The sequence below is a fragment of the Acinetobacter pullicarnis genome (assembly GCF_006352475.1).
GTDB lineage: Bacteria > Pseudomonadota > Gammaproteobacteria > Pseudomonadales > Moraxellaceae > Acinetobacter > Acinetobacter pullicarnis.
Genome location: NZ_VCMZ01000001.1, coordinates 1,845,484 through 1,960,826, shown reverse-complemented (window position 1 = coordinate 1,960,826; position 115,343 = coordinate 1,845,484). Strand labels below are relative to the sequence as shown.

The window sequence follows — 115,343 nt, the reverse complement described above, 5'->3', positions numbered from 1 at the left end:
TTGCACCTGCATCCAACAAGGCCACTTTTTCGTCTTCATCTGCACGGACCGATAAAATAATCACCGGTACACTCGACCAACTACGTAATTCTTTAAGCACCTCTTGACCATCTAAATCGGGTAAACCCAAATCTAAAATGACCAAATCGGCACCGTTGAGCGCCAACAATTCCAAGCCCTTGCCCCCTGTTTCAGCCAGCAGGGTCTTATAGCCTTGGGCGCGTAAAGCAATATCTAAAAATTTACGGACTTGATTTTCATCATCAATAACTAAAATACGAATTGAAGCACTCGCGTTGTTGCTCATAGTTTAAAATTCTGCGTTTAGTTTGCTGTGGATTATGCGCTAATTTGTTGAATTGGCAAAACCATTCGCACGCATGTTCCGCGTTGCTTTGGCCCTGCAGATGCCGAAATCTGCCCCATATGCGCCCCAATGATCGCTTTGACAATGGTTAAGCCTAAGCCAGTGCCATATTGCCCGCGATCACCACGTTGCATGGTGTAGAACATATCAAAAATTTGACTACGCTCCTCCTCTGGAATGCCCATGCCCTGATCGCTAATCGCAATTTCAAGATGGGTATCATCGATTTGTAATACATCAATGGTGACAGGTAAGTCTTCAGGCGAGAACTTGGTCGCATTTTCCAAGACATTAAAAATCGCTTGTTCAATCAATGCCGCATGCACATAGAGATTTAAACTTTCCTCAGGCATATGTAATACAAATTGTGCTTGTGGAATATATCTTTTTAAACGACGCATGGCAGAACCCACCAATTCATCCACGCCAATCCAATCACGTTTTAAGCTGAGTCCCTCATGGCCTAAACGCGTCATATCCAATAAATTTTGGATATATCGATCAAGACGCTCCCCCTCAAGATGAATCGCTTCCAACAGACTATTTTGATCTTGTTCATTCATCCCATGTCGATAATGGGTCAAAGTTTCAGCAGCGCCAATCATCGCGGCAAGCGGTGAACGTAGATCATGAGAAACCGAGGACAATAATGCTGAGCGTAATTTTTCTGTTTCGGTCGTGACATTGGCATTTTCCAACTCTTTGCTCAGTTGTGTTCGCAATAAGGCCTGAGCAATATATTCAATCATGCTTTCTGCCAATTGCTTTTGCTCGGCATTCAATTGACTGTCTTCGCTAAATTTAAGCCCCAACACACCGATACACTGCTTTGAGCCCAGTAACGGAATAAACCACCATGCCGACTCGGTTAAGGTTTGGGTAAACCGCCCCGAAGCTTGTTGATGTTTAATACTCCAATCTGCAGAAATTTTTTCTTTTTCTGTAATGGTCAGGCTATTTTCAGGTTGCTGAGTCTGATCTTTTAATTTGATCCAAACTTCGGCATCAAGGTTCTTTTCTAGACTGTTACGACCAATATCCAGTACATCATTTAAACTGACCGCCACCGAAAGCTTTTGCCCCAAGTCTTGCATAATGCTGTTATAACGATTGGCCGCTTTAAGTGCCACAACTTGCTCACGTAAACGCGATGCCAAACGACTGGCAATTAAGGCGGCAGCTAAAAAGGCAACAACCGTCACCACGCCCTGATGCGCTGAAATTTGCAAGGTATAGCGTGGTGCAATAAAGACAAAATTATAGGCCAAGAAAAAAATCAATGCCGAACAGACCGCTGCAATCATTCTGGTGCGTGATGCCACAAAAACCACAGCAGTAATAAAGATCACAGATAACTCTTCAACCCCTAAAAAGTGTTCCCCCAACTTTGCTAAAAAAATACTCATAAATGTGGTCACTAAGACCAAGGTACTTTCTTGAAGACTGAGTAAATAGTTTTTTACAGATCGGCTCGGCTGAGCACGTTGCACCTGCTGTAATGGCACCACACTGACTTCAAAACTCGGTTCAGTCTGTAGGATTCTCTGCATCAATGACGGTCGCCAAGCACGAAGCACAACAGCGCGTGGAGGTTCTTGTGCCATGACCAAGGTTGAGGTGCCACGTTCGATCGCAAAATCAATTAACACCTTGGCTTGAGCAGCTCCATAAAGAATCTCTGTCATGCCCCCCAACTGCCGTGCTAGATTAAAAGCCCGCTCAATCTCATTATTGCGACTGCTGTCTTGTCCATGTTGTGGGCTGTTTAAACTAAAACTCGATTGATGACTATGTGAAAATGCCACCACCAACCATTTGGCCGCACGTTTTTCTGCAATACGACAGCCAGTACGCACCAAGGCTTCTGCGGTTCCCATGTCATCAATCAAGACCAAAACATGATGGTTGAGTGGAATAGGCGTCTGACCTTGCAGCACAAAGTTTTCACGGACATCAATTTCGACATGATCGGCCACGGTTTGCATGGCCAGCTCACGTAATGCACTTAAGTTGGAGTTGTTAAAAAAGCCATGTAAGGCATGTTGAATCTGTTCAGGCACATAGACTTTGCCCTGATTGAGTCGCTCTAAGAGCTCATTTACAGGTAAATCAATCAAGCGAATATCACGAATCCGTTCCAACACCCGATCAGGCACCGTCTCTTTTACTCGTATCCCTGTGATTTGCAGCACCACATCATTCAGACTTTCAAGATGTTGGATATTCATGGTGGTAAAGACATCAATACCCGCATCAAGCAGTTCATTGACATCCTGCCAGCGTTTTTCATGGCGACTGCCTGGAACATTTTGATGGGCAAATTCGTCAACCAAGACGATCTTCGGACGTTGCTGCAGTACCGCATCCAAGTCCATTTCTTCAAGTTCATGATTTTGATATTTTATTTTTTTACGAGGAATAATGGGGAGATTTTCAAGTAATTTTTCAGTTTCTTCACGGCCATGGGTCTCAATATAACCGATGACCACATCTTGATTTTGCTGTAATAAATCACGCGCGCGCACCAACATCGCATAGGTTTTCCCCACACCGGGCGCTGCACCTAAGAAAATGGTCAACCGCCCAGATTGGTAACGATTGACCTGCTGTAATAAGGTATCTACTTTACTCTTACGATCATCTGTCATTTTGTATTTTAATCTCGATAACAGCAGCTCTCCCTGAACCTCTCCCTGAACCTCTCCTTTTAAGGAGCGGGTCAGGGAGAGGTTACTTTTCACTAGGGAGAGGTTGCATTTTACTGCTGTGCAAAAGAAAGGCGCTAATCACTAAACCTTTTCATTCAATCCAAACTTACTTTTTCACGTTAAAAGTTTGATCCATTGCCCAGTTAAGTTCAAGTACATTAACACGGCTCTGTCCCAACACATTTGCTGTTGGTTGCTCAACTCTTTGCATGACAAAGGTTTTCAAAAGCTCTGGATCAATATCACGCTGTGCTGCAATTCGTGGAATTTGTAACATGACAGCAGCGACGCTAATGTCAGGGTCAATCCCACTACCTGAAGTGGTCACAATATCACTCGGAATGTTGGCCACAGGCACTTGCTCTTTTGCAGAAATCTCTTGCAAACGCTGTTGTACCTGTTGCTGTAACACGGGATTACTTTGTGCCAGATTACTTCCAGAAAGACTCATCACCTCATAATTCGCAGCAGAGGGTCTTGCATAAAAATATTGATCACTGACAAAGGGTTGTGCGACTAGACGAGAACCGACCACCTTCTGTTCATGTACAATCAGGCTGCCATTGGCTTGATCTGGAAATAGCAGTTGTCCTAGGCCCGTAGCCGCTGCACTATAAGCAAAGCCACACACCAGCAATGCCACAGCGGCAAGCCCCAAAGCCGCACGCAACAATCCAAATACAGAAACGGGTGCAACGCTAGATGAAGTTAAATTAGACATAAGGCACTCCTACAACTGAAAAACAGCACTGATGACAACATCAATCGCTTTAATCGCCACGAATGGCAAGATTACCCCACCCACGCCATAGACCAGCATATTACTGCGGAGCAATTGGGTGGATGTTGCAGGTCTAAATTTCACGCCACGCAAAGCCAGTGGAATCAATGACGGAATAATAATCGCGTTAAAAATCAGTGCAGAAAGAATGGCACTTTCACTGCTGGTCAACCGCATCACGTTCAAAACTTGCATTTGTGGAATCGCAGCAACAAACAACGCTGGCAAAATCGCAAAGTATTTTGAAATATCATTGGCCAACGAGAAGGTGGTTAATGCCCCCCGAGTAATCAACTGCTGCTTCCCAATTTCAACCACAGCCAATAATTTGGTTGGGTCTGAATCGAGGTCGACCATGTTGCCGGCTTCTTTTGCTGCTTGCGTCCCAGAGTTCATTGCCAAACCAATATCTGCTTGTGCCAATGCGGGTGCATCATTGGTGCCATCGCCAACCATTGCGACCAAATGTCCCAATTCTTGCTCTCTGCGAATACATGCCAATTTATCTTCAGGTCTTGCTTCAGCGATATAGTCATCCACACCGGCTTCAGCGGCAATGGCAGCAGCGGTTAAGGGATTGTCACCTGTAACCATTACCGTTTTGATGCCCATTTCACGTAAGCGAGCAAACTTTTCTTTAATCCCTGGTTTGACCACGTCAGAAAGCTCAATCACCCCCAAAATGTTTTGATCACGTGCCACCACCAATGGAGTTGCCCCCTTAGATGCCACTTGCTCGACCCGTGTTTTGAGCTCTATATGGTTACTAACATCTTTGTCCGTGAATTTTAAAATCGCATCCAACGCACCTTTACGGATTTGTTGACCATCGCCCAAGTTAATGCCTGAAATACGGGTAGAGGCATTAAATGCAATAAACTCAGCCTGTTCAGGTTCAACTACTTTCTCGCCCATGTCTTTGGCCAAAGCCACAATCGACTTGCCTTCAGGGGTTGGGTCGGCCAGTGAGGTCAACAATGCTGCTTGACGCAGTTCCGATTCAGCAATACCCACCAAAGGATAGAATGCAGTCGCTTGACGGTCACCATAGGTAATCGTGCCGGTTTTATCGAGCAGCAATACATCAATATCACCTGCCACTTCAACCGCTTTACCTGATTTGGCAATAATATTGGCTTTGAGTGCACGGTTCATCCCTGCGATCCCAATGGCTGGCAACAATCCGCCAATCGTGGTCGGAATCAAACAGACCAACAACGCCACCAAGATAATTGGGTTAATCGTCACATTCAGGAAATTTGCAATAAACGGTAAGCTCACCACCACAAAAATAAAGGTGAACGTCATGACCATCAATAAAATTCCAAGCGCAATTTCATTTGGGGTTTTTTGACGATTCGCACCTTCGACCAATGCGATCATACGGTCTAAAAAGCTATTGCCTGAATCTGCTGTAACTTGCACCACAATACGATCGGTTAATACTTTGGTACCGCCAATCACACCAGAACGGTCCGTACCGGCTTCACGCAATACTGGTGCAGATTCACCTGTCACCGCAGCTTCATTAATGGTGGCACAGCCCTCAATAATTTCACCATCGGCAGGTATCAATTCACCAGCACGAACTTCGATCAAATCATTAATTAACAGTGCTGTAGCTGCAACTTGACTGCCCTCACTGTCTTTTAATGACGTTAAACGACGTGCCGTTAAATTTTTACGGGCTTGTTTTAAAGAGGCCGCCTGACCACGGCCTTTGGCTTCTGCCACCGCCTCGGCATAGTTGGCAAACAATACCGTGATAAATAAAATCAAGGTTACGGCCATGCCAAAGAATGCTTCAGAAAATCCCATCAAGGTGCTAATGAAGGTCACAATCGTGCCCAACCAAACGATGGCCATGACTGGGTTTTGATAGGCATGTTGCGGTAATAGTTTTATGAACGCATTTTTCCATGCTTCAACTTGTCCAATGCTGGGCGTATTTTCTTGCTTATGATGTGCTGTCATGATGTTACTCCCCAGCCTAAGACAACGATAAATGATCGGCGATTGGGCCTAAGACCAATACCGGCATAAATTGCAACAAGGTCAACATCAATACGATGGCGATTAAAGTCAGCGCAAAGGTTGGCGTTTCGATTTTTAATGTGCCACTGCTTTCAGGTGATTGACGCTTCGCAGCCAAACGAGCAGCCATAATTAATGGAATAATCATGGTGGGGAAACGCCCCAACAACAACGCTAAGCTACAGCTGAGATTCCACCACAAGGTGCTATCTGCCAGTCCTTCAAAACCAGAACCGTTATTGGCATAGGCAGAAACGTATTCATAAAACACCTGACTAATGCCATGTGACCCCGGATTACTGTTGCCAGTTAAGCCTGGGAAAATCAAACTGATTGAAGTTAGGCCTAGAATGACCAGAGGTTGTAGTAAAATCAGTGCCGCCAGCAGCTTAATCTCACCTGCTTCAATCTTACGGCCAAACAGTTCTGGCGTACGCCCTGTCATCAAGCCCGCAATAAATACGGCTAAGAACAAGTAGATGATAAATTGTTGTAAACCACAGCCAATCCCGCCCCAAATAGCGTTCACCAGCATATTACTCATCGACACCAAACTGGTTAATGGTGCAGCAGAGTCGTGCATCATATCCACTGAGCCATTGTTGACTTGGGTTGTCACAGCAGCCCAAATCGCTGAATCAGCCGAGCCTAGGCGCATTTCCTTGCCTTCCATGATGCTGATTTTATCTGCAACAGGTGACATGCTCTCAGACCAAATCGCTGCACTTCCTGAAATAACAGACATCAACAACATGCAGCCAAAAACCATGCCTGCAAATTTAGGACGTTTGGTGAAAAAGCCCAGCATAAATATCACTGAAATTGGAATCAGTAATATTCCTAACATTTCTAAGAAGTTTGACAGTGGCGTTGGATTTTCCAAAGGTACGGTACTGTTTGGCCCATACCAGCCTCCACCATTACTCCCCAATTGTTTAATTGCGACCATTGGCGCAACAGGGCCAAGCGCAATTTTCTGTTCTTTCATTTCAGCTTGTTGATCCAGTACAGCGACAGTCGGTCCACCATCAAAGGTCGACGGAACGCCCTGACTGTTGAGCAATAATGCCCAAACCATACACAACGGTAATAGAAAACGAAATGTCGGACGAATCACGTCTGCCCAATAGTTCCCAACATTGATACTACTGGTATTTTGAGTGTGTGGGCTTGTTGCTGCATGCGCTGTATCAACTTGGCTAGGTTTATGGAACAAAGCACGTAACGTCGCCACAACCATGGCCAACCCCATCATTGGGGTAATAATTTGTAGACCAACGATGCCGACCATTTGTGACAGATAAGACAACTGGGCCTGACCTGAATAGTGCTGTTGGTTGGTATTGGTTAAAAATGAAATCATGGTATGTAATGACAAATCCCATGACATATTCGGTGCATTATTGGGATTCAGCGGTAACCACGCCTGCACCATGAACAACACCCACACCAAAAATCCAACCACAATACAACTGATCAAAAAACTGAGACTATAATTTTTTGCACTCATGCCCTGTTTCGGATTGGTGCCAATCAACGCATAGATTGGTTTCTCAATCCAATTAAACAGGGGGTCTATTTTCATCTGGCGATTTTGCATAATCGCAGCGAGATATTTCCCGAGCGGATAGGCCAATATAATGGTCAAGGTCAATAATAATGCGAATGCTAACATGGCAACACCCCTCGAATAACGCAGTGCACGTTTGCTTCAGCGGCATGATGTTGCTGCGTATACTGCACGCAATCATGTAAGTCACGATAATTGTTTTGTTGATGACTTTGATGATGGTTTTGATGATAACTTTCTAAATAACGATGATTATAACTTGGATGTAAAAGCATCTTGCTCATACCTTATACAATGGAAGATTCCCATGTGTAGTATGAAAAACAATGCCGTAAAATCGCTATGCGCAAATCGCGCTTCCCCGTAAAGTTTGCGTAAAGATCCCAAACAAAAGCATATGTTTGCTCAGTAAAGCTAGTTTTAGAGATCAGCAAAGCCAATACAGCCTGCTTAAGCAGATGCAAAGAGAATGTTGAGTGTAGAGATTGATTGAGGTGATGTGCGGGTGCGCCTAACCCACGTCAGAGAAGCAATCGTCTAAATACACCACCGGATAGTGATGTGCTGGGTGACTAAATAACGCATGTGGCCACAATTCTTGCATGGGTATTTTGACATCGATTGGCAAGGGCATTTTTTTCGAATTAAACTGCATATTGTTTAAATCTTCGCCCCAAGCAATCAGATCAACATCTAAACTGATATGGTGCGAAGGTCGGACTCGACCACTGTCTGCTTCAAGTTTTTTCAGTAAAATTTCGACTTGCTCAAGTGGTACCCGACTCCGAATTAAGCAGGCAGCATTCCAATAGTCCGCACCTACTGCATCACGACACGGAATTTTATAAATCGCAGAAAATGCCACCATGCCTAACTTCTGCAATTGACCAATGGCAACATGAAAATGCTTTTCGGGATCGAGATTACTCGCCAGTGCGAGCGCGAATATCATTTCGGTGGCGTTCAAGGCGAATTCCTACAGCTTGTGCTTGCGCAATAATGGCGGGTTTACGAATCGTGATCTGAATCGATTCGATTGCAGCAAAATGATCAAACAAGGCTTCGATCACCAATTGTGCAGCATGTTCCAACATGTTCGGTTTGGCTTGTTGAATGGTCACTGCGGTGATATCGCAGAGTTCCACATAGTTTAAGGTATCCTCTAAGGCATCAGAATGGGCAACTTTTTCTAAGCATGTGGCAATGGTTAAATCAATTGAAAGTGGTTGAATAATTTGCCTTTCCCAAGCAAACACCCCCACCACAGTATCAACCTTCAGCCCTTCGATAATAATTGCGTCCATCACTGATCCCTGATTTGATCGTTTAACTCAAGCTTTTCAGCATTCAACTGAACGTATTAATGTTTGAACAATTGTGCAGGTTCTAAATTCTGCACCATTTGCAAACGTTGGTCAGCATAAATATCGGTATAAGGTGCGAGAACGCGCATAAACCGATCAAAATACAACATTTGTTTAAACAACAGGGCAAAATCACGCGGGAAACGAATGCCATGACGCTCCCCCACAGCAACCATATCCATCATAATGTCATTTAAATCGGCTGGATTTGACGAAAGCAACTTCTGTGGATCAGCCACAAGTGCCCCACTAAACAAGCGCTCTAAGTCTGCTGCCAAAACTTGGGTATCAATTTGCTTATCCGTCATCCCCATTTTCAACATGCTTTCAGCCATACGGGTATAGTCTGTGTGCTGTAAGGCATCCATAAAGCCAATACATGCGGTCCAAACCTCAGGATTCAGCTGCCCGACAATCCCAAAATCAATAAAACCAATGCGGCCGTCTTCGAGCAACATAAGATTGCCTGCATGTAAATCTGCATGGAAGCTTTTACACATCATCAAACTGCCGAACCAAGTATTCATCGCCGTAATTAAAACCTGTGATGGATCTTTGGCATGTTGTTTCACCACATCAAAGTCAGTTAATGGCACGCCATACAAGCGTTGCATGGTCAATACTTTGCGGGTTGAATACTGCGGATAGACCTTCGGTGCAGTTGCTGCTTGATTGTGTGTCGCATTTAAATATTCAACAAATTCTTCAATATTCTGTGCTTCTTCAATGAAATCGACTTCACGTACCATGCGGGTTTTAATTTCGTCGACGATATCGGCAAGTGAGGCAAATTTTACTTTGGGCACGGCTTTTTCGAATATTTTAGTCGCCCAGTGCAACACACTGAGATCGGTATATAAAATGGTTTCAACGCCAGGCTTTTGTATTTTTAATACCACATCTTCGCCACTGACCAATTTCGCTGCATGCACTTGCGCAATCGAAGCGGAAGCCAATGGGGTCTGTTCAATTGAGGCAAAAATTTCAGTTAAATCGCGCCCAGCAAATTCGGCATCAAGCACTTTTTGCACATAGCTAAAAGGCAAAGATGGGGTTTGATCCAAACAGCCTTGAAATTCTTCAACATATTCGCGTGGAAATAAAGACGGGGTACTGGCAATGAACTGCCCCAGCTTAATATAAGTTGAGCCGAGAGACTCAAAGGTTTCGCGCATTAATTTGGCATTGCTCGGTTTTTCGGTCGCGTACTTAACGCCCGCTTTGGCTGCAATTACTGCAGTTTCACCAATCCGTGCAATAGAACGCAGGCCATCAAATAAGATATTTTTTTTCATAGGGTCTTATACACATACACACGCAAATGAATGCAGTTTAACAAATAAATGAGCGATACAGGACGATCTTGACTAACAGAATGGACATTCATCGTCTTTATCAAAAGCAATCAGCCGCTGTTGCATGCTTAGACCATCCCATAACAATAGCTTTTGTTTGAGTGGTGTGCGCCCTAGCCCTAAATAAATCAATGCATGATGTGCTTGTAGACTGGCCATGACATTCGGTGTGGTTGCCAATACGCCAGAATCGGCACAACGTAGGCTCTCATTGGGCTGGTCGTCTTTGGGGAACAGGCAGGCATAACAGGCAGAATCACCTTCCTGCATAAATAACTGACCTTGAAAACCAATGGCGGAGGCACTAATTAAGGCAACTTGATGTTGGCAACACAGTGCATTGACCAAATAACGGGTACTAAAATTGTCACAACCGTCTAGTACCAAATCTTGCGCAGCGATTAGCGTACTTGCATTGGTTTGATCGAGCGACTGGTTATAATATTCAACCACAATAAAAGGATTAATCTGCTGCAAACGCTTGGCCAAAACTTCGGCTTTATAAAAACCAACATCTTGTGCAGTATAGCCAATTTGACGTTGTAAGTTACTGATTTCAACTGTATCAGCATCAATCAAACTCAGCTTGCCCACACCTGCACGAGCAAGCAATTCTGCTGTGGTACAACCGATTCCGCCGCAACCGACAATCAGCACATTGGCAAGTTTTAACTTTTCTTGGGCATCAAGATCCCAGCCATCCAGTAAGATTTGACGGCTATAGAGGTGCATTTCCTCATCACTTAATTCAAGGTCTGTATCCAACTGATCCATCACGTTGTATTCCCACATCATTTATAAAATAAAATCGACTTCGAATTATAAACAAATAAAATCGAGTAGCTAGCGAATCTGTAGAGACAAATTCGTTTAGCTGTCGATTTGGCGGGGATTAGATGGCTATCATGCGCTAAGTTTCAACCGAGCTGTACAAGGCTTTGCCTCACTTAGCAATCGCATTGCGCGCTGACAAGTAAGGCACCCCCCGATTAGAACACCAAAGAAAGTAAACCTGGTTTTTTCCACTCACGCTTAAATTCAATTGCGATCGGGTCATGATCCACATAGACCAACACTTTTTTTAACAACTGATGTGCTGGTTTTAAATCACCTTTTTGGTAAAGCATTTCGGCTTGCGCAAGGTAGATTCTTTCGATTAAGTCATCATAATCCCACTGATTGGTTTCATAGACTTGATCAATATAATTTACAAAGCCTGCAACACGCTCAACCTGATTCAATTTTGCATAGATTTGAACCATATAGCCAAGGAGTTGCACACGATCTTCCTCATCCATACTGTGTTGAATATCGTGTTCATAACGCTCAAAATACGCTGCACCTTCAACATATTCATTCAATAAAAAATGGCTTTTTAAAATCAAATAACGGGATTTATTTTTATCCGTGTTACTCAACAAAAATGCTTTTTTATTACGTAAATAATGTTTAGCAGCTTGTTTCATTTTTTCATATTGCCCAACCTCATTATATTCTTGCATCAACATATAATAGGGTTGAGATTCATTTGGATAATCCTGCAAAATATCTTCAAAATATTTTATGCGTTCATCAATATTATCCTCTTCAATTAAGTCATAAATTGTATTCTCAAGATTAGTTTTTGCTGTATTTAACTTGCGATAATCTGCATCTTTAATATTCGCATCTTGCTCTAAACTATGATCATACAATCCCAACAACAACACATTTGCTTTGAGTTGCAATTGATTTCTGCGGTGTTGATGATAATCAACCAGCACCTGATTAGACAACTGAAGCTGATGAAGATAATAAGGTACTGATTCGGCATTATAGTGATAAAAATATTGCTTTAATGCGCGATCTGCATTTTCATAGTTCGCTTCTTTTAATAACGCATCAATTCGACTGAAGTGTAATTCCATACCACCTGAGTACTGTAAGCCTTCACTCGAAACACGTACTGCCTCTTGGTAGTGACCAAGTTTGGTTAATGCAATTGCATAATCATTACAGCACATTGCAAACTGCTTATAGTCGCAAGAGCGATCGCTTTCATATTGATTTTGTTCAAAGTATGCTCTAAACGCTCGATACGTCTGCCGATAAATTTCAGCATGTAAGCGATTAAAAAATGGCTGATCTGCGACGGCTACATGATCTTGAATAAACTCATATAAATTAACTGCTGCAGCATATAACTGATGCGGAGAGTTCAGCTGAAAAAGCGGAACATCAGCTGCAATAGGTTGTTGGATCTGATATTCAGATTCAATTAAACGACGCCAAGTCAGTACATCAACTTTGCGTTGAATCGCCTGTTTAAAATACGCGATTGCGTCTGGATATTGGCCATTTTCATAAAGATAGGTGCCAGCGAAATGAAAGCCATCATAAGCGCTTGAGCGTGACTCAATATAACGTACAGCCGTATGATAATAATGATCAGCAGCAATGTTTAATTCATCGGCATAATTTCTTTCGATCATAAGTTGATAATATTGCATATCAGCATCGACATATCCCTCACCGAGTATTTTACTAAAACGGTGATACCAATGGATTAATCCACGCTGAACCAATACATCGTCGTTAATTCCTCGAATCAGTTTTAATAAGATTTTCTTCGCCAACGGGAGATCTTGATGGCTATAAGCAATTTCAGCTAAATCTAAAAACTGCGATTCATCATGGCTAATAAAAGTTGTAAAACCTTGTTCTATTTCACTTAACAATTGCGCTGTTGGATACGCTTTCTCACGGGCAAGCAGATAGATTTTCTTAATCCAAAAAGCAGAAACATGCGCATCTCTTAATTCACGATTGTCTTTAAATTCATCTTGAGCAACTTGAATCGCTGCATCTAAGCTGAGCAGCAGGAGTTGATCATCGTGTTGAGATTCATATAATTTCACTAAGAATTTATAGCCAAGCAATGGATTTTCATTTGTATAAATCAATTGATTGGCATAAGCAACATATTTATGCTGATTTAATATATTAACCTTTAAAAGAGATTCATCTAAATTTTTGCTGTGAAATAGCTGATCACGGTTTATCTCGTAGATTTTCATAAGTTTTCAGCACCTCAAACTAGATACTTAAACTTTACGCCTCTACTTATATTATGTGAAATATATTGTTGTTATTTATTTAAATAGTTTTAGCGCAGCACTGTTAATAATTTACACATATTATCTTAAAGCTATTAAAAAGCACCCTCTTGGGTGCAAATTATGGAACTTGTAATACTGTTTAGTGTCTTTTTATATGTTTTAAACACATCTAATTAAATACATATCCACTTTAATTCCTGACACTTTTAAAGCATTGCAGACTGATGTATTTCAAATCAAGAATAGACTTAAGCAGCATACATGTTATTTAAGTAAAATCATAATACAGCATCAACTGGCCTTAGATAAAGCTTCAAGCTTGGTGATTTCTTGCTGCTTTAAAATATTACGTTGAATCTTACCGCTTGAGGTTTTAGGGAGTGCTGCTACAAATTCAATTTCCCTTGGATAAGCATGTTTAGATAGACGTGAACGGACATACGCTTGCAACTGTTTTTGCAATGCTTCAGATGCAACAACATGGTTTTTCAGTACGACAAATGCTTTGACGATCTCAGTACGTTCTGGGTCAGGTTTGCCGATCACCGCAGACTCAATCACTTCATTACACTCTAATAAAGTACTTTCCACATCAAAAGGCCCCACACGATAGCCTGACGTTGTAATGACATCATCAGCACGTCCGACAAAATCAATTGCACCGAATTCATTTAATTTAACAGTGTCACCGGTGATGTAATACTGACCCACAAAGGATTTTCGGTTATTGCCATCATAACCTTCAAACCAAAACATCGGTGACGCTGAGCAGTCAATCGCCAAGGTTCCAATGCCACCTTGTGGCAATACTTGACGCTGTTCATCCAATACACAAAAACGATGCCCTGGGATCGCAAAACCTGCCGAGCCTACTTTTTTATGATGCGCCAAGGCATGATGATTGGCGATAACCATACCAAGCTCTGTTTGACCATAATGATCAAAAATATTCACATTAAAGTCCTGCTTAAACCAGTGGATCACTTCTGGGGTGAGTGGTTCCCCTGCACTGCTCACCACCCGCAGTTGCTGTTTAAGTTGTTGATCAAACTTTTCTTTATAGGCAAAGAACATGCGGTAGGCAGTGGGTGAGCCGATCAAATTATTGACTTTATGCTTTTGCATAATCTCAATCGCACGATCAACGCTAAATCCGGTTTCATCCATAATAATACTGTGGCCTAGGCTTAACGGTCCTGTGATCCCGTAATACAAGCCATACGCCCAACCTGGATCGGCTAAATTCCAAAATGAGTCGTCGGCATGCAAATCGACAGCATGGGTCATATACCCTTTAAAGGCCAGTATTGCTTTCAGCTTTACAGGCACAGACTTCGCGAGCCCCGTGGTGCCAGAGGTAAACATCATCAGGAATGGGTCTTCAAAACTGCGCATTACTGCTTCAAAATCAGCCGATTGTTTGTCCAATTCCGCCCAAAAATCCACTTGCGTTGCCGCATTTGCACGGTCTGGGCAAACCACCAATTGATGTGGGCAGTGAATGCCATTTAGTTTCTGCACCTGCTCTGCATTACTCACGATCATTTGTGTATTTGCGGTATCAATGCGATGTTCGATCGACTTCGACTCAAATGCGGTAAATAAAGGTTGGTACACGGCGCCAATACGCCATGTTGCCAACACCGTAATTAATAGTTCTGGGGTGCGTGGCAACAAGCCTGCAATACAATCCCCTGCTTTCAAACCGATCGATTGAAAATAATTGGCTAACTTTCCAGAAGCTTGTGCCAGTTGTTCAAAGCTCCACTGCTGCGACTCGCCATTTTTGCCTTCCCACAACAAGGCCGTTTGCGCAGTGCCCAAATAGCGCGCACAACATTCGACATAGGCATTAATGGACTGTTCCGAACCAACCAATTGTTGTTCAATTAATGCTTCATAATTAAATTCTTGATATGCCTGATCTAATGTCTTCATGACAATCCTCATCCTTTCTATATCTAACGGCGTTAAAGACGTTTTGCGCTACGCCTGTACATTTCTCTAACTGGCTATTTTATTTTAAAGTTCACTCATTGAACTTGTTTTACTGCATGCCACTAGATAATCATGTCTAGCAGCATGCTTCAATTTCCAAAAACTTCAATTGCATTGCTGCTTTTGGGTAGTTGTTTATGGCTTCAATCTTTAGCTCAGGCTTTAGGCTTTGGTGATTTCTCTTGCAATTACCAAACGTTGAATATCAGATGTCCCTTCATAGATTTGGCTTACACGCACATCTCTATAAATACGTTCCACTGGAAAATCTGAAACATAACCATAGCCACCATGAATTTGAATTGCATCTGAACAGATCCGCTCTGCCATGGTTGAAGCAAACAACTTGGCCATAGAGGCTTCTTTGAGGCATGCTAAGCCTGCATCTTTTAAGGCGGCAGCGTGGAAAATCAACTGACGTGCGGCTTCCACTTGTGTCGCCATATCGGCAAGACGAAATGCAATGGCCTGATGTTGCACAATTTCAACCCCAAAGGCTTTACGCTGATTGGCATATTCAATCGCTGCATCAAGTGCAGCACGCGCCATCCCGACCGATTGTGCGGCAATACCAATACGCCCAGACTCTAGATTCGATAGCGCAATTTTGTACCCTTCACCTTCTGCACCTAACAGATTTTCAGCTGGAATGCGACATTGATCAAAAACGATCGTGGCGGTATCTGAGCAATGTTGTCCCATTTTTTCTTCGAGACGCGAGACCACATAACCGTCACTGTCTGTCGGCACCAAGAAACAAGAAATTCCTTTTTTACCTGCTGTGGGGTCAGTCACGGCAAGTACCAATGCCAATTGTGCATATTTACCACTGGTAATAAATTGCTTGGTGCCAGTGATCACCCATTCATCACCATCGCGAACAGCACGGCAACGCAAGGCACTGGCATCAGAGCCAGCTTCTGGCTCAGTCAGACAAAAACAGCCTAACCATTCGCCACTGGCTAATTTTGTTAAGAATTTCTGTTTTTGCGCCACTGTCCCATATTTCAACAAAATGCCGCAAGGCAAGGAATTATGCACACTAACAATGGTTGAAATTGCGCCATCTGCTGCTGCAATTTCTTCAAGAGCAATCACCAATGCGGTTGCATTTAAACCTGTGCCGCCCCATTCTTCTGGAACTGTCATCCCTAAAGTGCCCAACTCAGCCAGTGCTTTAAGTTCTTGGGCTGGAAATGCATGGCTTTTATCACGTTCTGCAGCAGTAGGTTTTAATTGAGATTGCGAAAAATCACGCAACATATCCTGAACCATTCGTTGTTCATCATTGAGAATCATGACCTATCCTTTTGTATCTGCTCAGACGCATGTGACATTTACGGTGTTTATACTTTTACTGTTTTGTGGGATTGATTATTTGGCCGCCATACGGATCGCGCCATCCAAACGAATCACTTCACCATTTAAATAGGCATTTTCACAAATCTGAGTAACCAATTGTGCAAACTCTTCTGGTTTGGCCAAGCGCGGTGGAAATGGCACCATTTCGCCTAAAGCATCTTGTACATTTTGCGGCATGCCTTTAAGCATTGGCGTTTCCATAATCCCTGGCGCGATGGTCATCACACGAATTGCATACTGTGATAATTCACGTGCCAAAGGCAGTGTCATCGATACAATTGCGCCTTTAGACGCGGCATAAGCCACTTGTCCAATTTGGCCATCATAAGCTGCGACAGAGGCCGTGTTTACGATCACACCACGTTCCTCCTCACCCGCTTGACGCTCATATTTCGACATCAGTGCTGTAGCAAAGCGCAGCATGTTAAATGTTCCAGAAACATTAATATTCAACACTTTTTGGAACATGGCTAATTCATGCAACCCTTTACGACCAAATACCTTGGCAGAAGGCGCAATACCCGCACAGTTAATCAGACCATTGAGTTGTCCATAATCTTGTTCAAGCTGTTGAAAGAATGCAGCAACTTGCGCTTCATCCGTCACATCTACTGCACAAAATTGACTGTTTGCACCCAATTGTTGCTGTAACGCCAAACCCAATGCTTGATTCATATCCAGCATGACCACGCGCGCACCTTGTGCATGTAGATGTGTTGCGGTAGCAGCGCCTAAACCGGATGCCCCACCAGTAATAATAAAAACTTTCCCTGCAACGTTCATAGCAATTTCCTCAGTTCGAATGTGGTATTTAAAGCGAATCCACAGTCTATTATTTTTCATCAATGACTAAAATAAAGAGTAAACAGAGTTTAGATTGGGTACAATTTCCAAAACTTGCATCTTAGTTGATGTTTTTGGTCAATTTTCTCCCGTGATGAAACTGCTATGCCCTTAGATATTCCCTTGCAACAGCCGCAATACAGCAAAGGCACCATTTCCATTGCCTTGGTCCGCGAGGCACTGATTGCAGCAGAAAACAAAGGGTTAGACACAGCACAGATTTTAGAACAAGCCAATATTTCAACTGAGTTATTGCAGTCAGATAAGGCCCGCGTATCGGTCAGTGCCTATGCGCAGCTTTGGATTATCTTGGCAGATCAAATGAATGATGAATTCTTTGGCATGGACCAGCATCCAATGCGCCGTGGCAGTTATCAATTGCTCTCTAGAATGGTGATGCATGCGGAAAATATCAAACAAGCCTTACAACAAATTCTACAGTTTCTGAATATGGTCTTAGATGACATTCATGGCCGCTTAGCTTTGGAAAAAGACCAAGCGGTATTGATTTTAGAAGACCGTGCTGAACCGAAGCGCATGTTTAGTTATGCCACCTATCTGATGCTTTTACATGGACTGATCTGTTGGTTAGCAGAGCAACGTATTGTCATCCACGCGATTCATCTCAAATGTGAAGCACCTGTTGATGATTTGGATTATAAAATTCGCTTCTGCAAAAAAATCTATTATCAAGCAGCCGAGCACCGTATTGTGTTTGATGCCGATTGTTTGGCGATTAAAATTAAACAAGATCAAAGCACTTGGCATCAATTTATCCAAGATACACCGCAAAATTTGTTGATTCGCTTTACCAACCCACATGCTTTGAGCAGTCGTATCCGCAAACATTTGTTGCAGGTACACCCAGCAGATTGGATGGAACTCAGCGCCTTGGCACAACGCTTAAATATGTCAGAAGCCACCATTCAACGCCGATTAAAACAAGAGGGTGTCAGTTACCAGCAACTTAAAAATGATATTCGTCGCGACACGGCGATTGAGCTACTCAGTAAATCTGAAAAAAGCTTACTCACAATTAGTGATGAATTGAATTTCCAAGATGCCAGTGCTTTTCATCGTGCCTTTAAAAAATGGACTGGGGTCAGTCCAGGCGCATATCGCAACTTAACCACGCCCTAATTTACCCGGTTTTATCCGCCGCGGATCAGCGTGTTGTCTCGATACTATTTTCAATGCATTGTTTTAAAATGGCATTTATCTCATTTTTATTCTGCTTTGCTCTTTTTTATATAATAATGCTTCGACTACATTCTGCATCTAGATGTGCTAATACCATCACAATATTTTGAGATCTATATGAATAATAAATTTTTAATTGCCTTGGTCAGTTGCATGGTTTTGGCGGGTTGTGCAAAGCGAGAAGATCGTGCACTCGATGAAACAGCAACACAAAAAACCACAGAAACAGCCATCACGGAAACGGCAGAAAATACAGATGCGGCTCCTGAAGCTGCGGATGTAAATACGACAGCTGTTACCGAACAAAAACCCGAAACCATATTAAACCCAGTGATTAACCCTGCTGAGGCGGGACGTCGTATGGTTCGTCAAGCACATATCGATTTTAGTGCACAAGATGTGGTCAAAACAGCTTTGGCCATTGATAAGTTAACCCTTGAAAGTGGGGGTTTTGTTGAACAGAAAGATATCGACTTTAATGTCATCGACTTACAAAAACAAAAAATTGCAGATGGAAAAATTCGTGTTTTTGAAAAAGTAAATCCTATTGCACAGATGACGCTGCGCATTCCAAGTGAAAAAGCAGCAAGCTTTGTCAATCAACTGTTGCCCTTGATGTTCTTCCTCAATCAACAACAGTACTCCGCCAAACGCTACGAGCTGACCTTACTCGAAGAAAAAATAGCTCAAACTCAATCTCTTCCGAGCAACAGCAAAAATCCACAGCTCAATGAAATTGCACGTTTAACCCAACTAGAAGTTCAAGACCGGGTGCGTTATAGCACGATCATGATCAGTATCAGTCAACCAACCCTCGTACGAGAACGTTTAGATATCGATATTAATGAAGTGGCACGTTTAAATGGTGATGGATTCTGGGAAAGCGCACTCAACAGTGTAATCACAGGCTGGCAGTTTGTACTCAATATCCTGATATTCTTAATTGCGATTTGGCCATTTTATTTATTCTTAATCCTCGCAATACTTTTATTTAAAATCATCAACCCAATCGTGAAACGTTTAATCAACAAGTAATCCGTGCACGCTCGCGATTATCTTTTAGCTCACCCATGTATTGTCGCTCAATCATTGGGTGAGCTAAATCTAAAAGCTTCTGTTCGGACTTAACTACAGTTTTCGCTTTGTTTTACTCATCATGCACTCTAACCACCACAGTGCGAGCCATTTTATCGTGCCAAGCCTGTTTTTTGGCATCGAAGAGAATCCAAAAATAACCCAGACAAAACATGATGGCTGAAATAAAATAGCCCAAATAACGAATGATCGCTTGGCTCAATTTAATCGGTGAACCTGTTTCAGCATCCACAATTTTCAAGTTAAGTAGCAACTTACCAGGCGTCGCTGACAATTGCATCCAAAAGCCGATATACACTATGGCTGAAATCAACTGTTGTAAGCCATCAAAGGCAGTCAAACCCAATGTATCGTTGGTAAAATAGTCGTCTGGTCCAAAGACAAGTGCAAATGGAATAAACATGATCGTAAATAAAAAGCTATCGAGCAGCGCTGCAGCGAAGCGAATCCAAAAACCAGCATAAGTAAAGTACTGTGGCATGGCATAATCCTAAATATTATTTGAGTTACATTGCTCTAACTTTATTTCAAATACGCCTTTAAGCAGTACTCTCTCAATCTGTATGCTTTAAAGCTTGCTTTGATCTATTCACTCATATAGGAAATAGCGCACAAAATAAAAAATTATCCGCTATTTCACCTAAGTTAAATGACTAAATATCAACTGCATTAAATACATAAAGATAAAGCGTAAGTCCTATAAGTATTAGCACAGAAAAAGTCAGGTAAATCTCTATTTTATTGAAACTTTTTATAAACTTTACGATATCCATCTCATCACTCTTTTTTTATATTTCTGAGTGGTTATTTTAGTATGTTTCTATTTTTTTTGTAATATAAGTAAGTATAAAAAAACCTGACCTAAGCATTGTTAGGTCAGGTTTTGTGCGCTTTAAGGCCTTTTTAAATTAGGCTTCAAGCATGCTGTTTAATGTTTCAATTACGTTCTTCGATTTAACCTCAGTTTGCAGCCCTTGCAAGGCTTGTTTCACCTCACTGCGCTGTGGCTCTGCTAAGGTGTACCAACGCGTTAATAACAACAGCAACCGAGAACCGACAATTGGATTTTTCTCATCTAAATACTTGGCAAGTTCAATAAAATGTTGCACCCCAAAACTCCATGCATTAACTGGATTGGCATTCACCCCTCCTGTCACTGAACGGATACGGTTCGGTGTACCCAAATCGTAGTCTGGATGCGACGTCAAATAGGCAATACTTGCTGCCGTGGCTTTTGGATGTGCTGCCTGTACCATAAACCACTGATCGAGTGCCAAAGCCTCATCTTTAAAACGATTATAAAAATCTTGTAATGCCGCTTTGGCTTGAGGAGCATCATTCCAAACCAAGACCTTTAATGCACCTAGACGCTCAGACATATTGTTGCTGCCGTGGTATTGCGCATCGGCCAACTCGAAGGCCTGCGTATCACCCTGACGCGCCATTAAACTTAGCATAATATTGCGAAGGGCACGTACCCCCATGGCTTGGGAAAAATCATTCTGCAGCGCAGCGTCTAATGATAAGTAGCTTTGTTTGCAGAAGTCACCCAAACCATGTGCCAAAGAATTGAGCAAGGCTTCACGCTTTTGATTAACGAGATGCGGTTGATAATCCTGATCAATACGGCTCGCCAAATAACCTTCAGAAGCCACATCAAATAAACGCGATGCCAACAGCGGATCTTTAGCCATTACCGCTGGTAGAGTGGCTTTAATTGCATCAATATAACTTTGCGCAGGTTGATCTTCCAATAAAATTCGTTCGATCAGTGTCTGTGTCGCTTGCCATTGGTTAAAACCATTATTTTCAAACTGAATGAGAAATGCCAATTCATCATCTGAATAATTAAACTTCAAATTCACAGGTGCAGAGAAACTACGCAACAAAGACACCACAGGCTTTTCAGTCACGCCTGTAAACTCAATCACAGCCTGTTCCTGATCAAATAAGTACACCCCATCTTTAACGTTATTTTCAGACAATGCCGAACAGTGCAAGGTATATTGCTCCCCGGTTTCTGCATTGAACAACGCCAAAGCCACTGGAATCGGCAAGTGTTGCAAATTTGGATATTTGGCATTGGCTTTTAAACTTTGCTTCAAGTCCAAGCGATAGCTTTGTGTCACCGCATCATACGTACCCTGCACCTCCAGTTTCGGTGTGCCAGGTTGGTTATACCATTTTAGAAATGCCGATAAATCCACACCAGAACCGGTCGTTAACGCATCAATCCAATCTTCGACCGTAACTGCCTGCCCATCATAGCGACGGAAATATTCATCCGTCCCTTTACGAAATTTTTCTTTGCCCAATAGCGTCGCCATCATGCGATTAATTTCAGCACCTTTTTCATAGACCGTCGCAGTATAGAAATTGTTGATCTCAACAAAATGGTCTGGACGCGGCGGATGTGACAAGGGGCCTGAATCTTCTGGAAATTGATGTGCTTTTAATACAGCGACATCATCGATGCGTTGTACAGCAGCCGATTGTAAATCTTCAGAAAAAGATTGATCGCGAAAAACGGTGAGACCTTCTTTTAAGCACAATTGGAACCAATCACGGCAGGTAATCCGGTTACCTGTCCAGTTATGGAAATATTCATGTGCAATCACAGACTGTACGCGCATGATCGCAGCGTCTGTGGTGTATTCCTCATCTGCCAACACACAAGAGGTATTGAAAATATTCAAGCCCTTGTTTTCCATCGCTCCCATATTGAATTGGCTCACAGCCACAATCATATAGATATCGAGGTCATAGGGACGACCATAATGCTCCTCATCCCAACGCATTGAATGTTTCAGTGCATTCATGGCGATATGACATTTTGGAATATCTTTTTCAATGGCATAAATTTCTAGTGCAACATCACGACCTTCAGAGGTGACATAGTGATCACGTAGTACCGCCAAATCACCAATCACACAGGCAAATAAATAACTTGGTTTTTTGGTTGGGTCTTCCCAAATCGCATAGTGACGCCCTTCTCCAACCTCTCCCGCTTCAAGCAAGTTTCCATTGGCAAGTAACACAGGGTATTTTTTATCCGCCTCAACACGGGTGGTGAATACGGACAATACGTCAGGGCGATCTGGATAAAAAGTGATTTTACGGAAACCTTCAGGTTCATTTTGAGTGACAAATAAATCACCTGCCTGATACAACCCTTCGAGCATGGTATTGCTTTCAGGATGAATAATCACTTCAATTTCAAGCTTGGCTTGCGCTGGTGCATTGAGAATCAACAATTGTTCGCTATCTAGTTGATAATCTGCTGCAGTCAAGGTCATTCCATTGACGCGAAGTGCAACCAATTCCAAATCACGGCCCAAAAGTACCAAATCACCAGCAGCTTGGCGCTGCATTGCAAGTTTACTGTTGACCTTGGTATGGTCACTAAATACTTGAATGTCTAAGGCAACCGAATCTACCGCATAGGCAGGTTGTTGGTAATCTTTTAAATATATAGTTTGATCAGCTTGAATAACTGGGTTTGCGGCAATATTCATTAATGATCCTCATCCGATTGCTTAAACAGTTTATGTCGTTATTTTAAAATAAATTTGATCATACGCCATGCAACCAGATTTGTCCTATGATGGCCAATGCTGCAATTGCGGTAATTTACGTAGACTGGTTAAGATATGAGGTTGAATGCTTTATTTTCAATTTCCAACTGCATAAAAATGCGTAGTTAATAGGCAGCTATTGCATTGCCTATCAATAAAACAGCAAGCACTGGTTTAATTTCAATCAAACACGGCAGTGATCAATTAAATTTCCTCTCGCCACGCCTGCGGTTTCATCAGTTCCCCATTACGAATCTGAATTAAAAGGTTATATCCACCTGCTCCACCTTGATTAAGCGCATTAAAAATATAAACATCATCATTAAGATAGAAAACCTCAAAATCAGCCAATTCATTTTGCTGCTCATCCAAACAAATGGATGGGAAAAAATACTGTTCAAGTTGTGCCGCGTTCAACTGCAATACCTTCGATTTATATTTGATCGTAATCTGATCAAGCTGCAAAAAACCAAGTGGCGGAATATCACCATCAGTCCCAAAGAACACTTTATCTTTGTAATATTTATAAATACGTTGCCCATGTTCATCCAGCGATGTATATAAACTGTCCTCTTGTTTAGCAGGTATAGCAGCCACTTCAATAACGATATCCTTATTTTTATAGATCGCCTTTAAAGCGGTATATTGTGCTAACGAAACTGTATTAAATCCCTTAAAAAAATTAATTCGATTTTTATAGACATAACCGTTCTGTTTTAAGTCTGGGGCACTAATAAAGCAAAACTTAGATTTACTTTCCTCCATCTGGCAAGAAATAATTTCATCATTTTTTAATTGCTGAATCACAACGGCATAGCGTGCCGATGACTCCCGCAAATTGACATATCCATCCTTGTCCTGAATAAAGCCAAACTTCGCATATGCAGATGTTGCCCCTGTTAAAAACAGAGTAAACAGTATCCTTGGTAGAGGCTTGTTAAATAAATTCATTTAGATTAACTTCTTAACTTTCCTTGCATCGACTGAATATCTTATCGTAGTTTTTAGCAATTATTTAAAAAATGACATGAATCGCCTATTAAAAATTAGTCGCAGAGTTTAAATGAGGAATAAATATGATAAATAAGCTTAGGCTATTTTCAGGATTACTCTGCCTATGTGGTTATTCGCTGCAAGTGCAGGCCAATACGGACTATTTTTGTTTTCAGGCCAAATCGAGTCAGCCTATTCTTTTCTGCGAAAAATCCGCTCGAGTCTTTAACGCTACAATATTATCCCTATTTGAAACCGATTCAGCTTCGGCATTTTAAAACTGAATCTCTAAAAACAACATTGGGCCGTCCTGATGAGTTTCATGACTTTTATTATGAAATCATGAAGGGAATAATTACAGGCCGTTATGAGGTCGTGCATCAAGGTGCTCAATTTTATGCAGTGACTTACACTCAAAAAAGTACGGGAAAACAAACCTTATTTAATCGACTCTACTCGGATCAAGTCAACTCACCCCTGCAATTTTCTCAACAAGGAATTAACTGTATTTAGTTTTCATTTTAATGCCGTCTAGGTCACGACCAATCTCTACGCAACCGGCTGGTTCTGTGTATAATCTGCATTGGTCGTTCATAAAGATTTTGGTTTTACCCCCATGATTCAAATTCTCCGTAAACAGTTAGATGAAAGCACATTCTGCCCTTTGTGTCAGGCATCGATGTTGTTTATCGAAGCAGAGGAATTTGAAAAAGAAATCGTTTTTCACCAATGTAGCCACTGTCAGCATCAAGTTTTTCAAGATAGTCAGCATAATTGTCACTGCCCAAGTTGCCAACAAAAACGCAAACAGCTGATGAAAGCCACGCGTCTCCAAGAGCAACGTAAACGCTCATCCAAAGAAAAAGATGTGGTGTTATTGGAATTAGATCAACTGAGTTTTTTAAATAAATTATTTTTACTCAGTTTATTGGATGACACCGTACAAGAAGGACGCCAGTATCAGGAATATATAGACTGGAATAGTATTAAGTTCCATCCTTTTACCCCCAATTATTATTTTCAGAATAGCTTGATTCAACATCTCGCTAAATCAAATATTTTGGCCGATACCTCAGACCATCTGGCCGGTCAACAATATTATATACAACTGCGTCTAGATGGTTATAACGACCCGAGCCTATTTAGTATTACCCAACACTTGCGTCACCATTTCTATGAAAACCTCAGTCGTGGGATTCCCTTTAGAACTGCTGATGAAGTCAAAGACACTTTATATCTCGTGTTATACCAAGAAATTGTGCAGTTTATGCAGCATTATTGCCGTACTTGGGGTATTCAAATTTCGGGTAATTTAGGTTTTCAGACCTTTTGTTATCAGCTTATGGAGCATTTGGCCGTCGGACAGATTTATTATTTGATTCAAACTGCACTCGAATATCTGTATAAACAAAAAGCGTTGCAAGTTAAAAATGACAAGTTTATTAATACCCATATTTTAAAAAAAACCTTAAGCCAATATCGTGAACGTGCATTGGCTGAGAAATGGGAAACCCCCACTCTGCCACGCCCAAGTAATATCCCATTTAGTAAAATGAGCGATATTCTATTTTTTAAATTTTTAGGTTATGACGAGCGTATTTTCTTTCAGCCCGTTTGGCGGAGTTGGAAAAAAATTGCACCCCGCCTAAATTTTTATTCAGACAAACGTTGTATGCACTGCGGTTCCAATGAATTAAGAGTTGATTATGATACAGAAGATTATGTCTCTCTTTTTTGTTTAAACTGCAAGCACCAAGATCATTATTTCATTCATTAATGGGTACCTTTCATGGCTCAATCCTCAGAACCCCAAGTTGCGCCCAATCAAACGCAGCTTTCTCCCCAAGCTTTAATCGATTTAGTCATAGAGGCTTGGACGCAATTAAAGCAAAAACAACCCTTGGTACAATGCATTACCAATAGCGTTGCGGCCAATTATGTCGCCAATGTGCTCTTGGCTGCAGGTGCTTCACCTGCCATGATTGACCATCCTCAAGAAGCCGCGGCTTTCGCTTCAATCTGTTCAGCATTGAGTATTAACTTGGGCACACCGACCCTTGAACAAATGCAAGCCGCACATCAAGCTGCACAAACTGCACATCTACAACAAACAGCGTGGGTACTCGACCCCGTTGGTTATGGCAATATTTTGCAATGGCGTAGTGACGCTGCCAATCAATTGATTCAGTATTATCCCAATATTATTCGCGGAAATGCATCAGAGATCAGTGCCTTAGTTGGTCAAAACATCATGAGCAAAGGTGTAGACTCTACCTTAGACAGCCATCAAGTCTATTTGCATGCGCAAAACCTCCTCAACTTTACCGACTGTGTTGCCATTTCGGGTCAATCTGATTTCATTCTTTCCAAAGCCTTTAATGCCGTCATTCAAATTGATGGTGGAAGCGCCTTGCAACCCCGAATGACAGCAACAGGCTGTGCACTTGGCGCGCTGATTGCAGCTTATTGTGCCGTAACGAACCCAACGATTGCGGCCATTGCAGCACATGTTCATTTTGCCATTGCCGGTCAATTGGCTTTTGAAAAAGCACAAACACTAGGCAGTTTTAGTGTTGCCTTTATGGATTTCATTGATGTTCTTGATGCCGAAATGATTGCTCAGCACGCACAAATAAAAATTCTACAATAAATCATGTTAAACTGCGGCGGGCGAATAAATATTGGTCGATATTAAAGTCTTGCCGCAGCGTTTCGACTGAATATAATTTTCACCCAATATCAAAAATGGACAAATAGAATGCAGGATTAGCATGCTGATTAATTTTTTAGTTGAACCCAATTTAATCCCATTTCACTTAAGTGTGGTTGGCTTGGTGTTACTCAGCATGGCTGAAACCATTGGATATTATATTCATTTACGTCCAAGTACTTTTTTAAGAAGAATTTCACCTGCGTGGCTGGCGAACTCTCCCTTGCTGCAAGTTAAGTTCTCTAAGGTTTTAATTTTTGTTTTTCTATTAATTACCTTTAGTTTTGCTGGTTATTTCTTACAGCTTTCAATTTATGCGACCCAACACAGTTTTGTGCATTGGGGCTATATCCTCCCGCCCGCATTGGTTATTTCTATTTTCTTCACTGTGTTTATGATTCATAGTCTAGATCAAGTGATTAAACCGAAGTTCACCCTCACCCACATCAATTTAATTGGCCGTTTGGCGACTGTTTCTAGTGGCAGTGCCCGTCCTGGTTTTTCAGCACAAGCCCGGATTCGTGATGAATATGGTCAACTACATTATGTGCAGGTTGAACCCGAATTTGGTGAACTTGAATTTCAATCTCAAGTCATTTTAATTCGCTTTAATCGCTCACATTATATTGCCAAAAAAATCTCGGCATCGAATCATTTATTTGACGCGGCGCAGATCTAGTCACCCCATCAAATATGCTTAAGGGTGCTCGTGCGACTACCAACGAAATTTATCCCAGTTTTCAGGGTTTGCCCAAAATTTAGCATTCAGCCAATCTGGGACCTGTTTATAATTTAGAATATTAAATTGCCATATCACAAAATCTTGATTGGCTTGCAGTGGCTCAATTAACTGTGTGAAGCCCAACTCACGTAATAATGTCGCATCCGCAGGTGTTGCAACAACCACGATTGTTTTTGCCATTAAATCACGTAGTTTAACCAAAAGCTGAGATTTATGCTGAGACGTAAGTGCCAAACTCTCATTGGTATTTAAAACCACCAAGGCCAAATCATAACGTTGGCTAAAAGGCTGAATTAAAAAGCCAGATACGTTAAAATACGTCCACTGAATTGTTGGTTTCGACTGATATTCTGCCAAATTTTGTCCAATACACAATGCAGTAGAGATCGGCTGTTGTTGCATTAAATCGTCTAGCATAGAGGTGATGACATTTTGCTCAGCCATAACTGCACCTTAAATTCGAGTGAGTACTTAAATATGGAACTACAAGGCATTTGTCATAAAATGCATGCGACCACCCAGGCGCATAGTGTAACTGATCAGCCGATACAGCAGGCAAATGTTGAATATAAATTTATATTAGATCGTGCAGAAACTGACCTTCCTTTTTTATTGGGTCAAGAAATTGAAATTGAAGCAACTGGCAATATTTATTGTGTATCTTGCGGCAGCAAAACCCCAAAATCATATTCGCAGGGTCATTGCTACAAATGCTTTAAAACCAAAGCATCTTGCGATATGTGCATTATGAAGCCGGAAACTTGCCATTATGAATTAGGCACTTGTCGCGAAGAAAGTTTTGCACAAGAGGTCTGCTTTCAACCGCATATTGTTTATTTGGCCAACTCAAGTGCATTGAAAGTCGGAATTACTCGACTTGGACAAATGCCGACCCGCTGGTTAGACCAAGGTGCAACCCAAGCCTTACCCATTATGAAAGTCGGTTCCAGACGCTTATCCGGTCAACTTGAAATTATGTTTGGTAGTGAAGTTGCGGATAAAACCGATTGGCGTAAATTACTCAAAGGCGAAGCTGAGCCATTAAACTTAATTCAAGTTCGTGATGAACTGGTTGAACGTTTTGCGCCTAAAATTCAAAGTATCCGTGAAGCATTCAGCCAACGCTTGGAATTTAACGAATCCGTTGAATACTTAGCAGATGAGATGCCGCGCCAGTTTATTTATCCCGTTGAGCATTATCCAGAAAAAGTAAAATCACACAATCTCGATAAGACCCCTATTATTCGCGGGATTTTACAGGGAATTAAAGGTCAATATTTAATCTTAGATACTGGCGTGATTAATATTCGTAAATATACGGGCTATGAAATCAAAGTCAGAACTGAATGATTAAACGCCCTCTCTTCTCAAAAGAAGCTGAGGGCGTTTTTGAATCACTGATGTTCTTGAGTTGGTGCAGGCGTTAATAATTCTAAAATAACACTGACTGGATCTTCACTGCTGTCATTTAATAACCGTTTATGCATACTAATAAACTGCATTACTTGTAATTGATAGACCTCAATATCCATTAATTTTTCAATTTCAGTCGCCAAATGCGCAGGCGTCGCTTGAGCTTGAATCAATTCAGTAATCACTTTTTTACCCGCAATAATATTGGGCAGTGAATAATACGGAATTTTCACTAAAAATTTTACAATCAAATAAGTCAGCCAATTTAACTTGTAAAACGTCACCATTGGTCGATGTAATAACATTGCCTCTAACGTCGCTGTACCTGAAGCCAAGGCAATAATATCTGCAGCATTCATGACCATACGGCCAATATTAGATTCATTATCGGCGTTTTCTAAGATTTTAATCTTTGCAACCAGACTTGCAGGATAGCCTTGGCACAAAACTTCAATTTGCTGTTTACGTGCGGCATTTATAGCCGGAATCAGAAAAATTTGCTCAGGGTACTTGGCATGTAGAATTTGGGCTGCATCCAAGACCAAAGGGCCTAAACGTTCAACTTCACCTCGACGACTGCCTGGTAACAAAGCAATATGGCGTTGTGTTGTCGATAAATTTAAAGCAGCTTTGGCTTGATCTTTGGGATTATCTAACGGCAGATCACTGGCCAACGGATGCCCAACAAATGCTGCAGGCACATCAAATTGTTGATAAAAACTTTTTTCAAATGGGAATAGGCACAAAACCAGATCAATCGAGGCTTTAATGCCATGTACACGCCCTTGACGCCATGCCCATACGGAAGGACTGACATACTGAACTGTTTTTGTAGGTAAATGGTGCTGTTTAATGCTTTTGGACATGCGCAAATTAAAATCAGGTGAATCGATACCAATAAAAATATCAATCGGATTTTTAGTCCAACGTATAATCAAATCATCACGTATGGCAAAAAATCGTTTTAAATCTTTCAGTACTTCAACAATGCCCATGACCGAAAAAACGTCCATCGGATAATAGCTTTGAAAACCTTCGGCAATCATTTGTGGGCCACCAATCCCCTCAAACTCGACCTCAATTCCTTGTTCTCGAAAACGACGCATGAGTTTAACCCCAAGTGTGTCGCCCGAAACCTCTCCAGCCACGATGCCAATTCTCAGCTTTCGACCCATTACATTATTATCCCTACTTTTAATATGTGTATGTTAACAAGCATTCGCCAAGGCAATACTCGATTTTCAATTCAGTTTGAATTGATTGGCTGTATTCTATGCAACTTTTAAAACAATCAACTGATCAGTTTTCAAGCCCACATCCTTCATGAAAGCTGGGATGCTTGCCGTACACACTTTAGCATTTTTTTTAATAAGTTAATCAACAATCAAGACAATCCCTTATATTAAAAAACACTACCATGTGCAAGTTTTCAAAATAAAGCATCTGTAATATGTTTGGTCCTATTGAATTTATTCTCGCTGGCGTTTTAGTCGGTTTTTGTGTTGGCATTACTGGTGTCGGTGGTGGCTCTTTAATGACACCTATTCTAATTAGTTTATTTCGAATTGAACCACACATTGCGATTGGTACCGATCTTCTTTATGCCGCCATTTCAAAATTTTGCGGCTCGATGGTTCATGCTAAAAAATTAAATATTGTTTGGCCCATCGTAATTTGGCTGGCAATTGGAAGTATTCCAGCATCATTTATCACCCATTGGGTTGCAGAAGTTTATTTAAGCCAATCCACACATTATAAAGTAGTACTTACTACGGTCTTGGGTTTTATGCTGACCTTAACGGGCATTTCTATTATTTTCAGACCACAAATTGAAAAGTTTTTTAGCCGCTTTAATAAAACCAAATTGGCAGTACAAAATACCAATATTCAACTCAATACCAAGTCTAAAGTTTATGTCGCATTAATGGGTATTATACTGGGCATATTCGTGACTTTATCTTCCGTTGGTGCTGGTGCATTTGGGGTAATGGCATTAATCTTGATGTTCCCTAACCTCCCAATGATTCGCATTATTGGTTCAGATGTTGTGCATGCGGTACTCCTAACCGCTGTTGCGGGTATGGCTTATATGTCTTCAGGCAAAGTTGATTTTCATTTATTGGGTTGGTTGTTGGTCGGTTCTATTCCAGCAATTATTATTGGTACACTGATTAGCTCCCGCTTACCCGAAAAAATGATCCGCCGTGTACTTGGGATAACCTTATTTGCACTGGGTTTAAATTTTATTATTACTCCAGTAAAAAACAAAGCGCCTGAGAAAGTCGAATCTGCAAATGTGATTCAAATCGACAAAAGCAGTGCAAGCCCCTTAACAAATAGCTGAGATGTTTGAATAACACCGATTTATTCCTGTTTTTTATCACAAAAGCACCGTTGAATCGTGTTATATTCAGGCAACTTTAAATACTTTTGTATGATCTAATACCAGTGACGGCAATGAATACACTTAAGTCTAATTCTATACAATCTGACATTGATGATATCAATGTTCAAAGCATCCAACCGTTGGTTACGCCAGCACAATTAAAAACAGAACTCCCGCTTGCGGATGAGGCTTATGACACAGTGTTACGTGGCCGAGCAACGGTACGCAATATTTTAAATGGCTCAGACAAGCGCCTTTTTGTGGTCATTGGCCCATGCTCGATCCATGACACAGTTGCTGCACATGAATATGCAGAACGTTTAAAAGTGTTAAGCGAGAAAGTCAAAGATACACTGTATATTATTATGCGTGTTTATTTTGAAAAGCCGCGTACTACGGTGGGTTGGAAAGGTCTAATCAATGACCCTGATATGAATGACTCTTTTAATATCGAAAAAGGTTTACGCCTCGGTCGTAAATTATTATTAGAGCTCAATCAAAAAGGTTTGCCTTGCGCCACTGAAGCACTCGATCCAAACTCGCCACAGTATTATCAAGATTTAATTTCATGGTCAGCGATTGGTGCACGTACTACCGAAAGCCAAACCCATCGTGAAATGTCTTCTGGTCTTTCTTCACCAGTCGGTTTTAAAAATGGTACAGATGGTGGTTTAACAGTGGCAACCAATGCCATGCAATCGGTAAAACACGGGCATAGTTTCTTGGGACTTAATGATCAAGGCCAAGTATCGATCATTCGTACCAAAGGTAATCCATATGCACACGTGGTTTTACGTGGCGGGAATGGCAAACCAAACTATGATTCGGGCTCTGTTGCTGAGGCTGAAAATGCATTATCGAAAGCCAAAGTAAGCACCAAGATTATGATTGATACCAGTCATGCCAACTCGAATAAAGACCCATATTTGCAACCATTGGTATTGAAAAATATTACTGAGCAAATTTTAGATGGTAATAAGTCGATTGTCGGCATTATGGTTGAGAGTAATTTAAAAGGTGGTCGTCAAGACATCCCAGCCAATCTAGATGATTTGGTTTATGGTCAATCAGTCACTGACGGTTGTATCGACTGGGAAACCACTGAAACAGCATTACTCGAAATGGATGCTGCATTAAAAGACGTCCTTGCACAACGCTAAACAACCAATAACGCCTTTATCTTCATATAAGGGCGTTATTTTATCTCTGCTTTATCTTCCTATTCTTTTCACCAATAAATTATTAAAAGTTGATCATTGAATGAATGCGATTGAACAAGAACTCAGCCAAATTCCACATTTTCAATATATTCATCCACAGCTCTTCACTTCAGCTCAACCATCGCCTGAACAACTCACCCAAATCAAAGCCTATGGCGTTGATACTGTGCTTAATCTTGCCATACACCAAGATGCACCTGAGTTTGAGCATCAAGACCAATACTGCCTTGAAATTGGATTAAATTATCTGCAAATTCCGTTGGACTGGGCGCAGCCACCTGCTGAGCAATGCTTATTTGTCTTAGATTTAATTTCACATTTTGTAAAAGATAAAGTCGTTTGGGTGTATTGCAACAACAACAAACGCGTCAGTAGTCTGATGTATTTGTACCGCCAATATTATATGGGCATCGACTTAGTAACGGCACAGCAGCAGTTACATCAAATTTGGGAACCAGATAATACTTGGACGGGTTTAATTCATGGCGTGGGTTTACTACTGCAAGGTCGTAGAAGCACAGAGGAATTAGAACAAGCCTTGCAGCAAAGCCAAGACCAAGACCAAGACCAAGACCAAGACGGACAATAAAAAACTGCGCATTGTATTCCAAGCGCAGTGATTATATGCAAAACCAGCGATTCAAATTTAACGAGGCTGTTGATGACTCAGCAATACGATTGCTGTCGCTAAAATTCCCTCTTGACGCCCAGTAAAACCAAGTTTTTCAGTCGTCGTGGCTTTAATACTAATTTGAGTCACATGTACATCAAGTATATTGGCAATACTTTGACGCATTTCTAAATTATGTTTAGCCAATTTCGGACGTTCACATGCAACAGTAATATCCGCATTATTTAACTGATAACCACGATCTAAGACCAATTGATTCACATGCTGTAATAACTTACGACTATCTGCCCCCTTAAACGCAGGGTCCGTATCTGGAAAATGCTGCCCAATATCACCCAAGGCCAAAGCACCTAACAGCGCATCACAGAGTGCATGTAATATCACATCACCATCAGAGTGAGCTTTCAGCCCCTGGTCATGTGGAATTTTAACCCCTGCCAAGGTTACAAAGTCGCCTTCTTCAAAGGCATGTACATCAATTCCCTGCCCGATTCGAATGGGTGAAATCATTTAATGCTCCTTTATGCAGTTTTTAAATGAGAAATCTTGTAATCATGCTTTCTCTTTCGCTATAGTAGCGACAGCAAACATTATGAAAGTATAAGCGATCATGCTGTTGAAAACTGATTTTATGTATATTAATCCGATGGTACCGGCATTCATTTTAGCCTGTTTAGCAATGAGCTCTGCATATGCAGAGAGCATCCCGTGCAATACTGCTAAAAATATAGCGCAATCTAAAATATTATGCGCAAAAGCTTTAGAAAAAAGCCGACACAGCCTAAATGAAAAATATTTGACAGCGTATTTGGTCACCGACGCCCCCATTCGCCTAATCGAAGATACCCAGCAACTTTGGCTCAATCAAATCATGCAATGTAAAAGCCAAAGCTGTTTTCAAAAACAGTTTGAATTGCGTCTGGATGATTTGAATTTTTATACATCAATGAATCAATCACTCACGCAGCATTATGTGAAATATGAAAATGGCCGCATGGTAGAACCTGCGGTCCAATTACAGGTCCATTTACTTTCTAAAGATCGTATTAAAATTGAAGGCATCGCTAACCGCAATCCGAATAACCGCGCAGAGAGCCAATCCGTTTCATTACTGGCCTATACATCACCAGAAAAAAAGAATGAAATCACGGACAATAACCAAAAATGCAAATACCAAATGAACTTTCAAAAAGCATTATTGGTGATGAAAACACAGCAAACGGGCTGTGGACACTTTACAGGGATTTATCGTTTATATGATTGATGCACAAACGTTAAAATTATGCGCGAATCGCCTCATGTTAACGCCATTCAGCGCTCAAGATGCTGATGTTTGCTTCCAATGCATTACCCCAACACTTACACATTATATGGCGTGGGAACCACCTGAAAGTCCTGCGGTATTTAAAGAGATTTGGCAGTCATGGCAACACGCATTCCTCAGCCAAAGTGAAATCATCTTTTCCATTAAAAGTTTAGATTCAAATCAGTTTCTAGGTTTGGTCGGCATACATCAGCTTAAAACCGCAACGCCTGAGTTAGGTATTTGGATTAGAGAGGACTTCCATGGATATGGCTTTGGAATGGAAGCCATCATCACTGTAAAAAACTGGGCTACCACGCAATTTAAACCCGATTATTTTATCTATCCTGTTGCGATTGACAACCGAGCCAGTCGTCGTATTGCTGAAGCCTTAGGTGGCAGCATACATACACAACAACAGAAAAAAAAATACATGGCAGCGATTTATCATATTCCATCTGAATGAAATCACGAAAACCAGTCAATATAATCTTGCCATGATTTTGAAAATGGCGGCTTCAAATTCATACACATTGAGAAAAATGTTCTGGTATTAATTTATCGATTTGTTTATCACTTGATTTTAAATATTAATACCGACTTAACAACAAAAAATGCTTGCATGTATTCGCTGTATATTTTCAATATAGCAAGCTCTATAAAAAGCCTTCTCGAAATTAAGCCTAGTCATCCCATTCTCACCTGCGATATCACTGATCTGTATAAATCCAAGTTGCAGCGCCAATTAGATTTCTTAGGCTGGTAATGCCTCACAGCAAAAGAATAACGATCCTCTTTCACATTTATCGCTCATACATCGAAGCCTGATTAACTAAACCAAATATAACAATGACTTACCCAATAGCACGATGCTTAGGGCTGCAGTCCCAATAGCCCAAAAAAACAAGCCAAAACCAATCCTGAATTAAATAAATAAGTACAGTTTTTTTCCTAACCAGTCAGTTCAGCACTATCGTGACACAAATCACAAAATATAAAAATAATAAATTACACACCTCAAATAATAGAGAAGGTGTTGATTATAACTTGATGAACTTCACACTAATATCAGTATAAAAAAGTTTTAATATAAAAATTCCATTTAATTAACCAGATTAAACCAAACAATTAAATAACCATCGCAAACATAATTACTAAAAGTTACATGAGAATATAAAAGCATGTTATATTTTATTCATTGTTTAGATTAATTAACTAATAGGCATTTTAATATGAAAAAGATACTAGCTACTTTCGCTTTATTTGTTTCAGCAGCTTCTCTAGTAAATGCATCAAGCGGCAAAATTACTTTCGTCGGATCAATCGTTGAAGGTGGATGTAGTGTTTCAACTTTAGAAAGCAGCCAACTTAATATTATTATGCCTACAGTTTCAGAAGCATTATTAACACGCCCAAATAAAACTGCAGGCCGCACACCAATTTCAATTAATCTAGCGGGTTGTAAAGGTCGTAGCCTTAACGTACATTTTGACGTTGTACAAAGTACAGACATCAAAACTGGGCGTTTAACAAATACTTCAAACTCAAAAAAACCTGCAAAGAATGTTGAAATTCAATTGGTTAGTGGTTCTGGATCACCAATTAAAATTGAATCATTGCATCGTAAAAATCTTCAACTTAATGCTCAGGCTGTAAATGTCAGAGAGGATGTAGCTGTATTAAATTATGCCGCTGAGTATTATTCAACAGGTACTGCAAGCACTGGTGATATATCATCTTCAGCACTCTACACTGTTATTTACCACTAAGCATGGCAATAAATAATAGTCATCAACCAGCCAGCGCCCCTTGTTAAAAGTAATAAAGTTAGAATAGTTAACTTTATTACTTTTTAATTTTATTTATAATAATTTTTATTAAATAAAATACTGCAATAGCAAGAACAACACTCAATAATATTATTCAGAAAACCTATAATCTTTATAACAACAAGAATCGTATAGATACTAAAACAACACACTGTAAGTTCTGTGACATGCAACACAAAAACCTGAAATTATAACAACTAAAATCAATTACACCTGAAAAACCACTATTTTATTAAGCTTGATACCGATTACTAAATAACCACAAATACTGGCAATAAATACAGCACCTAAATATTGGCTTTATTTCTGATCTAAAAAAGCCAAACACACACTGAAATTAAATTTGAACCATTCATTTCATTTGTGTTCGGCTTGATCTTAAACAGTGAGATAACAAAATCTACATTAGAAGCGATAACCAACCCCGACATAGGTCAGAATAGGATCAACATCAATACGACTGGTAGAACGAATCAAACGGCTCCCATCATTGGCATTTATCACATCGACTTTGACTAGATTATTTAATTTCACATAAGAAACTGAAGCGGTCGCATACCAACTGTCATCCAAATCATAAGTAAAGCCAAGTGTCACAATCGGTGCAATGGAGTCCTCCGCTTTTACTTTTACATACGGATTACCACTTGAGTTGACCTTATCTAAGGCAGCCCCTGCATTGCCATCTTTAATATTTTGAATCATATGTCCAGCTGCAACCAAATCAGCCCGGACTTGGTGATGCAGCTTGATCTGGTTATAGTGCGCATACATAACGCCTGCACCAACATATGGTCTAAATTTATTGACCCCAGTTTTACCAAACTGATATTGCACTTCAAATGCAGGCGTCCAAGCACGTGCACGCGATACTGTTGGTTTATTACCTAGATTCGTAATTGGTATATCTTTCTTCAATGGAACAGATTCACCGACATAGGGAGCAACACGCTCATGCGTGAGTGCAGCTGTACCCGACATAGGCGCCACAATCTCACCTTTACCTTTAATCTCAACTTTTGGCGGTATACCACCGATAAACTGCAATGAAACCTGATCACTGAGGTAATAACTCATCATCAGTCCAATTGTATCTGCTTTTTCTGCCTCTAAGCCTGTGCCCGTTTGTGTCCAATTCTCAAGCCCATTTAAGCTCACAATTCCAGTCGCTTCTGGAATAAGTCTTCCATTTTTATCTATCAGTTCACTTGCCTCTGCGATTGTCTTTCCATCATCATTCCGGTTTATAAGCAACGTATTTAGCTGAGATAATTTAGAGCTTTCAAATTCTGCTGCCATCGCATCCGCTTTCTTTAAATCAACCGAATCGATAAAAGATTTAGGCGTTATACCTCCAACTTTATGCTGAGATCCATTTAAAATGACAGTACTAATATTAAAAGGATTAGCTGAACCTTGCGGCATAATATGCAACCAACCAGCTGAAACAGAAAAGCGTTTAAATTCTTCCGCATAACTGGCACTCATCAACATACTTAATGGTGCGATCAATATAATTTTCTTGATTAAGTTTTTATTCATAATAATTTTTCCATAAATTACCCGACGGCTGCATGTGTTGAAACATCTTGCGAAAGTGTGTTCCTTTACAACTTAAGATCAATAAAAGTTAGAATTATCAAATTTTAATTTATTTCATCACGACTTAAGCACAGATTTAATTTATGTGATGAGACGAACTCAGCCACTTGATGAACATCATTTTTTTTATTGCATTAAATTATTTTACTTTCGCAGGTCAATAATAAGGATAGCGATGATTAATAATTAAATAATAAAAAGTGAATAGTTAAGATTAAATTAATAGTGGAGTTCTTGCGAAAGTTGTGTTTTTATAGAAGACAAATTAACGTCATTAAATTGCAAAATGTAATTCAAGCAAATTATTAAAATAAATCATTCAAATAATTTAAATGCCCTTTATTGCTGAACCGAACTATCGCACATTAAGCCATAAGATGACGATATTGATTCAATTTGAACGCCTTTATCGATGTCTCGTGTTAAAGCAAAACTGCCACAAAATGCCTGTTCGTATTCTAAAGTTTCAGCAGAAGCACTGTTGGGCAAATACATCATTTGATTTGTCCCAAGGCCTAAAAACCTTTTCTGTGTCGAATATTCCGTGCCATTTGGCGTGGTCATTACAACCTTACGCTCAATCAGCTTTTCCCCTCTGCCGTTATACCAACTGGTGTAGTGATACCCACCCTTCATTTCTTGCTTAATCGCCTTCTGCAGCCCCGCTTTCTGCTGAATATTTTCTATAAACGAGTGATCTGGATTACAGCTGATTAAATTAAGTTCAGATTGTCTATCTTGTTCATTCATATTTTGATCTGGCCTGGTTATTTCAATTATTTTAGTACCATATTCAAGATCAAATATTTTCCCCTGTTTTATACAAAATTCTTGTCCGTAGCGAATCGTCTCTGCTGTTGAAGAACCCTTAATATAAAGTAAGCTTTGGCCAATACGCAAAAAGCGCTGGCTTAAAATAATCGCTCTCCCAGATTGGTCTTCCAACTGTGTTGAACGCTCAATAATAAGACGCTTAAATTCGTCTGTATATTCAATATCCTGTGCATAAATTAAAGACGTCATCGCACACAAATTAAAACAAAGAAATTTTTTAAGAAAAATCGAGAGTTGCTGAGGCATAATAACAAGGAACAGAGTACGTAAATAACATTCTATCTGGTTTATGTATTTACTCAATCACATCACCAACCAGACCATTTAATCTTCGATAACAAGACGTCCATTTTGAGGTTGAATTGGGCGATTATTCGCATGATGATGCAGCAATGCTTTCAATTCGCTTAGTTGTGTATTAGAGATTGTTAATGGCTGTTCGAATATAATCCAGTGAACCCCCTCAGTACATGGCGGAGTCGTTAAAGAACCTAATGTGCGATAGTATTCGCGTTTTTTCGGTAATAGCTTGTCTAAATTAATCTGATGACTCAAAACTTTATTATCATTTTCTTTATTGGAAAGATCAGACCAAAATTTATTCCACTCTGAGTTTTCATGCCCAAGTACAAACATCACGGCTAAGACGGTAAGTTTCCCTTGAGCATCTTGATTTACAAAGTGCAGTTCAAGTGGAAAACTTTTACCCTGAATTTGGTTTTCACTTGGCGTATGAAAATGGAACTGTTGTAAGAAATATTTTTGCTGATCTAAAATTAAATAATCACTCTTATCCTGTGTATTCACTTGTACGGTATGACCATTAAACACCACATCATGTGGTGAAACCTTATAATCTATTTTTATTTTCTGCTTGGTCTCCGTCTCAATAGCTTGAGTAATATTAATCGGCGATTGCTGCTTTCCTAAGTCGCACATTTTATAATTAGGACTTAATGCTCCCCAGTGCTCAGGAGCATTGTTTTCGTTGTATCCCCATTCTATCGTTTCAGAGGCAAGCCCTGATGCAGCAATACCCCACATCACAGCAGTTAAAATAAATTTACGCATACTGATCCCTTTTTTTTGTTTATATTGTTTTTGTTGTGAAATGCTCTGCAATACACAGGCTATAGGATTTTCAAAGTTTCGAGTTAATATAATAATAAGGTCATATTTTAGTCAACAGCTTCCTTCCACACCGCTCCAATTCCCCTCAACAAGATACCGCTTAAAAACCCCGCTAGCCCATTAGGCATATAGCTGAGGAGAATCTTTTAAAGCAATGTATCAAACGAATACTTAAATGCTAAAACAACTTTGAATTAAATAATTTAAAACCCAGATATTGAATCAATAGATAATATCTAAGCAGATTAAAAATCAACTTCCACGGTAATATTATCCGTATAAATTCCTGTTGCTATTGGTCTTGCATCACTATCTTTAATCTCGGCACGATATCGATAGATTTGCTGTGTTTTTCCGTCTAATACATTTCCGTTCATCGAGGCTGCGCTACTTGGCCAGCGTTGTTCGCCCTGACTTCCCCAGCGCTGTTTATCTGAGTCCTTATATATCTCATAAGCCAAATAATGACTCTCTGTCGCATTTTTCATACGGCGCTGTCCGTTTTGCATATTATGCCCATCACTTAAACTGACATTATAGGGTGTTTTTACTGAGCATCTTATGCCTAATGACGTTTCTACAGGATGAAATGCACTTGGGAATGGCGCACTACCAAAATTAATATTACTTACAGAGATTCTACAATCTGGCAAAATTATTATTTGATATTGCAGCGAAGAAGCCTCTCCTTCACCCCAACTCGATACATCACAATTCAAAATACCTTCCTGAAGGACAAAACCAGAGCTCATATCGTAGCCAATTGATTCACAGCCTATCGAAGCAATGGGTATTGCATAATACCAAAGTACGGTTGCTGCATCAGTATTCATATAAGTCCCTGGTGCTATTTCTTGACCTGCTGCGATGGTGATGGAAAATGCTAAATCACCATTCAATCCATTAAACAAGGAGATTAAATCGGTATCCGTCAAATTGTTTTCCGAACCCTCAACAATAGGATTTGATTTGTGATCCTTAAAATGAATTTTGATTTCATTGGTAGAATCTTGGCTTGAAACTAATTTTTTGGGTAATTGCATGACTTTGTATTTTAAATAAGTTGTTGAAAGCAACCCGACTGATAAGTTAGCGCAGTTTAAGCCTGATTTTACACGGGCATCATTTATGCCCGTGTCAGTAAAACCGATTGAAGAATACTGCCCTAGATTAATTGTTTCATTTAAAACTTTGCACTTTGCATAAGCTTCTGTGGTCGAGAAAAATAGTACAAAGCACAGGATCCCTAAATAGTATCGATTCACTTTTAATCACCTCTGATTTCGTCTGATCCCCCATGATTAAAAAAACTATTCATTTCTTTTATGTTTATAATCTGCTTGGCTAATCCTTCTTTATTTAGAATTTACAACGCTGGCATTGTGTATATTATTTTGTCTCTATTTAGTCTACTCAGGCGAAAGTTAGATTTTAAATAGTCACTTCACCTGATCTTCCACTTGCGTCAAGCACTGAATATGCCGAATCGTTAAAATTTCAAGTTTGGCGCTTTCCATATCGACTGAAAATTTTGCTTTACAGACTTGATGATCAGCGTATTGAACCGTGATTTCATTTTCACTTTGCAAATTCTCCAAATAAGCAATGCCATCAATACCCACATAACTTGATTCATGGTCAATTCGATGTACCAATGCCCCAACAGGAATCGGCTGATTCTGCTGATTAACCAAATAAACATTTGCTGCAATAGATTGAATAACGGGGAAAGTAATTACAATACCTGAACCACGTTTTGCTGCGACACGCTTTTCCACACTCGTTGCAATATAGTTTGAAGAAAGCGCTAAAGGATCAATATTGTATTTACCTGCATAATACGGAGGAATGGAAGAAACAAAAGCATAGCCCTTACGATTACTTCGACCAATCAAGCTATTTTCATACTGAATCGGAATGTCTGGAACATGGTTGGTATCAATCAGTGCAAAAGATTCACCTAGTCGATTGGACATAAATACACCTTGTTTCATCCAAACAATTGAACCCACCAAACCAAACCAATAGTCATAATCATTGCGAAAACTAGAAGCACCAAAACTGGTATTAAAATATGGATGCTGATAATGAATATTTGCTTGATTTAAATCACGTCCCTCTGAGCCAAAGCGGTGGGTTAAATCAATACCCAAACCACCATCTGATGGAACTGAACGATTCAAGTTAACCATGCCAGTATTTGAATTCGCGCCTTTGCTATAACTGGTATTCAATATAGAACGATTATGAAATATAGGGATAGAAACTTGTAGTGCTGCACTCCATTCATTTTTGATTAAGTCTTGACTGGCACTCACCGAAACAAGAATATTGCTTAAGTCGCGGGGTAACTTCGGTGTCCAAGATAAATTCATCAACTTATTTTTAACATTTGTAGATTGCGCTTGAATATAAGCGATCCCCCAACTTCCCAGTTGAGGTGTTGATAAAAAACTTTGTGCCGTGGTCATTTCCTGACTGTTATTATATGCTGCATTATAATATCCCAATCGAGATAAATCCGCATAATTTTTATCTTGATAACGATGATTCAAACTCAATCCAAAGTGTTGTTGGCTGTAGTAATAACCAATTGAGTATTGATTCCCTATTTGCGTATGACTCAATGCCACGATTGGCATTTGATTCGGTTCTAGCTCTGCGCGGCTACTGGCATAAGAAGCACTCAAAATTCCAAACTGCGAGAGCTTCGTCACTGTACCAATACCAAACACCTGAATTTTTTTAGAGAGTTCTGCTCTACCTTCTAAGGTTAACCAATTATATAAACCATAACGCGCATCGACTGAGCTAACAAAGGCACCATAGTTAAAGTCTTTACTGCCAAAGCCTTTACGGATCTGCCCAATTGAAAATGCATAGTCAATTAATCCCGGTTTTAATAAGTGATTTGATATATAAAAAGGGATCGCGGTGGATACTCGACGACCAACGGCATCTGTTGTCACAATGATCGCCTCACCACGCCCCGTCATATAAGGCAAACTCTGCATTAAAAATGGGCCTGATTGCACATCCGCTGTCTGAATTTTCTGACCATTAATAAGTAAATCAATGTGACTAGGCAGCGTAGCTTGACCTAAAAACTGCGGCAAGGGATAAGTAATTAAATCGGGGCGTGTACCAAAATCACGTTTAATTTGCAGCCCACCTAAACGGATTGAATTACCCCAGCTATTTTTACTTGCAGAAATAATATCACCCAACAAAATGGAAGTTGCAGATGCTTCATGATCGTATTGAAAAGTACTTTCATAACGCCGATAGCCATTATAAGGATGGTTTAGGCTTACTCTAGCTTTGTTCGTTCTTGCTTGTTGCGTATAAATACCAAGATTTTTAAAGACCCCATAACCAGAGAAAATTCGTTGCTCTGAAAATAATTTACCAGTGATTACTTGATCATTTGCACGCGATAAATATAAGTCATAATTATTTAACAGGCCAAATCCCGACTGCCCACTTGAGCCTTGATATAGGGTATCTCGACCTAGCATCTGTATGGGCATCCAACTCGGAGGGAAATTTAATACCAAGCTTTGTTGTGCAGCGAGATATTCAAACTTAACCTCAGGCATGGTGGATAAATTTATCCAATCTGTTGGGTTATTTGCAAATCCCACAAGCAATATGTCATTTTTATTTAAGCTATTTTCATTAATCACTTGATTGCTTGTATCAGCAGAATGTGCAGGAATAATAATTTTTAAATCCTGAATTTTTTTATATTCAATATAGTAATCCCCCCCTTTCACAATCACAGGAATAACACGTTGGGTTGAATATTTATTTATAATCAACTCAAGATATAATTTCAGCACTGGACTCAAATCGGCTTCAGTCTGTGGTGCTGGTGGTAACTCCCCTGCAAAGACCTTGCTGACTAAACCAGTTGCATCACTGATGTAGATCAGCACAGCCAAAGAGTAACTTAAAGGCTGCCATTGAAGTGAGCTATGCGTAATCATGGCTCATTGACCAACCCGTTTAAGCAGGATTACTTTTAACGCGGCACCGGAACTGTCTACTGCATATAATTGACTTGAATTTCGAATGCCCTCTGCCAATTGACTGCTCAAATGAAAAGTCATGGTACTATTTGCGAGAATATACCCCAAAGGGACATAATTAAAATTCAGCGGGTCGCTCTTTTCATGCATGCGAATTTCTGAAATTCTAGCAAATTTACTCCCCGTGTTTTTAATATAAAGAGTCGCTTCACCATCCTTATTTTTTTCAGTCCAATAACTGAGATTGGGTTGTGCTAAAGGATTTTTTGCATTGGCAATAATGGATGCATCGGTTAAACCACTGCCCATTCCTTGGCCATAACTAAAAAGTGGAATTGAATAACGTATTTGAAAGTTGACTGCGATGTTTTGGGATGACGTGTTCTCAAGTTGAATTGGCAACTCATCCACAATAACACGATAAGCCTGCTCAGTATTTAAAGGCGCAGGCATGATACGTGTAAGGCGTAACATATTCTTTGTGCCCGCTTTTATTTTAACGACCGGAGGGCTAGGAATAATTTCAGATTGTATTTCGTAATTGTCTTTATACTGCTGCTGATCCCATTTAAATACTCGAACTTGAATCAATGCTTCCGATTTCCCAGTATTTTCCAACCATACCGCTGTCGCTTTTTCATTTGATTCGATATTGGGATATATTGGCCAAATCAAAAATGTTGCTTGCGCAAAAATATGACGGCAAATCGCCATCAGAACAAATACTAAAAATACTTTGCCTGTATAAAATCGTCTTGATTGTGGTTTAGTGTCCATCACGTCACCATGCTATTGTAATCGCAACGCTATCTTTATAAATACCCGCAGATCGAGCCTGATTTCCGTTATTTAAATCAACTAAAGCAAAAAATGAAAACCGTAAAATCGCTTGTTGTTCATTTGTTGCTGAGAGATTAACGGCCTCTCCGACTTTATATTCAAATTGCTCACCACTATCTTGAAAAAATAAATACGGGATATATTCATCTTTAGTCTGGTGTTTCATCCGCCAATGGTCATTTAAAAAATTTTCACCATTATTTAATTTAATCGATACCGGTGTGTTTGCCGTACAGCGAATACTCCAACTTTGGCTTGTATTCTCAATATGTGCTTCAACTTTACTTTGTGTCATTGCCGCTTGTTTATTAAAACTGAGCATCTGTTCTATGTTGCTTAACTGACATCCTCGAACAATCGTTGCTCTGGCTTCAATTGTTGCAGTCGGTTTTGGTAGGTCGGCACAGGCAATACCAGAAAGGACACATAATACCAATCCTATTCCGATTTTTCCTATGTTACACCTATTCATACGATGCCTTAGAACTCTATAATCACTGGAATGACATCACGATAAATACCTATTGCAATAGATTGATCTGCGAATACCACTTGTCCATATAAATCGATATTCAAAATTTGACTATCATTTAAAAAAGATAGTTGATCGAGTGGCTTGAGTATTTTTTTACTGGCGCTATAAGCCAAATTATAAGCAATATAATGATCACCATTTCTCAATGCTCGAAAGTGCGTAGTTTTGGCCTGTTCAGGTACATTATTATCATTTTCCCCAGCACCAAAGATTATTTTTATGCTATTCAATGTGCTATTACACTGAATTTTAATTGAGCTATTTATTCCGTTATTTAAAGACGCTTCGACAGTACCATTGTAACTCGCAGCAACTTTTCCAAAATTTATTGTACCAAAATTAAGTCCCGTTGCTCCCGATGCATATTGCCGATCATTTACCATGCATGAGGCTAACAATTCAATTTGAGTATTTAGTTTCGCTTGAAGTTCTGCTGATATTGTATTTCCACAACACAATATCATCACAACAGCACTGAGGAGACGTTTAAAATGTTGCATCGCTGAACCCTCCTCACATTATAAAATGTGGTAGGTTAACCAATAACAATTGAATAGAGTGACCTTTAAAAAGAGAATGTCACTGTTAAGGTATCTTTATAATCACCTCTTGCTTTCGCTGCACCAGTATTCGCAAAAACTTTTCCAGTCAATGGTATTGATATTGGTGCGGCACTCGTTACAAGAAAACTCTGACTAGTATTGGCTTTGTATTCAATATTACTTGCTGCATCACGATAGATCGTATAGTGAATCGTATCTGCTGTTGTGTTTTTTAAATAACGTTCGCCTGATGAACCAAGGCTATGCTGACCTGCATTAATTGACACATTGACTGGTGTATCGACATCACAAGTAATATTTAAATTTTGACTTGATTCTAAAGCGACATTCACGAGTATCTCACTTTTAGATACTGCCGCCATTCGACCAAAATCTAAAGTACCAATTCTAATCGATTCACCACTGTCGAATTTAGTCCCATTAACCGCACAAGCACTATAAACAGTCAGTTTTACGTCTATTTGCCCAAATACATCAGCCAAAGCCATTACTGAAATACTAGACAATAAGGTTGTAATAAGCAGTTTAGGAAAAAGTTTCATTTCAATCTCCCTTTTATGCCGAGGATACCCTCTAAACATATTTTACAACTTAAGTCTATAGTTGACACAATTAAAATGTAAAATTATATAGCAACTCTAGCTTGACTTCATGCCGTCTTGCTGTTGTTTTTAAAAGATTAATTCCCTATACAGCTCTTCGTTTTTCAAATGGGCTTATTTTATTTTTATTCAATACTATTGGTCATTTTCCTCTATATAAACTGATGATATAACCATAATGACTTGCTAAAAATTAATGAATACATTCCGAATTAAAATCAATGACTTTGGAGTAAGTAGTTGACTCATCATTAAAATAGTCATTGGCAGTAAAGTAATACAAGACCGATATCTCAAACCTTTTTGTTGAAAATTTGTTATTAAATAAAATATTCAAAAGAAAACCAGCATAATTCTCATAATGCCAATTAAGTAAGTAGCATTATACATATTCATTGAGTTCCGAATGACTCAATAAATAAGTTTATTGGATAATGTTAAAATTGAGCTGAAGGCAGAAATCATTGAGTCTTTTTCACAAATCATCGCTTCGGCAATCGAGTCAAAAGCCTTAAACCTCCCTATTCATAAGAGAAATCAAAATGTTAAAAAAAGTCCTCGTTACCTCTTTATTCGCTTCAACTCTCACTTTCATGGGATGTGCATCTACACCAAAAACCTCAGATACAGCAGAACATTTAGCAGCACTACAGCAAAAAGATTGGGTCGTCACTGAAATTAATCGCGTTGATGTTAAAACAGATGCTAGTAAACAAAACCTACCTACTTTGCGCTTTGGTGATTCATCATTAACAGGGACTGATGGCTGTAATCGCATCATGGGTGGCTATTCTGTCCAAGGTAAAAAAATTCAGTTTTTACAGTTGGCAAAAACACAAATGATGTGCATGGATGGTGAGGGTATAACAGCCCAATTCAATGAAACACTTGAACGTGTGAGCGGCTATAAAGCAAGTGCAGATAAACTTGAATTACTAGATGATAATAGCAAAGTCATTATGAAGTTTAAAAAGCAATAATCACTTGATCTATTGCGCAACGCGATGACTCAATCAAATCCCCTGTCCATGATTACCGAATCATGAACAGGGGTTAATGGAAGTTGGGCGGCTTAACGATCTACACGCTGTTAACAGTATCGATCAAGGCATGCTTAAGATTCAATTTTGCTGACACAAGTTGCTCTTATGTAAATGCTTTTGATCATGACAGCGACTAATCAAAATAGGTCACTGCATGCGGATCATCAATAGCGTTAAAACAGGCTTCGATTTGTGCATGAGTGACTCGTGCCACGGATATTTCTGGCAACTGATTGAAACTAAAAAAATCTACAGCAGAGGTTTCTATACTTGATTTCAATTCACCACTTATGATTTCACACAAGAAAAAAGCTTTATACACGTGTAAAAACATTGGAGGGTGCGGATGCTTTCTCATATCGGTCAAAGCCAGCAATTTCAAACACCTCACCTCCAAGCCTGTTTCTTCAACAACCTCTTTGATAACATTTTCTGCTGCAGAATAACCAGGGTCAGCCCACCCTCCTGGCAAAGACCACAGGCCATCACTGACCTCTTTGACCAATAACAATTGATTGTCTTTAAAAATCACTGCTCGAACATCTATTTTTGGCGTCGCATAACCAATGTCTTTTAAGATATCTGCTTGAAATTGATCAGTTGAAATTTGCTGTAGTTGTAATAGTTCTTCAACGTATTGTATAAGCTGTTGATATCGTTCTTTATCATAGATATCTTTAGAATAATGCAATCCGGACTGTGCTAAAGCTGTCATTTTATGCAAAATCTCAAGCCACTCTGATTGCCCCAAGTCTGCCATTTACTTTTCCTTATCTCATCGGTTGATTTATAGACTCTATTGATTATTTATCTGATCAATAGTTTTTATATGGTAGGAACTTGCCCGATAGTACGACTTTAACGCGATCTCCCTGACTGTTACTTTCGCGTTGAATATCCATACTAAAATCAATTGCACTCATAATCCCATCCCCAAACTCTTCATGAATTAACTCTTTAATCGTTGATCCGTAAACATTCACAATTTCATACCAGCGATAAATTAAGGGATCGGTTGGTACTGGTGTACTTAACGATCCTTTCGCTGGGACGATTTGTAGCCAAGCGACGGCTTCATCTGTTAAATCAAAAATATCCCCAATCAACTCAGCTTGAGTTTTATTAAATGTCATCTGGCCCAGACAAGCAGCGGTTACCCACTCCTTTGAAAGCTCAAGTTTATCTGCAACTTGACTCCATTTAAGACCTTTTCGTACTTTGCTCGCAATAATTTGCTCAGTCACTTGTTGTCGATTAATAATCATTTTTTAGTCCTTATTTCTAATAAACAGCTAAATAGGCGATCGTTTTAATTGTAGATTTCACGTGCATGTGAGAAATGGTAAAACGCTGTGCAGCATCGTGCGACCGATTAATCTCTCAAGAGGATCACTTGAATCTTCGATTATAAGCATGCCATTGCTTATTTTTCAAACAAGCAATCACAATACTCAAAAAACTTTCTCTGGTTCAAAATAAAAAGACACAGCCATCCATTGATGAACTGTGTCTTTGTAACAGGCTGTTTCTAATCTCAAGTGCGACAGTATAAGAAACAGCGTATTTGAATGAATGTAATTTCGCTCTAACTCAAATTCCCTTTCACAATTTGTACTGCTGGTGGTAAATCCTCACCAAGCGAACTTAACATTTCTCGCTCAATTAACCGCACAATCGAATCGAGTGGCAAATCATTTTCTTGTAAACCAAAAGGCTCTTCTAGCTGTGTACTTAAGGCATCAAAGCCTAAAAACAAATAAGCAATTAATCCCACCAATACTGGTGTCCAAATTCCTAAAGTTGCCTCCAAGCTAAAAGGCAAAATAAGACAGAAACAATAAACAGTCCGGTGCAATAAAACAGAATAGGCAAACGGCAGTGGCGTACTCACAATTCGATCACAGCCTGCTTGAATATCACCCAACGCAACGATATGCTGATTCAAAGTACTATATAGGATATCTGTCAATTCCCCATTTCGCAAAGACAGCACCAGATCTTTTTGCATTGACTCTAAAATATATTGTGAGGCATTAATATTCTGTTTGAGATCTTCAAATACCTCTACATTTAACTCAGCATGTTTTTCACTGGATTCAAAAAAAGAGTTCTGCTGTCTTAAACGATCTTTGAGCAAGCTCGAAAAAAACATCACACGATACATCATTTTTTTTCGCTGCGCATCTGGCAGTAAATGCGAGTCACGCGAAATATGACGAGAGTTTGCAATCAATGCACCCCACAATTTACGCCCTTCCCACCAACGATCATAACAAGCATTATTTCTAAAACTTAAAAAAATCGAGAGGATAATACCGAAGATCGTAAAGCCTATCGCTGGCACTGCTGGAATCTCTAAAAAGTGCTGAGATGACAAATAAACCAAAAGTGCTGAAATAAATATCACCACCATTAATGCAGGTAACACTCTGGGCAAAATGGTCCCTTGCCATGCAAAGAGTAAAGATATCGCATTACTTTTATCGCGTACAATCATCAGTATTTGTCATCCAACATTTTCATTGCAAAAATTACCACGCTTACTTCAACACCACTTAATCCGATGTGAGCTGCATCCCGTATTGCATTAGCTGCACTAGAGGTAAAGTAATAAAATCATCTTAAAAGTATTTAAACACCCTGCAAATTATAACGCACGATACAACCCTTCTACCACCACGGTAATTAAAATATATTTCAATATCAAACCATTGAGATAGCCTATTAAATAAACGAAAAATTAAAAATTAAAAGTTTTTTTATTTAATAAATTTAGATTTATAAATAAATATTCCTTATTTTCCTGCTTATTAAAATCAGCGTAGCATCTCTAATCAAGCAATATTGCTTTATTCATATTGTTTATTTTAAGGACTGATTTATGAATGCTCAACTTCACCCACAAGATCAGTCAGCATTACACACTGTTACTACCCAGACAGCGTCTCCAAATGCTGACGATATTCTCCAACGTGCACAGCAATACGCACTTACACATACACTCGACTTTAGCGGGAGCTTATCCCCAATTGATGCTTGGCAATTAATTCAGCAGCAACATGCCATATTGGTTGATGTAAGAACCAATGAAGAGCGAAAATTTGTTGGTTATATCCCACAAAGTTTACATATTCCATGGGCAACTGGAACCGCATTTAATCGCAACCCACGCTTTCTAAAAGAACTGGAAAGCAAAGTTAGTAAGGATCAAATAATTCTCCTTATTTGCCGAAGTGGCCGTCGTTCTAGTCTCGCTGCAGTGGCTGCTTTTAATGCTGGTTTTAAACATATTTACAATGTGCTTGAAGGCTTTGAAGGGGATTTAAATAATACCGCTCAGCGTAATCAGAGTAATGGTTGGAAAGTCCATCAACTGCCTTGGCAACAAGATTAACTTCATTTTTCCCAAAAAATACTTAAAAATAAAATGCTCATTTACTAAGCAAGGAATCGTTATGGCTAAATGGAATATTCAGCCTGTTATTCAGGGTTTACAACAAGCACGCCGTGACTGGAGGGCATCTCAACAGCGTAGCAATGAGATTGGTGGAAGAGAATTCCCTTCTAAAGCAGCATTAAAATCAATCTTAAATGATCTTTGCGGCATCTTATTTCCAATGCGTTTAGGCCCAGCTGATTTACGCCAAGAAGCAGAAGACTATTATATTGCCTATACTTTAGAGCGCGTTTTAAACCAGCTCTATGTTCAAGTGGAATTGGCCTTGAGCTACGAAATCAAGCGCCAAGTTCCGCAACCATCCATCGTTGAATCGAGCGTCACGGATAGCATTCCCCATCATCAAATTGCAAAAAAAATAGTGCAAGATTTCGCCAACACTTTGGCTGATATTCGATGTCTAATTGATACCGATGTATGTGCGGCTTTTGAGGGCGACCCTGCCGCACATAGTGTCGATGAGATTTTACTGTGTTATCCCGGCATTCTGGCGATGATGTATCACCGTATTGCGCACCAGCTTTACCCGCAAGTCCCATTATTATCACGCATTATTTCTGAAACGGCACACTCCAAGACAGGGATCGATATTCATCCGGGTGCACGCATTGGTCCAGGCTTTTTCATTGACCATGGCACTGGTGTGGTAATTGGAGAAACATGCATCATTGGCCGACATGTTCGAATCTATCAAGCGGTTACGTTGGGGGCAAAACGCTTTGAACTTGACGATAATGGCACGCTTAAAAAAGATTATGCCCGACATCCAATCGTTGAAGATGATGTGGTGATTTATGCCGGTGCAACCATTTTAGGGCGAATTATTATTGGTCAAGGTTCAACGATAGGTGGCAATGTCTGGTTAACCACAAGCGTTGCAGCGGGCAGTCATATTTTACAATCTCCGCCTGCCTTGTATCGCAAGCCAGATACATCCTCGGCTCAGTCATGACTTACGTTTGAGATACAAACAATAAAAGTATAAATAATATACGTTTATATCAACCAAGCAAAATACTAAAGCAAAAGGGTTATTCCTAATTTATGATTTTTTCCAAAAATAAAAGCTTATGAGCGATATATGAGCAATGCAGTTTAGTTTATACGATATCAATATTTATAAAAATCTTAAAAAAGCTCTACTCTTTTCAAGCAGCATAAATAATTGAAAATCCCATTTAAATCAATAAATTTCAAATATATAGGAAAAATAATTATGGCAAAGACCACTGACAGAAGCCAACTTGCACTTGCCGATCATGCTGCAAGACAACTGGCCAATGCGACCAAAACGGTTCCGCAACTTTCGACTATTACACCGCGTTGGCTTACCCATTTATTGCAATGGATACCGGTGGAGGCCGGGATTTATCGGGTCAATCGCGTCTCCAATACAGATGATATTCAAGTTGCCTGTACCCAGCGTGATGAAGCAACTCTCCCCCAGACCTTTGTTGACTATGATGCGAAACCACGTGAATATTTTCTAAATGGGGTCTCAACCGTACTTGATGTGCATACCCGTGTGGCTGACTTATATAGTAGTCCACATGATCAAATTAAAGAACAACTGCGCTTAACCATTGAAACGATTAAAGAACGTCAAGAAAGTGAGCTGATTAACAATCCAGAATATGGCTTATTGGCCAGTGTTGCAGATGAGCAACGTCTCTCTACTTTAGCAGGCCCACCAACACCCGATGATTTAGACGACCTATTACGCAAAGTCTGGAAAGAACCTGGATTTTTTTTAGCACACCCCGATGCGATTGCTGCTTTTGGTCGTGAATGTACCCGTCGTGGCGTTCCGCCCCCAACGGTGAGTTTATTTGGTTCACAATTCATTACTTGGCGCGGTGTCCCACTGATTCCATCCAACAAAATCCCAGTCGAAGATGGCAAAACTAAAATCATATTGCTGCGTGTGGGTGAAAAGCGTCAAGGTATTGTGGGGCTATTCCAACCGGGCTTAGCTGGTGAACAGTCCCCAGGACTTTCTGTACGCTTTATGGGAATTAGCCGCAATGCAATTTCATCTTACTTAATCTCATTATATTGCTCGCTGGCGGTACTGACAGAAGATGCTTTAGCGGTTTTAGAAGATGTGGAGGTCGATAAATATCATGACTACCCAATCAACTATAAATAATCTGTCATCACCCTCGGTCACGCCCGAAGTGATTGGTGCAACAGCCCCTGCTGGTTTTCCTGATGAAGCCAGCATTGCGCGTATGGCAAATGCTTTTTTTGCGGCTTGGCCCGGTGCGGAGCATACGCCATCAGGGTTGAATTTAGATTCGCTTCCACCGATTGTCGCGCCACCACACACACCACAACCCGCAGATCCAATTGCAGCATTTAATCATCGCGGACCGAATATTGCCTATGAAAAAAGCTTGAACCCTGATTATCCTGAGCATATTCCCAATTATCCAGATCACCCCGAGCGTCGTGCTTTGGCTTCCGCGCCAGTGATTGGTGGTGCAAACTTGCCTCAGCCGCCTTTTGAGCCCCATTTCCCCCAGCTTAGAGATAATGTTGGCCATATTCCAAGTCGTGATGCAGATCGGATCACCAGCAAAGGTAACACACCATTTTACTTTTTAAATGAATTCGACTCCCCCACCACGGGGGCAACCGCATCGGCACCTAGCGATGCATTGGCAGTGCAAACGACAAACTTGCCTGAGGCAGCACCGACTTCCGCAATACCCAATGACGTGCAGCCAAATACCATAGTGACACCAAATACCAAGAGTACCGGATCATCAGCCTATTATTTTCTCGATATTCCCAGTGTGGCAGTCCAGCAACCAAGCACGACATCACCACACCACTTTGTCAGCACCACGACTCAAGCATTTGATGTCCATCAAGTTCGTCGTGATTTCCCAATTTTGGCCGAACAAGTCAATGGTCGGCCTTTGGTTTGGCTAGACAATGCAGCAACCACCCAGAAGCCACAACAGGTGATTGATCGTATTGCCTATTTTTATCAACATGAAAATTCAAATATTCACCGTGCCGCACATGAATTGGCTGCACGTGCCAGTGATGCTTATGAACATGCACGTGATGTCGTCGCGGGTTTTATCGGGGCAGCATCCGCCAAAGATGTCATATTTGTCCGCGGAGCGACTGAAGGCATTAACCTGATTGCCAAAACTTGGGGGTTACAAAACATCTCGGCAGGCGATGAAATTATTGTGTCGCACTTAGAACACCATGCCAATATTGTGCCGTGGTATCAGCTCTGCCAACAAACAGGTGCCAAACTAAAAGTCATTCCTGTAGACGATACTGGGCAAATTAAACTCGAAAGCTTACCGCAATTGATCACAGACCGAACCAAGCTGATTTCGATCACGCAAGTTTCCAATGCCTTAGGAACGGTGACGCCGGTCGCTGAAGTGATTCAAATCGCGCATGCCAGCGGGATTCGTGTACTGGTTGATGGTGCGCAATCAGTGTCACATATGCCAACCAATGTACGTGCGCTTGACGCTGACTTTTTTGTATTCTCAGGACATAAGGTCTTTGGTCCCACTGGGATCGGAGCAGTTTATGCCAAGCCAGAACTGCTTGAAAGCATGCCCGTTTGGGAAGGTGGCGGCAATATGATTGAAGATGTTAGCTTCGAGCAAGTCATCTATCAAGCAGCACCGAATAAGTTTGAAGCAGGTACGGGTAATATTGCAGGTGCGGTTGGTTTAGCTGCCGCATTAGAATATGTCGAATCCCTTGGCATACATAATATTGCACGCTATGAACATGACTTACTTGAGTACGCTCAACACGGATTACGCAGTATTCCCGGTTTACGCCTAATCGGTACGGCACTGAATAAAGCCAGTGTCATGTCTTTTACATTAAATGGTTTTAGTACCGAACAAGTCGGTCAAGCCCTGAATCGTCATGGGATTGCGGTACGTTCTGGTCATCACTGCGCACAGCCAATTTTGCGGCGCTTTGGGGTTGAGAAAACAGTTCGCCCATCTTTAGCGTTCTATAACACCACGGAAGAAATTGATCTTTTAATTTCAGTACTGCATCAATTACAACGTGGTCAACGCAGCCTTTAAGCTTTTTAGATCTGCCACAACTTAAAAAATATCAAGCCATCTATATAGATGGCTTGATATTATTCATTTGAGTTAAAACAAAATACGCTTCATTTAAAATTGCGGTGGAATATAGGTCAAAGTACGGCCCAAGATCCAAAGTAGGAATAATACGACAGGGATATGGAAAATCATTTGTGTGACAGTAAAACCAATCACATCTTTAGCCTTCAACTTTAAAATACCGAGCATTGGCAACATAAAGAACGGATTAATAAAGTTGGGCAATGCTTCAGCTGCATTATAAACCTGTACCGACCAACCCAAATGCACTTTTAAATCATTCGCTGCTTGCATCACATACGGTGCTTCAATAATCCATTTTCCACCACCAGATGGAACAAAGAAACCCAGCACCGCTGAATATATTCCCATCACCACAGGAAATGTTTCTCGGTTGGAAATTGAAACAAAGAAATTTGCAATATAATGTGAAACTGAATGACCATCTACATTAATGGCCTTGGTCATCATATAAGCAATACTGCCATAAAGTGGGAACTGAATCAGCACACCTGAACAGGCTGGAACGGCTTTATAAACGGCATTTAAAAAGTTACGCGGTGTCCCATGTAAAATCAAACCCAGCATTAAAAATAAAAAATTGTAGGTATTTAAATTTGAAATCGCAATCATTGGGTCTTGTTGAACAAACTGATCCCAAATCCAAAATACGCCCAACAAGGATACTGCAACCGTTAACCACGGCGTAGTCTCTAGCCAATCCCCTGGACGTTTTTTCTGATTCGTCGCCACTTCAAGCTGAGGCTCTTCTTCAAACTGAATCGCAAAATCATCAAGGGTTTTAACGTTTTTACCTTTGGGTGCAGACCAATAGGCAATCCCTACAGACAATACAATCAACACCAACACAATCACAGCGGATTGCCACAAGAAAATCGTTTGTGAAAATGGAATAACCCCTGTCAAGTTATAAATATTTTCAGGCAAACTGGCTTTGTTGGCTTGAATCTGGGCGGCCGATGAGCTTAACCCCAATGCCCACGTTGCCCCCATCCCGACAAAGGCTGCTGCGGCCGCTGCACGATAATCCATATTCAGTTCTTTGCGCTTGGCCAACGCAATCACCAAAAGTGCCGTTAATACCGTACTCATCGCCCACTGGATTAAAGAAATGCTCATACTAATCAAAGCCACCATCACAATCGCCATGCGGCCATCGTTTGGTAGTTTTGCCAATGCTTTAATTAACTTTTCGACTGGCTTGGAGACTGAAACCACATAACCACAAATAATCAGCATGGTCATTTGTAAGGTAAAAGGAATTAAACTCCAGAACCCATCCCCGAAGGCTCCTGTAATCGATCGCACCGGCGCCCCAATCGACCATGCTGCGATGGCAACAATAATCACCCCAAGCAAAGCAAAGACATAAGAATCTGGAAACCATTTTTCTGACCAATTGCTGATGCGAATCGCAATACGCTCAAAAAACCCTGCTTTTTGTTCAATCATGATAATTTCCTTATTTATCAAATACGCAAAATCTGAGCAGCGTTACCGTTGCTCAGATTTGCGCGATTCACTCACTGTGATCTTTGAATTTTTATTGAACCCGATTGGGTCATTTTACAGCGTTGCTGCTTAGCAAATCTCAATCGCGATCGCGGTTGCTTCACCACCACCAATACACAAAGTCGCAATCCCTTTAGACTTACCCGTACGTTTTAAGGCATGAATCAAAGTCAACAAAATACGTGAACCCGATGAACCCAATGGATGACCTAGAGCACATGCACCACCGTGAATGTTGACTTGTTCAGGATTTAAATCAAATGCATCAATCGCCAACATGGTTACCATGGCAAAAGCTTCATTCACTTCCCAAAGATCAACCTCTTGTGCAGTCCAACCCGCTTTGGCCAGCACTTTTTCAATGGCCCCAACAGGCGCAATGGTAAATTCAGATGGATGCTGTGAATGTGTCGCATAAGCAACAATTTTTGCCAATGGTTTTAGATTTTCAGCCTGTACAAAGTCTGCTGAAGCCACTAAAAAAGCAGAAGCACCATCAGAAATCGAGCTTGAATTGGCTGCTGTCACCGTACCATCTTTGCTAAAAGCAGGTCTTAGTGTTGGTATTTTGGCAATATTGGCTTTGAATGGTTGTTCATCTTGATCGACTACCACGGTGCCTTTACGGCTTTCAACATTGACCGCAACGATTTCGTCTTTAAAATAACCTTGCTCAATCGCTTGTTGCGCACGCGTTAATGAGCGAATTGCGAATTCATCCATCTGCTCACGGCTATAGCCTTTTTTATCTGCCATTTCCTGAGCAAAAGCACCCATCGCACGACCTGTTTCAGCATCTTCCAAGCCATCTAAGAACATATGGTCAATAATTTTGCCATGCCCCATACGATAACCTGCTCGTGCTTTATCAAGTAGATAAGGCGAATTGGTCATCGACTCCATGCCACCCGCCACAATCACATCCGCACTACCGGCTTTGATGGCATCGCTGGCTTGCATCACGGCTTTCATGCCAGACCCACAGATTTTATTGATGGTGGTTGCACCTACTGCATCAGGCAATCCTGCTAAGCGCATGGCTTGACGTGCTGGACCTTGCTTCAATCCTGCTGGAAGTACACAACCTAGAATGACTTCTTGTACTTGTTCATTTTTAATGCCCGCACCTTGTACCACCGCTTTTACAGTAACAGCACTCAGTTCTGGCGCGGTCATACTGGCAAATGCACCTTGAAAACCACCCATTGCAGTACGCGCACCATGCACGATATAAACATCTTTCATTTTGTTCAATCCCTGTTGAATTTGGTCTTGGTCTAAGCGTTGCCAACCCAATTTAAATATTTATATTATTGAATTAAATCAACACCTGTTGCTTGTTTTGCGGTTTCAAAATCAACCCCATCAGCAAGTTCAATCAGTTTAATCCCTTGCTCCGTCACATCAAATACACCTAAGTCGGTGATAATGCGCTGCACCACTTGGCTGCCAGTTAACGGTAAACTGCATTGCGGTAAAATTTTTGACTGGCCATCTTTAGTGCAATGTTCCATTAACACCACCACACGCTGTACCCCAGCAACCAAATCCATTGCGCCCCCCATGCCCTTGACTTTCTTACCCGGAATCATCCAGTTAGCAAGGTCACCTTGTTCAGAAACTTCCATCGCACCTAAAATGGCAAGATTGACATGTCCCCCACGGATCATCGCAAATGATTCTGAACTAGAGAAAAATGCGCCACCTTTGCGGACAGTTACGGTCTGTTTACCCGCATTAATCAAGTCTGCATCTACAGTTTCTTCTGTTGGAAATTTACCAATTCCCAATAAACCATTTTCTGAATGTAGCCATACATTAATATCTTCAGGAATATAGTTGGCGACCAATGTCGGCAAACCAATCCCTAAATTCACATAAAAACCATCTTGTAATTCTTGTGCGGCACGTTGTGCCATTTGCTCTTTGGTCCAAGCCATGATGATTCCCTCGATTATGCCTGTTGAGTTTTAGTGCTTAAGGTTCTTTGCTCGATTCGTTTGATTGGGTTTTCATTCAATACAATGCGATCGACATAAATTCCGGCCAAATGAATTTCATCTGGTTCTAAGGCACCAATTTCAACAAGCTGTTCAACTTCAACGATGGTGACTTTTGCAGCCATAGCACATTCTGGATTAAAGTTACGTGCGGTTTTTCTAAATATCAAATTGCCAGCTTTGTCTGCCTTATACGCTTTGACCAAAGCCACATCTGCAACAATTGACTCTTCTAAAATATAATTTTTACCATTAAATTGGCGGCTTTCTTTATTTTCAGCAACCAAAGTTCCATAACCTGTCGCAGTATAAAATGCTGGAATTCCTGCACCACCGGCACGCAACTTTTCAGCGAGTGTACCTTGTGGCGTCAATTCGACCTCAAGCTCACCAGATAAATACTGACGTTCAAATTCTTTATTCTCACCGACATAAGAAGCAATCATTTTTTTAACTTGCTTCGTCTCAAGCAATAAACCTAAGCCAATCCCATCAACACCCGCATTATTACTGACACAAGTCAGTCCGGTAACGCAAGTGTCCTTGAGCGCTTGAATTAAAACTTCTGGGATGCCACATAATCCGAAGCCACCAACAGCTACAATTTGCTGATCGGCAACCACACCTTGCAGTGCTTCAGCGGCGGATGAAAATACTTTGCTCATATTGTTGTTTCCTTACGTTATTGTCTATGTTTTAGCATGCACACAAGCGTATGAGAAATTGAATATATTCAACAATTGATGAGCTTTACTTATAAGTCTAGATTTTAAAAGCATCAACAAATAGCCAAGCGGCTGGAAAATGGTATTTAGAAATGCCTCCGCATCGACTTCTGATTGAATTCACTCATAAATAAGATGCAAGTTACAAATTACCCAGTGCAGGTTTCGCTATTAAAGCTATTCGACCTTGGCATTCAACCTTCATCTTGATCTATCGCACAAAACTGCAGTAAAGCTTCAATAAATGCCGCGGAAATCTTGGTGATTTCAAAGTTCTTTTTATAGATTACGCCAACGGGACGCTGTAATTTTTCACCGCTCAGTTCCAAAATAACTGTTCGGTTTACATCAATATAATTTTGGAAATGTCGTGGAATAACCGTAACACCGGCACCAATGGCCACAAAATTACACATCGAGGTAATTTGATGACACTCGATCTGCACATCCAAAAGTAATTGATTGGCCTGACAATATTGATCAACTAAATGTCGCACCACCGATGGTTTTTGCAAAGTAACAAAACGATTTTCACATAAGGCTTCCCATGAAATAACTTGTGCATGGGCAAGTGCATGACTTTTCGGAAGCAGGGCAACAAAATCTTCATTAAATAATGGCTTAAATTCGAGCTGATCTTTTAAACTCGGTTCAAAACAAATACCCAATTCAAAGATGCCATCTTTTACCAACTCAATCACCGATTCGTTGGTGATATCGTGAATAGATACATTAATATTGGGATGTACCGCTAAAAACTGATGAATAATTTGTGGTAAAAGTGCATGGGTAATATAAGGCATTGAAGCCAACGGTAAACTTCCCCGATTGAATTGAAAGCGCTGTTTTAAGTCATATTCCATTTCTTCCCAATTGGCCATTAAGCGCCGTGCATAGGGAATTAATGAGTGCCCTTCTTCGGTTAACTCAACTTTACGGGTATTGCGTTTAAATAACTTCCCTCCCAAATCATCTTCTAGAGCTTTGATGGTTAGACTTAAACCAGATTGACTAATATAAAGCTCCGCTGCTGCATGCGCATAATTCAAGGTGCGTGCAAGAATAAGAAAGCTTTTAATCTGTTTTAAAGTCATTAAAGAAAACCATAAGAGATGAATACTGGGTATTATAACGATATCTGGCTTAAAAACCTGTAAACTGGCATCACCGATTAAAAATAAGCCAACAATCTATTTTACTGTTGAGACACCCCATCCTTTATACATTTTCAACAATGCGCTCAGCGGCATTATTTCTCACTGTCATTAACCCTACAGCGTACTTTCCTTATCATAAAAATAGTCGATTTATTCGAAGTAGCAATATTTTTCATCACAGCAATAATCCATTTTGCGATGGACAATAATGTCATCGCAAAACTGAAAGTTGTACGTATTATTTCTCAATGCCTGGCATGTATAAAAAACGATCTAACTTTTTAATCCGTTCAAGCCAACGATTAATATTTTTATAAGGTGATAAATCTATTCCACCTTCTGCTGCCAAAGCCACATAAGGAAATATAGCAATATCGGCAATGGTGGGACGATTGATTGCCAGCCACTCACGATCATTTAAATGTACTTCAAGAATTTTAAGGGTTTTGTAGGCTTGTGTGAGTGCGCGTGATTTATCTAAGGCATAAGCAAACTTATCGACCAATCTAGCGGCACAAAGACCATGTTGCACCTCATTAGCAGCAGTAAATAACCATTGTGCAACTTCGGCTTGTAAACTCGCTGTACTTGGCCACCATGCTTCACCAGCATACTTTCCGGCCAAATAAATTAATATCGCCTGAGAATCTCTTAAAACAAGTTTGTCATCAATAAATATAGGTAATTCACCCAATGGATTTAAGCTTAATAATGGTTCAACCTGATGCTCCCCTTGCAAAAAATCAACTGGAATAATCTCTAATTCTAAATTTGCGAGTGCAGCAAACAATCTGACTTTATAACAGTTTCCAGAGAGGTCTAAATCATATATTTTCATCATAGCGTCCTTGTGTTAGGCATTTTCAATAAGTTGATTAAACTCGAGTACATTCCCATCTGGGTCGCGAATAAATAAGGCGATTCGTCTAGGGCCAATCGGTTTTGGTCCTTCTGTAATCCGAATTTCCTGATCAATTAACCATTTTTCCAATATTTTAAGATCATCTACGATAAATGCAGGATGAGTGATCCCTGGAAGTTTTATCGCTTGATCAAGTAAAATATTTTTTGCCTGCAACATTTTTGCGGCATTGAAAATTAAATTAATTCGCACGCCATCATGACTCATCATTTCATTTGCTTCATAATCGGGAAAATCTGCAGTCTGAATAAATCCGAGGGCTGTATAAAAATGGAGGGCTTGTTGTTTATTACTCACCCGTATCCCAATATGGTCATACGCCAATAATCGAATTGGTGCTTTGCTCAAATCTCTATTTTCCATTGTCGTTTGCATCTAAATACGATACTTAAAACTATATGAACTTCGATTGAAGTCGTGAAGTGACTTATGCACATAAGACTTTTGCGTCAATCACATGAATACAGGGCAGCTCCGTGGATCAGCTTAAGGCAATGAAAGCTTTTATCAGTATTGTAGAACAAGGAAGTCTGACTGCAGCTGCAGAAGAAATACATTGTTCTCCCTCTGCAATGGCGCGTATTTTAACCAAATTAGAGCAAAAGCTGGGTCTGAGGTTAATCAATAGAACCACACGAACAATCTCATTAACGGATGAAGGTGAAGAATATTTAGTATGGTGTAAGCATATACTGGGCGAAGTTGAACGAATGAATAGTTCGCTTGAAGCGCTAACTCAGAATATTTCTGGACACTTAAAAATTTCCGCACCGATCGAGTTTGGTAACTTATATGTCGCCCCTTTGGTCAATGAGTATTTAAAAAAATACCCAGATGTTGTTATTCAATTAAATCTAAGCGATCACTTAGAAGATCTTGTACAGCGCCATTTTGATCTTGCCATTAGAATTGGTCATCTGCCTGACTCATCGCTCATTGCCACGAAAATCGGTTATACCCAACTTGTTTATTGCGTTAGCCCTGATTTCATCTGCAAAAATAATCATATTCAACATCCATATGACCTCGCTGATAAACAGAGAATTCTAATTCCCAATTATCAACATCATTGGCACTTTATAAATGACCATGAAAAATTCAGTATTCATGTCAAACCGATATTAACCACCAATCAAATTGCGGTGGCAAAGAGATCATGTATAGATAGTTTAGGTGTTGCTGGATTTTTTTATTACCAAGTTGCTGATGCAATTAAAGCAAATGAATTAATTACTATTTTTGAAAGTTATAATACAGAACTCATTCCCATTAATATTGTTTACCCGCATGTAAAATTAATTTCTCCTCGCGTACAGCACTTTATCAATTGGTTTAAAAAAAGAACGGATAAAATGTGTTTTATCGCTCAATCAACAGCAAGCCAATAAAAAAGTGGAAGCGCATTGCGGGCTTCCACTTTTTGTTAATCACAACAGATCCATTGCAACAAGTGTTTATGCAGTACGTTGAATCTGTGCCGTGCCTAATTGTTCAGCCATTTCTAACAGCAAGCTTTGAGTTTTCTCCCAGCCCAAGCATCCATCAGTCACCGACTGTCCATACGTCATATTTTCACTGATTTTTTGCTGACCATCGTGTAAATGACTCTCCAACATCACCCCACGTACACCAGTTAAATGTCGCTCACCAATAATCTGTTTTAACACCTCAGGTTGACGCATGGGGTCTTTACTACTATTGCCATGGCTGCAATCGATCACCAATGCCGGAAAATGATTACGGTGTTTGGCTTTGATTTTCTCAATCGATGCGTGGTCATAATTACTGCCACTGTTGGCGCCGCGTAAAATTAAATGTGCCAAAGGATTACCATGACTTTCCAATAAACTAGGTAAACCGCTCTGGTTCATCCCTAGAAATTGATGTGCATGTGAAGCAGATTGAATGGCATCTAAAGCGATTTGAATCGAACCATCGGTACCATTTTTAAAGCCAATGCTATATGGCATATGGCTGGCAATCTCACGATGAATCTGTGATTCACTGGTGCGCGCGCCAATCGCTCCCCAAGCCAATAAATCATCAAAATAGGCGGTTGCCATTGGGCTAAGTATTTCACTGGCGATCGGTAAACCTAATTCGATCAATGACAAATATAAGTGACGGGATTGTTCTAAACCAAGTTGTAAATTTGAAGAACCGTCTAAAGTCGGATCGTATAAAAAGCCTTTCCAGCCCACAGTCGTGCGTGGTTTTTCAATATAGGCACGCATAACAATAAAAATTTGATCTGCAACCTGATCTTGTAATTGTTGAAGTTGCTGCGCATATTCCAGCGCTGATTTTGGGTCATGTAACGAACATGGACCAGCAATGACCAATAAGCGCGGATCATCACCCGCTAAAATATTTTGAATCGTATGGCGTTGTTGTGCAATTTGCTGAGCTAAATCAGCTCGTAACGGATAATGTGCTTTAAGTTGATGCGGTAAACTTAAAGATGCTTCTTGGGTTGCCTGAGCATTTAGTATGTTATTGAGTGCATTCATTGGTATTTCCTTGGACCTTTGACGAACAGTCCGAACTTTTATCTGAGCTTATGTAAATTATTCTGCTGTGGATGCTGTTGCTTCTGTTGAAGCGAGTAAAACCAATAAAAGTTACTAAAATATGAATTGTTAAAAATGTTCATGTCATTCTCCAAGTTAAAAAATAATGGCGCATAAAAAAACCTGACCGGGGTTGCCGATCAGGTATAAACTGGTGGGCAACTATTTGATTGCCCGATAAAATCTAGGCAAAAATTAATATTGCCAAAAATAATACTGGTTGGTACTGCTTAATTGATGTTTAGCCATTTTTAATATGTAAATCTCGTTTCGTTGCAGTCAACAATACGCCCTGTTTTCAGCTTTGACAAGCATTTTATTCAATTTAAATGTGTTTTTTAAAACACTGCTTCTGTAAGCAGTTTCACTGTTATGCCCTTCAAAATGTAATTTTCATATCCAATGTTTAAATATAAATTTAGTCATATAAAAGTGTAAATTGCGCTGTCGCATTTGCAGATCCCGCAGGCACATTCCCATATTCAGAATAATAATTGGCAGTGAATTTGAATGCAGCCACTTTCTGCGCATTTGGTCTTATTTTTAAAGCCTCATTATTTATAGAATATATAGTCTTATCTTCTTTAAAAATTTGTATGGATAGAGAATCTGCTAAAGCTTGATCCGAATTTAAAGCCAAATGATCTGGAAACTTCTGATTGGCGTTGCCAATAATTTGTAAAATCACGAAGTCGGCCGTACAACCCGTTAAAGTAATCGCAAATGGGATCGATAAACTTCGACTATTTGGGCTCTGAAATTGTTTTGTATCAACCGTACCTAATGCAACCGTCATATTTTCGGTCGTAGAATTTACGATACAACCGCCATTAAAAATATTTGCAGACAACTTTAAGTTCGCAGCCGGATATTGTTGTTGTTCATATGGGGGGACTGGCTCCAATGCATGTCCCATATTTGAACTACTGCTCAGTAATAAAAAAATAAAGCTCAATTTTAAGTTAAATTTCATCTGAGCCCCCTACTGAAAGTCGATACGTAAGAAGCCTTCAGCATTTACAGGCCCAGGGTCTGGTTGCCCCCCTGTGATGTTGATGGGCCATGCTTTTAGCGAAACTGTGGCTTTAGAACTGCTGTTTAGTTGAAAAGGAATAACACTGGTTCCATTATTCGGAAATAGAATATTATCGTTTATATCAGAAAGTTGGAAACCGACAACTGGATTATTGGTTTTAATATGGTCCCCCCCACTTTTAAATGCCTCAAGACGCATACTCATTAAAGCACCTCCCTCAATGGATTCACATGAGATCCCTAAATCTTTGGTCTGCTTGGTCACATTCTGCGGAATTTGCCCTGCTGCTACTCTCGAAAAATACAAAGAGTTGATATCTTTAAAATCAAAACTCACAATTTGCCCTGCAGCAATTGAACATTTCTGAGCTACATTTAAGTTAGCGGTAACATTTACTATAACTAATTTATTCGAAGATGATTCATTCGCTAAGTTGCTTCCATACAAATAAGCGACTGGAAAGCTAAAATAACTTTGCCCCACAAAGCGCTTTTTAATTCTTAAGCGAATACTCACCGAGTTTCCAGTCCCGACCTTAATACCTGCTTGGCATCTATTCAAACATCCATTACTCACGCTAGAAAATGGAACACTTTGGAAGATCGGTCGCGTATCCCCTGCTGCATTCCGATTGACCGCAATTTTGACCGCCACTTGAATGTAATCATTTCCGTGAATATCATGCCATTTCCATGGCTGTTCATTTCCCCCTGCTGGTTCATCAGGCACTGAACTTCTGGTCAGATATGGACTTGCAGTACCTGTGAAATAAACGTTTTTGTCGGTTGCACAATTCGCAAAACCATAACTTGTGGTATTGGGGTTAGAATAAACTTGTGATAAGCCCCCAATTACATTCTGCGCATTCGAAAATGTCGCATTGAATGCACTCACGACCCCATTCGGATCCCCAATGCAAGGCTCTGCAAACGCTTGACAAGGAAAAAATAAAAGTGGGACTAATAATTTTAAATTCATTTTTTATCCTTATTCCACTTCACAGTTTAAGTTTAATAAAATCACATTTTTTCCATACTCAGTTTCAGGAATGCGATAAGGTGCCGAACAGATACTGGTTAAATGCGAACTGGTTTTAATTTCGATCATTCCACTGGCTTTTAATCCAGTTAAATACACCTGACTCTCATCGCCTACAATTCCACTACTCTCGCCACTCTCATCCATAGCAATGGATCCAAATGGAATTTGTTTACCGTCTTTTAAAATTGTAATTAGACTTGCAAAACCGAGTTTGGTATTAAACTCACTTAAAACCACGGCACCACGAGTTGGTACGATTGTCTTAACATTATTCATTAAATCCACATTCGACTTTAAGTCATTAACATTAAGTGAAACTCTGTTATATCGATATGCATCGGCATAAGGAATAATTGCATATCCAAAACGATTTGTTTCAACACCTTTGACGTTTTCAACACCAACGTCTGCTGCGCCTTTGGCTTTCACTAAAATAGTTGTGTCACCGAGTAATTGGCCAAATGTAATCCCATCCCGATGTAAGAGCATTCCACCAGAAGCATTTAATGAATAGCTATTCACCTGATCATAAGCATAATAACCTGCACTCAAACTTCCATATGAGCCTGTATAATTCATACCTAAACTATATGCATTTTTTGAACTATCACTACTCGATCTATTTAGATAATACGCAAGGTTATTGTCCTTAAGCAAAGTCCCCGTTAATCCAACAGATGAGCTTGTACCCGAAGTATCACTATTGGCTATACTCGATGTTAAATAAACTGATTTTTTTACTCCAACTTTTCTGAACAAAGCATCCAATGGTAAACTTAGATTGAATGCAAAAATATTTTCTGTTTCATTAAAACCTATGTTTTTTGAAATATTATATGAAACACCATAATTTAAACTTTTCCAGAAATTAGAATATCCAAAACTAAAATTTTGACTGGTTTGTGTTGTATTCCAATAATCTTGTCGATCTAAAGACAAATGGAAGTTCCCATACTCTTTTAAATTTTGTGTGACGCTTAACTGAAACCGACCTTTTTTATTATTAAATAAATTATAATAAGAATAGGGCTTATAGATTATATTTCCATCGGCATCTGTTGTTTTTTCATACTCATATCCTTCTGGTTCAAGATAGGCCACATCATTTAATGTATAGAACCCTTTGGTTGAATAACGGTAGCCTAACAACCGAAAGGTCGTTCCAGTTTTATTCATACTTTTTGAGTATAAAAATCTTAAAGATTGTCCGGTATGGTGACTATCATCAAATAAAGTAGATTCTGCATGGGTTAAATCAACGGAAAAAGCACCGTATTTACCAAAATTAGAGCCAACACCTGCATTAATTGCTTGATACTTAGATGCAAGTTGAGTACCACCATATACAGTTAAATGATTATTTACACCGTAAATAAATGTACCTTGGGTAAAAAATGTATCCCCTTGTGATTGATTGCCACTTCTAAAATCACCAATAACAAAATCATAAGTAAAGTTTTTAGCGCGTTGTAATACTGGCACGGTGGAAAATGGGATAAATTTAATCTGCTGACTACCGTCACTTTCTTCAATAATAACCTCAAGATCGCCACTTGATCCTGTTGGATATAAATCATCAATATTAAATGGACCTGGTGAAACAAAGGTTTGATAAATGGTATTACCATTCTGTTTTATGGTCACTTTAGCACGGGTTTGCGCAATACCTGTAACCGTCGGTGCAAACCCTTGTAAGCTATTCGGCTTCATCTCACTGGCGGTTGATAAACGTAAACCAAGAAAGCCAACGCCATCAAAAACAGGACTTGAAGAATAACTCTCACCTAAAATCAGATTACTCTTTAGTTGAGGAATAGATTTTTCAAGATAGGTGGCAATCGAATTCCATTCTCTTGTCGAATGATCACCATTTTTATTTAATGAAAATGTACTATTATTTCTAAGTCGAAATCCCCCAATATTTAAACCACTATCAAGGTTTAAAAAGTAGTCCTCATTATCCTGATTATAATTTGAGGATAAATTGTAGTTCAACAGAAATGCATTAATACCATTATCCCATTGATCTTGCGGGATGCTTTCCAATGCAGCTTGATTAATATAAATCTGAGGAAAACTAATATTTAACCGGTGCTCAAAAAAATCATAACTTAAGGTTGCATCTTTACTTAGGTCTTGCACGTTCAAACACGCCGCATCAGCTGGAAGCTCAAAACTTGATACCTTTACACCAATATCCTTCAAAAGCTTCGCACTCACACATGGATATAAGCCACGATTTTTACCAGAAATATTTAAGTTTGATTCATTCAGGTTATAGACTAAATCTTCTTGTTTTTGATAAACATCATTTAGATAAATATTGGTGACATATTCACCTGGACCTTGCATTCCCTTTTCATAAATAGATAAATCTGCAACGTTATCAATATCACTTAAAAAGTTAGGATTAAAATATAATCCTGCCTCTCCAAAACGAGAAATTAGAATCATACAAAAGGTTAATTCCGTTAAAAATATTTTTTTTAACATATCCTCGCACCTTAATTATTATGTATCACTTCCTTTACTTTAGTTAAAGCACCATAATCATTAACCAATTGAAATTTAACTTTTTTTGTTCCCTTATCCATTGTTTTTTGTCCGAATGGTTGTAATGTTATACTGTCTACTTTCTTATCATCTAAAAAGACATTAACCATGTTCATATAATAAGGTGTTGGATTTGAAATAATGGCATCATTATTAATGATTTTAAATGCTAGCTTATTCTCAAGCTCATCAATACGTTCTAATCCAGGTGGTCTTACAAAAATTTTTATTCTAGAAAGAATTGCAAATTGCAGGGTGTTTTTATCAGCTTCAATTTCACTTTTTGATGATGGAATTGATTTAACATTTAAATAGTAAAGTTTTTCACGATCATTATAAAAGTTATCTAAAACCTTAATAACCCGTAAGGCATTCTCAGAATTTGGTTCACTTAAATATAATGGTGGTGTAACAATGAGATCCTTTGTTTTAACTTCATCACTATCTTCAACCCAAGAGTTTATTAAGTAATGCTGATTGGATGTACTATTAATAACAGGCATCGATGCCATTTTATCTTGAGTATGATAAACCATTCTTGTTGCGCCTAAACCAACCCCACCGTCAGCAACAACTGAAAAGGAAGTGATTAAAAAACCAATTCCTGTCAATATTTTTTTTAGCCCCATGAAAACTTCACTCACGTCTATTTATTTTATAGTGTGGATGACTAAATATATTTTATATTTAGTCATCCATAAATTTACTTTATAAATTACTGGTACTTAATAACAAAAGTCGCAGAAGAGTCTGCTTTACCTGCTGTAACTGCTGCAGCTGTAGCTTTGTAACGCGCATTAAAATGAATTGTATTGGTTCCTTCAAGTAGATTCTCTACCGTTGAGAAACTACTACCGTCTGGTTTTAATGCTGAACCCGTTCTATCTAATATTTCAATACCAACACCAGTTGCTGTTGAAATATTATTATTACTGGCGGTAAGTGACAATAAGTCGTTATTGACTACATCGGCTACACCATTAAATGAAAATTGTGCTGATTGCGTTTCAGCCGTATTGCAGCCCACAAGTTTAATAGAAAATGGAATATTTGTTGTTGTTTGCCCAACAGCTTTTAAATCTGCTGCACGGTACTGACCTAATAATACGGTTTGATTTTCTGTATCAGTACTCACAGCACAACCAGCATTAACAAAGTCACCTTTAAAGTTGACTGTACCACCATTAATAGTGACAGTGGCTGCGTTGACCAAACCAGAAACCAATATTGTTGAAGATAGCACACCTAAAATGAGTGATTTAATTTTCATAGCTTTTCCTATTATTTAAGATTTTTTTGATTAAATATCAAATTATTTTATTTCAAATATAGACTTATAATTTGATGCCTTATTCTCCATCAATAAAACCCTTATTTCCAGTACTTTTTTTAATCAAAAAATATTAATCAATTTCATTAAACTATAAAGCCAACCTTATTAAAACCAAAAAGACATTATGTATTTTTTATTAACAATAACCTTAAAATAAACTCCATATTATATTCATTTTATAGTCATTTATTTTATTAAAATCACAGCAAGCAGAGCAATAAACATTATAACCATTTAGTATTACACTTAAATCACAAATTAATTATTTAAACTGCACTGATTCAAAAAAAACAAAAACTAATCATCAGCAAAATAAAATTCAGCCCTATTGGTTCTCTAGCTTATGGATATGAAAGTATATTGAAATCTTTGCTTATAGAATAATCACTTCCATCTACTTTTTAGTTATTCTGATAATTCTCTATTTTTATTTTAAAATATGTAAATCAGCATCAATAACACCTTGCTTATGAAGCAATACTTAACAGCAACTAAAGTAAAAGCATGATTTATCGTATGTCTTATCTCTTAACATTGTAATTTTATTACACAAATTAATGCATATTCGCTTTCCCCCTCCCCAAACGATCAATAAATTAACCTTCAAAGGAGTCCTTCTTTGACTAGACCTGGCATATTTTACTCATTGAACAGACATACCTGTTATTGGAATCTGAGTCGATAATGTATAAGCCCATCCACAGTATTTGTTTCAAGTTATAAATTTGACCTCAGCTAAAATTTCATTTATCTTAGCGCCCATAATCTATAAATCTATCGAGTTTCTGCCAATGAAGTAAGTTCTATTTTCTCATCATTTATCTTATTTATTTTTTGATGTGCAATCTAGACTGCTGTTTTTCATTTGGCTAATCCCCATTTAAATGATATTTCTTCGACCTAACCATTTTCATCGCGTATTTTAATTGCCTCGAGTGCATAAATAAAAAAGCAACGCGTTTATGGCGAAGATCTAATCACACCTCTATTTTGCACTGGCTTATTCGGAGTTCTCTATGACCCAATCTGCTTGTGTTATTTCACAACTTAGTCTTGAAATTAATCATACTCACCTTTTTAGTGACCTCACTTTGCAGCTTGGTTTTAAACAAGCTTCAGCACTGATTGGTCGTAATGGTCAGGGTAAATCCTTGCTGATGGCGCTATTGGCGCAGCAAAAATTAACTTTGGCTTATCAGGGTGAAATTCAATGGCATTGTCCACATGCCTATTTACCACAACTCAATCGGCTGACTGGTCAAAGCATTGCCGATGCACTGAACATTACCGAATTGGCAGATTGCTTTTCACGTATTGAAAATGGCGATGCAACTACCGATGATTTTGCACAAGTCGATGGTTGTTGGCACTTGCCTCAGCAATGGCAAGTGATGCTTGAATCTGCCCAACTACCAACAGACCTAAATTTCCCGCTGCAATATTTGAGTGAGGGGCAAACGACCAAACTGGCGCTGTGCCGTTTATTTCAACTTAAAGACCATTATTTACTGTTAGATGAGCCCAGTAACCACCTCGATCACGCCAGTCGTCAATGGTTAATTGAGCAGATAGCGCAACATCCTGCAGGCTGTTTGTTGATTAGCCACGATCGCGCGCTGCTGCAACATGTGCAGCATATTTTTGCCCTCAATGAACACGGCCTACAACACTATGGCGGTAACTACGCAAACTATCTGCAACAGCAACAGGCACAGATGCAAGCACTGCAACGTCGTGTTGAGCATGACAAACGCGATGTCAAGCAAATGAAACAGCAGCAACACGAAACCTTAATGAAGGCAGAGAAACGTAAACAAGCAGGTAATAAAATACGCTGTTCTGGCTCGCAAGCTAAAATTTTATTAGATTTTAAAAAAGAGCAAGCGCAGCATTCCGTCGCGAGTTTAGGTAAGCAACTCGATAAACAACTGCAGCACAGCATGCACAATCTGCAAAACCATCAACAACAACTTGAAAAAATCAAAGCACAACGTTTTGAACTACAGTTTAGTCGTGCAACACAACAAGGTGAAATATTAAGACTCAATCAAATTCGCTTAGCCCAACTGAATATCGAGCCAATTCATTTTGCTTTAGCAGCAGGTGAAAAGATTCAACTCAGTGGTGCGAATGGTGTAGGTAAATCCACCCTACTGAAATTAATTCAGTTTAAAAGTAAGCCCATGCAAGGCGAATTGTATTTAGCTGTTGAAGCCTTATATTTAGATCAAAATTTTAGCTTTTTAGCGCAAGACCAGAGTGCGCTTGAAAATCTCATGCGTTTATGTGCAGAAACCGCTGAACTCGAATATCGTCGTTTATTGGGACAATTGCGTTTGCGTGGTGATAAAGCGCTATTGCCACTACATTGCTTAAGTGGCGGAGAACAACTGAAAGTCGCGCTATTGGCAATTAGCCAACTCAGTGCAAAAATTCAACTTTTACTTTTAGATGAACCTGAAAATCATTTAGATATTGAATCACGCAGTCTATTGGCCGAAGCGATTCGTGCTTATCCGGGCAGTGTGATCTTGGTGTCACATGATAAAAGCTTTGTTGAAGAATGTGGTATTGAGCAGAGCTATTCGATTTGCCAAGGCCAAGTACACTAAACAAGCGGGACTAATACACAAAAAAAATCTCAGCACGACGCTGAGATTTTTTTGAGTTTAAAGCCTGAACAAATCAAGCTTTAAACCGGTTAATAAACCACTGAGTAAATTAAGCAGTCATTTGTTTTACAGCTGCAACCACTGCATCGGTGGTGATACCGAAGTGATTGTAGAGGTCTTTAGCTGGTGCAGACTCACCGAACGTGGTCATGCCAATCACTTTGCCGTCTAGACCAACAAATTTCCACCAGTAATCGATATGCGCAGCTTCAACCGCAACACGTGCGCGAATTGCGTGTGGAAGAACGGCTTCACGATAAGCTGCATCTTGTTTCATAAATTCTTCAGCACATGGCATAGACACAACGCGTACACCGTCTAATTGCGCATAAGCTTCCATTGCCAAAGAGATTTCTGAACCAGTCGCAATAATAATCGCTTTCAATGCACCTTTTTCTTCAGCCAACACATAAGCACCTTTCGCAACATCTGCAATTTGTGCCGCAGTACGCGTTTGGAATGGCAAGTTTTGACGAGAGAAAATTAATGCGGTTGGACCATCTTGACGGGTTAATGCAGATTTCCATGCAATTGCTGTTTCGATGGTATCTGCTGGACGCCAAGTATTTAAGTTTGGTGTACCACGTAAAGATGCAATTTGTTCAATCGGTTGATGCGTAGGACCATCTTCACCAAGACCAATAGAGTCATGGGTATACACATGGATCACACGTTGTTTCATCAACGCAGACATACGCACTGCATTACGTGCATATTCCATAAACATCAAGAACGTTGCAACGTAAGGAACAAAGCCACCGTGTAATGCAACACCATTGGCCATTGCGGTCATACCGAACTCACGTACACCATAATGTACATAGTTGCCTGCAGGATTTTTCTCTACGCTTTCACAACCTTTCCATAAAGTCAGGTTAGAACCGGCTAAATCGGCAGAACCACCCAATAATTCTGGGAGTAATGGACCCAAAGCCTGTAAGGTGTTTTGGCTGGCTTTACGGGTGGCGATGGTTTCTGCTTTGGCATTGGTTTCAGCAATAAATGCATCGACTTGTGCAATAAATTCAGCAGGAAGCGTCCCTTCGATACGGCGTAATAATTCTTTGGCTTCAGCTGGGTATTTTGCTTGGTATTCAGCAAAAAGTTGATCCCAAGCACTTTCTTCAGCCGCACCTTTTTGTTTAGCATCCCATGCTGCATAAATATCAGCAGGAATATCAAATGCAGCTTCTGCCCAACCGAGCATTTTACGGGTTAAAGCAATTTCGTCATGGCCAAGTGGTGCACCGTGGCAATCTTCTTTGCCTTGTTTATTTGGTGAACCCAAACCAATCACTGTTTTACAAATGATTAACGTTGGTTTTTGCGTTTCAGCTTTGGCTTGAATCGTGGCTTGACGAATCTCATCAGCGTCATGACCATCAACACGAATCACTTGCCAGCCATAAGCTTCGAAGCGTTTTTCAGTGTCATCAGAGAACCATGCTTCAACTTCACCATCAATTGAAATGCCGTTGTCATCATAATAAGCAACGAGTTTTCCAAGCTTTAATGTGCCTGCCAATGAACAGACTTCATGTGAAATCCCTTCCATTAAGCAACCATCACCCAAGAAGCAATAGGTAAAGTGATCAACAATCGCTAAATCTGCTTTGTTAAATTGCGCGGCTAAGGTTTTTTCAGCCAAAGCAAAACCAACGGCATTGGCAATACCTTGACCCAATGGACCAGTCGTGGTTTCAATACCTGGTGCATAACCATATTCTGGGTGACCTGGTGTTTTTGAATCGAGCTGGCGGAATTGTTTCAGATCTTCGATTGATAAATCATATCCAGTCAAATGCAACAAAGCATAATGCAGCATAGAACCATGACCATTAGACAATACAAAACGGTCGCGGTTTGCCCATTGTGGGTTGCACGGATTATGATTTAAAAATTCACGCCAAACGACATCGGCAATATCGGCCATCCCCATTGGAGCACCTGGGTGTCCAGAATTTGCTTTTTGTACAGCATCCATTGCCAATACACGAATTGCGTTTGCAACACGACGTTCTTGAAGCGGGGTTGTCATAGATAAAAGTCCAATACGTTTAATTGAATAAGGGTGTGATTGAATTAAATTCAAAACAAGTGGCTATTGTCTTAAAAAAAACTGATGGGGTAAAGGATTAACATTAGAATTCTACAAAGATATGTCAAATTAATTAAAATTCACCCAACAACCACACGCCTTCTTGAGAATACTTGCCTGAAAATGCAGTAATTTAGCTTTAGGTGCAAAATACATCATCTTGCAATTCAATTTAGGCAATCATCCAAAATCTCATCTGCCCGCCTCCAATCGACAAAAAACAGAAAACAACTACAATTAAGCCGCACTGCGCTGACTGGTTTTCTGTTCAATGCAGTTCATGAATAATCTTAAATTATTGCTCCATGTCGCAGGCTGTGCGGCAATCAAATAGGTATTACTGACCGAAATCTCGGCATCTAAAGGAATGATTTGCAGGTTATTAAAATATCGGGTATGTCGAATATAAGCTTCTGGAAAAATTGATAAACCCATGCCTAAACTGACACAGCCCATAATGCCATCGAGACTGCCCATTTCCACAATTAAACTGGCAGGCAACGCCAAGCGCTGTAACAGTGTTTCAATACTACGGCGATATGAACAGCCCTGTCTAAAAGCAATAAAACGCTGCTGATATAAATCCTCTGCCGTTAAGCTAATCTTGACGTGCTTGGCTGCCACCAAAACCAAGCGTTCTTGCCAAACTGGTAAATTAAAGACCTGGGGTACTTCTTGGGTATTGGCAATAAAGGCGCAATCCAATTCGTGATTTTGTACAGCATCAATTAAATAACGGGTCGGTAAGGTCTGTAAATTAAACTTTAATTGCGGAAAGCGTTGTAACACATCATGAAAAATACTGGGCAACCGAAAAGCGGCTGTGGTTTCCATACTTCCAATGCGAAGCGGTAAATCTTCACATAAATTTTGACTGACAAAATGTGATTTGGCCTGATGATGCAACTGGACGATTTGCTCAGCATAATGCAGCAATTGGGTTCCTGCACTGGTGACCCGAATTGGGTTTTGTCGACTGAGTAACTCACACCCCAGTTCAGACTCCAGTTTTTTTATATGACTGGTAATGTTGGACTGTACCGTATGTAATACTTGTGCCGCTGTTGAAAAACTAGCATGCTCAACCACAGCAAGAAAAACCTCTAAAGATTTCAGTTGCATATTATCACTCCCTCGCTCATATCCGACACATCCATCTAAACCTATACACTTATATTGCTTCATCACTCGATCGAATAGAATCAAGACCTTAACCAAACCCATTTAAATGCCGGTATCTCATTTAATGATAATCTGAATCACATTTAATCATTTCACAAGATATTCCAAAAAGCCTTTAATAACAATCATTGCCCATCAAAATCACGGATTGAGTTTGAACACCATGACTAATTTTCAACGCCTCTGTGTGATTGCGCTCTGTTCAACCAGTTTGGGCGTCGGGGTCTTTCGTTTCTCATATACTGCACTGATGCCACTCACCATTGACCAACACTGGTGGGATCTCCACTTTGCCACCAGCTTGGCCAGCTCCAACCTGATCGGCTATTTGATCGGTGCAATTATTGCGATCTTCGCCATCAAAGAACATATGATTCGACCGGTGTTAATACTGAGTGCGTTATTTGGAAGTATCAGCCTTATTGCCTGCGGCATAATCGCACTGCCTGAGTTTTGGTATTTAAGCTGGCGGATCATTTCAGGACTGGTCGGTGGTCTACTGATGGTGCTTGGGCCAAGTTTCGCGCTCAAACAAGTGCTGCCTGAACAAAAAAACTTACTGGGTTTAATCGCCTTTAGTGGCATTGGTTTTGGGGTATTACTCACCACAACGCTCCTGCCGCAAGTGGGGCATTTTAGTGTGGCGGTTGCCTGGTACGCACTTGGCGGATTGAGTATTGTTCTGACCTTAATCTTGGCCTATATGCTCAAAACTTTGCCACAAACCCACGCAAGCGATCAACCCAATCTACAGGTTAATCCAGCCGCGCTAACAGACCAGCAGCGCTTACTCGCGCTGTTGGTGATTGCAGCATATTTCATGAGTGCGATTGCTTATATTCCACACTCTCTGTATTGGGTCGATTTTTTGGTACATCGTTTAGAGCTACCGCAAAGCTTTGCCAATCTACAATGGATGGTCTATGGATCTGGTTCGCTGATTGGTGCTTTGACCGCATTTTTTAGTGTTAAACGATGGGGTGGCATGGGGGCCTTATGGCGTCTCTATTTAATCTATAGTCTGGCGATTTTTATCCCAGCCTATTTTTCCAACCCTTATCTTCTGACGCTATCCTCATTTTTTTCTGGGGTAATGAATCCCGCAACGGTTTCACTCAGCTCAATCCTCTTGGCAGACATTGTCACCGCACAGCGTCATCGTCAGGCGTGGGGTGCTGCGGTAATGGCCTTTGCCATTGCACAGTTAATTGGGGGCTTAGGTATGGGCTATTTACTGGTACATCATGTTGAATACCAACAACTCTTCGCAATGGGGGGCAGTGCAATGGCAATCGGAGTCGGCTTAAGTTTATGGATGGTCTACGCGAAAAAACAGCCTCAAAAAGCATCATCAATGGCACTTTGATACGAGGCATCCTCTCCTAGCCTCTCCTAGCCTCTCCTTAAAAAGGAGAGGTATCTACATATCTTTCAATATGCTGTTTACGAACCAAAGAAATCCATCCCAACCTTCTTTTTTCTAAGGAAGGAGCGTTGTGTAGCAAATGCTAGGCATTGATTTAACAGGAGTTCCCCTCTTTTTCAAAGATGAGCCATATATGGCGTAAGAGGGGGAGATTTTGTATTTTTGATATTCAATATAATTATTAAATACCAACAGTTTTTAGGCTAAACGAGATTTAAATGCCTTTGTTTGAGCTCAAATGAATTACATATTTCGACCAAATACATTTCTTAAATAAATGTGTAGATACCGACCTTTTCCAAAAATACAATCGAGGAGCGCTATATGTAGTAGGCAACCCAGTGCTCCTCTCCTTTTAAAGGAGAGGCTGGGAGAGGTTTGCGAAGCCAAGCTACACCGTAACGTCTTCAAGCGATAATCTAAAGTAGCTCGACTATTACCAAGCTTGAAAAGAAGAGGTGCGCTTTGGCCGAAGTCAAGCTACGCCGTCACCTTCTTCAAGCGATAATCTAACGTTGCACGGCTAATGCCAAGCATTCTCGCTGCCACCGATACATTCTGCTTACTCTTGTCCATCGCTGCTTTAATAATCTGCTGCTCATAATCTTCGAGAGAAAATTCATTTTCAAACAATGAGTCGATATGTTGTTCAACACGATTATTCTGTTCCGTTTCTTGCTTGTCCAAAGATTGTGGAAATAAATGGGTCAGCTTGATTTCTTGTTGATGATCGGTCAGTAAGGTTGCGCGTTCTAAAATATTTTCCAATTCGCGGATATTTCCAGGCCAGTCATAGTTCATGACATAGTTATTGGCCTTGTCACTCAACCCCTTTAAGGTCTTGCCATACAAGTTTTCAAAACGTGTTAAGAAATGGCTGATCAATAATGGAATATCTTCACGGCGTTCTCTGAGTGGTGGAATTTGCACAGGGAAAATATTTAACCGATAAAATAAATCTGCTCGGAAACGCCCGGCTTTAACCGCTTGATGTAAATCTTCATTGCTGGCCGCCACAATTCGCACATCCACTTTACGAGTTTGATGGTCACCTACGCGCTCAAACTCACCTTCTTGTAACATCCGCAATAAAGCCGCCTGTGCACGCGGAGAGAGTTCAATGACTTCATCGAGGAAAATTGTTCCCCCATGCGCACGCTCAAACTTGCCCATACGCGATTGGGTCGCACCAGTATAAGCGCCTTTTTCAACCCCAAATAATTCGGCTTCGATCAAGTCTGGCGGAATACAGGCACAGTTCACGGCGATAAACGGCTGCTGTTTACGTTGACTGGCTTGGTGAATACCACGTGCAAAGGCCTCCTTACCCACCCCAGTTTCACCTTGGAGCAATACCGCAACTTTACTGCCTGCGGCTCTTTTCAGCAGATCGCAAACATTGCGATAGGCCTGAGATTCCCCCACCGAATTAAACATGGTGTAATCGGCTTCGGCTTCAGTGTAGATATTTTTTTTGAGTAAATTGAGTTCAGATTGCAACGCAATAATTTCATCAGAGACTGGATCTGGTGACATAAATTGAATCAATTCATCTGAATTTTCCCATTCTTTTAAAGGCTTACCAACAATTCGACAATAGTCATCCCCACGTGCAACACAATGGGTTTCCTGATAAATAATGGTTTGCCCCATGACAAAACTGGTATAGCCACAAGCATAGCCGAGTAGCATCCAGCAAGACGGTTCATCTGCTTTACCGAACTCAGTTAAATGTACTTCTGCTTCGAAAGAATTGTGCCAATTAAAATCGGCATAGAACTTCTGTTGATCTCGATTGAGCTGCAAATCATTGACTTCAACCTGCACCATACCCCGAATGCCGTGCATTTGCGGCCCTGCCATAAAGGCTTCAGCTTCAGTTAAATTTGGTCGTAGTCTTGAAGTGACTTCAGCATCACGCATGCCTGTTTGATAGCCACAACGAATGAAAAAATGCTTGGTCCGCTCAAGTCCCAACATCTGATGCAAATCTTTGCGGAGAAAACCCAACATACTGGTATGCATGAGCAACATTCGGTTTTCTTCAAACCAAATTTGTCCATGTTGGGTATCAAAATGGATTTTATCGAGCAAATCCTGAATTTCTTTATTTTGCGCTAATTTTTGATTAGCACGCTTTAGTTCCTTGGCTTGAGCCATAGCCACATCCATCCTTGGCGAATCGCTAAGGATAATCTTAACCAATTTTTGCCGAAGAGGTTCAGTCTCTTATTCTAATAACTTTATACTTTTTGGGTATTTAATTTAAATATCAATCAACTAGATCAACTTAACCTGCATTAAAAATTTGCATTAAACAAATTTTCTTTCACCTTTTGCTTAAAAATACGTTTTAAATTTTTCATCAAATGATTAACTTTCAAATGTTTAAAAATAACCGCCTTCCACAAAAACAATTAACTCAATAAATATCAATAACTTAAAAAGTTGGCACGACTTTTGAAATGTACATAACAAACGCAAGGTTGCGTCACTGATCTGATGATAAGTGTGGATAGACAACAGGATGACCGAGATGACTCAAGCCCTTTCCGAAAATGAACTGACCAAGTTTATTCGTATCACAGGTAAACGTGATGCGACCTTTGTTGAATTCGATTTTGCCATTCACGATCCGACTCTTTTTGTCGAATTGGTTTTACCACAGCAAGCCTTTCAAGATTTTTGTGAAATCAACAAAGTTGTTGAGATGACTGAAGCACAGCAAGCCTGGAACGATGCGCAAGAAGACAAATGGCGTTATGGGATTGAACCAACAATTCTGAGCCAAGCGCGCCAACATTCTGATCAAGATGATCATTCTTAAGTTAATAAGGAGATAGCGATGACTTTAGAAATTAAAACCGCCAATCTTGAACCGATTCGCCACACTTATGCCTATATCGAACGTCGATTTGGTAATAAGCCAGCCACTCGTTATCAAGAAGTTAGTTTTGATGTACAAGGTGCCACCAACTTCCATTATCGTCCGCTGTGGAAACCTGATAAAACCCTGAACGATAAAACCCATACAGCGTTGCACATGCAAGACTGGTATGCGTTTAAAGATCCGCGTCAATTTTACTATGGTACCTATGTGCAGCACCGTGCACGTTTGCAAGACACCGCTGAAAGCAGTTATGCCTTCTTTGAAAAGCGTGGCCTCGTAGACAACATCACGGAAGAAGCCAAAGCCAAAATCATTCAATGCTTGCTCCCGTTTCGTTATGTTGAGCAAACCGCCAACCTACATATGATGTCAGGCAGTGCTTATGGTTACGGTACGGTCATCACCCAAGCCTGTATTTTTGCAGCAATGGATCGCTTAGGTATGGCGCAGTATGTCTCGCGTATCGGTCTCATGATTGATGGCAATACGGGTGAATCACTACAACAAGCCAAACAAGCGTGGATGAATGACGCTGCTTGGCAACCGCTACGTCGCCTCTGTGAAGAAAGCTTACTGGAACAAGATTGGTTCAAGTTGTTCTTACTACAAAGTCTACTGATTGACGGCTTTATACAAAGCTTGGTTTATGGCGAATTTGATAAATTATTGGTTGAAAATGGCGCGCGTGATATTGCCATGTTGACCGAATTTATGCAGGACTGCCTCACCGATCTACGTAAATGGACAGACACGGTATTTAAAACTGCAGCGGCTGAATCTGAAGAAAATAAAGCCTTAATGCAAAGCTGGATTGCTGAACTTTTACCGCAAGTGCAAAACGCATTCTCTGCTTGGGCGGGTACTGCACTCGATCAATCTGCTGTAGAGATTGCCATCGCGGTGATTGCAGAACGTTGTAAAAAAGCGGGCTTAAGCCTCAACCTCGATGCTGCTGCATAAGGAATATGGACATGACATCTAAAGTTTATTTAGCACTGCAAGACAATGACGTTTCTCGCTACATCATCGAAGCGATTGAGCAAGACAATCCAGAAGCAACCATTCAGTACCTCCCTGCAATGATTCGGGTTGAAAATGTTGGACGCTTGGTGGTTCGTGCTGAAACCGTTTCTGAAAAGCTGGGGCAAGATTGGGATATCCAAGCCCTACAGCTCAACATGATCACCCTTGGTGGCAACGTTGAAGAAGATGAAGACAGCTTCACATTGATGTGGAACTAAAGCTTGATATGGAACTGGTTTAAGTCACCCTCAGATTTAAATCAGCTCCTTTCTAAAGATTGAAAAGGATAATCGACATGAATAGTCCAGCACAAGCCGACAAAAAAACGGCAACAAAAAAAATGAACGCCAAAGATCGCTATCGTATTCTGAGCCGTGATCTAGATTGGGATTTCTCTTACGTTGACCGTAAAGATGCTTTCCCTTATGAAGAGTTTGAAGGCATTAAAATTACCGACTGGTCAAAATGGGAAGATCCATTCCGTCTGACCATGGACACCTATTGGAAATACCAAGCGGAAAAAGAGAAAAAGCTCTATGCCATTTTCGATGCTTTCTCGCAAAACAATGGTCAGCTCAACGTTTCCAATGAGCGCTATTTAAATGCGATTAAACTGTTCTTAACCGCAGTAACCCCACTTGAATACCAAGCCTACCAAGGCTATGCCCATGTGGGTCGTCAATTTAGTGGCATTGGTGCACGTATAGCATCACAAATGCAATCGATTGATGAATTGCGCCATGTGCAAACGCAAATTCATGCCATGAGCCATTACAACAAGTTCTTTGATGGTTTCCAAGACTGGGCACATATGCATGACCGAGTTTGGTATTTGTCTGTACCGAAGTCATTCTTTGAAGATGCACGCTCTGCGGGTCCATTTGAGTTTTTATTGGCAATCAGCTTTGCCTTTGAATATGTCTTGACCAACTTGTTGTTTGTTCCGTTTATGTCTGGTGCAGCACATAACGGCGATATGGCCACGGTGACTTTCGGTTTCAGTGCACAATCTGACGAAGCGCGTCATATGACACTGGGTCTTGAAATCGTCAAGTTCTTACTTGAGCAACACGAAGACAACGTGCCAATCGTCCAAGAATGGATTGATAAATGGTTCTGGCGTGGGACGCGTTTATTGTCAATCGTCGGCATGATGATGGACTATATGTTGCCAAACAAAGTGATGTCTTGGAAAGAAGCCTGGGAAGTCTACTTCGAGCAAGCGGGTAGCGCCTTATTTAAAGACCTCGGCCGTTATGGCATTCGTATGCCGAAGTACTCAGACGTAATTGTGAAAGAAAAAGAACACGTTTCACATCAAGCGTGGTGGATTTTCTATAACTTTGGCCATGCAGCTGGTTTCCACACCTGGATTCCAACCGATGAAGAAATGGATTGGTTATCTGAAAAATACCCAGATACCTTTGACCAATACTACCGTCCACGTTGGGAATTGGCGCGCAAAATGGAAGCAGAAGGTAAACGCTTCTATTCAGATGGCTTACCCCAATTGTGTCAGATCTGTCAGATTCCAATGACCTTTACGGAAATGGATGGCGATCAAACCATGTTTAGCTATCGCGACAGTATTTTCAATGGTGAGCTGTATCACACCTGTTCAGATGGTTGCCACGATATTTTCGAACGTGAACCTGAAAAATATGCCCAAGCTTGGATGCCAGTTAACCAAATCTTACAAGGCAACTGTGGTGGTCCAGAACTCGACGATATTTTACGTGACTACTACAACATGAATGTGGGCGCGGACAATCTCGATATCGAAGGCTCACCAGACCAACAACGTTGGAAAAAATGGAAAGGCGATCATAGCTAATATCTCCAGACCCTAAGGATTGGCTGAGGTGTGTGTTCTGCACCTCGGCAAGCAGATAAAGGAATAAAATCATGGCAGTACGTGCAATTACCCCAGAATACAGCTTCCCAGCGCGTGATGCGCAAAGCAATTATGGCGACAATATTTTGATTTACATTGGATGGGATCATCACACTTTGTTTTGCTCCGCCAAAGCATTCTTAATTTCGCCAGAGGCGACTTTTCAACAATTGCTCGATCAATTGATGCCAGCAGGCTTTTCACAGCATCCAGATTTTGCACAGATCGATTGGTCAGCCACAAATTTTGTGCTGAATCGCAAGCAAATCCAACCTGAAGCACAGCAGAAACTGGCTGACTTAGGTTTTGTTCACAAATCATTATTGCGTTTTTCGACCCCAGGTTTAACGGGTTATAACGGCAGTCACGTTTAATCGAGGTACACCATGAGCTATCAAGTTACAATTGAGCCCCTCGGCACGACGATTGAAGTAGAAGAAGATCAAACCATTTTAGATGCCGCACTGCGTCAAGGGGTTTGGCTACCTTTCGCTTGCGGTCACGGCACCTGTGGCACCTGTAAAGTCCAAGTCACCGATGGTTTTTTTGACTTGGGCGATGCATCCCCTTTTGCGCTGATGGATATCGAGCGTGAAGAAAACAAAGTTTTGGCTTGCTGCTGTAAGCCCGAATCAGACATGGTGATTGAAGCCGATGTCGATGAGGACGAAGATTTCTTAGGCTATTTGGTCGAGGATTATCAAGCCAAGGTCATCGAGATCAAAGACTTGTCTCCAACCATTAAAGGTGTGCGTTTAGCCATTGATCGCAATATGCAGTTCCAAGCTGGTCAATATATCAACTTACAACTGCCAGGCATTGAAGGCACCCGTGCTTTTTCCATTGCCAATGCGCCCAGTGAAGCTGGCATTATTGAATTGCATATCCGCCATGTGATCGGTGGTGCTGCAACCAGCTATGTACATGAATCGCTCAACACAGGTGACGACGTTGAACTATCGGGCCCATACGGACAATTCTTTGTGCGTAAGTCTGATGAAAAAAATATGATTTTCATTGCCGGTGGTTCAGGTCTTTCTAGCCCGCAGTCAATGATTTTGGACCTGCTTGAAGCCGGTGATCAGCGCACGATTTATTTGTTCCAAGGTGCACGTGATGTGGCAGAACTGTATAACCAAGCGTTGTTTGAGTCTTGGGTCAAACAATATCCAAACTTCCGTTATATTCCAGCGTTAAATGCCCCGAAAGTAGAAGATGCATGGCAAGGTTTTACTGGTTTTGTACACCAAGCCGTGGCTGATTATTTTGAAAACAAATGTGGTGGCCACAAAGCCTATTTATGCGGTCCTCCGCCGATGATCGATGCTGCGATTTCAACCCTAATGCAAAGTCGTTTATTTGAACGTGATATTCATACAGAACGTTTTTTGAGTGCCGCAGATGGCGCCTCAAGTGAATCTCGCTCAGCGTTGTTTAGACATATTTAATTCACCTACGCTGCAAGCTGTGATTAAGACAAGCATTTAACCAACCTCCATTTACGGCAGTCCAAACCACTGGGCTGCCGCAGTCTCCCCCTCAAGCGCCAGCAGAATGCAATGTATTGATTTACGTTCTGATTCGCCAGCTTATTCAACTTAAACTCCCTCCATGGACAAGGAAGCGCCGCATGAATCGTCAAGAAATCGATTTACTGGTTAAAAAAATCAACGTTGATAGTGCAATTCATCCAGTCAACACACGTGTGCAACAAGTTGTGGTTCGTCTTGTTGCAGATCTTTTCCAAGCGATTGAAGACTTAGATATTTCTCAAACAGAATTGTGGAAAGGTCTCGAATATATTACCGATGCAGGTCAAGCCAATGAGCTTGGTTTATTGGCAGCAGGCCTCGGTTTAGAACATTATCTCGACTTGCGTGCCGATGAAGCCGATGCCAAAGCAGGTATTAGTGGTGGTACGCCCCGCACCATTGAAGGCCCGCTGTATGTGGCTGGCGCACCTGAAAGTGTTGGCTTTGCACGTATGGATGATGGCTCCGAAGATGGCAAAGTCGACACCTTATTCATTACAGGTACAGTGACTGATACCGAAGGCAATGTGATTGAAAATGCCAAAGTTGAAATTTGGCATGCCAACAGTCTTGGCAATTACTCCTTCTTTGATAAATCACAGTCTGACTTTAATTTACGTCGCAGTATTTTCTCAGATAACAATGGTCAATATTTGGCACAAAGCACCATGCCAGTGGGTTATGGCTGCCCACCTCAAGGCACCACCCAAGCCCTATTGAACCAATTGGGTCGTCACGGTCAACGTCCTTCGCATGTGCATTACCTTATTTCTGCACCCGGTTATCGCAAACTTACCACGCAATTTAATATTGAAGGTGACCCGTACCTGTGGGATGACTTTGCCTTTGCAACCCGTGAAGGTTTAGTTGCTGCTGCCGTTGATGTGACAAATGCGGAAACGATTGCTGCACGTGGTATCAATGCACCTTTCAAACAAATCACTTTCAATATTGAACTCACGAAAGATACTGAGACAGCACAAACCACTGATATTGATCGTCGCCGAGCCAGTGCTTAGGCGATAACCCATTTCGCTTGAAAACCCTGTTCAAGATCATAGCCTAACTTTGCTTAGGCTATTTTCATGGAGACTGCATTCTCTTATCCCCATCGATGTATGACTTTGTCTGAGTGCTTTGTTTTTAATTATTCGGCAGATGCTTATCTACTTTTCGACCCCAAGCTTAGGAACAAGCACCGCCATCAACCCATGCGATAATAGGCCCTAAACGATCGTTTTGATCGTGACGGTTTAATTCTGGCGCATATAGGCTGGAAATACTGCCATCTAAATACAATGCATTTTCAATTGCTAACTGTTGCTGAAACACTTGCGCAAAATCATAGAAACTGACCCTGTTACGGCTGATCACAAAGTACAGCGTATTGTTTTTAATCCCTACCCCATTCCTAATTTTCAGCGAATTTGATTGTGCTAAAAACGTTGGATTAATCTTGCCATCAATGACCAACATCGGTCCCGACTGCGTCGCAAATTGCGGTTTAAAATCAGTACTCAGCTGCGAAGTTTGATATTGTGCGGTGGTTTGAATCACTGCATGCTGTGCATTCCATGCCAATACTCCATTCGGCTGCAGAAAGAAATTACCAAAGCCTGTTGCAAGATTCAGTGCCTTCAACTGAACACCCTGTTCAATATATAACCCCACCGGTGAAAAATCAGGATGATACATCCCAGCATTCATAGCAAATTGCATCTGCTCGCATGTCTTTAACCCTGCAACGACAGCTTTAAAGGATTGATACGGTTGTTTCTGCGCATTGTTTAAAAACAATCTTAAATCTTCTCGTTGTTCGACTTTAATGACATCCACATCAAGCTGATTGTGCTGAATCCGTTGCGTGTTTAATTCACTACATGCCGCCAAGAACAAAGCCAAGCAACTGCTTAAATTTTTTAAACGAAATAAGGATTTCATCATACTTCTACAGATCAATAAGGATTAGGTTGCGTCAATTTTAACTTAAAAAACAAACAGTCGTCAGATGATGTACCTCACCAAAGCCTTGCTACGATTTTGTCGTGCAATCTCCCAATTTAATCCCCCAATAAAAAGCTATAGAAAATCGCTACAGCACAAAAGCATGATGGGTTACGCAATTCTATGTAGGAATGCCACAAATTGGCAAAACCCATGTATACTCGCAGCATATTTTCAAATGAAAAATATGGTGTAGGGTTGATTGGATTGAAGCCAACATGCAGAAAAACTTAATAAAGTACCCACTTGGTACACATCTTATCGTAAAAAATTTTGGTTATAGCCATCACGGCATTTATGCAGGTAAAGGGCGGGTCATCCACTATTCGGGATTGGCGCATTTTATAAAGAAAAAACCAATTGAAATGACTACCTTAGAGCGGTTTGCTCGCGGTAAAGAGATCACGATTCGTTCCTATAATCAGTCCAAATATAAGGGACGGAATGTAGTGAGACGCATGCGTACCCGTATGCATGAAAACAGTTACCATCTGATTATTAATAACTGCGAACATCTATGTACTTGGGCGATTACAGGGGTTGAGAGCAGCCCACAAGTGGTCAAAATGATGAATCGCCTAGCCACCATTGGTTATCTCAGCTCAATCATGAGTTATATGAATGGTCTATTTCTCACGGTTGCCACCACCTGTTTTGCCTTGGTGCTGTATATCAAAATGAAGCTTCGAGCCAAAGCTAAAATGAACACCCCTTTCTATTTGTTTATAAAACAGCAACAAAAGAAATAGCCTCCGCAGCTTTCAATCGGCACTGTGTTAAACTCATTGCCGCTTTATCCACACTTATACCAGTTCTATGTCTTCAAATCTTTCAGCCCAATCTATCCCTCTGCAAAACAATGATCTGCAATCGTTAAAAGCATGGATCATTGCTGAAGCTTTGGCTTTGGGTTTTTCCGATTGTGTAATTGCCCGTCCGGATGCGCAACAGGAAATCGCGCGTTTTAAAGAATATTTAAAACGTGGCTATCATGGTGACATGAAGTATTTGGAACAGAACCTCGACAAACGTGCGGATCCAAGCTTACTGGTCCCTGGCACCAAAAGTATTATCTGTGTACGCATGGACTATCTGGTTGAGTCCCCGAAACCACGCAGTATTCCCGATGCACCCAATCATGCGATTATTGCGCGTTATGCGCGTGGACGGGATTATCACAAGACTATGCGTGGTCGTTTAAAAATATTAGCCACCAAAATACGTGAAAAAGTGGGTGACTTTGAAGCCCGACCTTTTGCAGATTCCGCACCAATCTTTGAAAAATCACTAGCTGAAAATGCAGGTATGGGGTGGACTGGTAAACATACTCTTTTAATTAATAAACAAGCCGGTTCTTTTTTTGTGCTAGGTGAACTATTTACCTCACTCGAATTGCCTTTCGATTCTGCAACTACAGCACATTGCGGCTCATGCTCAGCGTGTATTGATATCTGCCCAACCCAAGCCATTGTTGAGCCCTATATGCTGGATGCACGAAAATGCATTGCCTATTTGACTATTGAATATAAAGGTATTATTGCTGAAGAACTGCGCAGAGGGATTGGCAATCGGGTCTTTGGATGTGATGATTGTCAGTTAATTTGTCCATGGAATCGTTATGCAAAAACAACCAGCATCGAAGATTTTCACCCTCGACACGGACTTGATCAAGTCAGTTTATTGCAGCTGTGGCAATGGGATGAACAACGCTTTCTCGAGCGCACTGAAGGCAGCCCGATTCGACGCACTGGCTTTCAAAGCTTTATGCGAAATGTCGCGATTGGACTTGGCAATGCTCCCTATTCCGAGCAAATTGTGGCTGAATTAAAACAAGCGCGATCGTTGCATGATGACATTGTGCAAATCCATATTGATTGGGCAATTCAAGAACAAAACCATAAATCAATACAGCACTTAGCTACATCCTAAGGGATTTATAGTAAAATCTTAATTTTCAATTTAGCTGCAATGTTTCCCTGTTCCTCATTCTTTTGTTTGCACATAGTCAGAAATTTACATTTTATAAAAAATAACTTTGCATAGAAAACCCGCATAAACAACAAGACTCTGTGACTAAATCAATTATTTTAATTTTACTCAAAAAAGTTATTTATAAACGTTAAAAATCATTATATTTGGACACTTTGACCCTGTTCAGTTCAAATAATTCATGTATGATCGAACAAGTTTTCAAGATTAATGGATAAAAAAATGCAAGTACGCAATGATTGGACTCGCGAAGAAATCTTAGCTTTATATGACCAACCTTTTTTAGATCTCGTATTCGAGGCACAACGTATTCATCGCCAAAATTTCGATGCCAATACCATTCAGGTCAGCACTTTGCTTTCCATTAAAACGGGTAAATGCCCAGAAGACTGTAAATACTGTTCGCAATCCGCGCGCTACGAATCAAAGCTCGAAGCTGAAAAACGCATTGCCGTTGAAAAAGTCATTCAAGAAGCAAAATCTGCCTTGGCTTCTGGTTCTTCACGTTTTTGTATGGGGGCAGCTTGGCGTAATCCGCATGAGCGCGATATGCCTTATGTGCTCGAAATGGTGAAAGAAGTCAAAGCATTGGGACTAGAAACCTGCATGACGTTGGGCATGTTAAATGGATCACAAGCGGAACGATTAAAAGAGGCTGGACTTGATTATTACAATCATAACCTCGATACCTCACGTGAATATTACTCACATATTATTAGCACGCGTACCTTTGATGACCGTCTCGATACCCTCGATTATGTGCGTCAAGCCGGCATGAAAGTCTGTAGTGGTGGTATTGTTGGTCTAGGTGAAAACCAAAGTGATCGCATTGGTTTATTACACGAGTTAGCTACCCTACCAATTCACCCTGAATCTGTGCCAATCAATATGTTAATTCCACAAGAAGGAACGCCTTTGGCAGATGTGGAAAAACTAGATCTTACCGAATGGATTCGTACTATTGCTGTTGCACGTATTACCATGCCACATAGCTATATTCGCCTTTCTGCAGGACGTGAGTCACTTTCTGACTCGGACCAAGCCTTGGCCTTTATGGCCGGTGCGAATTCACTCTTTTCTGGTGAAAAACTATTAACCTCACCGAATGCAAGTGAAGGTCAAGACAAGCAGATGTTCCAGAAACTTGGGCTTATTGTTGAAAAAGCCAAAGCAACCGTAAAAGAACTTTCGATCGATGCCATGGCCAGTTAAATCACGATCAACACAAACAATAAAAGCCCGTCAGGGCTTTTTTTAGGAGGTGAGTAAAATGCCATAGTTGGCATTTAAATAATGGCCTATACGAATAATATCGCTACCATTAGCATGTTCTACCCATAACTCTTGTTTCAGCACATCATAATGAAAGCTGTCATAACAATCTTGATGTAGAGCAAGCCAACGCAATGTATCTGCGAAATTATCATCAACCAAATAAGTGAGAGATTTAAAATCTTTAGACATTACATCAAAGGCTAATTTAAAAAACCTATTTTAACTGAATTCAGCGCGCAAAAACAATGAACGCCAAAGTCAATTTAAAGTACCACTGATTTAATGATGACATGCTCCGCATTTACGGCACTCTTTGATTAAAACCTTATTGACGCCAATCTCATATTCATAAGCATGTATACAAAATAATCGTTTAATCTGTTGCAGCATTTTAATCTCCTAAGAATCGATCAAATCGATTTTTCTAACTTGTTTCATCCTGAAACAACAATGTCGCTTATGTTACGATTATCTATATTTATCATATTCTGCGATTAGTGCAAGATTTTTTAGAGAAAATTAATTGAATAAAAATATTAAAAATCAATAAAAGCAAAAATATCGCTTCAATCAAAGTTTATCGTTCTATTTATTTAATTGAATCCTCAGTCATATTCTATAAAAACCAGTTTACGCTACTTGATTAAATCAGTTAAAACGCTAGGATAATATACATTCGCTTTGACCAGAGCTTTGGTCGTAAAACAATAGCGATTGATTAATTTGATCTGTCTTTAGAAAAAGGATAATTTATGCACGGACGTATGATGTTTCAGCCACTCCTCATCAGCAGCCTTATTGAACATGCTGCGCGTTATCACGGTGATACTGCGATCATTTCAAAGAATACTGATGGCAGTATGGTAAACACCGATTGGAGCACCATTTCAGATAATGCAAAACGCTTTGCTAAATCACTTAATGCACTCGGTTTAAAATCGCATGATCGTATCGCGACCATCGCTTGGAATAATCATCGGCATTTAGAATCTTGGTATGGAATCTCTGGCAATGAAATGATTTGCCATACGATTAACCCACGTTTATTTCCCGAACAACTCATTTTTATTATTAATGATGCACAAGATAAAGCCATCTTATTTGATAAAACATTTTTACCCTTAGTTGCAGGCGTCAAAGCACATATTCCAAATGTGCAGCATTTTATTTTCTTCGGTGGTTATGATGCCGATGTTGTCCAAGCGCTTCCTGAAGCCTTGTTTTATGATGACTTAATTGCACAGCAAACAGCTGATTTTGAGTGGCCACAGTTTGATGAAACCACAGCCAGTTCATTGTGCTATACCTCAGGCACGACCGGCAATCCCAAAGGTGCGCTTTACAGCCATCGCTCAACAGTATTGCATAGCCTAGCCATTGGTCTACCGGATTCTTTAAATCTCTCTGCCAACGACATTATGATGCCCGTGGTTCCAATGTTCCATGTGAATGCTTGGGGAACCCCTTATGCAGCAGCAATGATTGGTTGTAGCATCATTTTACCGGGTCCCGGTCTCGATGGCGCTAGCCTTGTGCATTTAATTGATCACTATAAAGTATCGGTTGCCTTAGGCGTTCCAACCATTTGGCAAGGATTATTAAGTGCTGCAAAAGCTGCTGGCAGTAAATTGACCAGTATGAATCGTAATGTCGTCGGTGGTTCGGCTTGCCCACCTTCCATGATACACAGCTTTAGACAAGATTTTGATTGTGACACCATTCATGCTTGGGGCATGACTGAAACCAGTCCGCTCGGTACTGCAAATCAGTTAAAGGCCAAACACCACGCGCTCTCTAAGACAGAGCAAGCACAAATCCGCCAAAGCCAAGGACGACCACCGTATGGCTCAAGCTTGCGTATTTGTGACCAAGAAAATAGTACCCGTACACTTGCAACAGATGGACAGACCACTGGTAACCTACAAATCAAAGGCCATTGGATTATTGATTCATATTTTGGAAAATCAGAATCGGCACTGACCAGTGATGGATGGTTTGATACCGGTGATATTGCAACTTTAGATCAAGATGGTTATTTATCCATCCAAGATCGTGCCAAAGACCTCATTAAATCTGGTGGAGAATGGATTTCATCCGTTGAACTGGAAAATATTGCCTTGGATTACGGTGCAGATATTTCCATGGCTGCCGTGATTGCAGCAACGCACCCCAAATGGGATGAACGCCCTGTTCTCATTGCGGTCAAAGCACCCAATAGCCCTGTGACTGAAGCACAGCTCTTAGATCATTATGCTGATAAAATTGCAAAATGGCAGATTCCAGACAAAGTCATTTTTGCAAACAGCATTCCATTAAATGGCGCTGGGAAAATGCTCAAAAAAGACTTACGTGAACAGTATGGTTCAGTGCTCATCGAAAGTGAATGAATTGAGCGTTAATCAACTCAAATTGACTTCATTCTAGATTCTAGCCAATAAAAAATCCCACTTTAACGGTGGGATTTTTTATCAACGCGATCTTTATATCATAGAGATCACTTTATCGATTAATTGCGCATGGCAATTAACGCAAAATGCCACGTTTTGAGTTTACAACAGAATCAATCAGTAATTGTGCTTGTGGTACTTCAGGCAAAATTTCATCACGAATCTTATTGACGGCTTGTTCTGCTGTCAGACCTGACTTATAGATAATTTTGAAGGCTTCTTTTAAGCCCTGAACTACATTCGCAGACCAACCCTTACGACGCATACCTTCCACATTCATACCAAATGCATGGGCTGGATTACCAGAGGCCATCACATAAGCAGGAATGTCTTTTAAAATCAGTGAGGCACCACCAATCATACTATATGAATCAACTTTACAAAATTGATGAATCCCTGAGTTACCACCAACCACGACATAATCAGCAATATGCACATGTCCAGCAACACCCACATTATTGGCAAAAATATTGTGATCGCCTACGATACAATCATGCGCTATATGAGTATTGACCATTAATAAATTGTGATGACCAACACGTGTCACCCCTTGATCTTGAATAGTGCCACGATGCAAGCTGCAATGCTCGCGAATCTTATTGTGGTCACCAATTTCAAGCCAAGTTTCTTCACCTTGGAATTTTAAATCTTGGCAAACTTCGCCAATACTTGCGAACTGAAAAATTTCATTCTGCATACCAATGCGGGTATTTCCCGCAATCACAACATGCGAATGAATTTTGGTACCTGCACCAATGGTGACATTAGGTCCAATAATTGAATATGGACCAATGCACACATCGGATGCAATTTCTGCAGATGAGTCAATTATCGCAGTGTTGTGTATCAAGTCGTTTTCGCTCATGCCTGCTCTAATTTCTGATGAGAAATAATAATTTCAGCAGTTGCTGCCATCACGCCATCTACGCTCGCTGTACATTTGTACTTGTAGATACCTAATTTTTGCATGATAAGCTCAGATTGCAACAATAGCTGATCCCCGGGTACTACTTGCTTTTTAAAACGTACTTTTTCCGCACCAGCGAATAGGAATAATGAACCTGGTTTAGGCGTTTCATTATTCATAATAAAACCGAGAACACCAGAGATTTGTGCCATCGCCTCAACGATAAGCACGCCTGGCATAATAGGGTAACCCGGAAAATGTCCCTGCATAAACTCTTCATTAATTGAAACGTTTTTATAGCCAGTGATTCCATTTTCGGTCACTTCAATCACACGATCAACCAATAGAAATGGATAGCGATGTGGTAAGTAACTTCTTATTGTTTGAATGTCCATCGGTAATTTAGGAATAGCGAAAGGCAAAGTTTTAGACTCGGTCATAATTATTTACGCAACTTTAAGGTGGTTTCAAGGGACTCGATTTGAGTCTGCATATGATCAAGTTGTTTGACTATCTTGGTCAATGGCACATCTGCTAATTGTCGGAGACGAACCGCTGCTTTTTTCCACTGCGAACTTTCAGATAATGCCGTTCCCGAAGAATAACTACCAGACACTAAAATAGTCTTTGTAACCATTGACATTCCTGTAATCGTCACATTATCTGCAATTTGAATATGTCCTACGATGCCGACACCCCCTGCGAGTGTACAGTTTTTGCCAATACGAGTACTTCCAGCAATCCCACATTTTGCTGCAATGGCAGTATTTTCACCAATATGCACGTTATGCGCAATTTGCACTAAGTTATCAATAATGACACCATCTTCAATCATCGTATCATCTAGCGCACCGCGGTCGATACTACAATTTGAGCCGATGCGCACATCGTTCCCAATATGAACCGAACCCAATTGAGCAATACGGTTCCATTTTCCCTGATAAGGTGCAAAACCAAAACCTTCGCTACCAACCACAGTATTGCTGTGAATACGCACACGATCTTTTAATTTCGCCGCACCAGCGATGCTGACATGCGATTCGATCAGACAGTTTCTGCCCAATTCGACACCATCATCCAAGGTAACATGAGACTGTAGAATCGTCCCCTCACCCACCACACAGTGTTCACCAATGACCACATAATGCCCAATATAAACATCATCCGCGATTACAGCTGATGTCGCAATTTGTGCTGTATGCTCAATGCCACGCTGGGTAACTTTCTTTTCAAAAGCGTGGGTCAAGATTGCGAAGGCCAAATAAGCATTTGCTACAACGATGAAGTTCTGAGACTGAGGCAATTGATCTTTTAAATTCGCGGTCACAATCAACGCGCCAGCGCGTGAATCACGTGCGGCCTGTAGATACTTTTCACCATTTACGAATGAAATATGCTGTGCTTGTGCTTGGTCTAAACTTGCAAGACCACGAATACGGAGGTGAGCTTGGCCAACAAGCTCACCATTGACCAATTCAGCCAATTTTTCTAAAGGATACTGAGTAGACATCATAGATTATTTAATTGCGTTAACCTTTTGGATCATCTTATCAGTTAAATCAAATTTTTGATCATAAGCTAAAGCAGAACTTTTATTAAATACCATATCTAGACTGTTTTCTTGACGAAGCTGCTCTGCAACTTGCTTTACACGTGCTTCAAAGGTCTTATTGGTATTTTGCATAGTCGATTGTACTTTGCTTTGAACAGCTTGTTGAATCGACTGAAATTCAGTTACTTTTGCTTGAAACTGCGTACCCAACTGCTGTTGATCCGCACCTTTGGCCTGTGCTTTTTCTCTTAAAGCTTCAATCTCTTTGTTAAGCTGCTCAAGCTTAGCCGTCTGTGGTTTAACAGCTTGCTCCATACTCATTTCTTGCTGTTTTAAATAACTACTGCTTTCAGCCACTTTCGCTAAATCAACAACCCCATAACCAGCTGCATTTGCCATACTAGACAAACCGAGTGCTACACCCAAAATTGCATAATTGATCTTTTTCATTTTGAACCTTTTAAAAAGTTTAGTTATTGCTATGAAAGTCGCACTTAGAAAGTACGACCAATTTCGAATTGAATAGTCTTGGTTTGATCACCTGGTTTATCATTCAATGGGAATGCATAACTCAGTGATAATGGCCCAATCATGGTGATCCAAGTAAAGCCAACCCCGACGCTATAACGCATGTTATTAAAGTCTAAGTTAAAGTTATCTTTACAATATTGTTTGGCATCAACACCGGTGCTAGAACCATTTAAATAAAGTTGACCCGACTGTACATCACATTGGGTATCAAACACTTGTGCGCCTTCTGCGAATATAACTGGACGGAACTGTCTCGCCCAATCGCCTTTAAACGGTACAGGGAAAGCCAATTCGGTACCAAACTGTACCAAAGCATTACCACCCACTTCCTCAGGATCATAGTCGCGTTGGTGTGTTTCATTATTAACAACAGCTGGATAGGTTGGACCTAAGGTACTGTTGTCATAACCACGCACTGAGCCATAACCGCCGGCATAGAAGTTTTTATAAAACGGCAGGTCATTACCAAAACCGAGTTTTCCATAACCGCGTAATACAAAATCTCGGCCAAGTGGGAAATAGGTCTGTGCGTCATACACCACTTTTTGATATTCAACATCACTGCCCGGCAACGCAATCTCGGCATTGACGCGATGCATGGTTCCGCTGGTTGGAAAGATTGGACGATTCAAGGTGTTATATGACCAACCTAAGTTTAGGTTATAGGTTAAAAACTCACCTTCGAATGCATTACCGTATGATTCGGTTTTTATACAAGGTTGACCCTCTGCCGGCAATGGTTCATCCAAGCAACGCTCACCATAACTTTTGGTTTTTCCACCATTTTTCAACAAATAATCACGCACATAGGTCGATACATACTGACCGGTTGTGACTTTGGTGTTGTCAATATTAAGTCCAGCACTGATACTTTGGTTTTCATCAATTGGATAACCAAAGTTTAGACCACCACCCAAACTGTCTGTGACATAGTTATTAACGTTATAACTACTGTTCAGTTTGGTTTTACGGTAGTACATATTATAGCCACGGCTCACACCATCAATGGTGAAGTATGGGTCTGTCACACTTAAGTTGTAATAATCTTGTGTCTCTGAACGCGATAAATCGATCGCAACACGGTTACCTGTTCCTAAGAAGTTGGTCTGACTCAGACCCGCCTGAAAGGTCACACCACCATTTTGTGAGTAACCCACAGCCAGTGTACTGGTGCCTGAGTGCTGCTCTTCAACATTGATGTTTAAGTCAACTTGGTCTGGTGAGTTTGGTACACGCACTGGCTTAACATCAACCATCTTAAAGAAACCAGTCCGTTCTAAACGAATTTTAGAAAGTTCAATTTTCTCATTACTGGCTAAAGCACCTTCCATTTGACGCATTTCACGGCGTAAAACTTCATCTGCTGTTTTTGAGTTCCCCATGAAATTAATGCGACGTACTGTCACTTGCTGACCTGGATTAATATAATAATTTAAATCAACAATATGTGTTTCATTGTTAATTTCAGGAACAACATTGACCTCAGCAAAGTAATAGCCTGCATTGCCATACTTACGAGAGAGTAGCTGTCTTACACCGTTTACTTTTTCTTGCGAATAGATTTCGCCATCTTTATAGATTTGCAATGCATTCAGCTCTTCTGGCTTATACAGTGCATCGCCTAAAAATTTGGTTTTACCAAATTTAAATTGCTCGCCTTCATTCACTGCGACTTCAATAAAAATATTTTTCTTATCTTCACTGATATTTAAATTTGAGCTATTAATATCAAAATTAATATAGCCCTTGTTTAGATATAATGCTCGCAATGCTTCGATACTGGCAGCCATTTTTTCACGTGCATAACGGTCGTTTCGGGTAATGACCGAAGCCCAACCACTTTCTTTCACAGCAAAAACTTGCTTAATCTCATCTTCTTTAAAAACAGTATTGCCAATGATATTAATATCAAAGACTTTAGCCGCCTTACCCTCGTCAAAGATAATATCTAAATCAACACGGTTATTTGGTCGTGCAACAGTCTCGACTTTAATCGTGGCATCATAACGACCTTGTTGTGCATATTGTTGTTCTAACTCAGTTTCCAAAGTGAGCAAGGCAGATTTTTTTAAGACTTCGCCTTCAGCCAAGCCCATTTTTTTCAAGCCTTCTTGCAATGCTTCTTTCGGAATTAACTTATTCCCTTTGAAGTTGATTTGAGAAATAACGGGACGTTCAACCACTGAAAAAACCAAGACATCATTGACGTTACTTGCCTTAATATCATCAAAAAGGTTGGTTGCATACAGCGCCCGAATTGCCTCAGCAATATCCGGATTCGAAATACGATCACCGCTATTTAAGGGTAACATTGTCAACACGTTACTTGGTGTTAGACGAACCAAACCATCTACACGAATGTCACGTGCGATAAATTCATCCGCTGCATATACTTGCTGTACTGCTGCCATCGCACTAACAAGTGCAAGTGGCATAAATAAATGTGAGTGCTGCATGCCTATTATTTTCCAATAAGTTAATTTTCCAACGATTATATTATAACCGCATAAAATCGTTAAATATTGCAAGGAGCATCATACTTCCAAGCAGTACCATCCCAATTTTCAGTCCAACAATTTGTACGTGTTCAGATACAGGTTTACCCCGTATTGCCTCTATGATGTAGTAGACCAAATGACCACCATCCAACATTGGAATGGGTAGTAAATTTAAAATACCTAAGCTAACACTCATTAATGCCATAAAGCCAATAAATGTTTGCCATCCCATCTCAGCACTTTGACCTGCAACTTTTGCAATGGTAATTGGTCCAGATAAATTATCTAAGCCGATTAACCCTCGAACCATTTTAACCATAGAGTTAAAAATCATTGCAGACAATTGTCCTGTTTTCTCAAATGCCTTCAGCATTGCCTCTGCAGGATTATATTGAATAATTTGCTGATAATCAGCAGGAATCGTTATTTTCCCTTGTTTCGCTTCAACACCGAGCATTCCTTTTAGATTGCCAGCCTTGTCACGCTTACCTTGCGGCATAATTGCCAGTTGCACCAATTGTCCTTGGCGCAATACTTCAATATTTAATAATTTTTCAGGAGATTTCTGTACCACCTCAACCACATCAAACCAATCTTTCATTGGTACACCATCAATCGCAACAATTTTATCACCTGCCTGCATGCCTTGGCGTATTGCCGCACCATCATCAGTCAGTCTGTTTGCAATTGCAGGAATTTCAGGTCGATACGGTAAAAAACCCAACGTATCTAATGGGGATTGACTCTGATCTTTTAAGAAATGGCTAATGGGTAAATTAAACTGTTTCAGTTCACCAGCGCGATCCGCCTGGACTTGAATTGCGCCTGTTTCCCCCACACGATTAATTAAAGCAAAATGAAGCTTCTCCCAAGTCTCAGTCTGGTTTCCATCAATCGCAACAATTTTATCACCTGCCTGCATTTGCATGGTTGCAGCAGGTGTATTTGGAATAATTTTACCAACGCGGGTATTCAACTGTTCTTGCGCTGGCAATAACAAAATCCAAAACAAGATCACTGCAAACAATAAATTGATCAGTGGCCCAGCAGCAACAATCGCGATGCGTTTCCATGGCGCTTGACGATTAAAGGCATAAGGCAGATCTTCTGCACTAACATTGCCTTCACGCTCATCGAGCATTTTGACATAGCCACCTAAAGGTAAAGCAGCCAACTGATATTGAATACCGGTTTTTTTAGATGTCCATTTTATTAGTTTTGGGCCAAATCCAATGGAATATACCAAGACTTTAACACCTAGCCTTCTTGCAACCCAATAGTGCCCAAACTCGTGTATCGCAATTAGCGGCCCTAAAAGCATAATTGCAGCAAAAACAATAAAAAGAACATTCATACTCAGCGTTCCAATTGCTTAATATGTTGACCTGCAACTTGCCGAGCAAGTTGATCCGTATGCAAAATCATCTCAATGGATTCTGCGGCATCATTCTGAACCTGATTAAGCGTATGTTCAACTGTTTGTGCAATCTGTAAAAAGCCAATGCGATGCTTTAAGAAGGCATCAACAGCAACCTCATTCGCTGCATTTAAAATCGCTGGCGTTACCCCACCGGCTTGCATCGCTTGACGAGCAAGCGTGAGTGCAGGGAAACGTACCAAGTCAGGTGCTTGAAAATCCAAAGTTGATTGGCTAAACACATCTAAACGAGGAACATCTGTTGCTATACGATCAGGCCAAGCAAGTGCATGTGCAATCGGCGTACACATATCTGGATTGCCCATTTGAGCCAATGTTGAACCATCCACATATTGAACCATAGAGTGAATAATACTTTGCGGATGAACCACCACTGTAACAAAATGTTCTTTAATTGAAAATAGATGACATGCTTCTATTAATTCCAAGCCTTTATTCATTAAAGTTGCTGAATCAACAGAAATTTTCTGCCCCATTGACCAATTGGGATGCTTGCATGCTTGCGCTGGTGTAACATTTTGTAATTGTTCTAAACTGTGATTTAAAAATGGACCGCCAGATGCAGTCAATAAAATCTGCGACACCCCTTGCTGAGGCTGACCATTTTTCTCTGCATCCATGTAATTATATGGGAGGCATTGAAAAATGGCGTTATGTTCCGAATCTACTGGCAATAATAAGGCTTGATGTCGCTTTGCCGCAGCAAGCATCAATTCGCCAGACATGACCAGCGCTTCTTTATTGGCAAGTAAAACGCGCTTACCTGCTTTAACTGCCGCCAAGGTTGGCAATAAACCAGCAGCACCCACGATGGCAGCCATGACGACATCAACATCAGCATGACCAGCAATCGCAACCAAACCCGCTTCATCGGTTAAGATTTCAATATCCTGCAATCCTAGTGCTGCCAAGCCCTGCTTTAATCTTTCGACACCAGCGGCAGGAACAACAACGACCTTGGGATGATATTGATGACATATTTGGATAAGTTCATCTATGCGACTGTGCGCACTGACCGCAAATACTGAGTATTTATCAGGGTGTTGTGCCAAAACTTTCAGCGTACTTTGCCCAATTGAACCCGTAACGCCTAATATACAAATAGATTGCGACATCTAGACATCTACACCAATAAGTTTTAATACATACATAGCAACCGCAAAAATCGGTGCTGCAGCAAGCAAAGAGTCAATTCGATCAAGTACTCCGCCGTGACCTGGCAAAATTCTGCCAGAATCTTTAATACCAGCGCGACGTTTAATCATCGACTCAAATAGATCACCTAGCACTGAACTAAATACAGTCACAATTGAAAATAGCAGGAACAGAAGATGATGCGCCAAACTCAAATTCAAGAAGTAGTATTGCACCACAACGATAACAATGATGACTGTGATCAACCCCCCAATAAGCCCCTCAATCGATTTATTAGGACTGACATGTGGCGCTAGTTTACGCTTACCGAGTTTACGCCCAACAAAGTACGCACCACTGTCTGCCCCCCAAACCAAGAGGAACAAATACATGAGCCACCAAGGAGAGTTCCCCCAAACCTGAAATATTGCAGTCACAGCGGCACTAATCAGCACCAAACCAACAATTTTTAGACTTGGATTATACCAACCATCATATTCTGGATATGACTTCACCCAATACACACTCATGATCCATAAGAGTATTGATGCAATCCATAATAATATTGCGAGATCACCGAAATATAATGCCAATGCTGATAGAGCCGCAGTCAACACCCCAAAACCAGCAGCTTTAAGTTTATTTGCGACCGAACTTTCGCTGGGCATAAGTTTGAACCACTCATAGCCTGCAGCGCCAGCAGCAACGATCATTAAAACTAACATCGGGTATTGACTGGTTGTAGCGAACATACAGCTCAATACAACAGCAACAAGCACCAATGCGGTGATTATCCGCTCTAACATTATTATTTCTCTATATTTGCTTGTTGAATTTGTTCTGAAGTTTGACCAAAACGTCTTTCTCTAGCAGAAAAAACTTGTATTGCTCGATCAAACTCTTCAACCGTAAACTCAGGCCATAGCGTTTGCGTGAAATACAACTCTGCATAAGCCGTTTGCCAAAGTAAGAAATTGGACAACCGGTAATCGCCACCAGTCCGAATAAGTAAATCGACGGGGGCTAGTTCATTAAGACTAATGTGCTCTGCAAATAGGCCAGCATTAATCTGACTTACTTCAAGTTTTTGATCTTTGACCATTTGTGCAATTTTTTGTGCGGTATTGGCAATGTCCCACATTCCACCATAACTCACTGCAATGGTCAAAGTCATTTCACAAAACGCTGCCGTTCTATGCTCTGCTTCATCCATTAAAGCTTGTAATTCTGTAGATAAGCGATCACGCTCGCCAATAAATCTCAAAGCGATTTGATACTTTTCCATTCTCGGAATTTGTTCACGAATGGTTTCGCCAAGAAGTTGCATAAGCAAATCAACTTCATATTGTGGACGATTCCAATTTTCACTCGAAAATGCAAAAACAGTCAGCGCCTGGACATTGAGTTGGCGGCAATGTTCCACGATTGGATCAAGAACATTCTTGCCTTCGCGGTGCCCAGCCCCTTTGTCCAGTTGTTTTTTTTTTGGCAAAACGATTATTGCCATCCATGATGATGGCAATATGTTGTGGCAGACTTGCTTCGTTAGATGCAGTCATTCAATTTTAGACCTTCAATAATTCAGCTTCTTTCGCTGCTAAACGTCTATCTACTTCAGCCACAAATTTGTCTGTAATTTTTTGAATATCATCCGCTGCACGGCGATCATCATCTTCAGAAATTTCTTTATCTTTCAATAATGATTTAATATCACCCAATACATCACGACGAATGTTACGGATGGCAACTTTGGCATTTTCAGCTTCAGTACGTGCCACTTTTTGCATGTCACGACGAGTTTCTTCAGTTAATGCTGGTAAAGGTACACGAATTGCGTCTGCGCTAATTGGGTTTAAGCCCAAATCACTTTCACGAATCGCCTTATCAATTGCACTCACCATAGTGCGCTCAAAAGGCTGTACCAATAAAGTACGAGAATCTTCAACACCGACGTTGGCCACTTGATTCAATGGCACAGCAGAACCATAGTAAGAAACCATAACGCCATTTAAGATTGAAGGGTGTGCACGACCTGTGCGCACTTTTGCAAAGCCTTGATCCAGAGAGTCAAGGGTTTTACTCATGCGGTCTTCGCTGTCTTTCTTAAGATCGTTAATCATTTGATCTTCCTTACATATTTTTAAAAGTGAATGATTTTAAATTGCAATAGTATAGTGAGCTTTACAACTGAGGTACATTAGTTTGTAACGTGTGTGCCTTCTTTTTCACCCATAATGACTGAAAGTAACGCACCAGACTTATTCATATCAAAAACTTGTAATGGCACATTGTGGTCACGACACAAACAAATCGCGGTTAAATCCATCACACCAAGTTTTTCATCAAGCACTTGGTCGAAAGTTAAATTGTCATATTTAACTGCATCATCAAATTTGCTTGGATCTTTATTATAAACGCCATCAACTTTGGTCGCTTTTAAAATCAATTTTGCTTCAATTTCAATACCACGTAAACAGGAAGCCGTATCTGTGGTAAAGAATGGATTACCCGTTCCAGCAACAAATACACAGACTTCACCTTGAGACAGGTGACGAATTGCATCGCGGCTTGAGTAAGATTCAACCACGGTACCAATAGGCAAAGCTGACATTAAGCGAGTTTTAATGTTACGGCGAACCAAAGCATCACGTAAGGCCAAACCGTTCATTACAGTTGCCAACATGCCCATTTGATCACCGGTCACACGACCAACCAAGCCTTCTTTTTGCAATTGGCTGCCGCGATATAAATTACCGCCACCAACAACGATACCCACTTGTACACCCAAACCAACCAAATGAGCAATCGACAAAGACATTTGATCGAGCACTTGTGCATCAATCCCCATATCTTTATTTCCAGCGAGTGCCTCACCTGAAAGTTTAAGCAAAATCCGTGAATAACGTGGATTTTTGGAATCTGACATTTCTAAAAGCTCCGCTACTATTTTATTTAAAATTTAATCTGTGCCAAAGCCAGCAATTATGCTGACTTAACTTTAATTAACTTCGCAAAGAGATCATATTCATCGGCATCGGTGATTTCGACTTCGAGTAGATCCCCTGCCTTAATTTGATTTTTATCGATATCTTCAACAAAAACATGACCATCAATTTCTGGCGCATCTGCATATGAGCGCGCCACGGCTACTGGAAACTCATCTTCAAAACCATCAACCAATACCGTCATGATTTGTCCGATGCGTTGCTGCAATTTAGCCGATGAAATTTGTTGTTGTACCTGCATGAAACGCTCATAGCGTGCTTGCTTGATTTCTTCTGGAACATGATCTGGCAAATCGTTCGCTGTTGCACCTTCTACCGGTGAATAAGTGAAGCAACCAACACGATCAAGTTTCGCTTCAACCAACCAATCGAGCAACATTTGGAAATCTTCTTCCGTTTCACCAGGAAAACCAACCACAAATGTTGAACGAATCACTAAATCTGGACATTTCTCACGCCATTGGTGAATACGCTCAAGGGTGTTTTCACTGTGCGCAGGACGTTTCATTAACTTTAGGATTCTTGGACTGGCATGCTGAAATGGAATATCCAAGTACGGCAATATCTTGCCCTTTGCCATGAGATCGATCACTGCATCGACATGTGGATAAGGATAGATATAATGCAAACGCACCCAAATCCCGAGTTGCCCCAAAGCTTCACACATATCGAAGAATTTGGTTTTAACTGGCTGTCCTTCCCAGAAATCCAGCTTATATTTGGTGTCTAGACCGTATGCAGAGGTATCTTGAGAAATCACTAGAATCTCTTTTACGCCAGCATTTTTTAACGCTTTCGCTTCGCTCAGTACCGAACCTACTGGACGCGAAACCAAATCGCCACGCATGCTTGGAATAATACAGAAGGTACAACGGTGATTACAGCCTTCCGATATTTTCAAATAGGCATAATGCTTCGGTGTCAGACGAACCCCTTGTGGTGGGACCAAATCAACAAATGGATTATGTTTCGCTGGTGCAGGTACATATTCATGTACCGCTTCCATCACATCTTGATAGGCCGCAGCCCCTGTGACCTTTAAAACATTGGGATGCATTTGACGGATTTTATCTTCATCTTTACCTAGACAACCCGTCACAATGACACGCCCATTTTCGCTCATGGCTTCGCCAATTGCATCTAGGGATTCTTGAACTGCAGATTCGATAAAACCGCATGTATTTACAACAACTAAGTCCGCACCATCGTAATCTGATGCGACCTCATAGCCCTCAGTTTTTAACTGAGTTAAAATTCGTTCAGAATCGACCAATGCCTTAGGACAACCTAAAGAAACAAAACCGACTTTGGGTGATTTCATGAATCTACGCTCCACTAGAATGCGCGTATTGTATGACTTTTCTTAATATAAAAACAGCCAGTATCGGCACTCTTTGCATTCTGCACCAAAATTTATCATATTTTTTTATTATTTTTAAAAACGCACCACTTTAAATCACTTATGACTGTGATATTGTTTTTATCGGCAACAAATTCGCAAGATATGCATAAAACATTCGCTAGACAAGCAATCAAACTGTCTTTGTTTGCTTTTTTCCAGTCGATTTTGTCCGCCCAGCCCAGTTGGCGCATATATTGCAATATTTTGGCTACTTTTAAGAAAGAAGATGTCCCATTATAGGGAAAGCCCAACCACTCACCTCACAGCATTGCGCTATTTTAATACAGGATTATTTGATTAATGGATCACTACCCAACAATCGACTACCGCCTTTTGGTAGATAACCTGACCACCGCAATTGTTTTGGTCGATCGTGATCTGAACATTTTCTATCTCAACTCCGCTTGCGAAGCACTATTTGACATGAGTTTGTTACGTGCATCAGGTCAATCTGTCCTCAACACCTTACATGCACCCAATGACAGCTTTAATACACATGAAGCATTATTAAACAGCCTAGATAAAGGTCAGGCTTATACCCGCCGAGAAGCCACAATCATTGTCAATTTCAAAGACATCCATGTCGACTACTCAGTATCACAACTCAATGCAGGTAAATCGCATCATCCACTCCTATTAATCGAACTCAACCCGATTGATCGAATGCTAAAAATAGCCAAAGAAGACAATCTCATTCAACAACATCAGGTAACGCGGCAATTGATTCGTGGTGTTGCGCATGAAATTAAAAACCCGTTAGGCGGTATACGGGGAGCGACGCAATTACTTGCCCGCAGTTTAAATGACCCGAAATATACTGAATTTACAGATGTTATTATTAGCGAGGTTGATCGGCTAAGAACTTTAGCAGACACCATGCTTGGCTCTAGACAACTTCCCAGCTATGCCTTGGTGAATATTCATGAACCGCTAGAGCGCGTACGCGCCTTAATTGTTAATCAAACCAAAAAGAAAGTCAGCATTAGCCGCGATTATGACCTATCACTCCCCGAAATTTCCGCAGACCGAGATCAATTGATTCAAGTCATGCTTAACATTAGTGTCAATGCCATTCAGGCGATGACAGAAAATAAAGAATTCTTCCAAACACAACAACCCGCACTCATTTTAAGAACTCGGATTCAACGCTTAGTCACCATCAATGGTGTATTACATAAATCAACCATTCGAATTGATATTGAGGATAATGGACCTGGCATACCAGAAGAACTTTTAGAAGCCGTGTTTTATCCACTGGTTTCAGGACGCGCCAAAGGAACAGGACTCGGCCTGAGCATCGCACAAAATATTATGCACCAACATAGCGGAATGATTGCCTGCCAATCCATTTCAGGAAAAACAATTTTTAGCCTTTATTTACCTTGGGAGTCGAATCATGTCGCAAAATAAAATTTGGGTCATTGATGATGATCGCGCAATGCGCTGGGTTTTAGAAAAAACATTTAAAGAAGAAGGGTTTGACGTCACTAGTTTTGAGGATGCCCAATCCGCGCTCGACCAACTCAGCCCCAATACACCTGATGTGATTCTCACCGACATTCGGATGCCAGGCATCGATGGACTGACCTTTTTAGGCAAAGTGAAAAATAGCTACCCTGATTTGCCTGTAATTATCATGACCGCACATTCAGATCTTGAGTCTGCAGTTTCAAGTTATCAGACCGGTGCCTTTGAATATTTGCCGAAACCCTTTGATATTGATGAAGCTCTGGCCTTGGTTAATCGCGCTATCATGCACATTAACAAACTTCAACAACAAGAGTCAGCCAAAGTTACACCAATCCAATCAACTGAAATTATTGGTGAATCCCCTGCAATGCAGGAAGTATTCCGTGCGATTGGTCGCCTATCGCAATCGCATATTACGGTACTCATTAATGGTGAGTCAGGTACGGGTAAAGAGCTTGTCGCTCAAGCCCTACATCGTCACTCGCCACGTAGCAGCAAGCCATTTATTGCATTAAATATGGCCGCCATTCCCAAAGATCTGATTGAAACTGAATTATTTGGCCATGAAAAAGGGGCATTCACGGGTGCCAACGCGCAACGTCATGGTCGTTTTGAACAAGCCAACGGTGGCACATTATTTTTAGATGAAATCGGTGATATGCCTTTTGAAACCCAAACACGCTTATTACGTGTCTTGGCTGATGGGGAATTTTATCGCGTTGGTGGGCATATCCCTGTACGTGTTGATGTACGAATTGTGGCTGCAACCCATCAAGACCTAGAGAAACTGGTTCAAGATGGTCGTTTCCGCGAAGACTTATACCATCGTTTGAATGTAATCCGTATTCATATTCCAAAACTTGCGCATCGTGCTGAAGACATTCCAATGTTGGCACAACACTTTTTGGCACGTGCAGGTAAAGAACTCGGAGTGAGCCCTAAAATCCTACGCACAGAAACCCAACAATATATGCAACAATTGCCTTGGCAAGGCAATGTACGTCAACTTGAAAACACCTGCCGCTGGCTGACGGTGATGATCACCAGTCGAGAGGTCTATCCAGAAGACTTACCTGCAGAGCTCAAGCAAATTCCGATTCAAAAAACTGCGGAGCATGCTGCAGCGACTGAACAGGTTGCCCCACAACAGCAGTGGGATGAACTGCTCTCACAATGGGCTGTGCAAAAACTAAAAAGTGGCGAAATGAAAATTTTAGATATCGCCACCCCATTATTCGAACGCACACTCATTATTGCCGCGCTACAACAAACTCGTGGGCGCAAACGCCATGCTGCCGAGCTTCTAGGTTGGGGACGCAATACATTAACCCGTAAACTCAAAGACCTTGGCATGGATACCACCGATGATGAAGATGAGGAAGAAGTTAAACCATCCTTGGTCGAATAGGTAGCATACGCATCGATCAGCTCCACAAACAACCGCATCTCCATTTATGTGATGCGGTTGTTTTTTTAATCTATATCTATAAAATCAAATCACAACATTTATAAGTCATTCAAAATCATGTATCTAAAACGTGCATTTCAAGCCATCATTTTTAGTCAATGCTTAATTACCAGCAGCAGCTTTGCAACCACAGGTGGCGGACAAAATATTGAATTACTTGGCTTTGATAAAAAAGAGAAGAAACTTTTCTTATTAAGACACTTTGAAGATGGGCGTGGTCGACTGCCACAGCTATATTATTATAAATTCGACAATACCAGCAAAGCACCCCCACTAATTGAAGTTAAATCCTTATATATCAATCCAAAAACCCATAAAATCGACTACGACCAAGACTCCAAACGCTTTGATCAAGAAATGGATAAGATCATAAATCGCTTAACCCCACTGATTAAAGTTGAGAATGGGCAACCTCAACTCCACATCCTCAGGCAACGCACTCAAGAAGTCCCTTCTTGGCACGAGGAAAATGAAACCCTGACTGAATATAATTTTACCTATCAAGTTGAAAGCAATGGACTCAGCAGCATCCCACAACAAGCAACGGCCTATCTTCCTGAGCTAAATATTGCACAGCAATATAGAATCCCTACGCAGAACAAAATGATTGTTACCATTGAGTATTTTGGTGTGCCCATAGAAACTGGTTATAACCTAGAAGATCCCGTGTTATTAACCCCCATAAAACAAATGCGTTAAAAGTTGCATCAAAATAAACCGTAATATCTGCTGCATATAATTTAAATATCAGAAACACAATGTAAATGCTTCACTTTCGAGCAGAGTTTTATTGACGGATTTGTTATAGTGTGTACAAAATTTTGGTTCCTTGTTTTGTAATGACTTATGAATAAACATTTCGCACAAATGGAAATCACGAGTTGCGACTACCCACCAACTCGTCGTGGTCATCAACGTCGCCTCGCTTTACTTCTTAGTGCAAATGAGCTTTTTTTAGAACGTGGCTATGATGCGGTCTCTTTAGACGATATCGTTCATCATGCTGGCGGCTCCAAAACCTCAATTTATAAATACTTTGGCAATAAAGAAGGTCTGTTTAGAGCCATATGTGATTATAGACGTGCTGTTTTCTTCAAAGATATTTGTCCCGCCTTCGAACAAAGCAAAGATGATCTACGTGCCTATCTGATTCGCAACCTTAATAATTTTTATCGCAATCTGGTCGCCAATGAAAATGCTGCTTTTTTTCGAATGATCGTCGAACATACGAAGACTGCACCAGAATTTGCTTTATATATCCACGAACAAGGCCCCAAAGTGATACAAACGGTCATCGCCAAAGCCCTCGAAAATGCACATAATCAAAATGTTCTTTATTGCCCTAAACCGATGTTTTCTGCACAACTCTACCTGGGTATTATTCGACACTTAGAGTGGAAAACACTGATGGGAATTAATATCGAAATTGAAAGTTCTGAAGTTGAAGCCTACTTCGAATACAGCATTGATCGTTTTTTAGATGGTCATCAAATAGCTTAACTTGCTCATTGATTTTAATTGCTTAAGTGACTTTTAATTTTTGCATTTCCAACAGTTTATAGTATATTAGACGATTCCCCTTCTTTCTTAATTATCATTAACCAACAATGATTTGCTGGTCATTTTCCTATTTGCCAAATAATTATTGTGGAGTAATCATGACTTTACGACACTTTCTTACTTTAAGCGATTTAAGCACTGCGGAACTAAATCAAATTATTGATCGTGCAATACAACTTAAGCGCATGCAACACCAGAATGAAGTCTATCAACCCTTTGTTGGTAAAGTCATGGGAATGATCTTCGAAAAATCCAGTACGCGTACTCGCGTCTCCTTCGAAGCAGGCATGAGCCAATTTGGTGGTAGCGCTATTTTTCTTTCATCACGCGATACTCAGTTGGGCCGCGGTGAACCGATTGAAGATTCTGCACGTGTTATCTCAAGCATGCTTGATATTGTCATGATCCGTACCTTTGGCCATGACATTGTTGAACGCTTTGCCAAATACTCTACAGTTCCTGTGATTAATGCACTCACTGATGATCATCATCCCTGCCAACTTCTCGCGGATGTGCAAACTTTTGTTGAACACCGTGGTTCAATTAAAGGCAAAACGGTAGCTTGGATTGGTGATGGCAACAATATGTGTAACTCATATATTGAAGCGGCAAAAATGTGGGGCTTTAAACTTAAAGTTGCGGCACCTGTTGGATATACCCCTAAAGCCGAATTTCTAAATGACTGTGTTGAATTGGTTGATTCTGCTGAGGCTGCCGCACAAAATGCCGACCTCATTGTGACTGATGTTTGGGCGAGCATGGGACAAGAAGAGGAACAAAAGATTCGTGAAAAAGCTTTTGCGGCTTATCAAGTGAATGAAAAATTGATGGATATTGCAAATCCAGACTGTTTATTTATGCATTGCCTACCTGCGCATCGTGGTGAAGAAATTTCAGAAACCATGTTAGATCATAAAAATGCAGTGGCGTGGGATGAAGCAGAAAATCGTTTACATGCTCAAAAAGCATTGGTTGAGTTCTTAATCAATGAAAATTTAAAGCCCGCCTAAACAGCTCTAAACCGATTTAAAAGGCGCTGTACTGTAAAAGTACAACGCCTTTTTTATTGCCTACAATCAGCCAATCAGCCCCAAGTGAAAACTAACGTAGCAAACCCTGTGGCTGTAAAATAATAATGGTTGCACCTATTAATACAACCATACCACCAACCAAATCCCAACGACTCAAACTCACTTGATCGACAAAACGCAACCACAGTAAGGCTGAAAGTACATAGACCCCACCATAAGCCGCATAAATACGCCCAGAAGCGGCAGGATGCAAAGTCAACAACCATACAAATACAGCCAGACTCAAGGCTGTTGGCACCCACAGCCAATGCGAGCGCCCTTGATTTAAAATCAAATAAGGGAAATAACAACCTAGAATCTCAGCCAGCGCAGTCAATAAAAATAAACAAAAGGTGGTCAGCACTTTGGTGACTTGAATATCCATAATTTCCCCAAAAAATAACCCGTGTAAGCACGGGTTATTTTAAATTAAAAATTGAATTAAGCAGGTTCGGCAGCTTGATCTTCAAAGACTTCAAGCTTCAATCCAACTGCTTTGCCATTTTCTTTTTTCACAGTAACGGCAACATTACCACCGTGATCAGCAAGCTCTCCAAACAGGATCATCTCGGCCAATGGTTTTTTCAGATGCTCCTGAATCAAACGTTGCATCGGACGTGCACCCATTAAGCGATCATAGCCTTGTTCCGCCATCCAATCTCTGGCACTTTGATCGACTTCAAGAATAACTTTCTTATCATCGAGTTGCGCCTGAAGTTCAGTTAAGAATTTATCAATCACCGACTCAATTACGGTAACTGGCAATGCTTTAAACTGAATCACTGCATCTAAGCGGTTGCGGAATTCTGGTGAGAAGGCACGTTTCATGGCCTCCTGATTGTCGTTACTATTGTCTTGTTCATTAAATCCAATGTTGATGCGTGAAATACTCTCAGCACCGATATTGGTGGTCAATACAATAATGACATTACGAAAATCAGATTTACGACCATTGTTGTCAGTTAATGCACCATGATCCATGATCTGTAGCAATAAATTGAATACATCTGGATGTGCTTTTTCAATTTCATCAAGCAGCAACACACAGTGTGGATTTTTATGTACCGCATCCGTGAGCAAGCCACCTTGATCATAACCAACATAACCAGGAGGTGCGCCAATCAAACGTGAAACTGCATGACGCTCCATATACTCAGACATGTCAAAACGAACCAATTCTACCCCAAGCAGTTTCGCCAACTGCTTCGTCACCTCAGTTTTACCGACCCCGGTTGGACCAGCAAAAACAAAGTTACCAACGGGTTTATCTGGTGCTTTCAAACCTGCACGAGAAAGTTTAATCGCTGAACCCAGCGCACTGATGGCTTCATCCTGCCCAAAGACCACACGCTTAAGATCACGCTCTAAGTTCTCAAGCACAGACTTATCATCTTTAGACACCGTTTTTGGTGGAATACGGGCAATTTTTGAAACGATATCTTCAATATTTTCAACCGTAATCACTTTGTCATCAGTATCCGCTTTCAAGCGACGTTGAGCACCAGCCTCATCAATTACATCGATTGCTTTATCGGGTAAGAATCGGTCATTAATAAACTTAGCTGAAAGCTCCACTGCCGAAATCAAGGCACTATCTTCATACTGAACATGATGGAAATCTTCAAACTTAGATTTTAGGCCACGCAAGATTTCAATAGTTTCTGTGATTGAAGGCTCATTCACATCAATTTTTTGGAAGCGACGTGAAAGTGCATGATCCTTTTCAAAAACTTGACGATACTCTTGGAATGTCGTCGAGCCGATGCAACGCAAACTGCCATTGGCTAAAGCAGGTTTGATTAAATTCGAAGCATCCATGGTGCTTCCCATGCTAGAGCCTGCACCAATAATCATGTGAATTTCATCGATGAACAACACCGCTTCTGGTTTTTTCTTCAATGCATTTAAAAGTTGTTTTAAACGTTTCTCAAAATCACCACGATATTTTGTGCCAGCAACCAAGGCACCAATATCTAAGCTATAAATCTCAGCACTGGCCAATGGTTTTGGCGCTTTATTATTGACGATCAGCCAAGCAAGGCCTTCGGCAATCGACGTTTTACCAACACCCGGATCACCCACTAATAATGGATTGTTTTTCCGGCGACGACAAAGAATTTGCGCAGCACGTTCAATTTCTTTTTCACGGCCAATTAAAGGATCTGTTTTCCCTTTTTGTGCCTCTACATTTAGATTTAAAGTATAAAGTTCCAAAGGACCAGCATTTGGAGATGCCCCAATATCACTCTCAAGCTCTTCTGATTCTTCTTCGACTTGAATCTCGTCTTTACGGCCACCGTGCGATAAATATTGTGTAAGTGTGAGACGATTAATCTGATGACGTTTCAGTAAATAAACCGCAAAAGAATCGCGTTCTGAGTACATCGCCACGAGCACATCAGCACCCTCAACGGTACGATCTCCACCACTCGATTGCACATGAAAAATGGCACGTTGCAAAATACGATCAAAGCTTTCCGTTGGGTGTGGTGCTTGATCACTTGTGTCAGCCAACTTTGGTGTATGTTGCTCTACGTATTCTTCTAATTCTTTGCGTAAACTCACGATTTCTGCACCACACGCTTTTAACGCATTGACGGCAGAGTCGTTATCAAGCAAAGCCAATAATAGATGTTCAACCGTAAGAAATTCATGCCTCTTTTGCCGAGCCATGCTCACAGCCAGACGTAGTGAGACTTCTAATTGACGACTGAGCATGGAAACCCCCTTATACTTTAGGCTCAATTTGACAAAGTAATGGATAACCTTGAGCGCGAGCGTAATTATTGACTTGGTTTGCTTTCGTTTCCGCGATATCACGCGGGTAGACCCCAGCAATCCCTTTACCTTCGTAATGTACTGTTAGCATTACTTCAGTGGCTTGGTCAAGATTTAAAGCAAAGTATTGTTGTAAAACTTCAATTACAAAGTCCATCGGTGTGTAGTCATCATTCATTAAAACGACGGCATACATCGGTGGACGTTTCAGTTCTGGTGGTGCAGTTTCAACAATGACATCACCGTCAGGTTCCTGGTCTTGAGCATCGCCAAGACGCGGATTCAAATGCCAGTCCACATATCCAGATTGATTAAATGAAGCTTTAATTTCATCTAAACTGATGTGACGTTTGTTCGTTCGCATATTTTTTAAATTCATCATTTATTGCACATTGGCTTCAGCTTGCGGAACTTCCGCAGCAAAGCTTGCTAAGTTTTCGACAGACTTACCACGCTGCCAGCTAAAACGCTTAATAACAGGTGTGGCGCCATTGAGTCTAACCTCAATATATTGCGGATTAAAGCCTTTAGGCATGGTCCAACGTCCAGTTAAACGCTCAAAATCAGCGAAGCTAAAGCTTCTATTTTCCATCGGAATCACCAACACTTCAGTTCCACTGATCAGTCTTAACTCCACATTGCCAGTTGCGCGTTGTTGGTTCGGACTTACTTGAATCAAATCAAGTTGATATTCAAAAGCATTTTCAGGCAATGGTTTCACTGCGATATTTTGCACGGTTAAGCTTAACCCGCCGCGCTGTCTTAAAATCTCACGGTAGATACTGCTCATCCCATCAACTTGAATTTTTTCTGATTTGACCTTATTCAATGCGTCAAACAATTCATTTGAATTGTTGACAGCAACGTCACGCTCTTGAACGGCGACATTTAAACTTTTATTGAGTGCAGTTAAGGTATTTTTTTGTTTTTGTACAACTTCAACCAATTGCTCCGCATCGGCATCATAGCCTACAACGGTTAAGCCCTGACGATGTCCCACAGTATAACCCAACAATAAACTCCCCGCAGAGAGTACCACTGCAGCAACATAAAGCGGTCTATTACCCTGCATCAAGGTTTTTTTAAGTGGCGTTGATTTTGATGTTGCTTTCTTCATGTCGTGATCTTTGTCATGCTGCGCTGCGGAATGATTACTATCTGTAGATGGTATTGCATTGAGTTGTTGGTCTTGCTGTGTGACGACATTCGCCACTTCTGACTGAGGAGCAGTCTTGGCTTGATTATCTTGTTGGATCGTAGGATTGGATTCTTTTACTGGCTCAGCCGAGGTATTGGTTTTTTTATCTTGCTGTGGTGCAACATTCGAGTCTTTGTCTTGTTTTGGCACGATATCAATTTCTTTGTCTTGCTTTAACACAATATCAATTTCTTTGTCCCGTTTCGGCACAATATTCATTACATCATCTTGCTTTGGCGCCATATCAGTGTCGTTATCTTGCTTTGGCGCGATATTGCTTTCTTTCTCTTGCATTGTATTCTCTGATATTTTATTAAGTCAAAACAGACATTTAACAAAAATGAAAAATGTCTGTGAAGTTAAAACGGCTGCTTATGGCAAGAGTCCAATACCCTGTAAACCTGCATCTTCAGCAAAATTAAACATAAGATTCATGTTTTGTACAGCCTGTCCAGCAGCACCTTTTACCAAGTTATCTTGTGCAACCAGAATAATCAGTTTCTTAGGCTGAATACGATGCAATGCAATACGTAACTGATTCGCACCACGCACACTCCGTGTTTCAGGTGAGCTATTGGCAGGCATCACATCCACAAATGTCTCATTGGCATAAAATTGTGTATACAGTGCTTGTAAATCTAACTCAGCTGCTGCATCAGTCAAGTCAACGTAAATCGTACTGAGCATGCCT

General features: G+C 40.5%; 104 protein-coding genes and 1 pseudogene (2 of these 105 only partly in view). 37 read left to right on the top strand and 68 right to left on the bottom strand.

Features of this window, described 5'->3' with window-relative positions; genetic code table 11:
- The 14 genes from FD716_RS08630 to FD716_RS08565 all read right to left on the bottom strand — a co-directional run.
- Positions 1 to 307 carry the 5' portion of a response regulator gene (locus tag FD716_RS08630; RefSeq protein WP_139851930.1) on the bottom strand. Its footprint begins 407 nt before the window's first position, so 307 of the gene's 714 nt are visible here — the first part of the coding sequence; it begins with the start codon at positions 305 to 307; its stop codon lies beyond the left edge, outside the window.
- A 32-nt stretch (positions 308 to 339) separates the two neighbouring features.
- The gene (locus FD716_RS08625; protein ID WP_139851929.1) at positions 340 to 3,015 is read right to left on the bottom strand and encodes a sensor histidine kinase; all 2,676 of its coding nucleotides are present in this window, start codon (positions 3,013 to 3,015) and stop codon (positions 340 to 342) included.
- Positions 3,016 to 3,181: 166 nt separating this feature from the next.
- A complete protein-coding gene (gene kdpC, locus FD716_RS08620; protein WP_139851928.1) occupies positions 3,182 to 3,796 on the bottom strand; it encodes a potassium-transporting ATPase subunit KdpC in 615 nt (204 codons plus the stop codon).
- 9 nt (positions 3,797 to 3,805) lie between these two features.
- Entirely contained in the window at positions 3,806 to 5,830 is a 2,025-nt protein-coding gene (gene kdpB, locus FD716_RS08615) for a potassium-transporting ATPase subunit KdpB (protein ID WP_139851927.1), read from the bottom strand.
- A gap of 16 nt (positions 5,831 to 5,846) precedes the next feature.
- Positions 5,847 to 7,565, bottom strand: coding sequence for a potassium-transporting ATPase subunit KdpA (gene kdpA, locus FD716_RS08610; protein ID WP_139851925.1), 1,719 nt, complete (start codon positions 7,563 to 7,565; stop codon positions 5,847 to 5,849).
- The gene (locus tag FD716_RS08605; protein WP_139851924.1) at positions 7,559 to 7,744 is read right to left on the bottom strand and encodes a hypothetical protein; all 186 of its coding nucleotides are present in this window, start codon (positions 7,742 to 7,744) and stop codon (positions 7,559 to 7,561) included. Before FD716_RS08605 ends, kdpA begins: the two co-directional genes overlap by 7 nt.
- A gap of 227 nt (positions 7,745 to 7,971) precedes the next feature.
- Positions 7,972 to 8,427: a 2-amino-4-hydroxy-6-hydroxymethyldihydropteridine diphosphokinase gene (locus FD716_RS08600; RefSeq protein WP_139851923.1), complete on the bottom strand. Its 456-nt coding sequence runs from the start codon at positions 8,425 to 8,427 to the stop codon at positions 7,972 to 7,974.
- Entirely contained in the window at positions 8,384 to 8,764 is a 381-nt protein-coding gene (gene folB, locus FD716_RS08595) for a dihydroneopterin aldolase (protein WP_139851922.1), read from the bottom strand. Before folB ends, FD716_RS08600 begins: the two co-directional genes overlap by 44 nt.
- A 56-nt stretch (positions 8,765 to 8,820) precedes the next feature.
- On the bottom strand, positions 8,821 to 10,119 hold the full coding sequence (locus FD716_RS08590) for an ABC1 kinase family protein (protein WP_139851921.1): 1,299 nt from the start codon (positions 10,117 to 10,119) through the stop codon (positions 8,821 to 8,823).
- A 72-nt stretch (positions 10,120 to 10,191) separates the two neighbouring features.
- Positions 10,192 to 10,953, bottom strand: a complete 762-nt coding sequence (locus tag FD716_RS08585) for a HesA/MoeB/ThiF family protein (protein ID WP_139853644.1) — start codon at positions 10,951 to 10,953, stop codon at positions 10,192 to 10,194.
- A gap of 215 nt (positions 10,954 to 11,168) precedes the next feature.
- Complete coding sequence (locus tag FD716_RS08580) at positions 11,169 to 13,235, bottom strand: hypothetical protein (protein ID WP_139851919.1); 2,067 nt, start codon at positions 13,233 to 13,235, stop codon at positions 11,169 to 11,171.
- A 333-nt stretch (positions 13,236 to 13,568) separates the two neighbouring features.
- A complete protein-coding gene (locus tag FD716_RS08575) occupies positions 13,569 to 15,215 on the bottom strand; it encodes an AMP-binding protein (protein WP_139851918.1) in 1,647 nt (548 codons plus the stop codon).
- Between the two features lie 222 nt (positions 15,216 to 15,437).
- Positions 15,438 to 16,574, bottom strand: a complete 1,137-nt coding sequence (locus FD716_RS08570) for an acyl-CoA dehydrogenase family protein (protein ID WP_139851917.1) — start codon at positions 16,572 to 16,574, stop codon at positions 15,438 to 15,440.
- A 75-nt stretch (positions 16,575 to 16,649) separates the two neighbouring features.
- Positions 16,650 to 17,420, bottom strand: a complete 771-nt coding sequence (locus FD716_RS08565) for an SDR family NAD(P)-dependent oxidoreductase (protein WP_139851916.1) — start codon at positions 17,418 to 17,420, stop codon at positions 16,650 to 16,652.
- A gap of 165 nt (positions 17,421 to 17,585) precedes the next feature.
- On the opposite strand from FD716_RS08565, the gene FD716_RS08560 reads away from it, so the two are divergent.
- Positions 17,586 to 18,620 carry an AraC family transcriptional regulator gene (locus FD716_RS08560; RefSeq protein WP_171477011.1) on the top strand — a complete coding sequence of 345 codons (1,035 nt, stop codon included), beginning with the start codon at positions 17,586 to 17,588 and terminating at the stop codon, positions 18,618 to 18,620.
- A 177-nt stretch (positions 18,621 to 18,797) separates the two neighbouring features.
- Positions 18,798 to 19,715 (top strand): DUF4349 domain-containing protein, encoded by a 918-nt coding sequence (locus FD716_RS08555; protein ID WP_139851915.1) that lies wholly within the window; start codon positions 18,798 to 18,800, stop codon positions 19,713 to 19,715.
- 112 nt (positions 19,716 to 19,827) lie between these two features.
- Here the strand turns inward: FD716_RS08555 and FD716_RS08550 are convergent, their stop codons facing one another.
- From FD716_RS08550 to FD716_RS08540, 3 genes are all read right to left on the bottom strand, one after another.
- Positions 19,828 to 20,256, bottom strand: a complete 429-nt coding sequence (locus tag FD716_RS08550) for an RDD family protein (protein WP_139851914.1) — start codon at positions 20,254 to 20,256, stop codon at positions 19,828 to 19,830.
- 427 nt (positions 20,257 to 20,683) lie between these two features.
- Positions 20,684 to 23,290: an aminopeptidase N gene (gene pepN, locus FD716_RS08545; protein WP_139851913.1), complete on the bottom strand. Its 2,607-nt coding sequence runs from the start codon at positions 23,288 to 23,290 to the stop codon at positions 20,684 to 20,686.
- 264 nt (positions 23,291 to 23,554) lie between these two features.
- The gene (locus FD716_RS08540) at positions 23,555 to 24,301 is read right to left on the bottom strand and encodes an SH3 domain-containing protein (protein ID WP_139851912.1); all 747 of its coding nucleotides are present in this window, start codon (positions 24,299 to 24,301) and stop codon (positions 23,555 to 23,557) included.
- A 384-nt stretch (positions 24,302 to 24,685) separates the two neighbouring features.
- Here FD716_RS08540 and FD716_RS18870 point away from each other — a divergent pair, with 384 nt between their 5' ends.
- The 4 genes from FD716_RS18870 (at position 24,686) to FD716_RS08525 (ending at position 27,732) form a co-directional block, all read left to right on the top strand.
- Positions 24,686 to 24,856 carry a hypothetical protein gene (locus FD716_RS18870; RefSeq protein ID WP_171477010.1) on the top strand — a complete coding sequence of 57 codons (171 nt, stop codon included), beginning with the start codon at positions 24,686 to 24,688 and terminating at the stop codon, positions 24,854 to 24,856.
- 103 nt (positions 24,857 to 24,959) lie between these two features.
- On the top strand, positions 24,960 to 26,120 hold the full coding sequence (locus FD716_RS08535) for a hypothetical protein (RefSeq protein ID WP_139851911.1): 1,161 nt from the start codon (positions 24,960 to 24,962) through the stop codon (positions 26,118 to 26,120).
- 12 nt (positions 26,121 to 26,132) lie between these two features.
- Positions 26,133 to 26,993, top strand: coding sequence for a hydroxyethylthiazole kinase (gene thiM / locus FD716_RS08530; RefSeq protein WP_139851910.1), 861 nt, complete (start codon positions 26,133 to 26,135; stop codon positions 26,991 to 26,993).
- Between the two features lie 121 nt (positions 26,994 to 27,114).
- Complete coding sequence (locus tag FD716_RS08525) at positions 27,115 to 27,732, top strand: OB-fold-containig protein (protein WP_228714929.1); 618 nt, start codon at positions 27,115 to 27,117, stop codon at positions 27,730 to 27,732.
- 36 nt (positions 27,733 to 27,768) lie between these two features.
- Here FD716_RS08525 and FD716_RS08520 read toward each other — a convergent pair whose 3' ends face one another.
- Positions 27,769 to 28,239: a DUF6231 family protein gene (locus FD716_RS08520; RefSeq protein WP_139851908.1), complete on the bottom strand. Its 471-nt coding sequence runs from the start codon at positions 28,237 to 28,239 to the stop codon at positions 27,769 to 27,771.
- Between the two features lie 33 nt (positions 28,240 to 28,272).
- On the opposite strand from FD716_RS08520, the gene FD716_RS08515 reads away from it, so the two are divergent.
- Entirely contained in the window at positions 28,273 to 29,145 is an 873-nt protein-coding gene (locus tag FD716_RS08515; RefSeq protein WP_139851907.1) for a DUF2797 domain-containing protein, read from the top strand.
- A gap of 44 nt (positions 29,146 to 29,189) precedes the next feature.
- Here FD716_RS08515 and lpxB read toward each other — a convergent pair whose 3' ends face one another.
- Complete coding sequence (lpxB, locus tag FD716_RS08510) at positions 29,190 to 30,383, bottom strand: lipid-A-disaccharide synthase (RefSeq protein ID WP_139851906.1); 1,194 nt, start codon at positions 30,381 to 30,383, stop codon at positions 29,190 to 29,192.
- A 275-nt stretch (positions 30,384 to 30,658) separates the two neighbouring features.
- Here lpxB and FD716_RS08505 point away from each other — a divergent pair, with 275 nt between their 5' ends.
- From FD716_RS08505 to FD716_RS08495, 3 genes are all read left to right on the top strand, one after another.
- Positions 30,659 to 31,552 carry a sulfite exporter TauE/SafE family protein gene (locus FD716_RS08505; RefSeq protein ID WP_139851905.1) on the top strand — a complete coding sequence of 298 codons (894 nt, stop codon included), beginning with the start codon at positions 30,659 to 30,661 and terminating at the stop codon, positions 31,550 to 31,552.
- Positions 31,553 to 31,665: 113 nt separating this feature from the next.
- Entirely contained in the window at positions 31,666 to 32,754 is a 1,089-nt protein-coding gene (locus tag FD716_RS08500) for a 3-deoxy-7-phosphoheptulonate synthase (RefSeq protein WP_139851904.1), read from the top strand.
- Positions 32,755 to 32,854: 100 nt separating this feature from the next.
- Positions 32,855 to 33,403 carry a protein-tyrosine phosphatase family protein gene (locus FD716_RS08495; protein ID WP_139851903.1) on the top strand — a complete coding sequence of 183 codons (549 nt, stop codon included), beginning with the start codon at positions 32,855 to 32,857 and terminating at the stop codon, positions 33,401 to 33,403.
- 57 nt (positions 33,404 to 33,460) lie between these two features.
- Here FD716_RS08495 and ispF read toward each other — a convergent pair whose 3' ends face one another.
- Entirely contained in the window at positions 33,461 to 33,955 is a 495-nt protein-coding gene (ispF, locus tag FD716_RS08490; protein ID WP_139851902.1) for a 2-C-methyl-D-erythritol 2,4-cyclodiphosphate synthase, read from the bottom strand.
- A gap of 100 nt (positions 33,956 to 34,055) precedes the next feature.
- On the opposite strand from ispF, the gene FD716_RS08485 reads away from it, so the two are divergent.
- From FD716_RS08485 to FD716_RS08475, 3 genes are all read left to right on the top strand, one after another.
- Complete coding sequence (locus FD716_RS08485) at positions 34,056 to 34,709, top strand: A1S_1983 family putative colistin resistance protein (RefSeq protein WP_139851901.1); 654 nt, start codon at positions 34,056 to 34,058, stop codon at positions 34,707 to 34,709.
- A gap of 34 nt (positions 34,710 to 34,743) precedes the next feature.
- Positions 34,744 to 35,214, top strand: coding sequence for a GNAT family N-acetyltransferase (locus tag FD716_RS08480; protein ID WP_267285305.1), 471 nt, complete (start codon positions 34,744 to 34,746; stop codon positions 35,212 to 35,214).
- Between the two features lie 766 nt (positions 35,215 to 35,980).
- On the top strand, positions 35,981 to 36,517 hold the full coding sequence (locus tag FD716_RS08475; RefSeq protein WP_139851899.1) for a fimbrial protein: 537 nt from the start codon (positions 35,981 to 35,983) through the stop codon (positions 36,515 to 36,517).
- 465 nt (positions 36,518 to 36,982) lie between these two features.
- On the opposite strand, the gene FD716_RS08470 is transcribed toward FD716_RS08475, so the two are convergent.
- The 9 genes from FD716_RS08470 to FD716_RS08430 form a co-directional block, all read right to left on the bottom strand.
- Positions 36,983 to 38,119, bottom strand: a complete 1,137-nt coding sequence (locus FD716_RS08470; RefSeq protein WP_139851898.1) for an OmpW/AlkL family protein — start codon at positions 38,117 to 38,119, stop codon at positions 36,983 to 36,985.
- A 399-nt stretch (positions 38,120 to 38,518) separates the two neighbouring features.
- Entirely contained in the window at positions 38,519 to 39,316 is a 798-nt protein-coding gene (locus FD716_RS08465) for a hypothetical protein (protein ID WP_139851897.1), read from the bottom strand.
- A 21-nt stretch (positions 39,317 to 39,337) separates the two neighbouring features.
- Positions 39,338 to 40,084 (bottom strand): carbonic anhydrase, encoded by a 747-nt coding sequence (locus tag FD716_RS08460; RefSeq protein WP_139851896.1) that lies wholly within the window; start codon positions 40,082 to 40,084, stop codon positions 39,338 to 39,340.
- A 305-nt stretch (positions 40,085 to 40,389) separates the two neighbouring features.
- Entirely contained in the window at positions 40,390 to 41,409 is a 1,020-nt protein-coding gene (locus FD716_RS08455; protein WP_139851895.1) for a Csu type fimbrial protein, read from the bottom strand.
- Positions 41,410 to 41,583: 174 nt separating this feature from the next.
- On the bottom strand, positions 41,584 to 44,133 hold the full coding sequence (locus FD716_RS08450; protein ID WP_139851894.1) for a fimbria/pilus outer membrane usher protein: 2,550 nt from the start codon (positions 44,131 to 44,133) through the stop codon (positions 41,584 to 41,586).
- Between the two features lie 3 nt (positions 44,134 to 44,136).
- A complete protein-coding gene (locus FD716_RS08445) occupies positions 44,137 to 44,952 on the bottom strand; it encodes a fimbrial biogenesis chaperone (protein WP_228714928.1) in 816 nt (271 codons plus the stop codon).
- A 4-nt stretch (positions 44,953 to 44,956) separates the two neighbouring features.
- Entirely contained in the window at positions 44,957 to 45,487 is a 531-nt protein-coding gene (locus FD716_RS08440) for a Csu type fimbrial protein (protein WP_139851893.1), read from the bottom strand.
- Between the two features lie 8 nt (positions 45,488 to 45,495).
- Positions 45,496 to 46,050, bottom strand: a complete 555-nt coding sequence (locus tag FD716_RS08435) for a spore coat protein U domain-containing protein (RefSeq protein ID WP_139851892.1) — start codon at positions 46,048 to 46,050, stop codon at positions 45,496 to 45,498.
- Between the two features lie 65 nt (positions 46,051 to 46,115).
- Complete coding sequence (locus tag FD716_RS08430; RefSeq protein WP_171477009.1) at positions 46,116 to 46,655, bottom strand: Csu type fimbrial protein; 540 nt, start codon at positions 46,653 to 46,655, stop codon at positions 46,116 to 46,118.
- Positions 46,656 to 47,257: 602 nt separating this feature from the next.
- On the opposite strand from FD716_RS08430, the gene FD716_RS08425 reads away from it, so the two are divergent.
- Positions 47,258 to 47,695 carry an META domain-containing protein gene (locus tag FD716_RS08425; protein ID WP_139851890.1) on the top strand — a complete coding sequence of 146 codons (438 nt, stop codon included), beginning with the start codon at positions 47,258 to 47,260 and terminating at the stop codon, positions 47,693 to 47,695.
- Positions 47,696 to 47,891: 196 nt separating this feature from the next.
- Here FD716_RS08425 and FD716_RS08420 read toward each other — a convergent pair whose 3' ends face one another.
- The 3 genes from FD716_RS08420 to FD716_RS08410 all read right to left on the bottom strand — a co-directional run bounded on the left by FD716_RS08420 (position 47,892) and on the right by FD716_RS08410 (position 50,255).
- Entirely contained in the window at positions 47,892 to 48,518 is a 627-nt protein-coding gene (locus FD716_RS08420) for an NUDIX hydrolase (protein ID WP_139851889.1), read from the bottom strand.
- 55 nt (positions 48,519 to 48,573) lie between these two features.
- The gene (gene cynS, locus FD716_RS08415) at positions 48,574 to 49,023 is read right to left on the bottom strand and encodes a cyanase (protein ID WP_139851888.1); all 450 of its coding nucleotides are present in this window, start codon (positions 49,021 to 49,023) and stop codon (positions 48,574 to 48,576) included.
- A gap of 320 nt (positions 49,024 to 49,343) precedes the next feature.
- Positions 49,344 to 50,255, bottom strand: coding sequence for a bestrophin family protein (locus FD716_RS08410; RefSeq protein WP_139851887.1), 912 nt, complete (start codon positions 50,253 to 50,255; stop codon positions 49,344 to 49,346).
- A gap of 384 nt (positions 50,256 to 50,639) precedes the next feature.
- Here FD716_RS08410 and FD716_RS08405 point away from each other — a divergent pair, with 384 nt between their 5' ends.
- The 4 genes from FD716_RS08405 to FD716_RS08390 all read left to right on the top strand — a co-directional run bounded on the left by FD716_RS08405 (position 50,640) and on the right by FD716_RS08390 (position 55,297).
- Positions 50,640 to 51,152, top strand: a complete 513-nt coding sequence (locus FD716_RS08405) for a rhodanese-like domain-containing protein (protein ID WP_139851886.1) — start codon at positions 50,640 to 50,642, stop codon at positions 51,150 to 51,152.
- 61 nt (positions 51,153 to 51,213) lie between these two features.
- Positions 51,214 to 52,167, top strand: a complete 954-nt coding sequence (locus FD716_RS08400; protein WP_139851885.1) for a serine O-acetyltransferase — start codon at positions 51,214 to 51,216, stop codon at positions 52,165 to 52,167.
- Between the two features lie 264 nt (positions 52,168 to 52,431).
- The gene (locus tag FD716_RS08395; protein ID WP_139851884.1) at positions 52,432 to 53,364 is read left to right on the top strand and encodes a family 2A encapsulin nanocompartment shell protein; all 933 of its coding nucleotides are present in this window, start codon (positions 52,432 to 52,434) and stop codon (positions 53,362 to 53,364) included.
- On the top strand, positions 53,339 to 55,297 hold the full coding sequence (locus FD716_RS08390) for a family 2A encapsulin nanocompartment cargo protein cysteine desulfurase (RefSeq protein ID WP_139851883.1): 1,959 nt from the start codon (positions 53,339 to 53,341) through the stop codon (positions 55,295 to 55,297). The genes FD716_RS08395 and FD716_RS08390 overlap by 26 nt, the downstream gene beginning before the upstream one ends.
- Positions 55,298 to 55,390: 93 nt before the next feature.
- Here FD716_RS08390 and FD716_RS08385 read toward each other — a convergent pair whose 3' ends face one another.
- The 7 genes from FD716_RS08385 to FD716_RS08355 form a co-directional block, all read right to left on the bottom strand.
- Positions 55,391 to 56,812 carry a short-chain fatty acid transporter gene (locus FD716_RS08385; protein WP_139851882.1) on the bottom strand — a complete coding sequence of 474 codons (1,422 nt, stop codon included), beginning with the start codon at positions 56,810 to 56,812 and terminating at the stop codon, positions 55,391 to 55,393.
- Positions 56,813 to 56,941: 129 nt separating this feature from the next.
- Positions 56,942 to 58,117 (bottom strand): thiolase family protein, encoded by a 1,176-nt coding sequence (locus FD716_RS08380; protein ID WP_139851881.1) that lies wholly within the window; start codon positions 58,115 to 58,117, stop codon positions 56,942 to 56,944.
- Positions 58,118 to 58,182: 65 nt separating this feature from the next.
- Complete coding sequence (locus tag FD716_RS08375) at positions 58,183 to 58,812, bottom strand: CoA transferase subunit B (RefSeq protein WP_139851880.1); 630 nt, start codon at positions 58,810 to 58,812, stop codon at positions 58,183 to 58,185.
- Positions 58,813 to 58,826: 14 nt separating this feature from the next.
- A complete protein-coding gene (locus FD716_RS08370) occupies positions 58,827 to 59,537 on the bottom strand; it encodes a CoA transferase subunit A (protein WP_139851879.1) in 711 nt (236 codons plus the stop codon).
- 254 nt (positions 59,538 to 59,791) lie between these two features.
- Positions 59,792 to 60,691, bottom strand: a complete 900-nt coding sequence (locus FD716_RS08365) for a LysR family transcriptional regulator (RefSeq protein WP_139851878.1) — start codon at positions 60,689 to 60,691, stop codon at positions 59,792 to 59,794.
- 301 nt (positions 60,692 to 60,992) lie between these two features.
- Positions 60,993 to 61,592 (bottom strand): glutathione S-transferase family protein, encoded by a 600-nt coding sequence (locus FD716_RS08360; RefSeq protein ID WP_139851877.1) that lies wholly within the window; start codon positions 61,590 to 61,592, stop codon positions 60,993 to 60,995.
- A gap of 15 nt (positions 61,593 to 61,607) precedes the next feature.
- Entirely contained in the window at positions 61,608 to 62,039 is a 432-nt protein-coding gene (locus FD716_RS08355) for a VOC family protein (protein WP_139851876.1), read from the bottom strand.
- Between the two features lie 113 nt (positions 62,040 to 62,152).
- Between FD716_RS08355 and FD716_RS08350 the strand changes: the two genes are divergently transcribed.
- Positions 62,153 to 63,064 carry a LysR family transcriptional regulator gene (locus tag FD716_RS08350; RefSeq protein ID WP_139851875.1) on the top strand — a complete coding sequence of 304 codons (912 nt, stop codon included), beginning with the start codon at positions 62,153 to 62,155 and terminating at the stop codon, positions 63,062 to 63,064.
- Positions 63,065 to 63,130: 66 nt separating this feature from the next.
- On the opposite strand, the gene FD716_RS08345 is transcribed toward FD716_RS08350, so the two are convergent.
- The 6 genes from FD716_RS08345 to fimA all read right to left on the bottom strand — a co-directional run bounded on the left by FD716_RS08345 (position 63,131) and on the right by fimA (position 70,146).
- Positions 63,131 to 64,186 (bottom strand): 3-deoxy-7-phosphoheptulonate synthase, encoded by a 1,056-nt coding sequence (locus FD716_RS08345; RefSeq protein ID WP_139851874.1) that lies wholly within the window; start codon positions 64,184 to 64,186, stop codon positions 63,131 to 63,133.
- A gap of 478 nt (positions 64,187 to 64,664) precedes the next feature.
- Complete coding sequence (locus FD716_RS08340) at positions 64,665 to 65,219, bottom strand: fimbrial protein (protein WP_139851873.1); 555 nt, start codon at positions 65,217 to 65,219, stop codon at positions 64,665 to 64,667.
- 9 nt (positions 65,220 to 65,228) lie between these two features.
- Positions 65,229 to 66,260, bottom strand: a complete 1,032-nt coding sequence (locus FD716_RS08335; protein WP_139851872.1) for a fimbrial protein — start codon at positions 66,258 to 66,260, stop codon at positions 65,229 to 65,231.
- Positions 66,261 to 66,269: 9 nt separating this feature from the next.
- Positions 66,270 to 68,816: a fimbria/pilus outer membrane usher protein gene (locus FD716_RS08330; protein WP_139851871.1), complete on the bottom strand. Its 2,547-nt coding sequence runs from the start codon at positions 68,814 to 68,816 to the stop codon at positions 66,270 to 66,272.
- Between the two features lie 11 nt (positions 68,817 to 68,827).
- On the bottom strand, positions 68,828 to 69,505 hold the full coding sequence (locus FD716_RS08325) for a fimbria/pilus periplasmic chaperone (RefSeq protein WP_139851870.1): 678 nt from the start codon (positions 69,503 to 69,505) through the stop codon (positions 68,828 to 68,830).
- Between the two features lie 86 nt (positions 69,506 to 69,591).
- Entirely contained in the window at positions 69,592 to 70,146 is a 555-nt protein-coding gene (fimA, locus tag FD716_RS08320; protein ID WP_139851869.1) for a type 1 fimbrial major subunit FimA, read from the bottom strand.
- 1,079 nt (positions 70,147 to 71,225) lie between these two features.
- Here fimA and FD716_RS08315 point away from each other — a divergent pair.
- Positions 71,226 to 72,821, top strand: a complete 1,596-nt coding sequence (locus tag FD716_RS08315; RefSeq protein ID WP_139851868.1) for an ATP-binding cassette domain-containing protein — start codon at positions 71,226 to 71,228, stop codon at positions 72,819 to 72,821.
- A 109-nt stretch (positions 72,822 to 72,930) separates the two neighbouring features.
- Here the strand turns inward: FD716_RS08315 and tkt are convergent, their stop codons facing one another.
- Positions 72,931 to 74,919 (bottom strand): transketolase, encoded by a 1,989-nt coding sequence (gene tkt / locus FD716_RS08310; RefSeq protein ID WP_139851867.1) that lies wholly within the window; start codon positions 74,917 to 74,919, stop codon positions 72,931 to 72,933.
- 297 nt (positions 74,920 to 75,216) lie between these two features.
- A complete protein-coding gene (locus FD716_RS08305; RefSeq protein ID WP_139851866.1) occupies positions 75,217 to 76,101 on the bottom strand; it encodes a LysR substrate-binding domain-containing protein in 885 nt (294 codons plus the stop codon).
- Between the two features lie 223 nt (positions 76,102 to 76,324).
- On the opposite strand from FD716_RS08305, the gene FD716_RS08300 reads away from it, so the two are divergent.
- Positions 76,325 to 77,527: a YbfB/YjiJ family MFS transporter gene (locus tag FD716_RS08300; protein ID WP_139851865.1), complete on the top strand. Its 1,203-nt coding sequence runs from the start codon at positions 76,325 to 76,327 to the stop codon at positions 77,525 to 77,527.
- Between the two features lie 540 nt (positions 77,528 to 78,067).
- On the opposite strand, the gene mobR is transcribed toward FD716_RS08300, so the two are convergent.
- Positions 78,068 to 79,747: a phenol degradation transcriptional regulator MobR gene (gene mobR / locus FD716_RS08295; RefSeq protein WP_139851864.1), complete on the bottom strand. Its 1,680-nt coding sequence runs from the start codon at positions 79,745 to 79,747 to the stop codon at positions 78,068 to 78,070.
- A 376-nt stretch (positions 79,748 to 80,123) separates the two neighbouring features.
- Here mobR and FD716_RS08290 point away from each other — a divergent pair, with 376 nt between their 5' ends.
- The 7 genes from FD716_RS08290 (at position 80,124) to catA (ending at position 85,945) form a co-directional block, all read left to right on the top strand.
- The gene (locus FD716_RS08290; RefSeq protein WP_139851863.1) at positions 80,124 to 80,414 is read left to right on the top strand and encodes a phenol hydroxylase subunit; all 291 of its coding nucleotides are present in this window, start codon (positions 80,124 to 80,126) and stop codon (positions 80,412 to 80,414) included.
- An 18-nt stretch (positions 80,415 to 80,432) separates the two neighbouring features.
- A complete protein-coding gene (locus FD716_RS08285) occupies positions 80,433 to 81,437 on the top strand; it encodes an aromatic/alkene monooxygenase hydroxylase subunit beta (protein WP_139851862.1) in 1,005 nt (334 codons plus the stop codon).
- Positions 81,438 to 81,448: 11 nt separating this feature from the next.
- Positions 81,449 to 81,718, top strand: a complete 270-nt coding sequence (locus tag FD716_RS08280; protein ID WP_139851861.1) for an MmoB/DmpM family protein — start codon at positions 81,449 to 81,451, stop codon at positions 81,716 to 81,718.
- 77 nt (positions 81,719 to 81,795) lie between these two features.
- Positions 81,796 to 83,334 (top strand): aromatic/alkene/methane monooxygenase hydroxylase/oxygenase subunit alpha, encoded by a 1,539-nt coding sequence (locus FD716_RS08275; protein ID WP_139851860.1) that lies wholly within the window; start codon positions 81,796 to 81,798, stop codon positions 83,332 to 83,334.
- 71 nt (positions 83,335 to 83,405) lie between these two features.
- Entirely contained in the window at positions 83,406 to 83,768 is a 363-nt protein-coding gene (locus FD716_RS08270) for a phenol hydroxylase subunit P4 (protein WP_139851859.1), read from the top strand.
- Between the two features lie 12 nt (positions 83,769 to 83,780).
- Positions 83,781 to 84,842, top strand: coding sequence for an NADH:ubiquinone reductase (Na(+)-transporting) subunit F (locus FD716_RS08265; protein WP_139851858.1), 1,062 nt, complete (start codon positions 83,781 to 83,783; stop codon positions 84,840 to 84,842).
- A 182-nt stretch (positions 84,843 to 85,024) separates the two neighbouring features.
- Positions 85,025 to 85,945: a catechol 1,2-dioxygenase gene (gene catA / locus FD716_RS08260; RefSeq protein ID WP_139851857.1), complete on the top strand. Its 921-nt coding sequence runs from the start codon at positions 85,025 to 85,027 to the stop codon at positions 85,943 to 85,945.
- A gap of 166 nt (positions 85,946 to 86,111) precedes the next feature.
- On the opposite strand, the gene FD716_RS08255 is transcribed toward catA, so the two are convergent.
- Positions 86,112 to 86,867: a phosphodiester glycosidase family protein gene (locus tag FD716_RS08255; RefSeq protein WP_228714927.1), complete on the bottom strand. Its 756-nt coding sequence runs from the start codon at positions 86,865 to 86,867 to the stop codon at positions 86,112 to 86,114.
- Between the two features lie 281 nt (positions 86,868 to 87,148).
- Here FD716_RS08255 and FD716_RS08250 point away from each other — a divergent pair, with 281 nt between their 5' ends.
- From FD716_RS08250 to bioB, 3 genes are all read left to right on the top strand, one after another.
- The gene (locus tag FD716_RS08250; RefSeq protein WP_139851855.1) at positions 87,149 to 87,679 is read left to right on the top strand and encodes a lecithin retinol acyltransferase family protein; all 531 of its coding nucleotides are present in this window, start codon (positions 87,149 to 87,151) and stop codon (positions 87,677 to 87,679) included.
- Positions 87,680 to 87,746: 67 nt separating this feature from the next.
- On the top strand, positions 87,747 to 88,859 hold the full coding sequence (queG, locus tag FD716_RS08245; RefSeq protein WP_139851854.1) for a tRNA epoxyqueuosine(34) reductase QueG: 1,113 nt from the start codon (positions 87,747 to 87,749) through the stop codon (positions 88,857 to 88,859).
- 282 nt (positions 88,860 to 89,141) lie between these two features.
- Positions 89,142 to 90,131, top strand: a complete 990-nt coding sequence (gene bioB, locus FD716_RS08240; protein ID WP_139851853.1) for a biotin synthase BioB — start codon at positions 89,142 to 89,144, stop codon at positions 90,129 to 90,131.
- A gap of 42 nt (positions 90,132 to 90,173) precedes the next feature.
- Here the strand turns inward: bioB and FD716_RS08235 are convergent, their stop codons facing one another.
- Positions 90,174 to 90,383 carry a hypothetical protein gene (locus tag FD716_RS08235; protein ID WP_139851852.1) on the bottom strand — a complete coding sequence of 70 codons (210 nt, stop codon included), beginning with the start codon at positions 90,381 to 90,383 and terminating at the stop codon, positions 90,174 to 90,176.
- Between the two features lie 563 nt (positions 90,384 to 90,946).
- Between FD716_RS08235 and FD716_RS08230 the strand changes: the two genes are divergently transcribed.
- Complete coding sequence (locus FD716_RS08230) at positions 90,947 to 92,581, top strand: long-chain-fatty-acid--CoA ligase (RefSeq protein WP_139851851.1); 1,635 nt, start codon at positions 90,947 to 90,949, stop codon at positions 92,579 to 92,581.
- 136 nt (positions 92,582 to 92,717) lie between these two features.
- Here the strand turns inward: FD716_RS08230 and lpxA are convergent, their stop codons facing one another.
- The 13 genes and pseudogenes from lpxA to FD716_RS08165 all read right to left on the bottom strand — a co-directional run bounded on the left by lpxA (position 92,718) and on the right by FD716_RS08165 (position 105,359).
- Positions 92,718 to 93,506 (bottom strand): acyl-ACP--UDP-N-acetylglucosamine O-acyltransferase, encoded by a 789-nt coding sequence (lpxA, locus tag FD716_RS08225; RefSeq protein ID WP_139851850.1) that lies wholly within the window; start codon positions 93,504 to 93,506, stop codon positions 92,718 to 92,720.
- Complete coding sequence (gene fabZ, locus FD716_RS08220) at positions 93,503 to 93,988, bottom strand: 3-hydroxyacyl-ACP dehydratase FabZ (RefSeq protein ID WP_139851849.1); 486 nt, start codon at positions 93,986 to 93,988, stop codon at positions 93,503 to 93,505. Before fabZ ends, lpxA begins: the two co-directional genes overlap by 4 nt.
- Positions 93,989 to 93,990: 2 nt before the next feature.
- Positions 93,991 to 95,061, bottom strand: a complete 1,071-nt coding sequence (gene lpxD / locus FD716_RS08215) for a UDP-3-O-(3-hydroxymyristoyl)glucosamine N-acyltransferase (protein WP_139851848.1) — start codon at positions 95,059 to 95,061, stop codon at positions 93,991 to 93,993.
- A 3-nt stretch (positions 95,062 to 95,064) separates the two neighbouring features.
- Entirely contained in the window at positions 95,065 to 95,550 is a 486-nt protein-coding gene (locus FD716_RS08210; protein ID WP_139851847.1) for an OmpH family outer membrane protein, read from the bottom strand.
- A 44-nt stretch (positions 95,551 to 95,594) separates the two neighbouring features.
- Positions 95,595 to 98,087: an outer membrane protein assembly factor BamA gene (bamA, locus tag FD716_RS08205; RefSeq protein WP_139851846.1), complete on the bottom strand. Its 2,493-nt coding sequence runs from the start codon at positions 98,085 to 98,087 to the stop codon at positions 95,595 to 95,597.
- A 40-nt stretch (positions 98,088 to 98,127) separates the two neighbouring features.
- The gene (gene rseP / locus FD716_RS08200; protein ID WP_139851845.1) at positions 98,128 to 99,483 is read right to left on the bottom strand and encodes an RIP metalloprotease RseP; all 1,356 of its coding nucleotides are present in this window, start codon (positions 99,481 to 99,483) and stop codon (positions 98,128 to 98,130) included.
- Between the two features lie 2 nt (positions 99,484 to 99,485).
- The gene (gene ispC / locus FD716_RS08195; RefSeq protein ID WP_139851844.1) at positions 99,486 to 100,682 is read right to left on the bottom strand and encodes a 1-deoxy-D-xylulose-5-phosphate reductoisomerase; all 1,197 of its coding nucleotides are present in this window, start codon (positions 100,680 to 100,682) and stop codon (positions 99,486 to 99,488) included.
- Positions 100,683 to 101,507: a phosphatidate cytidylyltransferase gene (locus tag FD716_RS08190; RefSeq protein WP_139851843.1), complete on the bottom strand. Its 825-nt coding sequence runs from the start codon at positions 101,505 to 101,507 to the stop codon at positions 100,683 to 100,685.
- Between the two features lie 2 nt (positions 101,508 to 101,509).
- Positions 101,510 to 102,260: pseudogene (gene uppS, locus FD716_RS08185) on the bottom strand (polyprenyl diphosphate synthase).
- Between the two features lie 6 nt (positions 102,261 to 102,266).
- Complete coding sequence (gene frr / locus FD716_RS08180; protein WP_139851842.1) at positions 102,267 to 102,821, bottom strand: ribosome recycling factor; 555 nt, start codon at positions 102,819 to 102,821, stop codon at positions 102,267 to 102,269.
- A 77-nt stretch (positions 102,822 to 102,898) separates the two neighbouring features.
- A complete protein-coding gene (pyrH, locus tag FD716_RS08175; protein WP_139851841.1) occupies positions 102,899 to 103,627 on the bottom strand; it encodes a UMP kinase in 729 nt (242 codons plus the stop codon).
- A 56-nt stretch (positions 103,628 to 103,683) separates the two neighbouring features.
- Positions 103,684 to 105,027 carry a 30S ribosomal protein S12 methylthiotransferase RimO gene (gene rimO, locus FD716_RS08170; protein ID WP_139851840.1) on the bottom strand — a complete coding sequence of 448 codons (1,344 nt, stop codon included), beginning with the start codon at positions 105,025 to 105,027 and terminating at the stop codon, positions 103,684 to 103,686.
- A gap of 95 nt (positions 105,028 to 105,122) precedes the next feature.
- Positions 105,123 to 105,359, bottom strand: coding sequence for a hypothetical protein (locus FD716_RS08165; RefSeq protein WP_139851839.1), 237 nt, complete (start codon positions 105,357 to 105,359; stop codon positions 105,123 to 105,125).
- A gap of 49 nt (positions 105,360 to 105,408) precedes the next feature.
- Here FD716_RS08165 and glnL point away from each other — a divergent pair, with 49 nt between their 5' ends.
- The 5 genes from glnL (at position 105,409) to argF (ending at position 110,616) form a co-directional block, all read left to right on the top strand.
- Entirely contained in the window at positions 105,409 to 106,518 is a 1,110-nt protein-coding gene (glnL, locus tag FD716_RS08160; protein ID WP_139851838.1) for a nitrogen regulation protein NR(II), read from the top strand.
- Positions 106,505 to 107,986 (top strand): nitrogen regulation protein NR(I), encoded by a 1,482-nt coding sequence (gene glnG, locus FD716_RS08155; protein ID WP_139851837.1) that lies wholly within the window; start codon positions 106,505 to 106,507, stop codon positions 107,984 to 107,986. The genes glnL and glnG overlap by 14 nt, the downstream gene beginning before the upstream one ends.
- 117 nt (positions 107,987 to 108,103) lie before the next feature.
- A complete protein-coding gene (locus FD716_RS08150; protein WP_139851836.1) occupies positions 108,104 to 108,745 on the top strand; it encodes an aminotransferase in 642 nt (213 codons plus the stop codon).
- A gap of 147 nt (positions 108,746 to 108,892) precedes the next feature.
- Positions 108,893 to 109,546 (top strand): TetR/AcrR family transcriptional regulator, encoded by a 654-nt coding sequence (locus FD716_RS08145; protein ID WP_139851835.1) that lies wholly within the window; start codon positions 108,893 to 108,895, stop codon positions 109,544 to 109,546.
- A gap of 158 nt (positions 109,547 to 109,704) precedes the next feature.
- A complete protein-coding gene (gene argF, locus FD716_RS08140; RefSeq protein WP_139851834.1) occupies positions 109,705 to 110,616 on the top strand; it encodes an ornithine carbamoyltransferase in 912 nt (303 codons plus the stop codon).
- Positions 110,617 to 110,707: 91 nt separating this feature from the next.
- Here the strand turns inward: argF and FD716_RS08135 are convergent, their stop codons facing one another.
- The 5 genes from FD716_RS08135 to argC form a co-directional block, all read right to left on the bottom strand.
- Positions 110,708 to 111,061 carry a YnfA family protein gene (locus FD716_RS08135; protein WP_139851833.1) on the bottom strand — a complete coding sequence of 118 codons (354 nt, stop codon included), beginning with the start codon at positions 111,059 to 111,061 and terminating at the stop codon, positions 110,708 to 110,710.
- A 56-nt stretch (positions 111,062 to 111,117) separates the two neighbouring features.
- On the bottom strand, positions 111,118 to 113,394 hold the full coding sequence (gene clpA / locus FD716_RS08130; RefSeq protein WP_139851832.1) for an ATP-dependent Clp protease ATP-binding subunit ClpA: 2,277 nt from the start codon (positions 113,392 to 113,394) through the stop codon (positions 111,118 to 111,120).
- Positions 113,395 to 113,404: 10 nt separating this feature from the next.
- Positions 113,405 to 113,818 carry an ATP-dependent Clp protease adapter ClpS gene (gene clpS / locus FD716_RS08125; protein WP_139851831.1) on the bottom strand — a complete coding sequence of 138 codons (414 nt, stop codon included), beginning with the start codon at positions 113,816 to 113,818 and terminating at the stop codon, positions 113,405 to 113,407.
- An 18-nt stretch (positions 113,819 to 113,836) separates the two neighbouring features.
- Positions 113,837 to 114,571: a DUF6776 family protein gene (locus FD716_RS08120; RefSeq protein WP_139853641.1), complete on the bottom strand. Its 735-nt coding sequence runs from the start codon at positions 114,569 to 114,571 to the stop codon at positions 113,837 to 113,839.
- Positions 114,572 to 115,024: 453 nt separating this feature from the next.
- A protein-coding gene (gene argC, locus FD716_RS08115) for an N-acetyl-gamma-glutamyl-phosphate reductase (protein WP_171477007.1) crosses the window boundary here: on the bottom strand, positions 115,025 to 115,343 show its final stretch. Its footprint extends 791 nt past the window's final position; 319 of the gene's 1,110 nt are visible here — the last part of the coding sequence; its start codon lies off the right edge, out of view; its stop codon occupies positions 115,025 to 115,027.

What these genes read in the sequence shown, in the direction of transcription:
- FD716_RS08625 (WP_139851929.1), bottom strand. Translation starts at nt 3,015, where the DNA reads ATGACAGATGATCGTAAGAGTAAAGTAGATACCTTATTACAGCAGGTC.
- kdpC (WP_139851928.1), bottom strand. Translation starts at nt 3,796, where the DNA reads ATGTCTAATTTAACTTCATCTAGCGTTGCACCCGTTTCTGTATTTGGA.
- kdpB (WP_139851927.1), bottom strand. Translation starts at nt 5,830, where the DNA reads ATGACAGCACATCATAAGCAAGAAAATACGCCCAGCATTGGACAAGTT.
- kdpA (WP_139851925.1), bottom strand. Translation starts at nt 7,565, where the DNA reads ATGTTAGCATTCGCATTATTATTGACCTTGACCATTATATTGGCCTAT.
- FD716_RS08605 (WP_139851924.1), bottom strand. Translation starts at nt 7,744, where the DNA reads ATGAGCAAGATGCTTTTACATCCAAGTTATAATCATCGTTATTTAGAA.
- folB (WP_139851922.1), bottom strand. Translation starts at nt 8,764, where the DNA reads ATGGACGCAATTATTATCGAAGGGCTGAAGGTTGATACTGTGGTGGGG.
- FD716_RS08590 (WP_139851921.1), bottom strand. Translation starts at nt 10,119, where the DNA reads ATGAAAAAAAATATCTTATTTGATGGCCTGCGTTCTATTGCACGGATT.
- FD716_RS08585 (WP_139853644.1), bottom strand. Translation starts at nt 10,953, where the DNA reads ATGGATCAGTTGGATACAGACCTTGAATTAAGTGATGAGGAAATGCAC.
- FD716_RS08580 (WP_139851919.1), bottom strand. Translation starts at nt 13,235, where the DNA reads ATGAAAATCTACGAGATAAACCGTGATCAGCTATTTCACAGCAAAAAT.
- FD716_RS08575 (WP_139851918.1), bottom strand. Translation starts at nt 15,215, where the DNA reads ATGAAGACATTAGATCAGGCATATCAAGAATTTAATTATGAAGCATTA.
- FD716_RS08570 (WP_139851917.1), bottom strand. Translation starts at nt 16,574, where the DNA reads ATGATTCTCAATGATGAACAACGAATGGTTCAGGATATGTTGCGTGAT.
- FD716_RS08565 (WP_139851916.1), bottom strand. Translation starts at nt 17,420, where the DNA reads ATGAACGTTGCAGGGAAAGTTTTTATTATTACTGGTGGGGCATCCGGT.
- FD716_RS08560 (WP_171477011.1), top strand. Translation starts at nt 17,586, where the DNA reads ATGCCCTTAGATATTCCCTTGCAACAGCCGCAATACAGCAAAGGCACC.
- FD716_RS08555 (WP_139851915.1), top strand. Translation starts at nt 18,798, where the DNA reads ATGAATAATAAATTTTTAATTGCCTTGGTCAGTTGCATGGTTTTGGCG.
- FD716_RS08550 (WP_139851914.1), bottom strand. Translation starts at nt 20,256, where the DNA reads ATGCCACAGTACTTTACTTATGCTGGTTTTTGGATTCGCTTCGCTGCA.
- pepN (WP_139851913.1), bottom strand. Translation starts at nt 23,290, where the DNA reads ATGAATATTGCCGCAAACCCAGTTATTCAAGCTGATCAAACTATATAT.
- FD716_RS08540 (WP_139851912.1), bottom strand. Translation starts at nt 24,301, where the DNA reads ATGAATTTATTTAACAAGCCTCTACCAAGGATACTGTTTACTCTGTTT.
- FD716_RS18870 (WP_171477010.1), top strand. Translation starts at nt 24,686, where the DNA reads ATGAAGGGAATAATTACAGGCCGTTATGAGGTCGTGCATCAAGGTGCT.
- FD716_RS08535 (WP_139851911.1), top strand. Translation starts at nt 24,960, where the DNA reads ATGATTCAAATTCTCCGTAAACAGTTAGATGAAAGCACATTCTGCCCT.
- thiM (WP_139851910.1), top strand. Translation starts at nt 26,133, where the DNA reads ATGGCTCAATCCTCAGAACCCCAAGTTGCGCCCAATCAAACGCAGCTT.
- FD716_RS08525 (WP_228714929.1), top strand. Translation starts at nt 27,115, where the DNA reads ATGCTGATTAATTTTTTAGTTGAACCCAATTTAATCCCATTTCACTTA.
- FD716_RS08520 (WP_139851908.1), bottom strand. Translation starts at nt 28,239, where the DNA reads ATGGCTGAGCAAAATGTCATCACCTCTATGCTAGACGATTTAATGCAA.
- FD716_RS08515 (WP_139851907.1), top strand. Translation starts at nt 28,273, where the DNA reads ATGGAACTACAAGGCATTTGTCATAAAATGCATGCGACCACCCAGGCG.
- lpxB (WP_139851906.1), bottom strand. Translation starts at nt 30,383, where the DNA reads ATGGGTCGAAAGCTGAGAATTGGCATCGTGGCTGGAGAGGTTTCGGGC.
- FD716_RS08505 (WP_139851905.1), top strand. Translation starts at nt 30,659, where the DNA reads ATGTTTGGTCCTATTGAATTTATTCTCGCTGGCGTTTTAGTCGGTTTT.
- FD716_RS08500 (WP_139851904.1), top strand. Translation starts at nt 31,666, where the DNA reads ATGAATACACTTAAGTCTAATTCTATACAATCTGACATTGATGATATC.
- FD716_RS08495 (WP_139851903.1), top strand. Translation starts at nt 32,855, where the DNA reads ATGAATGCGATTGAACAAGAACTCAGCCAAATTCCACATTTTCAATAT.
- ispF (WP_139851902.1), bottom strand. Translation starts at nt 33,955, where the DNA reads ATGATTTCACCCATTCGAATCGGGCAGGGAATTGATGTACATGCCTTT.
- FD716_RS08485 (WP_139851901.1), top strand. Translation starts at nt 34,056, where the DNA reads ATGCTGTTGAAAACTGATTTTATGTATATTAATCCGATGGTACCGGCA.
- FD716_RS08480 (WP_267285305.1), top strand. Translation starts at nt 34,744, where the DNA reads ATGTTAACGCCATTCAGCGCTCAAGATGCTGATGTTTGCTTCCAATGC.
- FD716_RS08475 (WP_139851899.1), top strand. Translation starts at nt 35,981, where the DNA reads ATGAAAAAGATACTAGCTACTTTCGCTTTATTTGTTTCAGCAGCTTCT.
- FD716_RS08470 (WP_139851898.1), bottom strand. Translation starts at nt 38,119, where the DNA reads ATGAATAAAAACTTAATCAAGAAAATTATATTGATCGCACCATTAAGT.
- FD716_RS08460 (WP_139851896.1), bottom strand. Translation starts at nt 40,084, where the DNA reads ATGCGTAAATTTATTTTAACTGCTGTGATGTGGGGTATTGCTGCATCA.
- FD716_RS08450 (WP_139851894.1), bottom strand. Translation starts at nt 44,133, where the DNA reads ATGATTACGCATAGCTCACTTCAATGGCAGCCTTTAAGTTACTCTTTG.
- FD716_RS08445 (WP_228714928.1), bottom strand. Translation starts at nt 44,952, where the DNA reads ATGGACACTAAACCACAATCAAGACGATTTTATACAGGCAAAGTATTT.
- FD716_RS08440 (WP_139851893.1), bottom strand. Translation starts at nt 45,487, where the DNA reads ATGAATAGGTGTAACATAGGAAAAATCGGAATAGGATTGGTATTATGT.
- FD716_RS08435 (WP_139851892.1), bottom strand. Translation starts at nt 46,050, where the DNA reads ATGCAACATTTTAAACGTCTCCTCAGTGCTGTTGTGATGATATTGTGT.
- FD716_RS08430 (WP_171477009.1), bottom strand. Translation starts at nt 46,655, where the DNA reads ATGAAACTTTTTCCTAAACTGCTTATTACAACCTTATTGTCTAGTATT.
- FD716_RS08425 (WP_139851890.1), top strand. Translation starts at nt 47,258, where the DNA reads ATGTTAAAAAAAGTCCTCGTTACCTCTTTATTCGCTTCAACTCTCACT.
- FD716_RS08420 (WP_139851889.1), bottom strand. Translation starts at nt 48,518, where the DNA reads ATGGCAGACTTGGGGCAATCAGAGTGGCTTGAGATTTTGCATAAAATG.
- cynS (WP_139851888.1), bottom strand. Translation starts at nt 49,023, where the DNA reads ATGATTATTAATCGACAACAAGTGACTGAGCAAATTATTGCGAGCAAA.
- FD716_RS08410 (WP_139851887.1), bottom strand. Translation starts at nt 50,255, where the DNA reads ATGATTGTACGCGATAAAAGTAATGCGATATCTTTACTCTTTGCATGG.
- FD716_RS08405 (WP_139851886.1), top strand. Translation starts at nt 50,640, where the DNA reads ATGAATGCTCAACTTCACCCACAAGATCAGTCAGCATTACACACTGTT.
- FD716_RS08400 (WP_139851885.1), top strand. Translation starts at nt 51,214, where the DNA reads ATGGCTAAATGGAATATTCAGCCTGTTATTCAGGGTTTACAACAAGCA.
- FD716_RS08395 (WP_139851884.1), top strand. Translation starts at nt 52,432, where the DNA reads ATGGCAAAGACCACTGACAGAAGCCAACTTGCACTTGCCGATCATGCT.
- FD716_RS08390 (WP_139851883.1), top strand. Translation starts at nt 53,339, where the DNA reads ATGACTACCCAATCAACTATAAATAATCTGTCATCACCCTCGGTCACG.
- FD716_RS08385 (WP_139851882.1), bottom strand. Translation starts at nt 56,812, where the DNA reads ATGATTGAACAAAAAGCAGGGTTTTTTGAGCGTATTGCGATTCGCATC.
- FD716_RS08380 (WP_139851881.1), bottom strand. Translation starts at nt 58,117, where the DNA reads ATGAAAGATGTTTATATCGTGCATGGTGCGCGTACTGCAATGGGTGGT.
- FD716_RS08375 (WP_139851880.1), bottom strand. Translation starts at nt 58,812, where the DNA reads ATGGCTTGGACCAAAGAGCAAATGGCACAACGTGCCGCACAAGAATTA.
- FD716_RS08370 (WP_139851879.1), bottom strand. Translation starts at nt 59,537, where the DNA reads ATGAGCAAAGTATTTTCATCCGCCGCTGAAGCACTGCAAGGTGTGGTT.
- FD716_RS08365 (WP_139851878.1), bottom strand. Translation starts at nt 60,691, where the DNA reads ATGACTTTAAAACAGATTAAAAGCTTTCTTATTCTTGCACGCACCTTG.
- FD716_RS08360 (WP_139851877.1), bottom strand. Translation starts at nt 61,592, where the DNA reads ATGAAAATATATGATTTAGACCTCTCTGGAAACTGTTATAAAGTCAGA.
- FD716_RS08355 (WP_139851876.1), bottom strand. Translation starts at nt 62,039, where the DNA reads ATGGAAAATAGAGATTTGAGCAAAGCACCAATTCGATTATTGGCGTAT.
- FD716_RS08345 (WP_139851874.1), bottom strand. Translation starts at nt 64,186, where the DNA reads ATGAATGCACTCAATAACATACTAAATGCTCAGGCAACCCAAGAAGCA.
- FD716_RS08340 (WP_139851873.1), bottom strand. Translation starts at nt 65,219, where the DNA reads ATGAAATTTAACTTAAAATTGAGCTTTATTTTTTTATTACTGAGCAGT.
- FD716_RS08335 (WP_139851872.1), bottom strand. Translation starts at nt 66,260, where the DNA reads ATGAATTTAAAATTATTAGTCCCACTTTTATTTTTTCCTTGTCAAGCG.
- FD716_RS08330 (WP_139851871.1), bottom strand. Translation starts at nt 68,816, where the DNA reads ATGTTAAAAAAAATATTTTTAACGGAATTAACCTTTTGTATGATTCTA.
- FD716_RS08325 (WP_139851870.1), bottom strand. Translation starts at nt 69,505, where the DNA reads ATGGGGCTAAAAAAAATATTGACAGGAATTGGTTTTTTAATCACTTCC.
- fimA (WP_139851869.1), bottom strand. Translation starts at nt 70,146, where the DNA reads ATGAAAATTAAATCACTCATTTTAGGTGTGCTATCTTCAACAATATTG.
- FD716_RS08315 (WP_139851868.1), top strand. Translation starts at nt 71,226, where the DNA reads ATGACCCAATCTGCTTGTGTTATTTCACAACTTAGTCTTGAAATTAAT.
- tkt (WP_139851867.1), bottom strand. Translation starts at nt 74,919, where the DNA reads ATGACAACCCCGCTTCAAGAACGTCGTGTTGCAAACGCAATTCGTGTA.
- FD716_RS08305 (WP_139851866.1), bottom strand. Translation starts at nt 76,101, where the DNA reads ATGCAACTGAAATCTTTAGAGGTTTTTCTTGCTGTGGTTGAGCATGCT.
- FD716_RS08300 (WP_139851865.1), top strand. Translation starts at nt 76,325, where the DNA reads ATGACTAATTTTCAACGCCTCTGTGTGATTGCGCTCTGTTCAACCAGT.
- mobR (WP_139851864.1), bottom strand. Translation starts at nt 79,747, where the DNA reads ATGGCTCAAGCCAAGGAACTAAAGCGTGCTAATCAAAAATTAGCGCAA.
- FD716_RS08290 (WP_139851863.1), top strand. Translation starts at nt 80,124, where the DNA reads ATGACTCAAGCCCTTTCCGAAAATGAACTGACCAAGTTTATTCGTATC.
- FD716_RS08285 (WP_139851862.1), top strand. Translation starts at nt 80,433, where the DNA reads ATGACTTTAGAAATTAAAACCGCCAATCTTGAACCGATTCGCCACACT.
- FD716_RS08280 (WP_139851861.1), top strand. Translation starts at nt 81,449, where the DNA reads ATGACATCTAAAGTTTATTTAGCACTGCAAGACAATGACGTTTCTCGC.
- FD716_RS08275 (WP_139851860.1), top strand. Translation starts at nt 81,796, where the DNA reads ATGAATAGTCCAGCACAAGCCGACAAAAAAACGGCAACAAAAAAAATG.
- FD716_RS08270 (WP_139851859.1), top strand. Translation starts at nt 83,406, where the DNA reads ATGGCAGTACGTGCAATTACCCCAGAATACAGCTTCCCAGCGCGTGAT.
- FD716_RS08265 (WP_139851858.1), top strand. Translation starts at nt 83,781, where the DNA reads ATGAGCTATCAAGTTACAATTGAGCCCCTCGGCACGACGATTGAAGTA.
- catA (WP_139851857.1), top strand. Translation starts at nt 85,025, where the DNA reads ATGAATCGTCAAGAAATCGATTTACTGGTTAAAAAAATCAACGTTGAT.
- FD716_RS08255 (WP_228714927.1), bottom strand. Translation starts at nt 86,867, where the DNA reads ATGAAATCCTTATTTCGTTTAAAAAATTTAAGCAGTTGCTTGGCTTTG.
- FD716_RS08250 (WP_139851855.1), top strand. Translation starts at nt 87,149, where the DNA reads ATGCAGAAAAACTTAATAAAGTACCCACTTGGTACACATCTTATCGTA.
- queG (WP_139851854.1), top strand. Translation starts at nt 87,747, where the DNA reads ATGTCTTCAAATCTTTCAGCCCAATCTATCCCTCTGCAAAACAATGAT.
- bioB (WP_139851853.1), top strand. Translation starts at nt 89,142, where the DNA reads ATGCAAGTACGCAATGATTGGACTCGCGAAGAAATCTTAGCTTTATAT.
- FD716_RS08235 (WP_139851852.1), bottom strand. Translation starts at nt 90,383, where the DNA reads ATGTCTAAAGATTTTAAATCTCTCACTTATTTGGTTGATGATAATTTC.
- FD716_RS08230 (WP_139851851.1), top strand. Translation starts at nt 90,947, where the DNA reads ATGCACGGACGTATGATGTTTCAGCCACTCCTCATCAGCAGCCTTATT.
- lpxA (WP_139851850.1), bottom strand. Translation starts at nt 93,506, where the DNA reads ATGAGCGAAAACGACTTGATACACAACACTGCGATAATTGACTCATCT.
- fabZ (WP_139851849.1), bottom strand. Translation starts at nt 93,988, where the DNA reads ATGACCGAGTCTAAAACTTTGCCTTTCGCTATTCCTAAATTACCGATG.
- lpxD (WP_139851848.1), bottom strand. Translation starts at nt 95,061, where the DNA reads ATGATGTCTACTCAGTATCCTTTAGAAAAATTGGCTGAATTGGTCAAT.
- FD716_RS08210 (WP_139851847.1), bottom strand. Translation starts at nt 95,550, where the DNA reads ATGAAAAAGATCAATTATGCAATTTTGGGTGTAGCACTCGGTTTGTCT.
- bamA (WP_139851846.1), bottom strand. Translation starts at nt 98,087, where the DNA reads ATGCAGCACTCACATTTATTTATGCCACTTGCACTTGTTAGTGCGATG.
- rseP (WP_139851845.1), bottom strand. Translation starts at nt 99,483, where the DNA reads ATGAATGTTCTTTTTATTGTTTTTGCTGCAATTATGCTTTTAGGGCCG.
- ispC (WP_139851844.1), bottom strand. Translation starts at nt 100,682, where the DNA reads ATGTCGCAATCTATTTGTATATTAGGCGTTACGGGTTCAATTGGGCAA.
- FD716_RS08190 (WP_139851843.1), bottom strand. Translation starts at nt 101,507, where the DNA reads ATGTTAGAGCGGATAATCACCGCATTGGTGCTTGTTGCTGTTGTATTG.
- frr (WP_139851842.1), bottom strand. Translation starts at nt 102,821, where the DNA reads ATGATTAACGATCTTAAGAAAGACAGCGAAGACCGCATGAGTAAAACC.
- pyrH (WP_139851841.1), bottom strand. Translation starts at nt 103,627, where the DNA reads ATGTCAGATTCCAAAAATCCACGTTATTCACGGATTTTGCTTAAACTT.
- rimO (WP_139851840.1), bottom strand. Translation starts at nt 105,027, where the DNA reads ATGAAATCACCCAAAGTCGGTTTTGTTTCTTTAGGTTGTCCTAAGGCA.
- glnL (WP_139851838.1), top strand. Translation starts at nt 105,409, where the DNA reads ATGGATCACTACCCAACAATCGACTACCGCCTTTTGGTAGATAACCTG.
- glnG (WP_139851837.1), top strand. Translation starts at nt 106,505, where the DNA reads ATGTCGCAAAATAAAATTTGGGTCATTGATGATGATCGCGCAATGCGC.
- FD716_RS08150 (WP_139851836.1), top strand. Translation starts at nt 108,104, where the DNA reads ATGTATCTAAAACGTGCATTTCAAGCCATCATTTTTAGTCAATGCTTA.
- FD716_RS08145 (WP_139851835.1), top strand. Translation starts at nt 108,893, where the DNA reads ATGAATAAACATTTCGCACAAATGGAAATCACGAGTTGCGACTACCCA.
- argF (WP_139851834.1), top strand. Translation starts at nt 109,705, where the DNA reads ATGACTTTACGACACTTTCTTACTTTAAGCGATTTAAGCACTGCGGAA.
- FD716_RS08135 (WP_139851833.1), bottom strand. Translation starts at nt 111,061, where the DNA reads ATGGATATTCAAGTCACCAAAGTGCTGACCACCTTTTGTTTATTTTTA.
- clpA (WP_139851832.1), bottom strand. Translation starts at nt 113,394, where the DNA reads ATGCTCAGTCGTCAATTAGAAGTCTCACTACGTCTGGCTGTGAGCATG.
- clpS (WP_139851831.1), bottom strand. Translation starts at nt 113,818, where the DNA reads ATGCGAACGAACAAACGTCACATCAGTTTAGATGAAATTAAAGCTTCA.
- FD716_RS08120 (WP_139853641.1), bottom strand. Translation starts at nt 114,571, where the DNA reads ATGAAGAAAGCAACATCAAAATCAACGCCACTTAAAAAAACCTTGATG.